General features: G+C 37.6%; 117 protein-coding genes and 6 tRNA genes. 50 read left to right on the forward strand and 73 right to left on the reverse strand.

The window, feature by feature from the left end:
* The first annotated feature begins 279 nt into the window (after window positions 1-279).
* Window positions 280-921: a Crp/Fnr family transcriptional regulator gene (locus BS85_RS0106220; RefSeq protein ID WP_026944037.1), complete on the forward strand. Its 642-nt coding sequence runs from the start codon at window positions 280-282 to the stop codon at window positions 919-921.
* Here the strand turns inward: BS85_RS0106220 and BS85_RS0106225 are convergent.
* Window positions 918-1,667, reverse strand: coding sequence for an MBL fold metallo-hydrolase (locus BS85_RS0106225; protein WP_026944038.1), 750 nt, complete (start codon window positions 1,665-1,667; stop codon window positions 918-920). The two genes, BS85_RS0106220 and BS85_RS0106225, sit on opposite strands and share 4 nt — an antisense overlap.
* 94 nt (window positions 1,668-1,761) lie before the next feature.
* Between BS85_RS0106225 and BS85_RS0106230 the strand changes: the two genes are divergently transcribed.
* Window positions 1,762-2,853, forward strand: a complete 1,092-nt coding sequence (locus tag BS85_RS0106230) for a deoxyguanosinetriphosphate triphosphohydrolase (RefSeq protein ID WP_026944039.1) — start codon at window positions 1,762-1,764, stop codon at window positions 2,851-2,853.
* Window positions 2,854-2,922: 69 nt separating this feature from the next.
* Here the strand turns inward: BS85_RS0106230 and BS85_RS11920 are convergent, their stop codons facing one another.
* From BS85_RS11920 to BS85_RS0106240, 3 genes are read right to left on the reverse strand one after another with little or no spacing between them, the layout of a single operon-like run.
* On the reverse strand, window positions 2,923-3,537 hold the full coding sequence (locus BS85_RS11920) for an MFS transporter (RefSeq protein WP_245596306.1): 615 nt from the start codon (window positions 3,535-3,537) through the stop codon (window positions 2,923-2,925).
* Window positions 3,506-4,171, reverse strand: coding sequence for an MFS transporter (locus tag BS85_RS11925; RefSeq protein WP_245596307.1), 666 nt, complete (start codon window positions 4,169-4,171; stop codon window positions 3,506-3,508). The genes BS85_RS11920 and BS85_RS11925 overlap by 32 nt, the downstream gene beginning before the upstream one ends.
* A 36-nt stretch (window positions 4,172-4,207) precedes the next feature.
* Entirely contained in the window at window positions 4,208-4,633 is a 426-nt protein-coding gene (locus tag BS85_RS0106240; RefSeq protein ID WP_026944040.1) for a hypothetical protein, read from the reverse strand.
* A gap of 179 nt (window positions 4,634-4,812) precedes the next feature.
* Between BS85_RS0106240 and BS85_RS0106245 the strand changes: the two genes are divergently transcribed.
* The 5 genes from BS85_RS0106245 (at window position 4,813) to BS85_RS0106265 (ending at window position 7,890) form a co-directional block, all read left to right on the forward strand.
* Entirely contained in the window at window positions 4,813-5,280 is a 468-nt protein-coding gene (locus BS85_RS0106245; protein ID WP_026944041.1) for a YbaK/EbsC family protein, read from the forward strand.
* 141 nt (window positions 5,281-5,421) lie between these two features.
* The gene (locus BS85_RS0106250; protein WP_026944042.1) at window positions 5,422-5,622 is read left to right on the forward strand and encodes a hypothetical protein; all 201 of its coding nucleotides are present in this window, start codon (window positions 5,422-5,424) and stop codon (window positions 5,620-5,622) included.
* Window positions 5,623-5,822: 200 nt separating this feature from the next.
* The gene (locus BS85_RS0106255) at window positions 5,823-6,245 is read left to right on the forward strand and encodes a DMT family transporter (RefSeq protein ID WP_026944043.1); all 423 of its coding nucleotides are present in this window, start codon (window positions 5,823-5,825) and stop codon (window positions 6,243-6,245) included.
* Window positions 6,242-6,556: a DMT family transporter gene (locus BS85_RS0106260; RefSeq protein WP_026944044.1), complete on the forward strand. Its 315-nt coding sequence runs from the start codon at window positions 6,242-6,244 to the stop codon at window positions 6,554-6,556. Before BS85_RS0106255 ends, BS85_RS0106260 begins: the two co-directional genes overlap by 4 nt.
* A 14-nt stretch (window positions 6,557-6,570) precedes the next feature.
* Window positions 6,571-7,890: an MATE family efflux transporter gene (locus BS85_RS0106265; protein WP_026944045.1), complete on the forward strand. Its 1,320-nt coding sequence runs from the start codon at window positions 6,571-6,573 to the stop codon at window positions 7,888-7,890.
* A gap of 30 nt (window positions 7,891-7,920) precedes the next feature.
* Here BS85_RS0106265 and BS85_RS0106270 read toward each other — a convergent pair whose 3' ends face one another.
* The 11 genes from BS85_RS0106270 to purM all read right to left on the reverse strand — a co-directional run bounded on the left by BS85_RS0106270 (window position 7,921) and on the right by purM (window position 18,672).
* Window positions 7,921-9,678 (reverse strand): peptidoglycan D,D-transpeptidase FtsI family protein, encoded by a 1,758-nt coding sequence (locus BS85_RS0106270; protein ID WP_026944046.1) that lies wholly within the window; start codon window positions 9,676-9,678, stop codon window positions 7,921-7,923.
* 13 nt (window positions 9,679-9,691) lie between these two features.
* Window positions 9,692-10,009 (reverse strand): flagellar hook-basal body complex protein FliE, encoded by a 318-nt coding sequence (gene fliE / locus BS85_RS0106275; RefSeq protein WP_026944047.1) that lies wholly within the window; start codon window positions 10,007-10,009, stop codon window positions 9,692-9,694.
* Between the two features lie 10 nt (window positions 10,010-10,019).
* Complete coding sequence (gene flgC / locus BS85_RS0106280; protein WP_026944048.1) at window positions 10,020-10,520, reverse strand: flagellar basal body rod protein FlgC; 501 nt, start codon at window positions 10,518-10,520, stop codon at window positions 10,020-10,022.
* Window positions 10,521-10,530: 10 nt separating this feature from the next.
* Window positions 10,531-10,965 carry a flagellar basal body rod protein FlgB gene (flgB, locus tag BS85_RS0106285; RefSeq protein ID WP_026944049.1) on the reverse strand — a complete coding sequence of 145 codons (435 nt, stop codon included), beginning with the start codon at window positions 10,963-10,965 and terminating at the stop codon, window positions 10,531-10,533.
* 193 nt (window positions 10,966-11,158) lie between these two features.
* On the reverse strand, window positions 11,159-12,250 hold the full coding sequence (locus tag BS85_RS0106295) for an NAD(P)-dependent alcohol dehydrogenase (protein WP_026944050.1): 1,092 nt from the start codon (window positions 12,248-12,250) through the stop codon (window positions 11,159-11,161).
* Between the two features lie 352 nt (window positions 12,251-12,602).
* Window positions 12,603-13,514 (reverse strand): DMT family transporter, encoded by a 912-nt coding sequence (locus BS85_RS0106305; RefSeq protein ID WP_026944051.1) that lies wholly within the window; start codon window positions 13,512-13,514, stop codon window positions 12,603-12,605.
* Between the two features lie 303 nt (window positions 13,515-13,817).
* Complete coding sequence (locus BS85_RS0106310; RefSeq protein ID WP_026944052.1) at window positions 13,818-15,107, reverse strand: tRNA nucleotidyltransferase/poly(A) polymerase-related protein; 1,290 nt, start codon at window positions 15,105-15,107, stop codon at window positions 13,818-13,820.
* Entirely contained in the window at window positions 15,085-15,645 is a 561-nt protein-coding gene (gene hpf, locus BS85_RS0106315) for a ribosome hibernation-promoting factor, HPF/YfiA family (RefSeq protein ID WP_026944053.1), read from the reverse strand. Before hpf ends, BS85_RS0106310 begins: the two co-directional genes overlap by 23 nt.
* A 39-nt stretch (window positions 15,646-15,684) precedes the next feature.
* Complete coding sequence (locus BS85_RS0106320; protein ID WP_026944054.1) at window positions 15,685-16,470, reverse strand: shikimate dehydrogenase; 786 nt, start codon at window positions 16,468-16,470, stop codon at window positions 15,685-15,687.
* A 41-nt stretch (window positions 16,471-16,511) separates the two neighbouring features.
* On the reverse strand, window positions 16,512-17,606 hold the full coding sequence (locus tag BS85_RS11455) for an SH3 domain-containing protein (RefSeq protein ID WP_051604724.1): 1,095 nt from the start codon (window positions 17,604-17,606) through the stop codon (window positions 16,512-16,514).
* A 73-nt stretch (window positions 17,607-17,679) separates the two neighbouring features.
* A complete protein-coding gene (purM, locus tag BS85_RS0106330) occupies window positions 17,680-18,672 on the reverse strand; it encodes a phosphoribosylformylglycinamidine cyclo-ligase (RefSeq protein WP_026944055.1) in 993 nt (330 codons plus the stop codon).
* 138 nt (window positions 18,673-18,810) lie between these two features.
* On the opposite strand from purM, the gene BS85_RS0106335 reads away from it, so the two are divergent.
* From BS85_RS0106335 to abc-f, 5 genes are all read left to right on the forward strand, one after another.
* Complete coding sequence (locus BS85_RS0106335; protein ID WP_026944056.1) at window positions 18,811-20,916, forward strand: RNA degradosome polyphosphate kinase; 2,106 nt, start codon at window positions 18,811-18,813, stop codon at window positions 20,914-20,916.
* Window positions 20,917-21,152: 236 nt separating this feature from the next.
* Entirely contained in the window at window positions 21,153-21,323 is a 171-nt protein-coding gene (locus tag BS85_RS11460) for a hypothetical protein (RefSeq protein WP_156938075.1), read from the forward strand.
* 132 nt (window positions 21,324-21,455) lie between these two features.
* On the forward strand, window positions 21,456-21,767 hold the full coding sequence (locus BS85_RS0106345; RefSeq protein ID WP_026944057.1) for a hypothetical protein: 312 nt from the start codon (window positions 21,456-21,458) through the stop codon (window positions 21,765-21,767).
* A complete protein-coding gene (lgt, locus tag BS85_RS0106350) occupies window positions 21,742-22,569 on the forward strand; it encodes a prolipoprotein diacylglyceryl transferase (protein ID WP_026944058.1) in 828 nt (275 codons plus the stop codon). Before BS85_RS0106345 ends, lgt begins: the two co-directional genes overlap by 26 nt.
* Window positions 22,562-24,523: a ribosomal protection-like ABC-F family protein gene (abc-f, locus tag BS85_RS0106355; protein WP_026944059.1), complete on the forward strand. Its 1,962-nt coding sequence runs from the start codon at window positions 22,562-22,564 to the stop codon at window positions 24,521-24,523. The genes lgt and abc-f overlap by 8 nt, the downstream gene beginning before the upstream one ends.
* On the opposite strand, the gene BS85_RS0106360 is transcribed toward abc-f, so the two are convergent.
* Entirely contained in the window at window positions 24,524-25,645 is a 1,122-nt protein-coding gene (locus BS85_RS0106360) for a hypothetical protein (RefSeq protein ID WP_026944060.1), read from the reverse strand. It abuts the gene before it with no gap.
* A 204-nt stretch (window positions 25,646-25,849) separates the two neighbouring features.
* On the opposite strand from BS85_RS0106360, the gene BS85_RS0106365 reads away from it, so the two are divergent.
* The gene (locus BS85_RS0106365) at window positions 25,850-26,044 is read left to right on the forward strand and encodes a hypothetical protein (protein ID WP_026944061.1); all 195 of its coding nucleotides are present in this window, start codon (window positions 25,850-25,852) and stop codon (window positions 26,042-26,044) included.
* Here BS85_RS0106365 and BS85_RS0106370 read toward each other — a convergent pair.
* From BS85_RS0106370 to BS85_RS0106390, 5 genes are all read right to left on the reverse strand, one after another.
* Entirely contained in the window at window positions 26,031-27,140 is a 1,110-nt protein-coding gene (locus tag BS85_RS0106370) for a glycosyltransferase (RefSeq protein ID WP_245596308.1), read from the reverse strand. The two genes, BS85_RS0106365 and BS85_RS0106370, sit on opposite strands and share 14 nt — an antisense overlap.
* Window positions 27,133-28,965, reverse strand: coding sequence for a UDP-N-acetylglucosamine 4,6-dehydratase (configuration-retaining) (gene pglF, locus BS85_RS0106375; protein WP_026944063.1), 1,833 nt, complete (start codon window positions 28,963-28,965; stop codon window positions 27,133-27,135). The genes BS85_RS0106370 and pglF overlap by 8 nt, the downstream gene beginning before the upstream one ends.
* Window positions 28,965-30,092 (reverse strand): UDP-N-acetylbacillosamine transaminase, encoded by a 1,128-nt coding sequence (pglE, locus tag BS85_RS0106380; RefSeq protein WP_026944064.1) that lies wholly within the window; start codon window positions 30,090-30,092, stop codon window positions 28,965-28,967. The genes pglF and pglE overlap by 1 nt, the downstream gene beginning before the upstream one ends.
* 9 nt (window positions 30,093-30,101) lie before the next feature.
* Entirely contained in the window at window positions 30,102-30,722 is a 621-nt protein-coding gene (locus tag BS85_RS0106385; RefSeq protein ID WP_026944065.1) for an acetyltransferase, read from the reverse strand.
* Between the two features lie 65 nt (window positions 30,723-30,787).
* Window positions 30,788-31,393 (reverse strand): Crp/Fnr family transcriptional regulator, encoded by a 606-nt coding sequence (locus BS85_RS0106390; protein WP_026944066.1) that lies wholly within the window; start codon window positions 31,391-31,393, stop codon window positions 30,788-30,790.
* A gap of 129 nt (window positions 31,394-31,522) precedes the next feature.
* Here BS85_RS0106390 and BS85_RS0106395 point away from each other — a divergent pair, with 129 nt between their 5' ends.
* The 4 genes from BS85_RS0106395 to cmoB all read left to right on the forward strand — a co-directional run bounded on the left by BS85_RS0106395 (window position 31,523) and on the right by cmoB (window position 33,588).
* Window positions 31,523-31,960: a copper resistance protein CopD gene (locus BS85_RS0106395; RefSeq protein WP_026944067.1), complete on the forward strand. Its 438-nt coding sequence runs from the start codon at window positions 31,523-31,525 to the stop codon at window positions 31,958-31,960.
* Window positions 31,961-31,971: 11 nt separating this feature from the next.
* Window positions 31,972-32,358, forward strand: a complete 387-nt coding sequence (locus tag BS85_RS0106400) for a group III truncated hemoglobin (protein ID WP_026944068.1) — start codon at window positions 31,972-31,974, stop codon at window positions 32,356-32,358.
* 79 nt (window positions 32,359-32,437) lie between these two features.
* Window positions 32,438-32,653, forward strand: a complete 216-nt coding sequence (locus tag BS85_RS0106405; RefSeq protein ID WP_026944069.1) for a hypothetical protein — start codon at window positions 32,438-32,440, stop codon at window positions 32,651-32,653.
* Complete coding sequence (cmoB, locus tag BS85_RS0106410; protein ID WP_034551333.1) at window positions 32,653-33,588, forward strand: tRNA 5-methoxyuridine(34)/uridine 5-oxyacetic acid(34) synthase CmoB; 936 nt, start codon at window positions 32,653-32,655, stop codon at window positions 33,586-33,588. The genes BS85_RS0106405 and cmoB overlap by 1 nt, the downstream gene beginning before the upstream one ends.
* Window positions 33,589-33,616: 28 nt before the next feature.
* On the opposite strand, the gene BS85_RS0106415 is transcribed toward cmoB, so the two are convergent.
* Window positions 33,617-34,162, reverse strand: coding sequence for a hypothetical protein (locus tag BS85_RS0106415; RefSeq protein WP_026944071.1), 546 nt, complete (start codon window positions 34,160-34,162; stop codon window positions 33,617-33,619).
* 100 nt (window positions 34,163-34,262) lie between these two features.
* Here BS85_RS0106415 and BS85_RS0106420 point away from each other — a divergent pair, with 100 nt between their 5' ends.
* The gene (locus BS85_RS0106420; protein ID WP_026944072.1) at window positions 34,263-34,484 is read left to right on the forward strand and encodes a hypothetical protein; all 222 of its coding nucleotides are present in this window, start codon (window positions 34,263-34,265) and stop codon (window positions 34,482-34,484) included.
* 28 nt (window positions 34,485-34,512) lie between these two features.
* A complete protein-coding gene (locus BS85_RS0106425) occupies window positions 34,513-34,836 on the forward strand; it encodes a hypothetical protein (protein WP_156938076.1) in 324 nt (107 codons plus the stop codon).
* Window positions 34,837-35,007: 171 nt separating this feature from the next.
* On the opposite strand, the gene murD is transcribed toward BS85_RS0106425, so the two are convergent.
* Together murD and mraY are read right to left on the reverse strand one after the other, a co-directional pair.
* Window positions 35,008-36,264, reverse strand: a complete 1,257-nt coding sequence (murD, locus tag BS85_RS0106430) for a UDP-N-acetylmuramoyl-L-alanine--D-glutamate ligase (RefSeq protein WP_026944074.1) — start codon at window positions 36,262-36,264, stop codon at window positions 35,008-35,010.
* A gap of 9 nt (window positions 36,265-36,273) precedes the next feature.
* Window positions 36,274-37,332: a phospho-N-acetylmuramoyl-pentapeptide-transferase gene (gene mraY, locus BS85_RS0106435; protein ID WP_026944075.1), complete on the reverse strand. Its 1,059-nt coding sequence runs from the start codon at window positions 37,330-37,332 to the stop codon at window positions 36,274-36,276.
* 77 nt (window positions 37,333-37,409) lie between these two features.
* On the opposite strand from mraY, the gene gpmI reads away from it, so the two are divergent.
* From gpmI to BS85_RS0106455, 4 genes are all read left to right on the forward strand, one after another.
* Entirely contained in the window at window positions 37,410-38,885 is a 1,476-nt protein-coding gene (gpmI, locus tag BS85_RS0106440) for a 2,3-bisphosphoglycerate-independent phosphoglycerate mutase (RefSeq protein WP_026944076.1), read from the forward strand.
* Between the two features lie 80 nt (window positions 38,886-38,965).
* Complete coding sequence (locus BS85_RS0106445) at window positions 38,966-39,676, forward strand: PolC-type DNA polymerase III family protein (protein ID WP_026944077.1); 711 nt, start codon at window positions 38,966-38,968, stop codon at window positions 39,674-39,676.
* A gap of 5 nt (window positions 39,677-39,681) precedes the next feature.
* A complete protein-coding gene (locus tag BS85_RS0106450; protein WP_026944078.1) occupies window positions 39,682-40,998 on the forward strand; it encodes a peptidase U32 family protein in 1,317 nt (438 codons plus the stop codon).
* 63 nt (window positions 40,999-41,061) lie between these two features.
* On the forward strand, window positions 41,062-42,069 hold the full coding sequence (locus tag BS85_RS0106455) for an SAM-dependent methyltransferase (RefSeq protein ID WP_026944079.1): 1,008 nt from the start codon (window positions 41,062-41,064) through the stop codon (window positions 42,067-42,069).
* Window positions 42,070-42,169: 100 nt separating this feature from the next.
* On the opposite strand, the gene BS85_RS11465 is transcribed toward BS85_RS0106455, so the two are convergent.
* The 20 genes from BS85_RS11465 to BS85_RS11470 all read right to left on the reverse strand — a co-directional run bounded on the left by BS85_RS11465 (window position 42,170) and on the right by BS85_RS11470 (window position 63,905).
* Window positions 42,170-42,316, reverse strand: coding sequence for a hypothetical protein (locus BS85_RS11465; protein ID WP_156938077.1), 147 nt, complete (start codon window positions 42,314-42,316; stop codon window positions 42,170-42,172).
* A gap of 113 nt (window positions 42,317-42,429) precedes the next feature.
* On the reverse strand, window positions 42,430-44,649 hold the full coding sequence (locus BS85_RS0106460; protein ID WP_026944080.1) for an endonuclease MutS2: 2,220 nt from the start codon (window positions 44,647-44,649) through the stop codon (window positions 42,430-42,432).
* A complete protein-coding gene (locus tag BS85_RS0106465) occupies window positions 44,630-45,010 on the reverse strand; it encodes a hypothetical protein (protein WP_026944081.1) in 381 nt (126 codons plus the stop codon). The genes BS85_RS0106460 and BS85_RS0106465 overlap by 20 nt, the downstream gene beginning before the upstream one ends.
* Window positions 45,011-46,348 (reverse strand): UDP-N-acetylmuramate--L-alanine ligase, encoded by a 1,338-nt coding sequence (murC, locus tag BS85_RS0106470; protein ID WP_026944082.1) that lies wholly within the window; start codon window positions 46,346-46,348, stop codon window positions 45,011-45,013. It lies immediately after the preceding gene.
* The gene (locus BS85_RS0106475) at window positions 46,339-47,478 is read right to left on the reverse strand and encodes a succinyldiaminopimelate transaminase (protein ID WP_026944083.1); all 1,140 of its coding nucleotides are present in this window, start codon (window positions 47,476-47,478) and stop codon (window positions 46,339-46,341) included. The genes murC and BS85_RS0106475 overlap by 10 nt, the downstream gene beginning before the upstream one ends.
* Window positions 47,478-49,064 (reverse strand): DEAD/DEAH box helicase, encoded by a 1,587-nt coding sequence (locus BS85_RS0106480; protein WP_026944084.1) that lies wholly within the window; start codon window positions 49,062-49,064, stop codon window positions 47,478-47,480. The genes BS85_RS0106475 and BS85_RS0106480 overlap by 1 nt, the downstream gene beginning before the upstream one ends.
* 144 nt (window positions 49,065-49,208) lie before the next feature.
* Window positions 49,209-50,675, reverse strand: coding sequence for a hypothetical protein (locus tag BS85_RS0106485; protein WP_026944085.1), 1,467 nt, complete (start codon window positions 50,673-50,675; stop codon window positions 49,209-49,211).
* The gene (locus BS85_RS0106490; protein ID WP_026944086.1) at window positions 50,675-51,367 is read right to left on the reverse strand and encodes a lysophospholipid acyltransferase family protein; all 693 of its coding nucleotides are present in this window, start codon (window positions 51,365-51,367) and stop codon (window positions 50,675-50,677) included. The genes BS85_RS0106485 and BS85_RS0106490 overlap by 1 nt, the downstream gene beginning before the upstream one ends.
* Entirely contained in the window at window positions 51,351-52,742 is a 1,392-nt protein-coding gene (locus tag BS85_RS0106495; protein ID WP_156938078.1) for an SH3 domain-containing protein, read from the reverse strand. Before BS85_RS0106495 ends, BS85_RS0106490 begins: the two co-directional genes overlap by 17 nt.
* On the reverse strand, window positions 52,739-53,395 hold the full coding sequence (gene purQ / locus BS85_RS0106500) for a phosphoribosylformylglycinamidine synthase subunit PurQ (RefSeq protein WP_026944088.1): 657 nt from the start codon (window positions 53,393-53,395) through the stop codon (window positions 52,739-52,741). The genes BS85_RS0106495 and purQ overlap by 4 nt, the downstream gene beginning before the upstream one ends.
* Before the next feature lie 2 nt (window positions 53,396-53,397).
* Entirely contained in the window at window positions 53,398-53,634 is a 237-nt protein-coding gene (gene purS, locus BS85_RS0106505) for a phosphoribosylformylglycinamidine synthase subunit PurS (RefSeq protein ID WP_026944089.1), read from the reverse strand.
* Window positions 53,635-53,642: 8 nt separating this feature from the next.
* Window positions 53,643-54,359 carry a phosphoribosylaminoimidazolesuccinocarboxamide synthase gene (purC, locus tag BS85_RS0106510; RefSeq protein ID WP_026944090.1) on the reverse strand — a complete coding sequence of 239 codons (717 nt, stop codon included), beginning with the start codon at window positions 54,357-54,359 and terminating at the stop codon, window positions 53,643-53,645.
* Between the two features lie 11 nt (window positions 54,360-54,370).
* Window positions 54,371-55,651 carry a S41 family peptidase gene (locus BS85_RS10420; RefSeq protein WP_034551337.1) on the reverse strand — a complete coding sequence of 427 codons (1,281 nt, stop codon included), beginning with the start codon at window positions 55,649-55,651 and terminating at the stop codon, window positions 54,371-54,373.
* A 211-nt stretch (window positions 55,652-55,862) separates the two neighbouring features.
* Window positions 55,863-57,758 (reverse strand): tRNA uridine-5-carboxymethylaminomethyl(34) synthesis enzyme MnmG, encoded by a 1,896-nt coding sequence (mnmG, locus tag BS85_RS0106520; RefSeq protein WP_026944091.1) that lies wholly within the window; start codon window positions 57,756-57,758, stop codon window positions 55,863-55,865.
* Window positions 57,759-58,012: 254 nt separating this feature from the next.
* On the reverse strand, window positions 58,013-60,130 hold the full coding sequence (locus BS85_RS0106525) for a methyl-accepting chemotaxis protein (protein WP_026944092.1): 2,118 nt from the start codon (window positions 60,128-60,130) through the stop codon (window positions 58,013-58,015).
* 224 nt (window positions 60,131-60,354) lie between these two features.
* Window positions 60,355-61,095 (reverse strand): phosphate ABC transporter ATP-binding protein, encoded by a 741-nt coding sequence (locus tag BS85_RS0106535; protein ID WP_026944093.1) that lies wholly within the window; start codon window positions 61,093-61,095, stop codon window positions 60,355-60,357.
* A complete protein-coding gene (locus BS85_RS0106540; RefSeq protein WP_026944094.1) occupies window positions 61,079-61,963 on the reverse strand; it encodes a PstA family ABC transporter permease in 885 nt (294 codons plus the stop codon). Before BS85_RS0106540 ends, BS85_RS0106535 begins: the two co-directional genes overlap by 17 nt.
* A 9-nt stretch (window positions 61,964-61,972) precedes the next feature.
* Window positions 61,973-62,815 (reverse strand): PstC family ABC transporter permease, encoded by an 843-nt coding sequence (locus BS85_RS10425; protein WP_051604725.1) that lies wholly within the window; start codon window positions 62,813-62,815, stop codon window positions 61,973-61,975.
* Complete coding sequence (locus BS85_RS10430; RefSeq protein ID WP_034551339.1) at window positions 62,812-63,696, reverse strand: phosphate ABC transporter substrate-binding protein; 885 nt, start codon at window positions 63,694-63,696, stop codon at window positions 62,812-62,814. Before BS85_RS10430 ends, BS85_RS10425 begins: the two co-directional genes overlap by 4 nt.
* Window positions 63,696-63,905 (reverse strand): hypothetical protein, encoded by a 210-nt coding sequence (locus BS85_RS11470; RefSeq protein ID WP_156938079.1) that lies wholly within the window; start codon window positions 63,903-63,905, stop codon window positions 63,696-63,698. Before BS85_RS11470 ends, BS85_RS10430 begins: the two co-directional genes overlap by 1 nt.
* Before the next feature lie 72 nt (window positions 63,906-63,977).
* On the opposite strand from BS85_RS11470, the gene BS85_RS0106560 reads away from it, so the two are divergent.
* From BS85_RS0106560 to BS85_RS0106580, 5 genes are all read left to right on the forward strand, one after another.
* Window positions 63,978-64,967 (forward strand): cation diffusion facilitator family transporter, encoded by a 990-nt coding sequence (locus tag BS85_RS0106560; protein WP_026944095.1) that lies wholly within the window; start codon window positions 63,978-63,980, stop codon window positions 64,965-64,967.
* Between the two features lie 121 nt (window positions 64,968-65,088).
* Complete coding sequence (locus BS85_RS0106565) at window positions 65,089-65,502, forward strand: hypothetical protein (RefSeq protein WP_026944096.1); 414 nt, start codon at window positions 65,089-65,091, stop codon at window positions 65,500-65,502.
* A 9-nt stretch (window positions 65,503-65,511) separates the two neighbouring features.
* Complete coding sequence (fliN, locus tag BS85_RS0106570; RefSeq protein WP_026944097.1) at window positions 65,512-65,871, forward strand: flagellar motor switch protein FliN; 360 nt, start codon at window positions 65,512-65,514, stop codon at window positions 65,869-65,871.
* On the forward strand, window positions 65,868-66,413 hold the full coding sequence (locus BS85_RS10435) for a hypothetical protein (RefSeq protein WP_211246903.1): 546 nt from the start codon (window positions 65,868-65,870) through the stop codon (window positions 66,411-66,413). The genes fliN and BS85_RS10435 overlap by 4 nt, the downstream gene beginning before the upstream one ends.
* Complete coding sequence (locus tag BS85_RS0106580; protein ID WP_026944098.1) at window positions 66,397-67,206, forward strand: energy transducer TonB; 810 nt, start codon at window positions 66,397-66,399, stop codon at window positions 67,204-67,206. Before BS85_RS10435 ends, BS85_RS0106580 begins: the two co-directional genes overlap by 17 nt.
* Before the next feature lie 24 nt (window positions 67,207-67,230).
* Here BS85_RS0106580 and BS85_RS0106585 read toward each other — a convergent pair whose 3' ends face one another.
* From BS85_RS0106585 to BS85_RS0106600, 4 genes are all read right to left on the reverse strand, one after another.
* Window positions 67,231-68,382 carry a glycosyltransferase family protein gene (locus BS85_RS0106585; protein WP_026944099.1) on the reverse strand — a complete coding sequence of 384 codons (1,152 nt, stop codon included), beginning with the start codon at window positions 68,380-68,382 and terminating at the stop codon, window positions 67,231-67,233.
* Window positions 68,383-69,414 (reverse strand): glycosyltransferase, encoded by a 1,032-nt coding sequence (locus BS85_RS10875; RefSeq protein WP_026944100.1) that lies wholly within the window; start codon window positions 69,412-69,414, stop codon window positions 68,383-68,385. It lies immediately after the preceding gene.
* A gap of 20 nt (window positions 69,415-69,434) precedes the next feature.
* Window positions 69,435-70,493, reverse strand: a complete 1,059-nt coding sequence (locus BS85_RS0106595; protein ID WP_084310218.1) for a glycosyltransferase — start codon at window positions 70,491-70,493, stop codon at window positions 69,435-69,437.
* A 132-nt stretch (window positions 70,494-70,625) separates the two neighbouring features.
* Window positions 70,626-70,931 carry a glycosyltransferase family 9 protein gene (locus BS85_RS0106600; protein ID WP_026944102.1) on the reverse strand — a complete coding sequence of 102 codons (306 nt, stop codon included), beginning with the start codon at window positions 70,929-70,931 and terminating at the stop codon, window positions 70,626-70,628.
* Window positions 70,932-71,010: 79 nt separating this feature from the next.
* Here BS85_RS0106600 and BS85_RS0106605 point away from each other — a divergent pair, with 79 nt between their 5' ends.
* A complete protein-coding gene (locus BS85_RS0106605) occupies window positions 71,011-71,820 on the forward strand; it encodes a class I SAM-dependent methyltransferase (protein WP_026944103.1) in 810 nt (269 codons plus the stop codon).
* Window positions 71,821-71,907: 87 nt separating this feature from the next.
* Here the strand turns inward: BS85_RS0106605 and BS85_RS0106610 are convergent, their stop codons facing one another.
* The 6 genes from BS85_RS0106610 to BS85_RS0106635 form a co-directional block, all read right to left on the reverse strand.
* Window positions 71,908-72,348, reverse strand: coding sequence for a glycosyltransferase family 9 protein (locus tag BS85_RS0106610; RefSeq protein ID WP_026944104.1), 441 nt, complete (start codon window positions 72,346-72,348; stop codon window positions 71,908-71,910).
* An 8-nt stretch (window positions 72,349-72,356) separates the two neighbouring features.
* Window positions 72,357-72,953, reverse strand: coding sequence for a glycosyltransferase family 9 protein (locus BS85_RS0106615; RefSeq protein ID WP_026944105.1), 597 nt, complete (start codon window positions 72,951-72,953; stop codon window positions 72,357-72,359).
* A 19-nt stretch (window positions 72,954-72,972) separates the two neighbouring features.
* Window positions 72,973-74,544 carry a ribonuclease Y gene (gene rny / locus BS85_RS0106620; protein ID WP_026944106.1) on the reverse strand — a complete coding sequence of 524 codons (1,572 nt, stop codon included), beginning with the start codon at window positions 74,542-74,544 and terminating at the stop codon, window positions 72,973-72,975.
* A 176-nt stretch (window positions 74,545-74,720) separates the two neighbouring features.
* Window positions 74,721-75,356, reverse strand: coding sequence for a 5-formyltetrahydrofolate cyclo-ligase (locus BS85_RS0106625; protein WP_026944107.1), 636 nt, complete (start codon window positions 75,354-75,356; stop codon window positions 74,721-74,723).
* Window positions 75,338-75,988 (reverse strand): hypothetical protein, encoded by a 651-nt coding sequence (locus BS85_RS10445; protein ID WP_245596309.1) that lies wholly within the window; start codon window positions 75,986-75,988, stop codon window positions 75,338-75,340. The genes BS85_RS0106625 and BS85_RS10445 overlap by 19 nt, the downstream gene beginning before the upstream one ends.
* Entirely contained in the window at window positions 75,924-77,912 is a 1,989-nt protein-coding gene (locus BS85_RS0106635; RefSeq protein WP_026944108.1) for a TonB-dependent receptor, read from the reverse strand. The genes BS85_RS10445 and BS85_RS0106635 overlap by 65 nt, the downstream gene beginning before the upstream one ends.
* 179 nt (window positions 77,913-78,091) lie before the next feature.
* Here BS85_RS0106635 and BS85_RS0106640 point away from each other — a divergent pair.
* The 18 genes from BS85_RS0106640 (at window position 78,092) to BS85_RS10450 (ending at window position 95,707) form a co-directional block, all read left to right on the forward strand.
* Window positions 78,092-78,167, forward strand: a tRNA-Thr gene (locus BS85_RS0106640).
* A gap of 56 nt (window positions 78,168-78,223) precedes the next feature.
* Window positions 78,224-78,308 (forward strand) — tRNA-Tyr (locus BS85_RS0106645).
* A 7-nt stretch (window positions 78,309-78,315) separates the two neighbouring features.
* Window positions 78,316-78,392, forward strand: a tRNA-Gly gene (locus BS85_RS0106650).
* Between the two features lie 80 nt (window positions 78,393-78,472).
* Window positions 78,473-78,547, forward strand: a tRNA-Thr gene (locus BS85_RS0106655).
* Between the two features lie 111 nt (window positions 78,548-78,658).
* Entirely contained in the window at window positions 78,659-79,858 is a 1,200-nt protein-coding gene (gene tuf / locus BS85_RS0106660) for an elongation factor Tu (RefSeq protein ID WP_026944109.1), read from the forward strand.
* An 8-nt stretch (window positions 79,859-79,866) separates the two neighbouring features.
* On the forward strand, window positions 79,867-80,037 hold the full coding sequence (gene rpmG, locus BS85_RS0106665) for a 50S ribosomal protein L33 (RefSeq protein WP_006802145.1): 171 nt from the start codon (window positions 79,867-79,869) through the stop codon (window positions 80,035-80,037).
* A 39-nt stretch (window positions 80,038-80,076) separates the two neighbouring features.
* A tRNA-Trp gene (locus BS85_RS0106670) sits at window positions 80,077-80,152 on the forward strand.
* Window positions 80,153-80,182: 30 nt separating this feature from the next.
* The gene (gene secE / locus BS85_RS0106675) at window positions 80,183-80,362 is read left to right on the forward strand and encodes a preprotein translocase subunit SecE (RefSeq protein WP_026944110.1); all 180 of its coding nucleotides are present in this window, start codon (window positions 80,183-80,185) and stop codon (window positions 80,360-80,362) included.
* A 23-nt stretch (window positions 80,363-80,385) separates the two neighbouring features.
* Entirely contained in the window at window positions 80,386-80,910 is a 525-nt protein-coding gene (gene nusG, locus BS85_RS0106680) for a transcription termination/antitermination protein NusG (RefSeq protein WP_026944111.1), read from the forward strand.
* A gap of 22 nt (window positions 80,911-80,932) precedes the next feature.
* Window positions 80,933-81,358 (forward strand): 50S ribosomal protein L11, encoded by a 426-nt coding sequence (gene rplK, locus BS85_RS0106685; protein ID WP_006802142.1) that lies wholly within the window; start codon window positions 80,933-80,935, stop codon window positions 81,356-81,358.
* Between the two features lie 23 nt (window positions 81,359-81,381).
* The gene (rplA, locus tag BS85_RS0106690; protein ID WP_026944112.1) at window positions 81,382-82,086 is read left to right on the forward strand and encodes a 50S ribosomal protein L1; all 705 of its coding nucleotides are present in this window, start codon (window positions 81,382-81,384) and stop codon (window positions 82,084-82,086) included.
* Between the two features lie 94 nt (window positions 82,087-82,180).
* Complete coding sequence (gene rplJ, locus BS85_RS0106695; RefSeq protein ID WP_026944113.1) at window positions 82,181-82,663, forward strand: 50S ribosomal protein L10; 483 nt, start codon at window positions 82,181-82,183, stop codon at window positions 82,661-82,663.
* A 17-nt stretch (window positions 82,664-82,680) separates the two neighbouring features.
* Window positions 82,681-83,055 carry a 50S ribosomal protein L7/L12 gene (gene rplL / locus BS85_RS0106700; protein WP_026944114.1) on the forward strand — a complete coding sequence of 125 codons (375 nt, stop codon included), beginning with the start codon at window positions 82,681-82,683 and terminating at the stop codon, window positions 83,053-83,055.
* A gap of 71 nt (window positions 83,056-83,126) precedes the next feature.
* Window positions 83,127-91,778 (forward strand): DNA-directed RNA polymerase subunit beta/beta', encoded by an 8,652-nt coding sequence (locus tag BS85_RS0106705; RefSeq protein WP_026944115.1) that lies wholly within the window; start codon window positions 83,127-83,129, stop codon window positions 91,776-91,778.
* Window positions 91,779-91,876: 98 nt separating this feature from the next.
* On the forward strand, window positions 91,877-92,269 hold the full coding sequence (gene rpsL / locus BS85_RS0106710) for a 30S ribosomal protein S12 (RefSeq protein ID WP_026944116.1): 393 nt from the start codon (window positions 91,877-91,879) through the stop codon (window positions 92,267-92,269).
* Window positions 92,269-92,736 carry a 30S ribosomal protein S7 gene (gene rpsG, locus BS85_RS0106715; RefSeq protein WP_034551347.1) on the forward strand — a complete coding sequence of 156 codons (468 nt, stop codon included), beginning with the start codon at window positions 92,269-92,271 and terminating at the stop codon, window positions 92,734-92,736. The genes rpsL and rpsG overlap by 1 nt, the downstream gene beginning before the upstream one ends.
* 67 nt (window positions 92,737-92,803) lie before the next feature.
* Entirely contained in the window at window positions 92,804-94,885 is a 2,082-nt protein-coding gene (gene fusA, locus BS85_RS0106720) for an elongation factor G (RefSeq protein WP_026944118.1), read from the forward strand.
* A gap of 153 nt (window positions 94,886-95,038) precedes the next feature.
* Window positions 95,039-95,707: a class I SAM-dependent methyltransferase gene (locus BS85_RS10450; protein WP_026944119.1), complete on the forward strand. Its 669-nt coding sequence runs from the start codon at window positions 95,039-95,041 to the stop codon at window positions 95,705-95,707.
* Between the two features lie 263 nt (window positions 95,708-95,970).
* Here BS85_RS10450 and galE read toward each other — a convergent pair whose 3' ends face one another.
* Window positions 95,971-96,999, reverse strand: a complete 1,029-nt coding sequence (gene galE, locus BS85_RS0106735) for a UDP-glucose 4-epimerase GalE (RefSeq protein WP_026944120.1) — start codon at window positions 96,997-96,999, stop codon at window positions 95,971-95,973.
* Between the two features lie 121 nt (window positions 97,000-97,120).
* Here galE and glmS point away from each other — a divergent pair, with 121 nt between their 5' ends.
* Complete coding sequence (gene glmS, locus BS85_RS0106740) at window positions 97,121-98,923, forward strand: glutamine--fructose-6-phosphate transaminase (isomerizing) (protein ID WP_026944121.1); 1,803 nt, start codon at window positions 97,121-97,123, stop codon at window positions 98,921-98,923.
* 173 nt (window positions 98,924-99,096) lie between these two features.
* On the opposite strand, the gene BS85_RS0106745 is transcribed toward glmS, so the two are convergent.
* Genes BS85_RS0106745 through BS85_RS0106755 form a run of 3 tightly spaced genes read right to left on the reverse strand, consistent with a single transcriptional unit; the run spans window position 99,097 to window position 101,740 of the window.
* Window positions 99,097-100,344, reverse strand: coding sequence for a DUF2972 domain-containing protein (locus BS85_RS0106745; RefSeq protein WP_026944122.1), 1,248 nt, complete (start codon window positions 100,342-100,344; stop codon window positions 99,097-99,099).
* 2 nt (window positions 100,345-100,346) lie between these two features.
* Window positions 100,347-100,568, reverse strand: coding sequence for a putative Se/S carrier protein (locus tag BS85_RS0106750; protein WP_034551349.1), 222 nt, complete (start codon window positions 100,566-100,568; stop codon window positions 100,347-100,349).
* Window positions 100,565-101,740, reverse strand: a complete 1,176-nt coding sequence (locus BS85_RS0106755; protein ID WP_026944124.1) for an aminotransferase class V-fold PLP-dependent enzyme — start codon at window positions 101,738-101,740, stop codon at window positions 100,565-100,567. The genes BS85_RS0106750 and BS85_RS0106755 overlap by 4 nt, the downstream gene beginning before the upstream one ends.
* A 109-nt stretch (window positions 101,741-101,849) precedes the next feature.
* Here BS85_RS0106755 and BS85_RS0106760 point away from each other — a divergent pair, with 109 nt between their 5' ends.
* Window positions 101,850-102,023, forward strand: a complete 174-nt coding sequence (locus BS85_RS0106760; protein ID WP_156938080.1) for a hypothetical protein — start codon at window positions 101,850-101,852, stop codon at window positions 102,021-102,023.
* A gap of 20 nt (window positions 102,024-102,043) precedes the next feature.
* Here BS85_RS0106760 and BS85_RS0106765 read toward each other — a convergent pair whose 3' ends face one another.
* From BS85_RS0106765 to BS85_RS0106830, 15 genes are all read right to left on the reverse strand, one after another.
* Window positions 102,044-102,256: a sulfurtransferase TusA family protein gene (locus BS85_RS0106765; protein ID WP_026944126.1), complete on the reverse strand. Its 213-nt coding sequence runs from the start codon at window positions 102,254-102,256 to the stop codon at window positions 102,044-102,046.
* A 1-nt stretch (window position 102,257) separates the two neighbouring features.
* Entirely contained in the window at window positions 102,258-103,319 is a 1,062-nt protein-coding gene (yedE, locus tag BS85_RS0106770) for a YedE family putative selenium transporter (protein WP_026944127.1), read from the reverse strand.
* Window positions 103,320-103,490: 171 nt separating this feature from the next.
* Window positions 103,491-104,816, reverse strand: a complete 1,326-nt coding sequence (locus tag BS85_RS0106775) for a sodium-dependent transporter (RefSeq protein ID WP_026944128.1) — start codon at window positions 104,814-104,816, stop codon at window positions 103,491-103,493.
* Window positions 104,817-104,996: 180 nt separating this feature from the next.
* The gene (locus tag BS85_RS0106780) at window positions 104,997-105,455 is read right to left on the reverse strand and encodes a hypothetical protein (protein ID WP_026944129.1); all 459 of its coding nucleotides are present in this window, start codon (window positions 105,453-105,455) and stop codon (window positions 104,997-104,999) included.
* A complete protein-coding gene (locus BS85_RS11930; RefSeq protein ID WP_084310220.1) occupies window positions 105,452-105,892 on the reverse strand; it encodes a T6SS effector amidase Tae4 family protein in 441 nt (146 codons plus the stop codon). Before BS85_RS11930 ends, BS85_RS0106780 begins: the two co-directional genes overlap by 4 nt.
* Window positions 105,853-106,146: a hypothetical protein gene (locus BS85_RS10885; RefSeq protein WP_051604727.1), complete on the reverse strand. Its 294-nt coding sequence runs from the start codon at window positions 106,144-106,146 to the stop codon at window positions 105,853-105,855. Before BS85_RS10885 ends, BS85_RS11930 begins: the two co-directional genes overlap by 40 nt.
* 21 nt (window positions 106,147-106,167) lie before the next feature.
* Window positions 106,168-106,860, reverse strand: coding sequence for a hypothetical protein (locus tag BS85_RS10890; RefSeq protein WP_051604728.1), 693 nt, complete (start codon window positions 106,858-106,860; stop codon window positions 106,168-106,170).
* Between the two features lie 123 nt (window positions 106,861-106,983).
* Window positions 106,984-108,714: an ATP-binding protein gene (locus BS85_RS0106795; protein ID WP_026944130.1), complete on the reverse strand. Its 1,731-nt coding sequence runs from the start codon at window positions 108,712-108,714 to the stop codon at window positions 106,984-106,986.
* The gene (locus tag BS85_RS0106800; RefSeq protein ID WP_420537174.1) at window positions 108,699-109,622 is read right to left on the reverse strand and encodes a cation diffusion facilitator family transporter; all 924 of its coding nucleotides are present in this window, start codon (window positions 109,620-109,622) and stop codon (window positions 108,699-108,701) included. The genes BS85_RS0106795 and BS85_RS0106800 overlap by 16 nt, the downstream gene beginning before the upstream one ends.
* Before the next feature lie 30 nt (window positions 109,623-109,652).
* Window positions 109,653-110,219 carry a hypothetical protein gene (locus BS85_RS0106805; RefSeq protein ID WP_245596310.1) on the reverse strand — a complete coding sequence of 189 codons (567 nt, stop codon included), beginning with the start codon at window positions 110,217-110,219 and terminating at the stop codon, window positions 109,653-109,655.
* A complete protein-coding gene (gene lpxC / locus BS85_RS0106810) occupies window positions 110,194-111,081 on the reverse strand; it encodes a UDP-3-O-acyl-N-acetylglucosamine deacetylase (RefSeq protein WP_026944133.1) in 888 nt (295 codons plus the stop codon). Before lpxC ends, BS85_RS0106805 begins: the two co-directional genes overlap by 26 nt.
* Window positions 111,078-111,716 (reverse strand): septum site-determining protein MinC, encoded by a 639-nt coding sequence (locus BS85_RS0106815; RefSeq protein WP_026944134.1) that lies wholly within the window; start codon window positions 111,714-111,716, stop codon window positions 111,078-111,080. The genes lpxC and BS85_RS0106815 overlap by 4 nt, the downstream gene beginning before the upstream one ends.
* Before the next feature lie 10 nt (window positions 111,717-111,726).
* On the reverse strand, window positions 111,727-113,172 hold the full coding sequence (locus BS85_RS0106820; protein WP_034551352.1) for a M23 family metallopeptidase: 1,446 nt from the start codon (window positions 113,170-113,172) through the stop codon (window positions 111,727-111,729).
* Between the two features lie 235 nt (window positions 113,173-113,407).
* The gene (locus tag BS85_RS0106825; protein ID WP_026944136.1) at window positions 113,408-113,728 is read right to left on the reverse strand and encodes a thioredoxin family protein; all 321 of its coding nucleotides are present in this window, start codon (window positions 113,726-113,728) and stop codon (window positions 113,408-113,410) included.
* Window positions 113,729-113,855: 127 nt separating this feature from the next.
* Window positions 113,856-114,569 (reverse strand): YebC/PmpR family DNA-binding transcriptional regulator, encoded by a 714-nt coding sequence (locus BS85_RS0106830; protein WP_026944137.1) that lies wholly within the window; start codon window positions 114,567-114,569, stop codon window positions 113,856-113,858.
* 167 nt (window positions 114,570-114,736) lie between these two features.
* Here BS85_RS0106830 and BS85_RS0106835 point away from each other — a divergent pair.
* Window positions 114,737-114,811, forward strand: a tRNA-Asn gene (locus tag BS85_RS0106835).
* Window positions 114,812-114,913: the final 102 nt, after the last annotated feature.

Here is a 114,913-nt window from a genome sequence, read left to right on the forward strand (position 1 = left end):
ATCTAGCATAAAGAAAAATTTTACAATAGAAGCTTTACAAATGAGATTCCACATTATGGATTGCCACGAAAATTTTTCAAATTTTCTCGCAATGATGAATCCTGCTTTGTCATTGTAAATGCGACAAAGCAATGCAATTCTACAAAATATACAATCTTGATTCACAAGATTCTCAATACAAATCTAGGATTATTTTCTATGCAGAGGATAGGAAGTCAATTAAGACTTTATTAAAAATTAGCTATAATGAAGCTAAAAGTAAAATAATTTGGAGCAAAATTGCATACAATTTTTAAAGAACTAATGGATTCTTGGGGGGTTTCTAGTATAGATCAAGAAGTTTATCTGCAAAGTGCTTATACTAAAAACTTCCCCAAAAATTACAAAATCTTTAGCGGTGAGCAAGAATGTCGTGGGCTTGTATTGATTTTAGATGGTGCCTTGCGTAGTTTCATTGTCTCTCCAAGCAACAAAGAAATTAATCTTTTTGTTTTAAAAAGTGGTGAATTTTGTATTCTTTCTGCTTCGTGTATGTTGAAAAATATCCGCTTTGATGTCAATTTAGAGTTTATTCAAACTTCTAATGTATTGATTTTGCCAAGCAAAACCTTTAATAAATTAAGCTTAAAATATCCAATCGCTAAGCAATTTCAAACCAACCTTGTAAGCGATCGACTAAGCCGAGTCGTTTCTTCTTTAAATTCTCTTGCCTTTGATTCGCTTGAAAACAGGATTCTAAATTTTTTGTATAACAATGCGCCCAAAGAATCTAAAATTCTTTATATTACGCACGAGGAAATTGCGAATGCGCTAGGAAGTGCAAGAGAAGCAATTTCAAGAGTGCTAAAAGATCTCGAAAAACAAGGAAAGCTAAAAACTAAACGTGGGTTAATTGAATTGGTAGATTTCCCAGATTCCTAAATGCGCGTAAGCCAATAAGGAATATTTGCTTGTTCTTGTGCGATTTCTGTTTTGTCGCCGTGTCCGGGTAAAATAAGCATATTTTCTTGAATCTCCATAAATTTCTCTAAACTTGCCCTCATTGCCTTGCTTGAAGAATAAGGAAAATCACTGCGCCCAATGGAGCGATGAAAGATAAAATCTCCACTAAACATTAACTTATGTTTAGATATTGGCATATTTTGATTTTGTGTTAATGCAGAATCCTCCTTTGCGAGTTTATGGCTAAGCACAATTACGCTACAACCGGGTGTGTGTCCGGGATAACAAGAAAATTCTACAATAAAATTGCCCAATTCATAACGATTGCGTCTGCCCAAATTACTCGTATTTGAGGTTTTTGGTGTAATGGTATCCTCCTGTGTTCCACCAACAAGAACGCTTGGGGTAGAACCAGGCAATCCTGTGCTAAAGCAATCTTGTATCAACATAAAAGCATCTTCTAAAGGGCAAAGGAGTGCAATTTTATCAAAATAAGCAGTTAGCTCTGCATTGCTCCATACATGGTCAAAATGTCCGTGAGTATTTAAAATAGCCAAAGGCTTTGTGTCTTTTAGCTCCTCTATCACCCAAGCACTCGCACCAATTCCCGGATCTATGATTAAAGATTCTTTGCTTTGCTTATCAATCGCCAAATAACAATTTGTTTGGTATTCTCCGAATGCTTTACATAAAATTTTAAAAAAATCATTTTCAAAAATCATCATCTATTTTCCTTAAATTTCTCAAAATTTCTGTGAATCTTAACGCAAAGTCGCTAAAATAACGCCTAAAAAAGGCAAACAAATGGCACAAAACAGAATGTTACCTAGCGAGAGATTTTATCCCTCTATTCAAGATTTTCGCGATTCTTTTGGGCGTGATAGAGATAGAATCATTCATAGCTCCTATTTTAGGAGATTGGAATACAAAACACAAGTGTTTATTAATCATAGTGGAGATTATTTTCGCACACGTTTAACGCATTCTCTTGAAGTAAGCCAAATTGCACGAACATTAGCTAAGAATTTAGGTTTAGATGAAAATCTTGCAGAAGCTATTGCGTTAGCACATGATTTAGGGCATACGCCCTTTGGACACGCAGGAGGAGATGAGCTAGATAAAATTATGCGACATTCTGGCTATCATCACGGATTTGACCACAATTTTCAGTCTTTTCGTGTAGTAACAAAGCTTGAAAAACGTTATAAAGATTTTGCGGGTTTGAATCTTTCTTTTGCTACTCTTGAGGGGATTTTGAAACATTCTTATCCTTACGATAAATCCTTTTTACAAGGAAACTTAAAGGATTTATTTTGCCTAGAGTTCCACCCAAGTCTTGAAGCAATCGTTGTAGATTTGTCTGATGAAATCGCTTATATTAGCGCGGATATTGACGATGGTATTAAGTATGGTTTAATCAGTTTTGAGTCCCTTAAAGAGAGTGCATTGGTAGCTAAAGCCATAGAATTTGTAGAACAACAAGAGCAAATAAAGCGTCAGGATTCTATCTTCCGACATCGTTTCACTTCCCGATTAATCACAATGCTAGTTTATGATATTTTAGAAAACAATCAACCTTTCACACAAAGTTCTCCACAATGTTTTACTTATCTAGCTAAAGAATCTTTGCCAATTTCTCATACCAAAACAATGGCGGACGAGATAAAAGCACTTAAAAAGATTCTTTTAGTGCGTCTTTATCGCCACGAGGAAATCGTGAAAAAAATGTTTATGGGCAAACGTTGTGTGCGTAAGCTTTACGACTGCCTAAACAATGAGACAAACCTGCTACCAAAAGACTTGCAAACAAGAATCCAAAAAGGTGAAAAAACTCATCGTGTTTGCGCAGATTATATTGCCTCTATGACAGACCGCTATGCGATTGCACTTTATCGTGAGCTAGGATTTTAAGTCCTTGAATCTTAATATGCATACCACTGCGTCAAACCCCATTTGCAATATTATTTCTTTTGTTTTTTGTCATTGCCATAGACGATTCCACCAAACAATAGCCCTATGATGCATAGAATCTTTTTTATCATTTCTCCTAATCCCACTACTCTTTAAGATTCTAAAGGAGATACTCCAAAGTAACAATCCCGCAAAGGCAACACAAGAGAGGGCGATATACGCATAAAAATATCCATAATATTGCGCGATAAATCCCCCCAAACTCCCGCTTAGTGCTGCGCCTATACTGCCAAGCGTCATTACACAAGCAAGGGCGGCGTTGATATGTCCGCTTCCACGCAACATTATCGCTACCAAAATGGGTAAAATCACGCCTGTAATCCCTGTTCCCACGCCATCAAGAATCTGTGTAGCAACCATTCCTGCAAGATTTTCAAAATGTGCCGCTATGCCTCCGCGAATGATAAGAGCGATAAAGCAAAGTGCCATTAAGATAAAATACACTTGAGAAAAGCGAGGATCAGCCACAAGAGAATGAGGGCGCGTGAGAATCTTCATACACACAAGCGAAACTACAATCATCGTGCTTTGAGCGATAAGGATTGTCGCTGCTGCATACGCCCCGCTAGAATCAATGCCAAGCGTGTGCGCCCTAAGCCTTAAGCAAAGGCAACATATACGCATTGCTAAGATGGAAGCAAAACATTGCTGTGCCTAAAATCAGCACAGATTTATCACTTAAGGCTTCCCATAGAGACACACTTGTTTCGCCCTCTTGTCCCCTTGCAACTTTGTGATTAATGCTATCGCTGCGAATAAGGCTAAGAAATAAAAGCGAGAAAACACCCATAAGTGCAGTAATCACAAAAATCGCGCCGATTCCATAATAAAATGCGAATCCAAGACTAAGCAATGCGCTAAAAGCTGTTCCTGCGTGTTTGTAGGCTTCATTGAGGCTCACTTGTCTGCTATAACCGCTTAACTCCACGATTCCAAGCGTGAGGGCTGCAAATGCAGGAGCAAGGCACACTCCGCACAGAGCCACGCTCATTTGCGCTAAAAGTGTAAAGCCAAAATGCGGGTAGAAGTAGTTTGCCAAAGTCGCAAAGACGATGGTGAGGATACAAAAGGCTATGAGGGCTTTTTTGTGCGGTGTCTTGTCTATGAAAACCCCTAAAGGAATCGCGAAAACTAACGCACAAAGCGAGGCAATCGTGGAGATAAGCCCAATTTGGGATTCCATAAACGCGTGTTGCTTCAAAAACACGCCTAGATACGCACCCAAGCCATCTTGCACATCGGCTATAAAGAAATTCAACCAAGCAAGCGTGTTGTGCGGATTGATAAAACCTCCTTAATATCCTAAAATCTTGTTAATCTTGCTAATTGCGCTTTGTTCCATTTCAGCAATCATTTGCTTTTCTTTAGATTTTTCTTGTGCAATCTTTGCTTCTTGTTGCACAATTTGTGTTAAAGTCGCGTTGATTTTACCTTCATCTCTTGTCGCCTTTGCCTCTTGCAAGTCGATTTCTAGGATTTTTTTCTCTAACTCTAGGGCTTTGATTTTGCCTCTTAGCTCCTCTCGTTTTTTATCAATGGCTTCTCTCTCTTTGAACTCCGTCCTTAAAGCCTCGCGCTTTTTATCAAAACTTGCATTATTAAAGATTTCTGGCAAAACACCCTTGATATGTGGCTGTGGCTTTGGAGGGGCTGGTGGCGCGGCAAAGAGGGTGCTGGATAAGGCTAACATCAGTGCTGAACTCACAACTTTTGCTTTCATCGTTTCTCCTTTTTATCTTTATAAAAACCATAAATTTTAATAAAAATTACTTTTTAGAATCGCTGAATTGCAAAAAGGACTATTCCTAAACCAAAGAGGGCAAGGGGGCTTTAGGGGTTTGACAGATATGCGGTATAATTCTTTTACTAACACAGATTTTTGTATGCAAAGGAGTGCAAATGTCTTTAGCAAAGGCAAGGGAGCATTTAGCAAAGTATGGCTTGGAGGGCAAAATAATGGAGTTTTCTACCTCATCGGCTTCAGTGGTAGAGGCAGCAAACGCAATTGGTTGCAAAGAAAGAGAGATTGTCAAAACGCTTTCCTTTATGCTAGGAGAGAATCCCATACTGATTGCAGTTGCAGGGGATTATAAAATCAATAATGCAAAGTTTAAAGAAGCATTTGGCGCAAAGGCAAAGATGATTCCTTTTGAGGAAGTGGAATCACGCATAGGACACGCAGTGGGCGGTGTGTGTCCTTTTGGTGTGAATGCAAATGTTAAAGTGTATTTAGATGTTTGTTTGCAAAACCTTACCACACTTTATCCCGCTTGTGGAAGCGCAAATAGCGCGGTTTGTATGACTTTAGAGGAGCTAGAAAAAGCCTCTTGCTTTGAAAAATACATTGATGTATGTATTGAATCTTAAATCCGCTAGGCTACTTCTTCTAGCATAAGTCCGCCATTATAAATATGCCCTGCTTATAGGAGGCACAATAACCAAAAACGTTCGTATTGCGCTTAAGATAGGGCAAAGAATCCCCATAAATATTTCCTCTACCTTGTTTTTATGCTTGGGGGCAATGCGCTTTGGATTCTAGGCATTATGATGTGTGTGGGGCAGAGTATCAGTGGGTTTAGAGGCGAGACTTGCCATAAAGCACGGGGCAAAGATTATCCGCCCGATTGTAATATGTGTATGCTTCGCTCTCTCAACGCAATTACTTATCAGGGAGTTTTTTGGAATCTCTCGTTGCAATTTCATCCATAAATGCTTTTATGCTATAATGCACGGCTTTAAAAATCTTTGAATCAGGAGAGAAAGGCTAATGATTTGGGATCAAGGCTATTTTTCATATTCCCTTTTAGTGTGTTTTTTCTCCACAACCTCTAGATTCTAAACATCGTATTTTAGGCTTTAGGCAAAGCCCTAAGCCACAAAATACACAAACAAAATGCAAAGGAAATCAAATGCAAAGCATAAAGCTTACCCCAAATTTGGCGTGGGGATTGGTTATTTTGGGTGGCATTGTAGAATGCTTTTGGGCAAGTGGGCTGAAGTATAGCGATAATTTGTTTGCTTTTACTCTCACGGGCATTGGGATTTTTATCTCCTCTATTTCTATGATTCTAGCGGTGAAGGTGCTAGAAATTGGCATTGCATATAGCGTATTTGTGGGCATTGGCACAGCAGGGATTACACTCGCAGAGATTCTTATTTTTAATGAGCCTTTCTCACCGCTTAAGATTCTCTTTATTGCTACTTTGCTCGTTGGCGTGATTGGCTTAAAGCTCTCTAGCAGTGAGAAAGAAGAAGCGCAAGAGGAAAAGCTTGTCTCAAACTTCTCACACGATTTAGGGCTTGATACAATACTTGAGGAGGAGCAAAAATGAGTTGGGTGTATTTACTTCTTGCAGGGTGTATGGAGATTGTAGGCGTAATTACGATGAAAAAATATTCCCTAAGTGGGCGCAATATTTTTTTACTCGCTATTTTAGTGCAGTTTATGCTAAGTTTCGCACTGCTTTCTTTGGCAATGCAAGAGATTGCTATGGCGACAGCCTATGCGATATGGACAGGAATCGGTGCGGGAGGCGGTGTGCTTGTGGGCGTGGTGTTTTTTAAAGAAAGCAAAAATATCAAAAAGTTATTTTTTATCACGCTCATCATCGCTTCCGTCATTGGGCTTAAGGCGATAGGCTAAACTCTAGGAATCCTATGTCCAATCTTTTCACAAAGCACCCTTTGTATTTACTCGTGCGTTGTGCATTGCCACATTGCATAAGTGGCGTGTTTCTTTCTTTATGTTACATTATTGATGGTATCTTTGTAGGCAAGTTTTTAGGCAATGAAGATTTAGCAGTTATGGGGCTTATTATGCCCTTTGTTATCATTAGTTTTGCGCTCACAGATATGATTGCCATTGGCTCTTCTGTGCTCATTAGCCTTTCTTTGGGCAAAGGGAAGTCAAAAGAGGCTTCCATTCTGTTTAGCACTTCTTTAGTTGTTACCTTTGTTTTCTCTTGTTTTATAGCAATGTGCGCCTTTTTTCTCGCGCCCTTTTTGATAGATTTGCTAGCAATTAGCGAATCCTCAAAAGTAAAGGCAAAAGAATTTGTGAGCATTTTTGTCTATTTTACACCGCTTATTATGTTTTATTTTGCTTTGGATAATTATTTGCGAATTTGCGCTAAGAATCTATATAGTATGTTTATCAATATTTTTATGGCACTTTGCAATATCTTTTTGGATTATTTGTTTATTGTAGTGTTTGGCTGGGGGTTGTTTTCATCAGCACTTGCTCTTTGTATAGGTTTAGCTTTGGCTACAATTTTTGGATTTTTGCCTTTTATTTTTGGCAATGTGGAGCTAAAATTTAGCAGGATTCTTTTTAAGCTAAAAACCTTTTTAAATATTTTTTACAATGGAAGTTCTGAATTTTTGGGAAATATTTCAGGCTCCATTCTAACGATTGTTGCAAACTTTTTATTGCTGAAACTCGCCGGAGAAAGTGGTGTGGCGACATTTTCTATTATACTTTATATTGATACTTTCATCATTGCTTTTATTATGAGTCTATGCGAGGGTATGCAACCCGCGCTAAGCTATAATTATGCGAAGAAAGACAAAGCAAGGCTAAAATCTCTCATTTTCTATATTTTTGCCACTGCTTTTTTGCTTTGTTTTGGGGTGTTTATAGCCATTATGCTATGGAGTGAAAGCCTCATTACGCTTTTTGTAGAAAAAACGAATCAAGATTTTATCATCTTTAGTGCCTTTGCGTTGAGCTTATATGCGCTCAATTATTGTATCACTTGGTTTAATGTATGCGTAAGCTCTTTTCTCACCGCCTTTAATAAACCCTCTTATTCTCTCTTGATTACTTTGGTGCAAGGTTGTTTTGCGCCACTTTGTAGCCTCTTTGTTTTAACTTATCTTTTTGGGCTTAATGGAATCTGGTGCGCTGCTTTTGTGGGTGATTTGCTCTGTGTTGCTTTAAGCTTTGCACTGCTCAAAAGGGCTTCGTGCCATATTTGAGCGTTTTGCATTCATAGAATCTGCTTTGTTTTAAGGTTTGAGATAATTTTCTTTAATAAGAAGATTAACAACCTCCCTAAAGAGTGGCACGGCAGTGCGTGCGGCAAAATAAGCCTCTGTTTCATTGGGTTCAAATACGCTAATGCCAATCGTCCATTCATTGCCTTTTTCATCTGCCGCAAAGCCAAAAAAAGAACTATTGTATTTGCGCACATATTTTCCGCCTTGTGCAATGTGTGCTGTGCCGGTTTTTCCGCCAATCGTAACACCTTTAACTTGAGCAGTTTTACCTGTACCCTCATTGACAACTTTTACCAAGGTGCTTTTTACTTCTTTTGCAGTTTTGTCACTTAAGATTCTAATGGGTGCTTGGTGTTTAAGTTTGTAGCGAATGGATTTAGAATCTTGTAGATATTCTACTAAATAAGGCTCATAAGAGATTCCATAATTGGTGATGATATTGTAGGCTTTGAGCATTTGGATAAAAGTTGTGCGCAATCCATAACCATACGAGGCAGTTGCACGATAAACTTCACTCTGGAATCGTTTTGCATCTGGAATAACGCCTTTACCCTCATAAGGCAAATCAATGCCGCTTAGATTTCCAAAACCAAATGCTTGTAAAGCGGCATTATATTCTGGAGGGCTTAAACGTTGGGCTATTTTTGCCATACCAATATTGCTTGAGTAAAGCAATATTTCCTCTGCGGTAGAGGATTCTAGCTTGTGCGTATCGGTAATGGTAAAGTTATGGAGTTTGAAGCGACCATTCTCCAAATTAATGGTTTCTTGAGGGCTGATTAGATTCTTATCTAATAAAATCGCATAAATGATAGGCTTGATAATGCTTCCGGGCTCGTATGAATACTCAATGGCATTGGCATTAAGTTTGGAATAATCGTTTTTAGTGATGAGGTTTGGATTAAATCGCGCACTACTTGCGAGGCTCAAAATTTTGCCGCTTTTGCTCTCCATAATACCAACAAGAATCTCTTTAGCACCAAGTTGCATGGCATTTTCGTCTGCAAGTCGTTCAATCTTTTTTTGCAACTTCAATGGAATGGAGCTAATAATGTCATAACCATCTATGCGTTCTTTAAAGGTGGAATGTTTGTTTAAAATGACATTAAATCCAATATCACGTTGTCCAATCATCAATAAATCACTCATCGGCTCTAATTCATTATCAAAGCTTTTTTCTATTCCCTTAACGCCTTGCACACGCGTAATATTGGTTTCATTTTGTTTGTTGATATAACCTAGAATGGGCTCCATCGCATCTTGATAGAGGTAGTCCCGAGATTCTCCACTCTCCACGACAGATAAGCCATACTTGAAGATATGCCCATTTTCATCTTCATAGCTTTGAAAAACATCAAGTTGGTTTAGCTTTAAATTGAGTTGTTTTAGATAACTAGCACTTTTGGAATCAATCGCATAAGAAAGCGTTATATTGCCCTTTTGTTCAAGCTTTTTGCGGATTTCTTGCTTGGGGATTTTGCTATAAATACTGAAAAGATTGACAAAAAGCTCTTTTTTTTGGGGGTTGATATTGTAGGTATTTACGACTGCTTTATAAACTTTTTTACTTGAGGCAAGCAAGAATCCATCACTACTATAAATATTTCCTCTAATTGCGCTTTCCACGCGCTTGGCTTGGAAGTTTGGAAGTTGGCGGGAAGTAAAATTATGATAAAAAATTGTCCCTAAGAAAATACAGAATCCTATTCCTATAATGAGGAATAGAAGCAGAATCTTACCTGCTTTTTTGGATTGTGCGTCATTCATTTTGAAATAAAAATTAAATTTGCGTTTTAATTAATTCTTTATAGGCACTGATAGCTTTGTTGCGCACTTCAAGCATTAGCTTCATACTATTTTCGGCTTTTCCGATGGCAATAGCGGCTTGATGTAAGTCTTTAATTTGTCCTGTTGCCATATCTGCCATTGCCTGTTCGGTTGTTTTTTGGTAAGCATTGACTTCATCTACTGCATCTTTTAGCATACTGCCAAAGCTCTTAGAAGGCGGATTCAAATCGTGATTGGGCGCAATATTTGGAACATCTTGGAGTTTAGAATTTAACTTTTCTAAATCTACCCCATATTTATTAATTTCCATTTACAATCCTTTATGCTTGAAACATTGAAATCGCTGTTGTTGCCATATTTTTAGCACTTTGAAACACAGCTACATTGGCTTGATAAGCTTTGGAAGCCTCAATTAGATCTGCCATTTCTACAACAGCATTAATGTTGGGATATGCAACATAGCCCTCAGAGTTTGCGTCTGGGTGATTGGGTTCATACTTCATTTTAGGTTGGGTGTCATCACGCACAATCTTATCAACATAAACACTCATCAGCGTAGGCTTTGGCTTTCTTTGCTCATCAAATCCGTCCATTTCGTCTAATGGATCTTCATATTCTAGCAAATTATTGCTGTTTTCATACTTTTGATTTAAAACTTTATCAAAATCAAATGCTTTTAGCACAAGTTCTCTTCTTCTATAAGGTCCGCCCTCATCGGTGCGCGTGGTATTTGCATTCGCAATATTGCTTGAGATTAAATTAACTCTTTGTCTTTGTGCGGATAGCCCATAACCGCTAATATCAAAACTAGATAAAAACATTTAAGCCTCCTTAGATGTTTCTTGAGGATTCTATTGCATAGGTGTAGATTCCACCTTGCTTACGCAATGCGCCGACAATAGCTTGGTACATAATATCGTTTTTCCCCATTTCGCTTGTTTCAATATCTACATCTACACTATTGCCATCATTTCTTGCTAAATGTCCATCACGATAAAACATTGTTGGACGCTTTAGGCTCATATCCTCAACGGGCAGTAGGTGATTTTTGTTAGTAATGGCGACATCAAGCTCCAATTTGCGGTCGCGATTGAAAATATCATCGGCTTTTTGCGCCATCATTTGTTCAAAATTTACATCTTTTGGGCGATACATTGGAGTAGAGACATTGGCAATATTACTAGCAATCATATCCCTGCGCAACGCTCTATGGTCTAATGCTTCTTGTGCCAATGCGCGTGCTGGACTATAACTAAAAATGCTCATATCAAACTCCTAAAATTGAATCTTATTTCAAGAGTAAGCAAGTTTTGTTCCAAAAATTAATTTAAATAAGGATTGAAAAGCCTTTTTATTGCATCAAGAAAGTAAAGAGGCGACAATCTTTGGCTTGATTGCGCCTCCATTGTGCAGAATCTATTTTTTGCGGATTGATTCAATTTGGTTCAAGGTGCAAATTTTATTCCTTTAAACTACTCATATCAATCACATAGCGGAATTTTGCCTTGCCACTCGTAAGATTCTCATAAGCCTCATTGATTTGCTCCACAGAGATGACTTCTGTTTCGGGATAAATTTTGTGTTTGAGTGAAAAATCAAGCATTTCTTGCGTTTCTTTCATTCCGCCAATCAAAGAACCATAGACTTTTTTACCTGCCGCAAAGACAAGCCGTGTTACATTAACACTAAGATTCTCATTTGCTGGTGGCAAACCTACAATCGCCATTTCTCCGCCAAATTTGAGCAATTCCGCGTAGGCATTCACATCATACGCGGTTGGAATCGTAGAGAGGATAAAATCAAATTTCTCCTTTACGCCCTTTGTATCGGTATAGAGTGCCTTTGCCCCTAGCTCTAGTGCCTCTTTTTCTTTGTTGCGATTCCGCGCAAAGACGCTCACTTCCGCACCCATTTTGATTGCGTATTTTAATGCCATCACGCCTAACCCACCAAATCCAGCCACCGCGACTTTATCTCCTGCTTTGACATTGCTAAATTTAATCGGTGAATAGGTGGTGATTCCCGCACAAAGCAAAGGAGCGACTTTTTCAAGCGGTGCATCTTGTGGGACATTGACTGCAAATTTCTCACTCACCACGATATTATTGGAGTATCCGCCATAAGTGGGTTCATTATTGTGGAAACAATCGTGGCAATCATAGGTAAAGACGCATTTGCCATTTTCGCAAAATTGCTCTTGACTTCTTTTGCACGCCTCACATTCGCCACAAGAATTTACCATACAGCCTACCCCTGCATAATCGCCCACTTTGAATTTGCTCACCTTGCTCCCTACTGCAACCACGCGTCCAGCAATTTCGTGTCCGGGCACCATTGGGAAAATGCCTTTGTGCCATTCCTCCCGCGCACTATGAATATCGCTATGGCAGATTCCAGCAAATAGAATCTCAATCAAAATATCATTTTCTCCAAGTGCGTGACGTGAAAAAGAAAAGGGCTTAAAGGTATCGCTTTTATGCGCTACTGCGTAACCTTTTGCGGTGATTCTCTCTCCCGTGTTTGCTTGTGTCAAATTCTCTTTTAATAGCATCAATTACTCCTTTTAAATATATTTTTGAATCTAAAAGATTCTATGAATGCAATTATAAAACCTGATACCTAGTATTTGTCAAGAGAAAAGATGAAATTCTTATTGCTTTTGTAGAATAGTTAAAGAATGTAAAAGGGTTAAGAAGTTGTGGCAATCTATCATCAAGCAAAAATTAGATTTAACAATGGAATCTTAAAGTGGCGCGTTATTATGGATTTGCGTGAAAGCGTGTGAGTTGCTAACTCAACACGCGCCACAATTCCGCTAACACAGAATCTTACAGGGACGAATCCTGCGCAGTCATTGCAAGAGCTAGTGAAGTGATTTTTGCACACTAGAGATTCTCTCCACTTTACCTTTGGCTTAAGAACAGCCCAAGAAGCGTAAGGATTCCGCCGATAATAATATACACACTTAGTGCCTCGCCCAAGCTCACACACGCAGCTATCACACCAATGACAGGCACACTATAAATATATGCACTTGCTTTGAGAGAGCCGAGTAGTTTTAAAGAAGCATTCCACGATAAATAGCACAGCCCAGAGGCGATAAGCCCAAGAAAAAGCAGGTTAGTAAGATTGCTTACTTTAAGATAACGCGCGGAATCTTGTAATGTGTGAAAATCCCCCTGCAAAATACCTGATTGATACAAGGTAAAAGGCAGAGTGAAAAGCAGCCCATAAAAAAAGATTCTTTTGAGAATCACAAGATGTGAAATCCCCTTAAAACGCACAAAAATCATCTCTAAGACAAGTGTATAAACAGACCAAATGATACCCGCTAAGATACAAAGCAAATCACCAATAGGATAGATTTGCAAATTCAATTCACCCTGAAATATCACTAAAAAAATCCCTACAAATGACACAAAAAAGCCTATAATAAAGAATCTACTTAGTTTTTTACCATAGACAAAGGCAAAGAGCAGTCCTGTGAAAAAGGGATTGATAGCCACAAGCAATGAGGCATTTGAAGCGGTTGTATAGAGCAAAGCGACATTTTCGGCGAGAAAATACAAGCAACCCCCGCTAAGCCCTGCAAGGATAAAGAGAATCTCATTAGAAAGGCTTGTTAAGGCAATGCGTTGTGTGTGTAATTTGACGCACAAGAGGCTTAAGAACGCATAGGCAATAAAAAAGCGGATAAAGAGAATCTCCGTAGGGGCAAAGTCGGGCAATAAAAGCTTCGTGGAGCTAAAGGTAACACCCCAAACAAGGATTGTAAAAATAGCAAGTAAATGTCCTTGTGCAGGATTAGAAAGCATTGTGTTTATCCTTTGTCTTTGATTTTCAAACCCCGCATTTTATCAAAAATCGTAAGAGAGTTTTTTGATGTCTTTTTTCTGAATCTACCCATTTGCTACTTTTATGAAATCTGCTAAATCTCATATCTACAAAGATGATAGAAAAGAATGCCAAAAGAATAAAAATCGCATATAGTTTGTGTCTAAAAAACGCAATAGAATTTGTGAATATGAGAGCAATTTTTTGATGCACACATTGCATAGTTTAATTGTATAGGCAAAGACTATACCAAATTTATTAGAATCTCGTTTGTCTTTAAGGCTTTATTGTAAATTCTTATAAAATACAGAATCTAAGATTTTTAGTTTTTCTTTTAAAATATGTGCTTGGATTGCTTCGTTTTTTGGTTTTATTGTCTGCGATTCTAGCCAAAGCTTTGGAGAATAAGCACTCAAGGCATTAAAAGTGTCCCATAAACGCTTTTGAAAAGTTTGACCAATCTCAAAAGAATCGCAAGATTCCAAGCCTTGTTGGCTAATGCGCCCCTTTCTATCTGCGATAAGCAAAGCAATTTGTAGCTGGAACAACGCGAGATTTTTGTGAAAGGAATCAAAAAAATCTACCACTTTGGAGGGGCGTATTGTGGCTAGTTGATAGATTTTTGTATGGTTTTTGATGAGTTGCAACATAGGCTTTTGGATATATTTTGGAATCAAAATATCTATTGCGGGTAAAATATACTCTAATTTATCGTGTCCGCTAGAATTTCCAAAGGTGCGGTAACAATGGGGCTTGGCAATATCGTGGTAGAGTGCGGCAAATTTCAAAATTAAAACTTGCTTCTCAAAGTCGGATTCCCTATTTACTCTCTTTGAAGTTTCCAACAGCGATTCTGCAACTCTTAATACTTCCATTGTGTGTGAGAAAACAGAAGCCTCTAAATGGTATAAATTACCCTCTTTTAATGTAGTAAGCGCATAGATGTGGGGAAAAATGGAATCTAAAACTCCCAATTCAAAAAGCGTTTCAAAGAACAAGGGGGAATGAGAATATTTCAATGCAGATTCCACTTCCTTATATACGCGGTTTGGTTCTAAGAATCTTAATTCCTCCCGCATTTTGTAGATAAGCACTTTTGTGCTAGGGTGGATTTTCCAATAGATTCCAAAACGCGCACGGAATCTTGCAATTCTAAGCACACGCAAAGGGTCTTCACAAAAAGATTCGGAAGTGTGTCGCAAAATCTTATTTCGCAAGTCTTGTATTCCATTAAAAGGGTCGTAATACTCATTTTTTGCTTCATCAAATGCAATAGAATTGATTGTTAAATCTCGCCGTTTCAAATCCTCTTGCAGTGAGACTTGATATGTTTGTATGCTAAATCCATTATAGCCTACGCCAACCTTTGTTTCCTTTCGCGCTAGAGCAATTTGCGAACCATCTTCACATAAAAAAACAGGAAAATTTTTGCCAACTTGTGGCAAAGAACTGAAGTCTTCTTGTGTGTAACCAACTGCTACATAGTCTTTGTCGCTAATGGGCTGATTTAAAAGTCTATCACGGACAGCACCGCCGACTAAATAAATCCCTTTAATACAATCCGTATTTGCCATCAATCCGCTTATAAATTACGCGCATTTTAGAATCTTTATCATTAAAGACAAAAAATTGTTGAGAACTTCCTTTGAGTCTCTCTAATGCGTCTTCAATATCCAAAGGCTTGTGCAAATCCAAATCCATTGGCACAATCTCATCTTCGCCCTTATGTGCTAATGCTTCATCACGCAAAATTGCATTTGCCATAATTGCTTCGCTAGGGATAGTGTGTTTATGATTAATTTTATCGTGGTAGCGGCGCAAAATTTTGTGCATACGCCCCATTGCAAGGTCTGCTGCAGCATAAAGGTCTTTATCGTTTTGGCTTATTACCACCGTGTTGGTATGCGCTAGAGAAACCGAAAGGTCAATCGTCCAAAAATGTTTTTTCTTTTTTTCTCCTTTTTTGCTACCCCTTTTTTCTTGGTGAGAAATCACAACACGCATATTTAAAATATCTAAATTATACTTTTCCAACCCCTCTGCTAGATGGCAAATATAATCTTTGATAGAATCTGTAAGCTCAAAATGTCGCGAAGTAATGATGATGTGCATTTGGAATCCTTTATTTTAGAATTAGGCTATTTTAGCATATTAAAGTGCGGTTTGCATACTTTGACGCAAAATTGTTTTATCCACAGAAATATTTTGAGATTCCATAAAAATTTCAAAAGCCAAAATTGCTTGATTAATCAACATTTGCTTCCCATCACTATGGGCAACATTGAGACTTTTTGCTAGATTAAGAAAAGGCGTTTGTTTGCCATAGACTAAATCAAATGCAAATTTAGATGCTTTTAAAAGAGGTGTGAGGACTGCAGAATCCATAGGAAGCGAAGAGTCTGTTAGCCCTGCGGGTGTCGTATTGATAAGGATTTCATATTCTTGTAAGACAAAGTTTTCAAAAGTTGAACTTTGGAATCCTGCTTGGGTGAAGTGATTTAGGCGTTCTTGTGAGCGGTTGGTAATTGTTACAGATAAGCCCTTTTCTTTTAAAATATACGCAAGTGCTTTTGCCGAGCCACCTGCCCCAATAATCAAAGCATTCTTGGGGTTTAGGGATTCTACACATTGATAAAATCCTAGTGCGTCTGTGTTGTATCCTAATATTTTGTCCTTTTGGAATACAATAGTATTCACTGCTCCAATTTCACGCGCAATTCCAAAAACTTCATCGCAGGATTGAAAAGCAATTTCTTTAAAGGGGACGGTGATATTTGCACCTTTTAAATGCAAATCTTTCAAGATAGAAAATGCCTGATTTTGTTCTAGTAAATAACGTCCATAAAAGCCTTTGATTCCTAAAGCTTTATAAGCAGAATTGTGTAAAATGGGAGATAGAGAATGATGAATCGGATTGCCAACCACTGCAAATTGCATAGAATTCCTTTTGCTTGTTTTTGAGCTTTGGTTTTCTTATGCTATGGGCGCAAAGTAAGTGAGCGGCGAATGACCCAACCATTTTTAACAGAGGGAGTGTTGGCATCTAGGATTCTAACCCAAACATCTTGTGTCTCTACGATAATCACGGAATCATTAGGTGTGAGTTTGCCAATTATAGGCGTATCTGTTGAAGGTAACTGACGGATATTTAAACTAGGAACTCTAGAAGTATAAAGTGGTGCTTCTGGAGTGCTTTGCGCCACTTCTAATGGTTTGTTTTCTTCAGTTTTCTGTATTTGGGCTTCATTTTGCGTTAAAGATTGCTCTGGAGCTGGAAGTTGAGGTATTGTATTTGTTGGTATTGTAGGCTCAGTAGAAATAGTAACTTCTTGCGGAATCTCTTGACTAAATCTTTTGAGTATCCACCCCAAAACTTTATTGTCCTCAAATGTGCCAATAAGTATCCACTCTCCTCGTTCTTCTAGTATTGTAGCTTTATGGGAAGGAGTGAGTTTTCCAATTACATCGGAAGTTGTGTTTGGTTCTTGACGAATATTTAAAGAACGCACACTAGAGGTAACAAGAGGTTTTTGAGCGGTAGTTGGTGTTGGTGTAGCAAACAATTCTTGCGATTCCATATTTTGCTCGGGAATCTCAATTTCCTTGCTAAACCTTTTCATAATCCATCCTAATGGCTTTTCGCTTGTAGCATCGGCGATAAAAATCCACTCCCCTTTTTCTTCCAAAAGAATGGTTTCGTCTGCAGGTGTAAGCTTACCAACGATTGCGGAAGTTGTGTTTGGTTCTTGACGAATATTGAGAGATTTTGTATTAGAGGTAATATAGGTTTTTGGTGTTTGTATTGGCTCGTCTTGTGGCTCTTGTGGTTTTTCAATAACATCGGGTTGAGGTTGATTGGGTTGAATATCTACTGGTTCTATGTTATTGGTTGCAGTTTGTATGGTTTGATTGTTTTTATTAAACATAGAATCCACTTCAGTTTGTGGCATAGCAGAATCATTTTCTTTTTTGCGCAAAAGCTCAAAAGCAGAATAGTAAATTACAAAGCTAAGCAATAGCACAAAGATCGGTAAAGGATAGACTTTTAAAAATTTCTTTAAACTCTCAAGCATTCTCACTCTTTTTAAAGTTAAACTTAATCATAAATAAGGTTAAACTTTTTATTATACTATAATTTTCTTAAAATTAAACAAAATTTACAATCTTTTCTCCCCTTGCTAATTCACCTAAAATATAGCCACCTGCTTCACGCGCAATGGAATCTGCATTAGCAGAATCGCAAACAAGCACCATTCCTACACCCATATTAAAAGTGCGGTATTTGTCGGAATCTTGCACATAGTGGCAAAGCATATCAAAAATTGGCAAGTGTTGAATGTTATGCTCTCGCACATTTGCGCAGATTCCATCTGGGAGTGCGCGCGGTAAATTTTCTACCAACCCACCTCCTGTAATATGCGCTAAGGCTTTAATTTTGTTGGAAAGTTTTTTGAAGGTTTTAACATAAATTTTAGTCGGTTCTAACAGCGTTTCAATGAGTGGTTTTCCCTCAAACATAGAATCTAGCGTAATATGATGCGCAGAAAGAATCTTGCGCACCAAAGAATAGCCGTTGGAGTGGATTCCGCTACTTGGAAGCGCAATCAATACATCGCCCACTTGTGCTTGTGAGGGACGCTCTATAATTTCTCTTTCTGCGATTCCAACTGCAAATCCCGCTAAATCAAAGTCATTGTTTTGATACATTCCGGGCATTTCTGCACTTTCTCCGCCAATGAGTGCGCATTCTGCTTCTATGCAACCTTTTGTGATTCCGCTAATCACTTCTAAAGCTGCATTTTTATCTAGTTTGCCTGTGGCGTAATAATCTAAGAAAAATAAAGGGGTGGCAAAATTGCAAATTAAATCATTTACGCACATTGCAACTAAATCAATTCCAACGCTATTGAGGATTCCGCTATCAATGGCAAGTTTTAATTTTGTCCCCACGCCATCGGTTGCTGCTAACATCACCGGTTCTTTATAGCCACTTGGCAGCAAAAACGCCCCGCTAAATGAGCCAATTCCACCCAAAACATTTGCATTAAAGGTTTGCTTCACAAGTCCTTTTAGATTCTCCACAAGCGCATTGCCCTCCGCAATATCTACACCAGAATCTTTGTAATTTAATTTTTTCATATTGATAGTCCCAAGATAAATTTAAAGCAAATAATACAAAATTGCAACTTAAACCTTATTGTTGCGTATTTTTCAAGGTAAGTTTTATGCGAATTTTACTATAATAGAAAGGATAATTTAGGCAAAAAAGGAGAAAAAATGGCACAAAATGTTTTCAATAAGCCAGCAAATTTTATCAATCGCGAGTTGTCTTGGTTGCGTTTTAATACGCGCGTATTGAGTGAGGCACAAGATTCTAACAATCCACTTTTAGAGCGACTTAAATTTATCGCAATTTATGGTACGAATTTAGATGAATTTTATATGGTGCGGGTTGCAGGATTGAAGCGATTATATAGTGCTAGAATCACAGAGAGCGGTCCTGATAGACTAACACCAAAGGAACAATTAGATGAGATTCGCAGTTATCTTAAATTGGAAAAACAAAGATTAGAGGCGTGTTATCTTGAAATTAAAGGTGAGCTAAGTAAGCTTGGTTTGTGTATTAAAACTTATAACGAAGCGGACAAAAATCAAAAAAAGGAATTGCAAGAATATTTTATTAATCACCTTTATCCTATTGTTGTGCCAATCGCAGTAGATGCAACACACCCATTTCCACACTTGAATAATCTAAGTTATGTCTTAGCATTAAAGTTGCAAAGCATAGACAATCCAAGCGAAATTAAGTTTGGTATGACAAGAATCTCAAGAATGTTGCCCGGATTTGTGCGCTTAGGCGATACCTATTTTCACACAGATTCTATTGTGGCAGAATTTACTAACGAACTATTCCCCGGATTCAAAGTGCTGAGTTGGACATCATTTAGGGTAACTAGAAATGCAGATATGGAGATTGAAGAGGAAGAGGGCGATGACTTTATGGCATTGATGACAGAGGGGTTAAAGTCGCGCCGTAAGGGAGAAATTATCCGCTTAGAAATCAAAAAAACCGATGATTTAGAGCTTAAAAACTTTGTAGAACAATACATTAAAGTAACTCCTGAAGACATTTATGAATGTGAAGCTCCAATGAATTCTAATATTCTTTGGGAGATTGTGGGCAATAAAAATTTTGCAAAATTAACTTTTCCAAATTATACTTCTAAGGTTTTGCCACCGCTAGATTCTAATGCAAATATTTTCTCTGTGCTTGATTCTCAAGATATTCTTTCATTCCAACCTTATGAGAGTTTTGATCCTGTGGTGAATTTTATCCAAAGTGCGGCGAAAGACCCCGATGTATTCTCTATCCGAATGACACTTTATCGCGTGGGCAAAAATTCTCCTATTGTTAAGGCATTGATTGAGGCTGCAGAAAATGGCAAACAAGTAACTGCGCTAGTAGAGCTTAAAGCGCGTTTTGATGAGGAGAACAACCTGCATTGGGCTAGAGCTTTAGAATCCGCAGGTGCGCACGTGATTTATGGAGTGCCCGGGCTTAAAGTCCATGCCAAAATTGCGCTTGTGATTAAGAGTATTGGGCGTGAATTGCGAGAATATGTGCATTTAAGTACAGGAAATTATAACCCAAGTACAGCCAAAATCTACACCGATATTAGCTATATGACTTCTAAACGCGAATTTACGCAAGATGCAACAAAGCTTTTTCACAATCTTTCAGGATTCTCACACAAATCCAAGCTCAATACTCTGTTGGCAGCTCCATTGCAAATCAAGCCTAAAATTTTAGAACTCATTGAAAATGAAACAAAAGCAGGAAAAGAAGGTCATATTATTTTAAAAGCAAATTCCATTGTGGATACCGATGTAATTTTAGCACTCTATAAAGCTTCAACTGCAGGAGTGAAAATTGATTTAATTGTGCGTGGAATTTGTTGTTTGAGACCGGGTATTAAAGGCGTAAGTGAGAATATCCGCGTCATTTCTATTGTTGGAAAATATTTAGAACACGCGAGAATCTATTACTTCAAACACTCTGAAGTACCAATTTATTTTGCAAGCGCGGATTTAATGCCAAGAAACCTAGAGCGTCGCGTGGAGCTTATGACTCCTATTTTTGAGGATAATTTGGCAGATAAACTCTTTGGAATTATTAAGATTCAAAGTGAGGATAATGCTAAAGCACACGAACTTCAAAAAGATGGTGAATACATTAAATTAACACCAAAAGAGGGGGAAAAGCCAACAAATAGCCAAAAAATGCTAGAAGACCACACCAACACTCTTTATGCTTCTTTGAAACGCGAAGCAGAAGAAGTGAAGGCTAAAAAACTCGCAAGACGAATGCTTAAGGAGAGCTAGAATTAGGAGGAGCAAAAGGGCTAATAAAATAGTCTTATTTTGCGTGGTTAAAATCTTGAATGGATTGTCAAAAGCTAACCTTCTCGTCCTTGCAAGGAATGAAATGACAAAGCAATCTATAGTCTTGTAAATAGAAAAATTCGCCACTTAGTCATTGCGAGAAGTCGTAAGGCTTCGTGGCAATCTATAATTTTACACACCAAAGATTCTACCATTTTGTCCTTGCAAGGAATGAAATGACGGAGCAATCCATAATCAAGCATACAGAAAACTTTACAATGGAGGTTTTACAAACGAGATTCCGCATTATAGATTGCCACAAAAATCAAAGATTTTCTCGCAATGACAGAGCGGAAGCGTGGATTGCCACGATTCCACAAGCGGAATCTTGCAAGGATGAAAAATAAAACACTCTGTTTGCATTATTGTAGATTGCTTCGTCTCTCGCTACATTCTCTCCTTGCAATGATAAAGCGCACAAAGATAAATTTAGTCGCTTTTTGCTACAATTTATTTTTATTTGCTTTAAGGGTTAAGTTTTGAAAATTAAAAAAATAGATGATAACACTTTTATTTTGCGCGGTAAAATCAAAGAAATAAGTGATTACCACGATATAAAAATGCTTTTAGAAAAGCGCAAAAATGAACCTAATGTGGAAATTCACTTTGAGATTCCGCAAGCAAGAGAGGTTAATTTTTACATTCTTGGCTACTGCTTAAAATTGGCGCGTAAGAATGGGTTTAAATTTCACTTTTACATCGCAAATCCTTATTTATACGATACCTTTGTGCGCTTGGGATTGCATCAGTTTTTTGAGGTAGTCAATGATAGTATGGAACTCTATTTATAGCCATTTTAATCCCATTGCGTTTTCTGCATTTGGAATCCCTGTGCATTGGTATGGCATTATGTATGTTTTGGCACTGCTTGTGGCATTGTTTGTCGCAAAATGGATTGCAAAACAAGACCATTATCCCATTTCAAACGCGCTCTTGGATAGCTATTTTGTTTGGGTGGAAATTGGCGTGATTTTGGGAGCACGCTTAGGATATATTCTATTTTATGATCCCTATACGAGTTATTATTTAAGCCACCCTTGGGAGATTTTTAATCCTTTTGATAGGCAGGGGAATTTTGTTGGTATTCGCGGAATGAGCTATCACGGGGCAGTGATTGGGTTTTTGGTTGCTTCTGTATGGTTTGCAAGGGTGAAAAAAGTAAATTTTTGGCTTTTTATGGATTTAGCGGGGCTTAGTATTCCGCTAGGCTATGTGTTTGGGCGCATTGGAAACTTTCTCAATCAAGAATTAATCGGGCGCGAGACAAGCAATGGAATCGGAATCTATGTAGAGGGAATCTTGCGCCACCCCAGCCAACTTTATGAGGCATTTTTAGAAGGAATCGTGGTGTTTGTGATTCTATATTTTTGGCGCAAACGCGCGCGTTTTGTCGGAGAGATTGGAATCCTCTATGGCGTGTTGTATGCGTTAATGCGCTTTGTTGCAGAGTTTTTTAGAGAACCCGATGCGCAACTTGGATTTATCGCCTTTGGTTGGCTAACACAAGGGCAATTACTCTCCTTGCTCATTGGAGGATTTTGCTTCGTGCTGTGGCTGTATAAGGGCGCACAAAATAAGGCAAACAATGGCTAATATTTCGTTACAAAATATTTCTAAACAATACGATTATAAGGCGATTTTGCAAGATATTTCCTTGCATATTGAGGAAAATGAACGCGTGGCGATTGTCGGGCGCAATGGAGCGGGAAAATCCACTTTACTTAAGATTCTAAGCGGGGATTTAGAGGTAGATGAGGGGAGTAGAATCGTAGAGGGGGATTTAGAAATTAAACATCTAATCCAAAAACCAAGCTTCAAGCCCACCCAAACCACCAAAGAAGCAATCATTGAAGCACTAAGTGAGCAAACAGAGGCGCGGAATCGCTATTTTGAAGTGGCAAAACTCTTGCAAGATTCCCCGCAGGACAAGACGCTTTTAAGTGAGTATGCACAACTTACGGGATTCCTTGATTATCACAATGCGTGGGATTTGGATTCCAAAGTCAAGCAAGTGCTAGAGACTTTTAAGTTAGAATCCCTGCAAGATAAGTTTGTGAATTTGCTAAGCGGTGGGGAGCAAAAACGCGTGGCATTGGCGTGTTTGCTACTACATAAACCGAATATTTTGCTACTTGATGAGCCAACAAACCATTTAGATGTGCAAATGGTAAAGTTTTTGGAATCTATGCTTTTGGGGGCAAATTGGACATTGGTTTTTATCAGCCACGACCGCTATTTCATTGACAGAATCGCAACGCGCGTGGTGGAGGTAGAGGAGGGAAAGATCCGCAGTTTCAAGGGCGGATATAGTGATTATCTACGCCAAAAGGAAGCTTTGCTCCTAAGCCTTGCCAAAAGCCACGAAACCTTGTTAAAGCATTTAAAGGCAGAGGAGGAGTGGTTAGCGCGTGGGGTTCGTGCGCGGGTAAAGCGCAACGAGGGGCGCAAGGAGCGCATTATGGAAATGCGTAAAATGGCTAGAACTAATCCTTCTATTATCCGCAAAATGACTTTGGAGCTAGAGCGAGAGCGCAAAAATTTCAACCAAGAGGAGGGTAGCAATCGCAAAAAAATGCTTTTTGAGACGAAAAATCTCTGTGTGGAAATGGATAATAGGGTTTTGATTCAGGACTTTACAACAAGAATCTTACAACGCGATAAAATTGCGATTGTCGGGCGCAATGGAGCGGGAAAATCCACTTTGCTAAAAATACTTTTAGGACGCATTGCTCCAAGCAGTGGAAGTGTGGAGAGGGGTGATGTGAAAATCGGGTATTTTGACCAGCACAGAGAAATGCTAGAGGATTCTAAAGACTTGTTAGAGACTTTTTGTCCTTTTGGCGGAGACCATATTGAGGTGCGTGGCAAGAGTATGCATATTTTTGGCTATTTAAAGAATTTTTTGTTTCCTAAGGAGTTTTTGGATAAAAAAATTGGCGCATTAAGTGGCGGAGAAAAGAATCGTGTTGCCCTTGCTTTGCTTTTTACAAAGGCTTATGATTGCCTTATTTTGGACGAACCAACCAATGATTTAGATATTCCCACGATTAATATTTTAGAAGAGTATTTGCAAAGCTTTGAGGGGGCGATTCTTTTTGTAAGCCACGATAGATATTTTGTGGATAAAATCGCCCAAAGACTCTATGTTTTTAGAGAAAATGGCACAATTATGGAATCGCATACGAGCTTTAGTGAGTATTTGGAGATTGAGCGTGAGTTGCGCGAATATGAAGCTTTTGCTAAAGAATTAGAATCGGATTCTAAAAATGCGACCCAAGAGGCGGATTCTAAAAACACCAAAGAATCCAAAGAATCGCAAAAGAAAATGAAGCTTAGCTACCAGCAAAAGAGACTTTTAGAGATTCTACCCCAAGAGATTGAAAGCCTAGAAATGGAAATAAAAGAGCTTGAAAAGTTGCTATTTAGCGGGAGTTTAAGCACACAAGAGTTGCAAGAAAAGTCTTTAGAATTTGAAAGCAAAAAGGCGATTTGTGAAGAAAAAATCACGCAATATTTGGAGTTGGAGGAGTTGAATGCAAAGGGGTAATTAGAGTTTTGTTGGGAATACAAGTAGCATTTGAAATGCAATTTCAATGTCTGCACAAGTGATATTGGATAGTGCAGTGTGCATTCCATAGGATAAAGGATTCTCTTTTGTATTAAAGTGCTGTGGTTGCCAAGAGATTTTATATCCATTGGTTTCTAAGGAATTGGGTTCTAAATAAAAGGATAAAATATTCGCAATGGAATCCGTGATTTGTTCTTGCTCTTCATCAGAGAATCTCTCCGCGACTGATGCAAACAATTTGTGTCCCGTAGCTTCTATTTTACGCTCTCTGTAAAAATTGATATTTTCTTCAATCCTTTTTAGGGTTTGCATATCCACTTCTTTGTTGTCAATGGAGTTTTTTAGTGCCATAGGTATTGCGCTCAAGAAACACTTAAGTTTATCCTCTAAATGGATAGATTCAGTTCGGATTCCATATTCTAGCAAAAGAGAGGAAATTTTTTCATTTTCTTTTAAAACCTCATTGCTACTTATTGATGTATTATCTGTATAATAATAATTTTTGTTTATTATTTCTTGTATTATTTGGGGATTCTCTTGATAGATTTCAAGCATTATTTTATCCATTTTTGATTCAAGGAATCTTTGGGATTCGTTCGCTTCTTGGAATGTAATTGTTCGGGTTGCATTGGGTTTTAATTTGGAATCAATTTTTTTAATAAACTCTTTTCTGTCTAAATTTCCACCATAATCACAGGATTGAATATTTAATTCTTTTACGAGATGCTTAAGGTTCTGCCTGTAACGATAGCTATAATTTGTGATTTCTTGTAAAATCTCCTTTTCACTAGAGGAGAGACTTTTAAATTCTTGATGGATAGGGTTTTTGGTTTGATTTTTATCCAAAAGATTGGCATAAATATTGATAGGATTCTTGGGTACATGGGTGCTTGTGTTAGAAAAATGAATCTTTGGCTCAAGTGCGGTTTGCAAGAACCAATCCATTGTCTTTTTGTCAGAAAGATTTTTTGTTTTGTCAAGGTGTTGCGAGGTTTTGTCTGTTTTATGTTGCTGTGGTTTGCAAATTTCGTAAGATATTTTCGGTAAAGAATCCCAAATAAGCACTGCCCTATCTCCTCTTGTTTGTAAAAAAATAAGCAAATTTTATTCCAAAGTATCCTTACAATATAGATTTGTATTTTTCAGTGAGCATTTTCAATAAAACATAGAAAGTTTTTAATCCACCCCTTGACAAACACCGAGAAAACAGGATTGTTCTAAACTTTGTTAAATCTTAACAATTTCCCCATTTTTTATTTACAAGTCTTTTTTATAATTCTTAACAAAAGATTTTAAGGATTTAGAATGAAAAATTTAATTTGTATTGTATTTGCGTTTTTGGTTTTAATATTTGGTGGTTGTGAAAGTAGAATTTTAATCACAGAAAATCAAATCCAACCAGCTTCGGAATACAATATTGTAAAATTTGGGAATTTAAACTATTTTAGCATACAATCTATCTATCAAAGCCATTTTAAAAGAGCCTTTATTTTTCATTAGGCGTTTTGTTTAAGCAATCAAGAATGAGTTGTTGCCATTTTTCTAACACAACTTTAGAGGAAAAGCGTTCGTAAGCTAATGCGGTATTCTTTGCATAATCTTTTCTGTTTTGTGCCATTTTAACGAATGCAGCCACAAGGGATTCCACTCTTTTTTCATTCATTTCCACCAAGATTCCATTGCGTATAGAGGAATCACAACCGATAATCTCTTTTGGTCCATAAGGACAATCATAGCTCACCACAGGCGTTCCACACAAAAGCGATTCAATTAAAACATTGCTTAAGGCTTCTCTATGACTTGCAAGGGCAAAAAATTCGGCATTGGCATAATAAGGTATTAAGGATTCTATTTTGCCCAAGAATTTACATTTTAATCCTTTGGCTTGTTCTTCTAATGCTTTTCTTTGGATTCCATCTCCTGCAAGTAGCAAAGTGTATTGCGGAAACTGCGCACTAAAAATTCTAAAGGCGTCTATTAATTCATCAAAGCCTTTTGAAGCAATCATTCGTCCCGCAGTTAAAATGTAGGGTTTGAAAGAGTTTAGATTCTCTACTAAAGCGTGGGGATTGGGGGTTATTTCCACGGGATTTGGCAAAACATAGACATTTTTAACAAAAGAATAATGCTTCAAATCTTGTTGTGTAAGGGTGGTAACGCAATTTGCTAAGGGATAGGTTAAGTAGCGTAAAATGCGCCAAAATTTAGATTCTAAAGCATTAAAAATACTATGCTCTGTTGCAATGCAAGGAATCCTAGCCATTTTGGAAGCAAGAATCGTTAAAATATTGGTTTGATGTATAAAGCCAATGCTTAAATCCACCTTTTGTGCCCTGAATGCTCTCCAAAGCTTAAAAATGCGCAGGATATTGCCAAGCACCCCACGCTTTTTGGTTGCAAGGATTCGGATTTCCACATTAGGGTTTAGAGGATAGAATCTCTCTTTGTCATTCCATATAAAAAGCAAGATTCTATATTGACTAGATAGTTCGTTTGCTATAAGACTTGCTACGCGTTCCGCTCCTCCCATTCTAAGAGAGGAAATTACAAAGGCTAAAGTATGGCGTTTGGAATCACTCATTTCTGTGCTAAGCATTATGGTTAAACTCCACTACAATTTCTTTAAGCTTTGCAATTCGCTCTTTGGAGTTTTGAGCTTTCATTAGCTCTAAAATATCTGTATTGAGTTTGTGAATGTCGTATTTTGTAGGACGAGCAACTTGTATAGAAGGATATTTTGTTTTGCCCTCACTCTCGCTAAGCAATAATTCCTCATAAAGTTTCTCTCCCGGACGCAATCCGCTAAATTCAATAGAGATTTCATTTTCTTTACCATAAAGTCGCAACATATTTTTGGCTAAATCCACAATCTTAACCGGTTCTCCCATATCCAAAATAAAAATTTCTCCTCCTTTGGCTATCGCACCTGCTTGAAGCACAAGCCGACAAGCCTCTGGAATCAACATAAAATAACGCGTAATTTCTGGGTGCGTAACGGTAATAGGACCTCCTGCTTCTATTTGTGCTTTAAATTTTGGGACAACCGAACCGCTACTGCCTAGCACATTACCAAAGCGGACGGCGACAATTTCACTATTCTTAGATTCCACATTTTGCGCATAGAGTTCTACAATCCGCTTAGTTGCACCCATAACATTTGCTGGGCGCACCGCTTTGTCCGTAGAGATAATGACGACTTTTGGCACACAAGATTCAATCGCGCTATCTAGCACATTCTTGCTACCGATAATATTGTTTTCAATCGCGCTTTTTTGATTGTATTCACAAAGTGGCACATGTTTGTAGGCTGCTGCATGGACAATAATGTCTGGTTTTTCTTCTTGGATTAATGCTTGGAATCTTTCTTTTTCCAAAATACTTAACAAACAAGGGCGAAGCAGGGCTTTAGAATCCATATTTTGCTGTAAGCATTTTTGATTTAATTCCTCTAAAATCGCATACAAATTAAACTCGCTATGTTCTACTAGCACGATTCTTTGTGCGCCAAATTCTACACATTGCCGCACGATTTCACTGCCAATACTTCCACCTGCTCCTGTGATAAGCACTTTCTTGTCCTTTAAGAATGCGCCAATAACCTCTTTGTCTAAATCTTTGCTTGGGCGAGAGAGTAAGTCCTCAATAGAAATGCTTTTGAGCGGTTCTGTAACGCTTTTTTGTGTATCGTCTTTTAATAGATTTGCAATTTTGATTTCATCTATGCCTAATTGCGTGAGTTGGTTGAAGATTTCTTCTAGTGGGGGTTTTGCAAAAGGGCGCGTAAGAATCGCGGATTTAATTTTGTGTTTTTGTATTAATTCTTTTAATGCACTTTTGGGATAGATTTTAAGGTTTGAAATATAATTTCCTATCGTTTTTTCATCTTCTTCAATGATGGCAAGAGGGTAGAATGGAATCTCACTATTTAGTGCAGCCTTGATGAGTGTTGCGCTTTGTGTATTTGCGCCAAAGATAACGGCGGGTTTGGGAGAGTTCTTTGGGGAGTTTTCTAGGTAAATGCGTTTAGAGATTCTAATAGCTCCTATAAAAATGCTAGAAATAACAAAATCAATCCCTATGACACTTAAAGGGAAGTTTCCAAAGATTCCTCCAAAGAATGCAATAGCGCAAAAAACTCCATAGGCTAGGATATGCGCATAAAATATTTTTAATGCTTCTAATAATCCAAAGAATCTCCAAGGCACAAGATAGATTTTAAAGAGGCTTAAGAATAAGATTTTTAAAGAAATCAACACACAAAAAGCAAGTGCAACAGAAAAATTAAACTCTAAAGGCACTTGAAAGCTAAAGCGCAAATCATAGGAGAGAATCAGTGTGAAGTAAGAGAGAAATAAGTCTATACAGACAAAAAATATAATACGCTTAGCATTACTTGGGCGAAATAAAACAGATTGTAACACTAGCAAGTCTTTAAGAATTTTTGAATAAGGCTTACAATCTCATCAATATTGCATTTTTCTAATGCTCCACCGCTTGGCAAACAGATTCCGCTTTCAAAGAGCCTCTGGCTTGTGCCATCAACAAAAGAAGTGGAATCTCTAAAGAGTGGTTGCAAATGCATAGGTTTCCATAATGGACGCGATTCTATTCCTTCTTTAGCTAGGGATTCTACAAGAGCTAGAGGATTGACTTTAGGGCTTAAAAAGCGTAGGGTTGTTAGCCAACGATTGCCCCTTGAGTTTGGAATCTCAGGCATAAATTCTAAGATTTCAGATTCCACTTCTTTGCGTAAAGCCTCACTATACCATTCAAAAATTTCTCGTCTTTTAGCAACTTTATCCTCAATTTGTTCTAGTTGTCCTACGCCAATAGCGGCGCAAATATTGCTTAAGCGGTAGTTATAGCCATAGTCTAAATGCTCATAAAAGGGTAAATTTTCACGCGCTTGAGTAGAGTAATAACGAGCCTTTTCTAACTTTTCTTGGTTTTTACCAAGCAACATACCACCACCACTTGTAGTAATAATCTTGTTGCCATTAAAAGATAAAACGCCAAATTCTCCAAAGGTCCCGCTATGTTTGTTGTCATAAAATGCTCCAAGCGATTCTGCGGCATCTTCAATCAATAGGATTCCATATTGGGAGCAAATTTCTGCAATTTCTGCAATTTTAGCACATTGCCCATAGAGATGTGTAACAATGAGGGCTTTGGGCTTTTGGGGTAGGGATTCTAAAGCGTGGATTAGTAAATTTGGGTTTAGATTCCAAGAATCCAAATCGCTATCAATAAAGATTGGAATCGCACCTTGATAAAGAATCGCATCAATAGAACCAATGAAAGTGAAACTGCTTGCAAGCACAAAATCGCCTTGTCCAATCCCGCTTGTGCGTAATGCTAAATGTAATGCCGCTGTACCAGAATTGAGTGCTAAGGCATTAGGAGAGGCTGTGTAGGATTTAATATTTTCTTCTAAGGTATTGACAAATGCGCCAAGTGGGGCGATAAAGTTGCTTTCAAAGGCTTCGTAGATATATTGTTGTTCTTTGCCACTCATTTGCGGAGGAGATAAAAAAATTCTAAATCCCATAATTTCTCCTTATTCTAATTCTTTTTTTGCTGGATTACCGACAACTTTTTTATATGATGGTATATTGCTAACCACTACGCTTCCTGCACCAATAAAACAATGCTTTCCAATGTTTTTTCCCTCAATGACGACACTTTTAGCCCCAATATGTGTGCAATCCCCAATATGCACATTGCCACAAAGGGTTGCACTAGGCGCAATATGTGAAAAATCTCCAATATTGCAATCGTGTTCTATAATACTTCCACTATTGACAATAACTCCAGCACCAATTTGAGCGTGGGCGTTGATGATAGCATTTGGCATAATGACACTCCCATTGGCAATTTTTGCTGATTTTGAGATTATAGCACGACAATGGGCAACAAAAGGCAAACGGAATTGATTTTCAGTAAAAAAATGATAAAGTCTTTGTCTTACAAAGTTGTCTCCAATAGCTAAAATAATGCCAAACTCTTTTGCATTTGGGAGATTAAGAAACTCGTCTCTTGTGATAGCGGCGATTCCATTAAGTGTTTTGCCTTGTGGATTGTCATCAATGAGAATCTTAAAAGATAAATTTTGAGATTCTAAAATATCTGCAACAACTGCACCATGACCACCAGCACCAAATATTGCTAGTTTTTTCATTTGTGTCCCTGTTTGAATGAATTTGATTTTATAGGGGCATTAAAAGGTTTATGTAATATCAAGTTTTAACCTTTAAATACAATTTTTCCTTTTTGTGTGCTTAGAATCTTTTGCGCCTTGAGTTCTCTTAAAATGCGTGAAAGCGATTCGGCACTCGTATTAAGTCTTTGTGCTATTTGACGTTGCGTTAGGTTGGAAAGTTCAGCTTCATTGGCGCGTAAAAATTCCACTAAACGTTCCTTTAGGCTTAAAGAATTTTGTGCGATATGGGATTCTAAAACCTTGATTTTATTGCAGAGTGAGGCGATAAAAGTATGACAAAACGATGGGTTTTCTATGCAATGTTTCTGAAAAGTGGAGAGGCTGATTTCTAAGACTTCGCATTCCTCTTCACATGTAGCACTAGCGGGAAAAGCTTGGTTTAGAAAACTTGGCATTTCTGCGATGAAATTTGGGGCGCAAATACAATGCAAAGTTTGTTCTCTCGCTATTTTTTTAGTGTTTTTGCCTCTTATTTTTTGGGTTTCTTCTATGGTTTTATAAACCCTTACTTTCCCGCTTAAAAGCACAAAAAGTTGTTTTGGGATTTCACCCTCAAAAAACAAAATTTCCCCTTTTTGATAAAAGCGTTTATAACCCAAAGAAATTAACATTTTCAAGTAATCTTGCATAAAAACTCCCTCCTAAAGCGTGGATTTTAAAGTTTTATATATTTTAACAAAAGCATTAACGATTATCAACTTTTTTGTTTAAAAAATTAGTTAGCATTGCACAAATAAAATATTTACAAGGAATCTAATGTGGATAATTTATATCCTGTTATTTTGATTATTCATCTATTTTGTGCTATTGTCTTTGTAGGCTATCTCTTTTGTGATGTAGTGTTTCTTAGCCCGATTCGTAAGGTTTTGGGGGAGGAATTTGCAGATAAAATGTTTAGTATTATTGGTAGGAGAAGCAAATGGATTCCTCTATGCTTTATGATACTTTTTGTAACAGGATTGATAATGTTAAGTCAATATGTTGGAAAAGAAATGGGATATTTTACTACAACTTTGCAGCAACTTTTAATTATCAAAAGCTTTTTAGCATTTGGAATTGCATTGATGATAATTGTTTCTTTGGTGTTTTATTATGGGCTTAAAAAACCAAGCCCTTTACAGAGAGTAATTCACCCCATTGCTTTGGTTTTGGGAGTACTGATTGTTGTTTTGGCAAAACTTGCATTTTATATTTAAAGGAGCAAAATATGGAAAAATATAGTGAAATTTGCGTAGAAGGCATTGATTTGTTGATGGATATTTTTTATGCAAAGATTCGTGTAGATAAAAGTGGCGTGGGAGATATTTTTAATAACCAAATTGGCACAGAGGATATATTGTGGGAAAAACATAAACGCAAGATTGCAAATTTTTGGTATGGAATGTTGCTAAATATTGGAGATTATAGTGGTGCTCCATTGAAAGCGCATTTGGATTTACCTCCCTTTCCGAGAGAATTTTTTACTATTTGGTTGGAATTGTTTGAGGAGAGTTTGAAACAAGTTTTTTGCGATGAGGTGGCAGCGCAAGTTCTACAAAGGGCGCAAATGATTGCAGCAAGATTCCAATTTATGCTTTATGAAAGCAGACATTAACATAAGTTATTTTATTGCACAAATGATGCTTTTTGAGTATAATTTTATCAATAGAATCATTTTGCTAGGAATTAATGCAATGCTAAGAAGTTTAAAGTTTGTTGTTTTTGTGATTGGGGCGGTCTTGTGTGGTGGTTGTTATCAAAATGCTTGTGGAATCTCGTCTTCGTATTGGGACGAAAAGGGCTATTATTATGATGCGCAGGGTAATTATCACGAAACTTGCCCGGAGAATTTGATTTACAAAGAAAAAGCTTTGCAGCAACGAGAACAAGAGGCGTTGGAATCTTTTTAATGCAAACATTGCACCAAAGTTTAGAGCAGAGAAGAATAGAGCATCAACGCGCTTTAAACTTCAAACATATTGCGCCCTTGTCTGCACAAATAGAAAGTTTAAATACGATTCCAAAGCCTGAATTAGAGGGGATAAAGGTTGTTTATGGCGATATGGTGGAGATTTGGGTTCCAAACCTTAGTGTAAAATCTTTTGAAATCGTTTGTGAAGTCGCAAAAGCTTTGATTCCTTGGCGCAAAGGTCCTTTTAAGATTAACCATTTGGAAATAGAGAGCGAATGGAATAGTGCAATCAAATACAATCTACTTGCGCCGCATTTGAATTTGGAAAATAAGATTGTAGGGGACATAGGGTGCAACAATGGTTATTATATGTTTAGGGCTTTAGCGCAGAATCCTGCTAAAATAGTAGGGTTTGACCCTATGCCCCTATGCTTTTTGCAATACCAATTTTTGCAATTTTTTGCCCTTGAAAATCGCTTAAGCTTTGAAATGCTTGGCATAGAGGAATTGCTTTATTTTGAGAAAAATTTTGATGTGCTACTTTGTCTTGGGGTATTGTATCATCGCAAAAGCCCATTAGAAGCGATTAAGCTTGTCTATAATGCTTTAAAAAGTGGTGGCGAAGCAGTTTTTGATAGCTTGATTCTTGAGGGGGAGCAAGAGATTGCGCTTTGCCCCAAAGGAAGTTATGCGAAAATGTCAAATGTCTATTTTGTCCCCACGCTTTGCACTTTTAAGGGTTGGTTGGAAAAATGTGGATTTAGAGAAATTACGCATATTGCAACGCTAAAGACTACACTAGAGGAGCAACGCAAGACAAAATGGAGCAGTGGAGAATCCTTAGGGGATTTTTTAACCCCCAGTGGTGAGCAGACGATTGAGGGGTATCCTGCTCCTAGACGCGCATATTTAAAGGCTAAAAGGATTCATTAGATTTGCCATCAAACACATTGATATAAAATTAACGCACAAAAGTGATAAAATGTATAAAACCAGCAACCAATACCATTGCAAAGGCAAGAGCGCAAAGCCTCCTTTTGTGTGCATAAAGCGCAACAAGCCCCCCAAAACTTGAAAGCATTGAAAAAGCAACTATACTCCTATAAAGATAGATTTCGTCCTCCTCCACAAAAGACATTTTGCCTCTAGGCACTTCGTCAAATAAAGAAAAGAGACTGCTTACAAGTATTACAACAAAAAAGCAAGTGTAGGGGTATAAAATCCAAAATCGTGGAAATCTCTGATGGGATTTAAGGCTTACCAATCCAATAACACAAAGGATAAGTGTTGAAGAAATTATAAGCAAATCTCCTAGTCTAGGCTTATGCAATGACAAAGTATCCAATGACACAAGGGATTCTAAAAACATATAGACAAAGAAGTTAAAGCAAAGAATCCAAAACAGCCAAAGCAGAATCCTAGCAGTTTGATTTTGAAAATAAATTGTGAAAGTGCCACCTATAGCAAAAAAGAATAAAAAAGCAAAAAACAAGACAATAAAATTCATACCGATTCCCTCTGAAGTCTAAAATTTGTGTATCTTAGCAATGTAATCAAAGATTATAATATTATTCTGCTAAAATGCGGAATCCTATTGGGAGGAGATAATGAATCTTAAAAAACTAAAAGAACAAGAAGTTGAGTTTTACAAAAAAATTGGTTTATATTGTGGTGTGGAGTTTAATAGAACACAAAAAATATGTAAATATCTTTCTGTGATTCTTGCATTTGCATATTTTTTGATTTTTGCGGTATATGTCTTTTATCTTGTGAATCATACTATTATTCAAATACTTAATAGGAATGGGTTTTGGGCTTTATGTTTTTAAAAGAGATTCGCTTAAAATTGGATTGCTTATGCTTTATTTCGCCTTTGGAAGTGTTTGTCTGCTTGGTGTGCTATTTTTTCAAGAGATTGTGGTAGAGAGCTATCCTTTAAGCTTACAAGAACTTCTCGCAATTCTTGCAGAAAACGATGAGGATAATCTCTCTCCTCGCCAAATAGGTTTATTGATGACTTGGAGTTTTGCGCTACCACTCTTTTTTACACTATTAGCAGTCTTAAGCGTCTTTATGCGTCGATTTGAAAGCAAACTTCCTGCTTTATTTTACTCTATTTACTTCTTTTGCCCTTTGCATTTTGTATGGCTTATTGGCTGTATATATTGTGGGTATTTATAATATCTTTGTAATGGGTTAAAGCGCAACTCAAACCGCCGTCATTGCAGATACTAGTGAAGCAATCCAACAATGTATAATCTTGCCATTAAAGATTTGTTGAATCCAATTTTTTTTGATTATGGATTGCCACGAAAATCAGAGATTTTCTCGCAATGACAGAATCCCGCTACGTCATTGCAGTGCGTAAGCCTTAAACTTCTCACCCCTTTCCTTATAGGAGCTAAATTGGTCTAAACTCGCCGCAGCAGGAGAAAGCAAGGCGACTGCATTGGTTTGTGTGCGAAAGGAATCTTTCATCTTTGCAACAGCATTTTCTAGCGTATAACACGCACAATGTGGAGTTTTTGTTTCTTTTGCAAGAGTGCAGAGCTTATCGGTGTTGCTCCCAATGGCAAAAATCTCCACATCGCATTGCGCAATCAAGTCAAAAAGCGGAGTCAAATCCGCCCCCTTATCATCGCCGCCTAGCACAAGCAGAATCTTTTTCTCCTTGTAGCATTTAATTGCCTCCATTGTCGCATCAAGATTCGTTCCCTTGCTATCATCTACCCACAAGTTGCCATTTTTATCGTGAAATTCCTCCATTTTGTGCGCACCGATTTTAAAGGTGTTTAAAAGCGCGTAATCTTGAATAGAAAATAGAATCTCACACGTGCTAAGAGCAAGAGTGGCGTCTAGCAAAAAAGGCTCTTTAAAGGCAATCGCACTTAAATTAAGGCGAAAAATATCCGCTAAATCTTGTGAATTTTGATAAAAAATGAGATTTGCAAGAGATTGTTTGCACAAAGGGTGTGATTCCAAATTCTTAGGCAGAATCGCTATTTCTTTCTCGCGCAAAAGGAGGATAGGCTTTAGTTTGTCTGCAATATAGTTTTCATAACTTCCGTGCCAACTAATGTGGTCTTGCGAGAGCGGTAAAAGTAAATAGAGAATCGGCTTTGCGATTTGTGTATAATGCAGAGTAAAGGAGCTAGTCTCCAAGATCCAAAAAGGCGCATTGGGATTTAGCTTTGCTAAGGGTGTGCCGATATTGCCACCACTTTGTGCGCCATAGGATTCTAATAAATGTGTGAGCATTTGCGTGGTTGTAGTCTTGCCATTTGTGCCACTAATCCACACAGAGGGTGGCATTTTAGAAAGTGTGGTTGCAAAAAAATCATATTCACTGCAAAGCTTTGCTTGAGGGTGTGTGGCGATAAATTCTAGTGCGGTTGTAATCATCGCATTATTAGGTGGAATCCCGGGACTTGTAACAATGGAGGCTTCGGGATTCTGCGCCAAGACTTCGCTTAGATTTTTGCTTGGAAGCAAAAGATTGCCTAAATCATCTTGACTTTTTTCTGTGAAACTATCATCTAACACAATGCAAGGGGCAAAAGATTCCGCAATCGCGCGATTTGTCCCGCCAAATCCTAAGAGTATTAACATAGCAGTCCTTTAGCGAAGTTTTAATGTAAGAAGCGCAATGAGATTGCTCATCAACGCCACAATCCAGAATCGCACGATAATTTTACTTTCACTCAAGCCTTTTTCCTCAAAATGGTGGTGCAAGGGTGCCATTAAAAAAATCTTTTTGCCGCGCGTCTTGTAGCTTCCAATTTGCAAAATTACAGACAATGCCTCCACGACAAAGATAAAGCCGATTAAAAAAAGTAGAATCTCATTTTTGGAGACAATCGCCATATACGCGATAAACCCGCCAAGACTTAAGCTTCCGCTATCTCCCATAAAAACTTGCGCGGGGTGGCAGTTATACCACAAAAAGCCAATGAGCGCACCAATGAGCGCGGCAGAGAGAATCACAAGCTCCCCACTATCTAGCACTTTAGGATAAAGTAAATAAGAGCTTAAGCCCGAGTGTCCCGCGACATAAACAAACACGCTTAAGGAAGTCAGCGCATAAATAGAGGGAATCGCAACCAATCCATCTAAGCCATCGGTGAGATTTACTGCATTGCTTGTTGCAACAAAAACAAGTGTCCAAAACAAGATACCAAAGAGATTCCAATCAAACATCGCATTTTTTAAAAATGGTAGATAAAATTCCGTGTTTAGTCCCGCAAAATACAGCCCAGAGGACAAAATAAGGCTAATAAGAATCTGCAATAAAAACTTTGTTTTTGCCCGCATTCCAGCATTCTTGCATTGCATAATTTTAGAATAATCATCGCTCACGCCAAGCAGGGCAAAACAAAGCAAAGTGAGAATCCCAAGCAACACATAAGTGTGCGTTAATTTCGCGCAAAACAAAGTCGCAAGCAGGGTTGTGCCAACAAACACGATTCCACCCATTGTGGGCGTATTGACTTTTTGTTGGTGGTTTTTGGGGGCAAATTCTGAAATGGGCTGACTTGCTTGTTTCTTACGCGCCCAGAGAATGTAATGGGGCATTAAAAAAATATTTAATAAAAATGCCATAAAAAAGGCAATGGCAGCCCGAACGGTAATGTATTGAAAGATATTAATATCCAAAAAAGCGTATAAATAATAAAGCATAAACTAGCACTTATAAATGAAATTTTAGGAAAAATTTAGGTAGGATTCTACCCAAAATAACTTTAAAAATTAGGAAAATTTCAATGAAAGCGGTTTTAGTGATTACAGATGGAATCGGATATAGTAGCAGACAAGAGTATAATGCTTTTTTTCACGCTAAAAAGCCAACTTATGATAAGTTGTTTGCGGAAGTGCCTTATGGAATGATTCAAACTTATGGGCTTTCTGTTGGTTTGCCAGAGGGACAAATGGGAAATTCTGAAGTGGGGCATATGAGTTTGGGGAGTGGTAGAATCCTTTATCAAGACCTTGTAAAAATCAACAAGGCGATTGAAAGTGGAATCCTAATGCAAAATCCAGCACTTGATTGTTTAAAGTCAAGTAAGCGTATTCACATTATAGGATTAATGAGTGATGGAGGTGTGCATTCGCATTTAAACCATATTTTGGCACTTGCATTAGGATTGGAATCTCAATGCGAAGTTTTATTGCATTTGATTACAGATGGTCGCGATGTGCCACCTAAAAGCATGTTGAAGTTTTTAGAGCAAACACAAACAAGTATTGAGGGCAAAAATATTCGCATTGTAAGTCTTAGCGGACGCTATTATGCAATGGATAGGGATAATCGTTGGGAGCGAGTGGAGAGGGCATACAATGTAATTGCCTTAGGGGAGAATCCACAAGCAACTTCTCCACAAGTTTATTTGCAAGCGCAATTTGAAGAGGGGATTTCTGATGAGTTTATTGTCCCTGCGTGTTTTAATAACTACAACGGAATCCAAAAAGACGATGGAATCATTTTTGCAAACTTTAGAAGTGATAGGGCAAGAGAGATTGTAAGGGCTTTGGGTTATGAGGACTTTAATGCTTTTGAGAGAAAAAAATTTACAAAGATTCCGCTTGTTACGATGACAATGTATGATAAGACCTTTCCTTTTCCGATTCTTTTTCCTAAAGAAAGTCCTAAAAATACCCTAGCGCAGATTTTAGCTCAGCATAATTTGCGTCAATTCCATACTGCAGAGACTGAAAAATATGCACATGTAACCTTCTTTTTTAATGGTGGAATTGAAGAGCCTTATCCAAACGAAACGCGTCTTTTGGTGCCTTCTCCACAAGTTGCAACTTATAATTTACAACCACAAATGAGCGCAAAGGAAGTGGGCAATGCAGTATTATTAGCCATTGATGAAGGCTATGACTTTGTTGTGGTAAATTTCGCAAATGGTGATATGGTGGGACACACGGGCGATTATGAAGCTGCAATCCAAGCCGTAGAGGCTGTGGATAGTGAATTGGGTAGAATCTACGCAAAGGCGCAAGAGAAAGGTTATGGGTTGTTAATTACAAGCGACCACGGAAATTGTGAGGAGATGAAAGACGAGCAAGGCGAACCTTTGACGAATCACACAATTGGCGATGTGTGGTGTTTTGTTGCGGCTAATGGTGTAGAATCTGTGCGAAATGGGGGCTTAAACAATATTGCTCCAAGTATTTTGAAGTTAATGGGAATTGCGATTCCACAGGAAATGGATGAGCCACTTTTTTAGGAATTGTATGCGTTTAAACAAAAATATAAAAATTAATCGTATAATTACGAGTAATTTTTAACTTACTTCAAGGGGTAAGAATGACACAAGAGGAATTGGATTCATTGTTGGGTAGCGATATGGACGATATTGCACAAGGGAATCAAAAGCAAGAAGCTGGAAGTGAAAATCAAGAGGGTTCAAGAGTTGCTTTAGAAGATCCTACAATTAAAGATGAAGCAAAAGCGGAAGATTTTCTTATTGAACAAGATGTGAGTTGGCCCCCACCACCGCCAACTGCGGAACATAAAGTGGTGCATCAACTAGACGATGTAACGCGTGATTCTGAAATTAAAGCCACAGAGATGTTTGATAAGCTAGAAAAAATCAACAATCTTGATGCGGATGTAGAAGAAGCCTTTGCAGAGATTCAAGAATTCATCATTTCTCAAGAAGAGCTTTTGCAAAAGCTCCATACTAAATTTCCAGATTTTCACACATTTAATGAGCAACTAGAAAAAGCAACAAAAGTCAAGGCAAATGTGCAGACAATTTCAGATTCCCTACAAGAAATCTCTAATATTTCATTGGACGCAATGGAGGCAATGCAATACCAAGATATTCATCGTCAAAAGATTGAGCGCGTCATTAACATTATGCGCGCACTCGCAAGGTATATGAGCTCACTCTTTGAGGGCAAAATTGATGATAACAAACGCGTAAGCTCCGCAGTGCATATTCAAGGGGATAAAACAGAGAATGTTGTCAATGAAAGCGACATTGAAGCTTTAATTGCAAATTTTGGCAAATAGTCTGAATGCGGATTCCAGAATTACTCTCTCCAGCAGGGAATCTTAAAAAACTAAAAATCGCTTTAGAATATGGTGCGGACGCTGTTTATGGAGGGGTGAGCCATTTTTCATTGCGCAACCGCTCGGGCAAAGAATTTGATTTTGATTCTTTCCAAGAAGGTGTGGAATACACACACCAAAAGGGCAAAAAGATTTATGTAACCATTAATGGATTCCCTTTTAACTCTCAACTTAAACTATTGGAATCCCATATTGAAAAAATGGCTTCTTTAAAGCCCGATGGATTCATCATTGCAACACCGGGTGTTGTGAAGCTATCCCGCCAAATTGCGCCACAGATTCCAATCCACCTCTCCACACAAGCCAATGTGCTAAATGTCCTAGACGCACAGGTATTTTATGAGCTTGGAGTGAAGCGTATTGTTGCAGCTAGAGAATTAAGCTTAAAAGACGCCATAGAGATTAAAAAAGCCTTACCAGATTTAGAATTGGAAATTTTTATTCACGGCTCAATGTGTTTTGCATTTTCCGGACGCTGTTTGATTTCTGCATTGCAAAATGGACGCGTGCCAAATCGTGGGAGTTGCGCGAACGATTGTCGGTTTGACTATGAATATTATGTGCGTGATGAGGAGAGCGATAAGCTTGTGCGCTTTAATGGAAAGGAATTTTACGCAAAGAATCCGGACAATGGTGTAATGATGCGCCTAGAGGAGCAAGAGGGCGTGGGAACGCATATTTTTAATGCGAAAGATTTAAATTTGTCCGCACATATTCCTACGATTCTGCAAAGTGGTGTGATTGATTCGCTAAAGATTGAGGGACGCACAAAATCAAGCTACTATGCAGGAATTACCGCTTTAGCATACAGACGCGCATTGGAGGATTATGTCAAAGGCGATTTTGTAGAATCGCGCTATGTGCGTGAGCTAGACACACTAAAGAATCGCGGTTTTAGTGATGGCTATATCATTCATCGCCCTTATGAGAAGTTGAATACACAAAACCATCTCACCGCCATTAGCGAGGGGAGCTATCAAGTCAATGCCGAAGTGAGTGAAGATGGCAAGAGTGCGCTTTGTCGCCACACAATCCGCCCTAATGAACCAAAAGAAATTGTGAGTGCGCATTGGGATTCTATTCCAAGTGGCAAAAACGAAATAGGGGAGATTTTTGAAAAGAATGGCAAAAAATATTTGCAACTTTTTAAGATTCTGCTCGTGAATGGCAAGGAATTAGAATCTATCCATAGTGGCAATGAAAACGCCTTTCTCTTGCCCTTTACTTTGCCGCCTTTTAGCTTTTTACGACAAAAGATTTAGGCTGCTTATAGTTGTTTATTGGATTCTTGCAGACTAGAGAATAGATAAGGAGGAAGCAACCAAATGGAATCGCAAAGCTTTGGTGCGTTTATGCAAGAATGGCTTTATGGAGAAAATGGATACTATCGTGCGGTACGTGTGGGCAAAAAGGGGGATTTTTATACCAATGTGAGTGTGGGAAAATTTTTTGGTTTCACTCTAGGAATTTATTTGCAAGGGATTCTAAAATCTTTAAAGGGCAGAATTGCAATCATAGAAATTGGAAGCGAAAAGGGTGATTTGATTGCAGATATAGCGAAATTTTTGAGTTTAAACGCGGTAGAGAATGTAGAGTTTTGGACATTAGAACCCTTGAAAACTCTACAAGAAGTGCAAAAGAAAAACTTTCAAACAAGACTGCAAAAAGAGTTAAAAACTGCTCTGTGCTTAGAAGATTTGGGCAAGCTTGATGTTGCGTTATTTGTGAGTAACGAGCTTTTGGACGCCTTTGCTTGTGAGCTAGTTTTTAAAGGAGAAATGGCGTTTATAGAGGGTGGGGAGTTGGTATTCAAGGAAGCTAATGCGGAGGTTTTAGAACTTGCAAAGGCTTTTAATGTAGAAATTGGAGAGATTCCGCTTGGTGCGTTTGATTTTGCAAATCAGCTTTCTAAGGTTGCTCCAAAATGGCTTTTTTTAAGCTTTGATTATGGTGCATTGGAGGCAAGAAATTCTTTTTCTTTGCGGCTTTATTTACGACACGAAACACATAATTTTTTCTTAAATCCTACCTCTAAGCTTTGCGATTCCGCACTTTTAAATTTGTTTGGTCAAGCGGATTTGACTTACGATGTAAATTTCACTCTTTGGAAAGAGGCATTTTTGCGCACAGGAGCTAAGGAGTGTTTCTTGTCTCATCAGAATCGCGCACTCGTGGATATGGGATTGGATAAAATGTGCGAATGGTATATTGCGCATTTTGGATTAGAAAATTATATGGCACAGAGTGCTAAAGTGCGCACTTTGATTTCTCCCGGGTCTTTTGGTGAGCGATTCTTTGGAATGTGTTTTGCAAATTTTGAAATTTCTAAGTAAAGCAGACTAAACGATAGAATCTTGCAAAGATTCAAGTGGCAGACGCTTTGGTTTTCTGTTGTTGCGCGGAATAAACAAAGTGAGACAAAGCAATCTGTAATTAAGCAAAAAGTAAATCAATGGAATCTTCAAGGAAGCGCATTATTATAGATTGCCACGAGATTCTAACGAATCTCTCGCAATGACAGAATCCCACCGCGTCATTGCGAGGCGTTAGCCGAAGCAATCCCAATCTTGCATAAAGCAACCTCTACAATGGAATCTTTAAAACCATTTCATATTATAGATTATCACGATTCTTTATAAAATCTTGCAAGGATGTGGGGTGAAATTCTTGTAATGAAACGGAATCGCATTGTTTTAGAGTTTTACAATTTTCGCGCCAAAACCACCCATTTTTGCGGGGGCGTCTGTGAAATCCACCACTTTTGGGTGGGATTTTAAAAAATCCCGAACGATTGATGATAGTCTCCCTGTGCCGATTCCATGATAGATTAACACTTCATCAAATCCCGCAATGAGGCTATTGGAGATAAACTCTTCTAATTTTTCTATTGCTTCATCAGCCCTTAATCCGTGCAAATCAAGCACAACATTAGCATTTTGCGGGGTTTGAATTTGGATTTTTGTTTGAGGAGGTGTTGGCAAATTACCATAATGCTTGATTTCTTTTGTGGAGACTTGCAGTTTGATTCCATCTTCTAGCTGAATGAGTGCCTTGTTTTTGTTTAAATTTAAAATGATTCCGCGATGATTGCGGTATTTAATGCGCTCATTGATTGCAAAGACTCTTGTTTCTTGTTGGTTTTGTGGCTCTTGATGGTTTGTGTTTCTCGCCTCGTTTAAAAGTTTGTTTGCTAGGCTGATTTGGCGATGAATGTTTTGAGGAGATTGCTCTTTGATTGCTTTTTTGGCTGCATTAATCGCTTCTGCATAGGCGGATTCTAGCTCGTTTTTAGATTTTAAAAATGCCTTTTCTAGCTCCAATTCTTTGTCTTGTAAATGAATAATTTTTTGTTCTAAATGCGCACTTTTTTCCTCTGCTTTTGAAATTTCATTTTGTAGTTTCATTTCTAATCTTGAGGAATTTTCAATCAATGTATTAAGTTTCTCTTTGTCTTCACCATAAAGGATTTTTGCCTCATTGATAAGTGATTTTGGGATTCCATAACGCAAGGCAGTTTCAAAGGCATAGCTTTTTCCAATCGTTCCGCTAAGAAATTTGAAAGTCGGCATTTCGCGTTCCTCATCAAATAAAGCGGCAAGCAGCTGCACACGAGAATCTCCAGCCATCAATGCGGCAAGACGCTTATGGTGTGTTGTGATGATGATTTTATTGCCTTTTTGCATAAGGTTTTCTAGTAGAACCTTAAACAAACTTGCAGCTTCATCGCTGTCTGTGCCTAACTCTATTTCATCTATGCCAATAATTCCCTCTTTTTCTCTTAGGATTTGGCTAAATTGCAGCATTCTGCCACCAAAGGTGGAGATGTCATTTTTGCTATTTTGCGGATCTTCTAAGATAAGGTTTAGGTGTTTGAAATTGCCAATGCTAGATTTGTGCGCGTTAATTGGAAGCGGAATGAGGTGCTTAGAGAGAAATACTGCGCTTAAAATGGATTTTAAAAGCATTGTTTTACCGCCCGCATTCACACCGGTTATCATTAGGACTTGTTCTTTAAAGGCTAGGGTAATAGACTTTGGATTCTTTAATGCAGGGTGGCGGAACTCATTTAAAATAATGGAGGAATCGCTTGTTTTGGGAGTGAGAAATTCTAAGTCATAGGAACGCGCAAAAAATAGCCTTGCTTGGTAATTGTCTAAGCGGTCAAATTCTTTGTTGATGAAGTTTAAAAAGAGAAAATGTTTAGTAAAAGTGCTAGAAATTTCACGCGAGATATTGAAAAGCTGCTCCTCTTTCTTGTTATTTAGCTCATTGTATTTATCCTTGAGATTTGCAATGCTTTGGGGCAACACATAAAAGAATCCTGTGGCGGAGCGGTTTAGGATTTGCCCTTTTAAAATATGGTGGAATCCCGCTTTTAGCAACAAACATTCCTCATCATTGATTAAATGGATTTGCCTATCCACCAAATAGGAGTTTAGTTTATTTTGGTTAAGGATTTGGCTTAGGACTTGTGAGATTTCTCTTTTGGTTCGCTCCATTCCTGCATTAATGGAATCTAACTCTAAATAGATTCCCTCTTTTAAATTTCCATTTTCTAAAAAAGATTTTGAAATCTCCAAGATTGCTTCGGGGATTATAATTTGATTCAACCACTCCCCTAAGATTCCTTCGCATTTTAGGCTTTTAAAATAGTGAAAATAGCGGATAATCTTTACAAATTCAAAGATTTCATCTAGTTTTAAATAGCCAAATTTTTTTAAAAGCGCAAGAGCGGAATCCAAATTTTGAATGGATTTTGGAGGAGTAAAAAGCACCGATTCTAAGGCTTGAATGTAACGCAAGTGGATTTTACTATCCCCTTGCAAGAATAAGTCTTTTGGTCGTGCCAAAAAGCTTTCAAAAGTCCTTAAAAAGTCTTCTAAATCTAGTTGTTTAATGAGATTTTGTGTCATCTTTTAGCTTACAGGCTTTGAGTGGAATTGTTTTGCGATAATAATTGCTTTGTTCTTTTCCCATAAGGGTGAGAGTGCCGCTGATAAAATTAAAAGTCGTGCGATTTGCTTCAATGCTTTGCGTGCCAACTTGACAGATTAAATCTTTGCCTTGCAAGAATAATTGCGCTAAATCGTTAATCTTGTCTTCTTTTTTATCTTGAAAAAAGGTAAAGATTCCAATACTTGCGGCAATTACAAGCAACAAAATACCAAAATAGATACGCGTTTTGCGCTGGATAACATTAAATTTGGAGAGGATTTGTGCTAGGAAGGCTAAAAGCGCAACAATTAAGATAAAAAGAATCCAAAAGCGCACCATTTAGATTCCCCCTCTTAATGCGTAGGTAAGATTACCTGCATTAAATCCAACAACGATTCCATTCTCTAAACGCCCTATGGTTTGATGTTCTTTCATAAGGAGCAAAGTGTTTTCTTGACGCACGATAGAATCTGCAAAAATGGGTTGGTATTTAGCGAAAAGCTTTTGAAAATCTATTGGGATTGCGCTTTCTCCCACCGCATATACGGGCAAAATAATTAACTTATCTACGCCCTCAAAACAATTGATGAACCCTTGCAAGTTATCTGCAATGCGTGAGTATTTATGCGGTTGCCAAATAGCAGTGAGTGGCTTGATACAAGTTAATTCTTGGTATTTTTTGAGGGATTTTAAGGTTGCGGTGATTTCTGTGGGGTGGTGTGCGTAATCATCAATAATCACACACTTATCATAGGATAAAATATCAAATCGCTTCTTGATTCCACAATAGTCTTGTATATTGTTTTGAATTGTATTTAAAGGTAAAATTTGCGCGGCTGCAAGTATTGCTAAAGAAGCGTCAATCGCGATATGCTCTCCCAAACCATACACGCTAAATTTGCCATAATCCTTTCCCTCGCAACGAAGGCGGAATTGAGTTTTTGGGATTCCATTTTCTACCAAATAAGAAATTTCACTCAAATCTTTGCTGGGATAAAATCGGATACAAGTATTTCCTAAATCTCCTAAGGAGCTTAAAAAGGAATCCTCTGCATTAATGACACAGATTTTAGAGAATCGCAAAAAGTCTTCATAGGCTTTGTGGAATTGCGCTAAGTCGTGGGCATAAGTTTCCATATGCTCGGGTTCTGCATTGGTAACGATTGCGCAAGTAGGATTACATTCTAAAAAACTCTTGTCGGATTCATCGGCTTCAAACACCACACGATTCCCGCTTAGTGCGCGTGTGTTAGAGTGAAACTCTTTACTCTCTGCGCCAATGAGCGCACTTGCGTCTTTTAAGATTGCGCTTAAGATTGCAGTAGTCGTGCTTTTGCCGTGCGCTCCCGCAACTGCAAAGACTTCTTTGTCCCCTAGAATCATCTTGAGGGATTCTTTGCGAGAAAGCACAGGAATCCCTTGCTTATGGGCTTCTTGCACTTCAATGTTGTCGGGCTTGATGATTGCGGAGTGAATGACTAAATCTTGTCCGCAAATGGCTTCTTTTGCGTGAGGAATGCTCACTTTAATCCCCATAGCCTTTAATTCTTTTGTAATACAACCCTCTGCAACATCTGAACCGCTTACTTTTGCGCCTTGTGCAAGTAAGAATTTTGCAAGAGCAGAGATTCCAATCCCGCCAATACCGATAAAATGGATTTTTTTATCTAAAGCCATTTTTGCAACCTTAAAAGTGCGTCTTGGATAATGGGTTCTTCATAAACCAAAGCTAAGCGCACAAAGTTATTGCCGGGATTCTCTCCGTTTTTTTCTCTTGAGAGAAAACTGCCGGGTAGCACTAAAATGTTTTCATTTTGTAGTAAGGTTTTTGTCCATTCTAAATCGTTGGTTACAGGTAGCCACACATAGAAAGTATCCTGTGGAATCCGTAAATTTGGGATTTTCTCTCTTAGAATTTCTGCGGCTAATTGTAAGTTTTTTGCATATTGTGCGCGTGAATGTTCTGTGTGTGTATCCTCACTCCACGCGACACTTGCGGCTTTTTGCAAAGGTAAGGGAGAGGCGCAGCCTATATAGGTGCGGTATTGCAAATAAGGCTTTAAAATGGTGGAATCTCCCGCAATAAATCCACTTCTTAAACCCGGAGCGGAGGAGCGTTTGGAGATAGAATTAAGGGCTAGAATATTTTTAAATCTCGTATTGCCCACCGCGACACTTGCTTCTAGGATAGAATGTGGCTTAGAATCACTATAAATTTCACTATAACACTCATCGTTTAGGAGTAAAAATCCAAATTCTAATGCGCATTCCACCCAATACTTTAACTCCTCAAGGCTTAAAGTAGCACCTGTGGGATTGTTTGGAGAGTTTAGAATCACCAAATCGCATTCTTGCATTTGTTCTTTTGTGAGTTTGGGTTTAAAGGCGTTTGTGGAATCCAAATTCATATAAATACTCTCTGCCCTTGCAGCAATGGCTGCTCCCTCATAGATTTGATAAAACGGATTTGGGTGCGCTAGGGTAGGATTTGCTTTATCAAATAAATAAAACTGCGGGAAGTTAAACAGCACTTCGCGTGTGCCAAAAGTTGGGATTAATTCATTGGGTTGTAATTCCACATTGAAGCGACGTTGGATAAAGCCTAGCATTGCAGTTTTTAAGAAGTCCTCTCCCGCGGTTTTAGGATATTTATTTAAGGATTCCACATTCTGCTTTAAGGCATCACAAATGCACTTTGGCGTGGGGAATTGTGGCTCACCAATCGTGAGAGAAATGCGCCCTTCTTTTTGTGGAATGTCTTGAATGAGGGCTTGGAGTTTTTCAAAAGGATAGGGTTGGAATTCCATTATCGCTTCCTTTGTTGCTTAGATTGCGCTTTTTGTGTGTTGGGTTTTGCATTTTTTGCACCCTTTTTGGTGCTTTCTTTGGGATTCCTTTTGCCGTTTCTTTTAGATTCCTCTTTAAAGTTGCCTTTGCGTGATTCTTTTTTAGAATCCCTAAAGTTTCTTTGAGGTTTCTTGGATTCTCTCTCGTTATCATTTCTACTATGTTTTCTGCCGCCTCTATTCTGTGTATCTTCTAATTGCAGTTGCAGTTGGTTTAAATCCTTTTTGTTTAATCCAATTTTATTAGGTCCTAACACTTTAGAATCTTGCAACACCATTGAGAGTAATTTACACACAAGTTGCGTCATATCGGCATTTCCGCGTATTTGCTCATATACACGCAACGCATCATCGCTAATGGCGTGTTTTAGGATTCTATCTAGCAGGTTGGAATCTTGTTTGTCCATTGTATCTTGAATGTTTGGAATCTCGTAGAGTTCAATACTTGCTTTTGTGTTTTCTTTGATTCTTCTAATTTCTTTAAACTCTAAAGGCGTGGCAAGTGTAATGGCTATGCCTTTTTTCCCTGCTCTACCTGTTCTTCCGATTCTATGCACATAGGATTCTGGATTCAGCGGAATATGGAAGTTAAAGACATGGCTAACTCCGCTAATATCAAGCCCTCTTGCGGCAATGTCTGTGGCTACAAGAATGTTAATGCTAGAATCCTTAAAGGCGTTGATAGATTTTAAACGTTCTCTTTGCTCCATATCTCCGTGTAAAGCACCTGCTTTATATCCACGCGCTAAGAGGCGTTCCGATAAAATATCTGCTTCCTTTTTCATTCGCGTAAAAATGATGGCTTTATTTGGCATTTCGCTATCAATGAGGCGCACAATGGCGTCCTCGCGCTCACTTTCATTGATGATATAGTATCTTTGGGAAATATCTTGATTTGTAGCGTCCTCTGGAGTTACTTTGATGAGTTTTGGATTATTAAGAATCTTTTGCGCTAAATGCTTAATGGGAATGGGCATTGTTGCTGAAAACAATAGAGTTTGTCGGGTGTTAGAGAGGTAGGTAAAAATCTCCTCAATATCATCTAAGAATCCCATATCTAGCATTTCATCGGATTCATCAAGCACAACAACATTTGGAGAGAAATTTTTAAGCCTCTCATTCCTTAAATGATCTAGCAGACGACCGGGTGTTGCAATGATGATTTGAGGATGTTTTTCTAGCAATTCAAGTTGTCGGCGAATCGGTTGCCCACCAAAGAGTGAGACGGTTTTGACTTTGCTGTATTTGCCTAATTTAAAAATTTCATCGCCCACTTGCATTGCTAATTCTCGCGTAGGCGTAATGACTAAGACTTCAATTTCACCATTGTGTTGCAAATTGTTAATTAAAGGTAAGCCAAAAGCGGCGGTTTTGCCCGTGCCTGTTTGGGCTTGTGCAATAACATCTAAGCCATCTAAAATAAGCGGAATCGCTTCTTGCTGAATCGGACTAGGCTCGGTAAAACCGGCTTCCTTAATGCCTCTTAAAATATTTTTTTTAAAGCCAAAGCATTCAAAGCCGCTGATAAAACCTTGTCCATTATCCATTTTAGAAGTATCAAGATTGTAAGAATCTCGTCTGCTGGACTTTTGTTTTTTGGTGGAGGGTTGTTGTTTTTTTGTTCTATCCATTGTTTTACTTTTGTTTAAATTAATTTGTGATTATAGCATTAAAACAAGCAATCGTATCTTTTAAAATCCAAAGCGATTTCCTGAAGTGTTCTTTGAAAGAATCTCAAAGGGGGTGTTTGCGTTGATTTTAAAAGATTTTGCCTCTTCTATTAATGTTTCTGGGCTTTCCCAAATATTCATACTATCAATGTAGATTTTCTCAAAGGCAATTTCATTGATAAGAGAAAAATAAAGTGTGCGTTTATAGGCAGTTTTGACAGAATAAAGCTCATTTTCACAGAGAATCTTTAATTTTAAATTGGTGGATTCTTGTTCGCTAGTTGTTACAATAAGAAAATATTTTCGGTCTTTTTTCTTAATTTTATTGATATAATGATAGAGGCGAGTGTCTAGATCGTTTAATCTATCCTTGTTTAAATGCTCCAAATATTGTTCAATAAAATAAAGCATTGTTGGCACACGATCGTTTTCTGGATTCTTAAAAAAGCTTTTTTGCAAACTGACAGATTTTAAGATTTTATGGTAAATTTTATCGTTTAAAATTGTAATACAAATATCCAAACCACTTTTAATTTTTTTATAAATTCTTTCGTGTGTTTTTTTGTAAAGGTTAGTAAAGACTTTGTGATAATGTTCTTCAAAATGTGTTTTTAATTGCAAAAGTTGTTTGCAAAGGTTGCTGTTGTAACGCTCACTTTCTACCATTTTGCTTAATTCTGATTGCACCTTTTGGAGTTTTTGGGAATTTTTTTCTAAATCTACTTTGGCTTGGATTCTACGTTCAAGCAAAAGCGTATCACTTTTGAGCGCATTAATTCTTTTTTGGCATAGATTGATGGTGTCTTTTGCGTTGTTAATGGCTACAATTAGAGCTTGGTAATGGCATTGTTGAGATAAAAAATTTTCCTTAAATGCGCTATCAATATTGATATTTTGGTAACGCATAAGGTCTGAATAAGCAGATTCTAGGCGAGTCATAATCCCAAGTTCCTCAATAAAATCATCTTTGGGGATTGTTTTATCGCTATAAAGCAAGTTGTCTAGGGTTTTGGTGCTAAAACGTTTCAAATGTGTGTAATCATATAAATCTTTATCTTTTGGCAAATGTAAATCGTTTAAAAATGCGATGGCTGAAAATTCTTGTTGAAAATATATTTTTAATGCCTCCATAGGTTTTATATCTATGGGAATTGTTTTTAGTGTTTGATAATTCGTTGTTTTATAGATTTTTTGGATTGTAAGGTCGCGCTTGTTGCTTAAGAGTGTTTCTAATTGCTCATCTGTGTCGTGATGCCAAAATTCAGATTCTGAAATCATAGAGCTGCTTCCAAAATCTTGGAATTTGGAAGCTTTACAATCTGTAATTTGCCCCGCTTCATTACAACGAAACTCCACAAACATATCCACTGCAGGAATTACTTTTTTGTCGTGCCAAGTTTCTTTGGTAAATTCAAAGAGTTTTCTTGATAAATTAATCACTGCGCCTTTGCCATTGCTGCTTAAATAGCGAACGATTTTTCCGTGCATTACTGACCTTTAGATTCCAAATACATTTTAGAATATTCTGTTTGCATTTGTTCTTTTAATTCCTCAAACCATTGCTCTCCTTGTGGAGTGAAAGAGGGTAAAACTTTGAGGCTAAAAGGAGTGTTGTTAAATTTTAATGCTCCAATATCAAGGCATTTGCGTGTGCCACAAAAAACAATGGGTTGGACTTTGAGATTGAAATGTTCAATTAAGAATTTTGCTCCACTTTTAAAGGGTAAAAATTTTTCTTCACCTTTACTTCTTGTGCCTTCGGGGAATATACATAAGGTGCGTCCGTGTTCTAATCTATCCTTTGCTTCTTTTAACAAAAATACAACTTCCTTTTTGCTTTCGCGATTGATGAGTATCATTTTAGGAGCTTTGAGTGCGTGTCCATAAAGAAAGGGTTTGCCAAGCTCTTTTTTTGCAATCCAACAAAGATTGTTAGGGTGGATTGCTTCTAAATAAATGACATCCATAAAACTTTGATGATTCATAATTAAAATTTGTGCGCTTGGGTCTAGCTCCCCTTCAATCTTTGCTTGAACCCCAAAAAGCGTGATAAAGCCTTTTGCGGTTATTTGCCTAATTTTGCGTTGTGCATTTTGGAAGCAATACATCAAAAGAATTGTAAAAGGAATGACAAGTAGAGTATAAAATACTCCACTTAAAGCTCTAATTTTGGAGATCATCACGTTTTACCCACCCTATGCGGTCATCTTTTAAAAGCACTTTATAATAATTGCTTCGTTGTGCTAGAATCTCAACTTGCATTGGTTCTTGTGTGGTTAAAATAATAGTAGAGTTAAAGGTAGGCTGGATTCTAAGGGAAGCATTAGCTTTTAATGTTGCAGAAGTTTTAAGCGTTAGGGAATAAAGGAGGATTCCAAGTGCAAGGATTCCAAGTATAATAAAAATGATTTTTCTCTTATATAAATAAAAACCAAAAAATAAAAGGACAAAGAAAATCATTGCAGAAATTTTAAAGAACTGGTGGTTGTTTTTAGGCTTTATATCGCTTTGTGTGCTGACGCGATCCTCAATTGCAATATTGTCTATTTGCAATTCTGTATATTTGGCTGTTGTAAGGTTAAAGTAGTCAAAGCGGATTGAGTTTAAATCTTTTGGCACAATCGCATAATAAAACGCTTCCGCCTGTTTATAATCGCCGCTTTTGCTTTCAATCCCTTGTTGTGCATAGGGTTCTAAATAAAAATCAAACAAATTGCCCATTACGCTTTGGAGTTGAAAAACCGCTAGATTGTGGCTGGTATCATAACTTGTGATTTTAGTATCCAAAACTTTTAAGTCTTGGGCTAATACTTGGGAAAAATTCCCTTTGCGATCTAGTTTGATAGCTCTGCCATTCATGCTTTGCGTGCTTTCGCTTGCTGTTCCTTCGCTTGTATGGACGCTCACTTTGATTTGTGGAATCGTATAGTTTGGTTGTTTAACCTTGAGATAAAAAGTATTTCTTAAGCTAGAATCCTCTGTGTGAATACTCCAATTTTCTTCTTTGTTTAGAATCTCTATGCTTCCCTCTTGGACACTATTTTCAAAAATAAATTCTGTTTTGATTGTAGAATAATCCGATAACACAAGGAGCTTTAATTCTAAAGGAACGATTTGATGAACATATAAAATATCTAAAGGGGGATTGAGAAGCTCCAAATATACATTTTTAACTATTGGATTAAGGGAATAATTCTTATCTAGCATTTGTGAAGCGTCAAGGGATTCTAGCTCTTGCGATTCTATTTTTGGAATTGGAGATTCTTGTGGAGATGTAAGATTAGTGTTGGAATCTTCATTGAAAGGGGCTAAGGTGGAGTTGGATTCTACAATAGCTTCTTCTTGCAAATTTTCCTCTATCACAACATTGGGCAAAGTTTGCTCTAAGGCGGTATCGGGCATTGTTTGTTGTGGATTGGAATCTTTATTGGTGTCCTCTATGCTCTGCGGAAACATTCTTGTTTCTCCAGAAGCGGTATCATCAAAATCTCCTACTTGTGCGATTCCATAGACGCATAGTCCTAAAATAAATGCTAATTGGGTAAAAATTCTCATAAAATCTCTAAAAATCCTTCTAGCATTTTTAAGCCTACATCTTCACCTAGCACTTTCTCTACGGCTCTTTCTGGGTGTGGCATAAGCCCAAAAACATTTTTTTGCGCATTGCAAATCCCGGCAATATTGCGCACAGAACCATTAGGATTCTCAACATATTCTAATAAAATCTGCCCGTTTTGTTCTAGTTGTTGTAAGCCTTGCGCATCAATGTAATAATTGCCATCGGCGTGGGCGATTGGAATCCTAGCCACTTCATCTTTTTGGAATTTTTTGAGAAAAATATTCTCATTATTGATGACTTTAATTCCGCAAGTTTTGGAGATAAAATGCAAGTTTGTATTGCGTTTCATTGCCCCGGGTAACAAGCCACTCTCAAGTAATATTTGGAATCCATTGCAGATTCCAAGCACATATCCGCCCTTATTTGCAAACTCAATGACAGATTGCATAATGGGCGAGAATCGCGCAATCGCCCCACTACGCAAATAATCCCCATAGCTAAAGCCACCCGGAATCACAACGAGTTTCGTGTCTTTTGGTAGGGAAGTTTCTTTATGCCACACAATTTGTGTTGGTGCTTTTAAAAGCGAAAAGGCATATTCCATATCGTATTCGCAATTTGTGCCTAGGAATTGTAGAATCGCAACCATTGTTATATCTTTATGGAATAATCTTCAATCACGGTGTTTGCTAAAAGTGTATCACACATAGATTCCACTTTTTTTTGAATATCCGCTTTATCATTTCCTGCGATTTCTAATGTGATGATTTTACCCACTTTTACACTTTCCACCCCTTGGTAGCCTAAGGATTCTAAAGCGTGATGAATCGCTTTGCCCTGCGGGTCTAAAACCCCTTCTTTTAACCTTACGATAACTTCCGCTTTCATTTTTTTTCCTAGCTCAAAATTCTTTTTAAAATCTCTTCATACGCCATTTTAACATTGCCTAAATCTTGTCTGAATCGGTCTTTATCTAATTTTTCTTTTGTCTCTTTATCCCAAAATCTGCAAGAATCTGGTGTGATTTCATCAGCAAGTAGAATTGCGCCTGTTTTATCCACTCCAAATTCTAATTTAAAATCTACCAAAGTAAGATTCTTTTTGTCAAAAAATTCTCTTAAAACCTCATTGACTTTTCGTCCAATTTTGCGTAATTCCTCTAGTGCTTCCACAGATTTAACGCATTGGAGGATTAGTGCGTGTTCATCGTTGATGAGAGGATCGCCAAGTGCATCATCTTTGTAATAAAATTCCACAAGCGTAAAGGGCAGAGCCTCCCCCTCTTTGATGCCTAATCGCTTTGTCAAAGAGCCTGTTGCCACATTGCGCACCACCACTTCAATCGGAATGATTTTAACAAGCTTACAGAGCATTAAATCCTCGCCTATGGTTTCTACATAGTGCGTTTTTACGCCATTTTTCTCCAAAAGTTTAAAAATCTCCGTAGAAATTTTACAATTTAGGATTCCTTTGCCTTGCTCACTTCCCTTTTTCTCTGCATTAAAGGCGGTTAAATCGTCTTTAAATTGGGAAATAACTAGATTCTCATCGTTGGTTTTATAGAGCTTTTTACCTTTGCCCTCATACATCATCTCTTTTTGTGTTACTTGCACTTTTGCTCCTTTTATAAAACTTTAAAGATTTTTAGCACATCAATCGCGCTTTTTAGTTGAATATCTTGCAACACTTGTTTGTGTGTAATAGTGTTTTTGGAATCTTTAGTTTTTTTGTCTTTGTGGGATTCCACTTTTGCCAATTCTCCCTCTAAATGCTTTTGTAAATCCGCCTCCTTAATACTAAATCCGCTATTCTCATCAGGAACCGCGCCCGGAGCTACTTCAATATCTGGCGTTACACCCACTGCTTGAATCGTGCGCCCACTTGGGAGGTAATAACGCGCAATCGTTAAGCGCAATGCCTCCTTTTTCTCTGTAGGGAGAATCACTTGCACACTGCCTTTGCCAAATGTTCCCTCTCCTACCAACACGCCCCGCTTGTTGTCTTGAATTGCACCTGCAACAATCTCACTTGCACTCGCACTTCCATTATTGACTAATACAACAAGCGGGATTTTTGCGTAAGGTGTGCGATTTGTAGCGTGATAGACAATATTTTCATCTTTGATTCTGCCCTTTTGCGATACGATAATTCCATCTTTGATGAATAAATCGCTTAATTCCACTGCTTGATTTAATAATCCGCCCGGATTGTTACGCAAATCTAACACGATTCCGTCAATGTTTTTAAATTTTTTTAGTTCTTCTTCTACGCGTTTGCTCACATTTTTGTCAAAAGAAGTTACGCGTAAATAAACATAATTGCTTTCTTCAATGCCTTTTGCATAGACAGATTCCACCTTAATATTGTCGCGCACAATGTTAAAAATAAGCGGTTTTGGTTCATTTTTGCGCACAATGGTTAATTGCACTTTTGTGTTAGGTTTGCCACGCATTCTATTTACCGCATCATCAATGCTCATATTGAGGGTGCTTTCTTCGTTGATTTTTAAGATAATATCCCCACTTTTTAATCCTGCTTTATCGCCCGGAGTGCCTTCAATAGGAGCAATAATCGTAAGCGCACTTTCTTTTAATCCAATTGTGATTCCAATCCCTCCAAACTGCCCATCGGTTTGAATCTTTAAGTCTTCAAATTTTTTTTCATCTAAATAGGCAGAATGCGCATCAAGATTTGTCAGAAGCCCATCAATGGCTTTATCTATAATTTCGTTAAGACTTAGCTCATCTACATAGTATTTTTCAACCGTTCCGATAACTTTGCGTAGTTTGTTATAAGCATCTAATCGGGATTCATCTTCGGCAAATGCTGTATTTTGAAAGCCTAAATTAAGCAATAAACTCACAAGAAAAACATAAACAAAGTTTTTAAAGTTAAATTGTTTCATAAAATCAACCTAAAATAAAGTTTAAATGTGCGATTTTAACGCATTCTCATTAAAACTAAAATAAAACAATAGATTTTGCTTGTGGAATCGTCTCTTGTAAGGCATAAGCCAAAAACACATAAGGTGCGCGGTATTTTATTATGAGGCGCGAAAGCGGTGAGAGACGAATCTTATATTGATAAAACAGAAAGCATTCCTAAGAATACAGCGGTTAGCTTTTACTACGCAAATGGATATAAAGTTGCAAAACCTCTAAACTCGCAGGAGTTACGCCGCTAATCTCACTTGCTTCAAAAAGACTTTTGGGGTTGAATTTCTTGAGTTTTTCAATCACTTCCAAGCTCAAACCCGGAATCCCGTCAAACACGAAATCTTGCGGGATTGTAATGCTTAGCATTTTGTCCATATTGTCAATGAGGTTTTGCTGCTTTTGGATATAGTTAGAGTATTTTGCCTCCACCAAAATCTCCTCTAGTGCGCGGGTAGAATAGTGCGCAAAAGGAGCATTGGTAATTGCGCAAATTTTAAGCAATTTTTGCAAATCAAAACTACGCCGACCCACAATCACGCCCCAAGTTGTTTTGTCGCTAATTTTTTCCTCTTGTATGGAATCCAAAAACTTCAAAACCTCATTTGTTGGCGTGATAGGAGTTTGGTTTAGCCACTCTAAGCCCTCTTTTATCTCTTGTTTGTCGCGCATTAACTCTATAAAATCAGATTCCTCCATTAAGCCTAGATTGTGTGCTAATTCCCCAAGCCTAAAAATCGCATTTCCCTCACGCAAGAGGAGGCGATATTCTGCGCGGGAGCTAAACATACGATAGGGTTCTTTTGTGCCTTTGGTTACCAAATCATCTACCATTACACCAATATATGCTTCATTGCGCTTGAGTGTGATTTGCTCCTTATTCTGCGCACTTAATGCCGCATTGATTCCCGCAAAGATTCCTTGCGCTCCCGCTTCCTCATAACCCGTTGTGCCATTAATCTGCCCCGCACAATAGAGATTCTTAATTTTTTTAGTCTCTAGTGTATGTTTTAGTTCGGTTGGATTCACATAATCGTATTCAATCGCATAGCCATAACGCACAATTTCGGCATTTTCTAAGCCCTCAATGCTATGAATCATTGCCTCTTGCACATCAAAGGGAAGTGAGCTAGTTAAACCATTGATATAATATTCGTTTGCCTCTAAAGTTTGGGGTTCTAAGAAAAGCTGGTGCCTTTCTTTATCGGCGAAGCGATTGACTTTATCCTCAATGCTAGGACAATAGCGCGGACCTATACCCTCAATCTGTCCTGTAAATAAGGGTGCGCGATGAAAGTTTGCGCGGATAATAGCGTGTGTTTTGGCGTTTGTATAAGTTACATAGCAGGGAAGTTGTGTGGGGTTAAAGGGATTCTCTCCCAATTCCCTTTGTGTTTGTCTGCTGAAAAAGGGCGCGGGGGTATCGCCATAGTGTTTTTCTAGGCTTGCAAAGTTAATACTACTTGCTTTGATTCTTGCGCAAGTTCCGGTTTTTAGCCGCCCAACTTCAAGCCCAAGTGTGCGCAAATCCTCTCCTAATTGCATTGCTGGTGGCTCTCCCGCGCGTCCATTATGAGAAGTGCTTTCACCAATATGGATTTTACCGCGCAAAAATGTGCCTGTGGTTAAAACAATTTTTTTAGCATAATAGGTTTTACCAATAGAAGTTTTAAGCCCAATCACCGCATTTTTGCTTTCATTAAGCAAAAGCGAATCCACCATTTGTTGCGTGATTTCTAAATTTTGCGTATGGTAGCAGAGATTACGCGCAATGATTTTGTATCTATCCATATCAATTTGTGCGCGTGTTCCTCGTACCGCAGGACCTTTTGAGGCGTTTAGCACTCTAAATTGGATTCCACTTTTATCGGTGATATAACCCATTACGCCACCTAGCGCGTCAATTTCTTTGATTAAATGCCCTTTGCCAAGCCCACCCATAGCAGGATTGCAACTTGCCGCACCGATTTGTTCTACAAGCATTGTGATAAGCAGGGTTTTACAACCCATTTTCGCAGCAACCACAGAGGCTTCAATTCCCGCGTGTCCGCCACCCACTACAATAACATCATAATCCATTTTTTACCTTATAAGATAAATTTTTGCGCAATTATAGCTTAAATGAATGGAATTTGTTGTTCCTTGTTTTGTAAAGACGCAGTAGCAAATGCTTTGGTTTTTTGCCATTGCGAGAAATTGTTAGGCTTCGTGGAAATCCATAATCTTAAGTTGTTTTAAACTTCCATTGTAAAGTTTTTGTATATTTTTGATTGTGGATTGCTGTGGCTAATGCCCCACAAAGGAGGCAATGGTTAGTTTTTGTAGGATTGAAGTTAGAATTTCTTTTTATGCACATCGTTTAAAATGTCTTGCGCAATATCATTAACATTTTTTGTTATATCGTTCGTGATATTAGCAACGCTAACATTTTCATTGGTGATATTTTCTACTTGCGCAATTGCTTCATTGATTTGTGAAATCCCTAGGCTTTGCTCTTTGATGGATTCGCTCATTTCGCTTACGCTTTGCACTAGCACATTCACATTGGCTTCAATTTCGCCTAAAGATTTTCCGGTGCGTTCGGCTAGTTTTCGGACTTCATCAGCAACAACCGCAAAGCCTCTGCCGTGTTCTCCAGCTCTCGCCGCTTCTATTGCAGCATTTAAAGCAAGCAAGTTTGTTTGGTCTGCAATATCTTTAATCACTCCCACGATTCCTTTAATGTCCTCTGCTTGTTTTGTTGCATCACTTGTTTTGTTACTGACATTTTCCATAGATTGACTGATTTGCTCTACTGCTGCTGCGGATTGTTGAAGGGAGCTTGCTTGAGTTTGCGAACCCGCCATTAATTTTTCCATAGATTTTTCTAATTCAGAGGATTGTGAAGAGAGATTTTGGGCAAATCCTGCACTAGCCATTAGCATTTGTCGGATTTCCTCACCAAGCGTATTGGTTGTTACCTCTACGCTACCTTTAGCGTCTTTAACTTCTGTTGCAAAATCTAGTTGTTTATAAGATTCAAAGACGCGGTGGATTTCATTCATATCACTACCAACTTTAGATTGCAAAACATCTAGCATATTGTTAAGGACATTTTTTAGCTCTACTAATTGTGGGTTGCTTGGTTGTTTTACGATTCTTGCAGTTAAATCCCCATTTTCAACTGCTTTGGCAGTTTGAGAGGATTGTTCAATTGCTTCTTCATCAATCTTTAAAGAATCTTGTGTGCGTTTAATGTTTTCATTGATAAGTTTTCCCATAGTGCCTAATTCATCATTGGCGCGAATCCTAATTAAATGCACATCTTTGCTTTCGTGATTGATAAACTTAAAGAAAGAGTTGAGAGTGCTTACAAGAATCGGCAAACGACTTCCTAGATTTCTTTGAATGTATAAGTAAATCAAAACCATCGCAATAGCCACAAAGACAAGAGAAGCAATCGCAATTAAGGTTTGCAGTTTATACAAAGGGGCTAACACAGAGTTTGTTGGAACGCTCACGATAACAGAGTAATTTGCCATTCCTCCTTTCACAGGAAAGCTATCTATCCCAGTCAAGCTATCTACTGCCATAGAAGTTGTATATTCTAGTGTTTCTGTTCTTTTCTCCTTAACGGCTTTAATGACTTTGTCTGCATTGTGTCTTGGATTGATGCTGTCCAAGTTTTTTAAGAGAAGTTCCGGATTTGGGTGAGAGATGATATACCCATCACTATCTATAAGAGCTTTTATGCTTCCTTCAAAAATCTTAAACCGATTGTCGTTCAACACATTGTTAATGGAATCTTCACCATTGAGGATAAACCCAACTGCCCCCACTAAACGTTGTTGGTGATCAAAAATAGGCATAGCCATTGCAAAACCGATAAATATGTCGTTTTCAATCGTAAATCTCCTTGCCTTTCCAAAGAATACTTTATTGTCTCCATATTTGCCTTGTGTTAAAGCATTTTGAACACTTGCCATTTCTTTAATTAAAGAATCTCTTGCTTGTTTTTGAACTACACCACCGAAATTTTCCGTATCTGTATCATAAAGCAATAGCATAAATTCATCCTCTTGTGTAACATTCAGAGGATTTGTTTTAAAGTGTGCGGGAGCGTCTTTAATGTAAAGAAATCCATAATCCGCAAAAGATGAACTATCAAAGAATCCCTCCATTACACTATAAACATCTTGAGCATTGAGATTTTGAATGTTTGTGCTTTCAAAGATATAATCCAGTGCCTTAGCACTTCCTTGTGTAATTGTCCCTAATTCATTCATCATACCTCTAATGCGTTCAGCATCACTTTCTGCAACCTTTGCAATGATTGTTCTAGCATTTGCTTGCATATTTTCGCTTACCTGTTGGGTGATGATAACGCTAAGAACGAGTATGCCTACGATAAAAATCACTCCAATGGCGCAAACTAATTTTGTTTGCAACTTAAGATTGTTTAAAAATCCCATTATTGTTTTTTCCTTTCTTTAAATTTTAAATAAAGCTTATATTATATTATACAAAAAATAAAGAAAAATAAAAATAAATTTTAGCTAAAACACAAGATGGATAGAACGAAAAACCTAAAAACAATCCAAATTTATAGATTGCCTCGTTGCGCTTCACATCACCTTGCAATGACAATGATAGTTTGCATAAGAATAATGTCCTGCAAAGGTGTAAGGATTGACTCCTAGCGATTCAAATGAGCCTCTAGTACCTCTCTGTTTTTTGGCACTTTTATGATTTGACTTCCGCCCTCTTGGATTTGCATAATGGCTAAAGAATCCGCGATTCTTAAAGCTTGGTCAATGTTGTGTGAAACCATTATTAATGTATGTGTTTTGGCAATTTCAAGCAGCAAATCCTCAATCACTCTTTGGGAATGCAAATCTAGCGCACTTGTTGGTTCGTCCAAAAGCAGAATCTTTGGGCTTAAGCTTAGGATTCTAGCTAAAAGTAGTCTTTGTTGCTCCCCACCAGAGAGGCGCAATGCGTTTTCTTTCAAACGATTCTTTAAAGAATCCCAAAGCCCCACTTGCTTTAAGGATTCGCAGATCTTAGCCTCTATGGCAGTTTTATCTAGGTTTGTCAAGAGAGAAAGTGGCAAACTCAAGTTTTTTTCAATGCTTAGGTTAAAGGGTTGGGGAGCTTGAAAAAGCATACCGATATTTTTGCGCAAAATCTCTAGCGGGAGACTTTGAATCTCCACAAGAGAATTAGATTCTAAATTTACATAAATTTCGCCTAAAACCTCTCCGCCCATTTCCTCGCAAAGCCGATTAATGCAGCGTAAAAAAGTGCTTTTGCCACAACCAGAAGAACCCAAAAGCGTAAAGATTCCATATTGTTGGATTTCTAAATTAAGATGAGAAAAAATCTGTTTTTGCCCAAAACGCACGCCAAGATGATTGATTTTAAGACTTAAAGACACGCAACCCCCTTTTTGAGATTCCTTTTAAAAATGCACCCAAAAGTAACAAAAATCCACAAAGCAAAAGTAAAACCAAACTCGCTCCCATTGCGTTTTGCAATTCTAATTGTGTTTGATAGTTTTGGGAATTGTAATAGATATAAAACGACAGAGATTCAAATTTGCCCCAAAGCCCATTGGGCAATCCTGCGTTTGCAACCGCACCGACAAACATTACCACCGCCGTATCCTCTGCAACCCTCCCTAATGCTAAGATTGCGCCACTTAGGATTCCATTTCTTGCTTCAGGCAGCAAGAAATGCCACAGAATTGCTCCTTTTTTTAATCCTAGCGCACTTGCATTGAGTATTAAGTCGTTTGGAACGGATAAAAGTGCTTCTTTGGTTGTGGCAATGAGTGTGGGCAAAACAAGCAAAGCAAGGCAACAAGCAGCGAGTAAGAGGCAGCTGTTTGCATTGGGCAAAAAGTGATTTTTTAGCCATAAAATACTTAAAAATCCAAATAGTCCCATAATTACGGACGGAATCCCGGCAAGAATATCTACCATTGCATTTAAAAACCACTTTTGGGAGGGTGAGGCATAGAAGCTTAGATAGATTCCACAGCCAATCCCCGGCGCAATCGCAAGTAAAAGGCTTAAAATTACAAGCCAAAAAGTCCCAACGATTGCAGGAAAGATTCCATTAAATACTGCAGCTTGTCCAAGGATTGCTAATAAGGGTGCGGTAGAACCAAAGAAAAGTTGCGAGTCTAGCGCATTAAAACCGCGCCAAAACACCCAAACAAGCAAGGATAATACAGCTAAACTGACACCAATCGTGCCAACAAGGCTTAAAAGATAGAGAAAACTTGCAATCTTGCGCCGCATTTTGAATCCTTAAAGGGTTTTGGAATCTTTTTGCAAGATTCCACGCGCAAGAAGGGCTAAAAATGCGTTAATGACAATGAGCAAAAAGCCCGATACAAAAAGCGCATTGTATGCCCCCCCAACACTTTCATTTGCAGTAATAAGCGCAATATGCGCACTTAAAACGCGCAAAGGATCTAAAAGAGAAGTAGCGAAATTTAAGGCATTAGAGGAGAGCATTAATGCAATCATTGTATCGCCAAAGGCTCGTCCAAAGCCTAGTAAAAACGCTCCGATTAAGACATTTTTTGCCTTTGGAATCACAACAAAGATAAGCGTTTCAAAATCACGCATTCCAAGCGCAAGGGCGTTTAAGTGCTGATGATAAAAAGGCTTTTTGATTCCAGATTCCAAAAGTAAAACCATTGTAGGCAAGATAACTAGACTTAAAACACAGATACAAGCAAGGAGATTCCTCCCACTTCCTCCAAAGGCTTCCCGCAAGAGTGGTACAAGCAAGAATAATGCACCAAAGGCATACAAAATGGTAGGAATAGAACCCATTAAACGCACAAGAAAGCTTAGGGTGGCTTGTAAAAGTTTGCCTATTTTGGATTTTTTGGGCAAAATCAACGCACAGACGATTCCTAGACTACAAGGAAATGCGACAAGCAGTGTGCTAAAACTTAGAATCAGTGAATTTCCAAGCATCGTTAAAATCCCAAATTCATTCGCTTTGGGATTCCAACTAAAAGTAAGCGTCAAGCTAGGATTGAGCGCAAGTGTTTGCAGTCCAAACCCGCCAATGACGATAAAAAGCAGACAGATTCCAGTTAATGCTATGATTGTCGCAAAAGTCGCGACAAGTTTCATTTTGGAAGTGGAATATAACCGGATTGTTCAATAAACTCTGCGCCATCACTAGAATAAATGTAATCCACAAAAAGCTTTGTAAGTCCTTGTGGCTCACCTTTTGTATTCATATAGAGAAGGCGGCTGATTGGATAAGTTCCTTCTTTGGTGTTTTCTTGGCTTGGTGTAACGCCCTCAAATGCGATTCCCTTAATACTATCATCTAAATGCCCGATTCCAACATAGCCAATCGCATTTTTATCTTGTGCAATGGCAATTTTCATCGCCCCATTAGAACTTACAACATTTGCGGTTTGTGTAATCTCTGTGCCTTTGTCCAAACCTTTGGATTCAAAAGTGTCGCGTGTCCCGCTACCATCTTCGCGGACATAAAGGTTAATTGCACCCTCGCTTCCGCCTAGCTCACTCCAATTTTTAATCGCACCGCTAAAGATTTGACTTGCTTGTTCTTTTGTTAGATTTGCAATAGGATTTTCTTTATGCACCGCAATAGCAACGCCATCTACTGCAAAAGGAAAAGAAACTAAGCCATATTTTTCAATTTCTTGGGGTTTGAGTGCGCGTCCCGTGTTGCCAATATGCACCAAGCCTTCTCCAACTTTTGTGATTCCAGCACCTGTGCCACCGCCTGTAATGCTGATAATGATTTGAGGATTCGCTAGGCTAATCGCTTCTGCTGCCTTTTTCATTACAGGGATATGCGCTGTGCCTCCTGCGATGTCAATCTTGCCTTGCTGATTTGCAAAAACTGCTAAATTTTCACTTGTATTAGAAGTGTTATTGGATTCCGCAGAATCTTTAGAATTAGACCCACAACCGGTAAATGCACCAAATGTGAGCAACAAAACTGAAGCCGATAAAAGCGTAGAAACTTTTAGCATTATGTTCTCCTTTTGTGAAGTTTAAAAGCTTGTATTGTAGCAAAATTTCTTTGAAAAATCTGTTTGTTCTTGCGCGAAAATTTTAAAAATTTTCGTGGCAACCTGATAAGGCGGAATCCCATAAGGCATTTTCTGTCTTGTCTTTGTGAGATTCCGCTGAAGGAATCGTGGCAATCTATAATGTAAAATCTTGCTTGTAAAGATTCCATTGCTTTATTTTTCGTAATAAAATCTGTAAAAATGCGTTATAATCTTGATAAATTTCTATTTAGGTTTTATGAGTGAAATTAAAAATCCCAACGAGCAATTATGGCAAGAAAGTGCGTCAAAACTTTTTGCAACCCTTGCAAACCGCGCAGCCACTACTAGCAAACAATCAGCGGGAGCAGTTTGTTTTAAAAATCTCAATGTATAGTGCGTTGCTTTTAGCGATTCTTGGAATTGGGTTTGGGCTTAGCTTTAAGAGTGCAGCGATTGTTTTTGATGGAATTATTGCACTTATTTCGGTGGGTTTGGGGTTGTTAAGCGTGATTACCTCGCGTTTTGTTTATCGCGAAGACGATGATGTGTTTCAATATGGTTATGTGCGCTTTGAACCAATGGTGAATCTTTTTAAAAGCTTGATTTTGATTATTGTGTGTGCTTATGCGCTCATTGGCGGGATTGATGATATTTTAAGCGGTGGCTATACCTTGCAAATCAATGGCGCAATGGCTTATACGATTTGCGCATTTTTATTGTGTTTTGTGATTTTTATTTATACGCGCTTTTACGCAAAGAGGTTGGATTCTGAATTAATCGGCGTGGATAATGTGGAATGGAAAATTGATTGTGTGCTTTATTTTGGTGCGTTACTTGCCTTTGGTGCAATCTTATTGTTTGATCCACAACAAGAAATGGCTTTCACGCGCTATATTGATCCGATTTTGCTTGTATTGCTGTGTGTGTTTTTGGCTCTCTCTCCTTTGAAGATTTTTTTTGCGAATCTGAAAGATTTGATGATGGTTGCTCCAAAGGAGCTAGATGATAAAATCACAGAGGTAATGGAAAGTTTAAGTGCAGAATATGGGTTTGAGGACTATGATACGCATGTGGCAAAAAGCGGAAGGTTTTTTATGATTGAAGTCAATCTTCTTATCACCGATGCAAATGCGAAAATAAGCATTGGTGAAATAGACATTATTCGTAACAAAATTGAACAATCCTTAGAGATTCCAAGTTATAAAATTTGGCTGCTCGTAAGCTTTACCGCGAACCCAAAGTGGTTGTAATGCAATATTTTAATATTGATAATTTTGTAAAAACAAAATATAATTTACAGCAAAGCTAAATAAAATTTGGCTATAATGATTTTTATTAATTTTTTAGCTTATTAAATGCAAGGTTATTTTTATGAAAGGAATCATTGAGAAGGCGTTTATCCAAGCAATACAAGATACGCTTGAGAAAACTCCGATACGTTGTGATAACAAGCTTTTGCGTGGTTATCTTTCTAGTATTGATGTTATTTTTGATGATAACACGAAAGGGACGGTTACTTTTGTGAGTTCTAAGGAATTTTTGAATGTTCTTTCCTTTGGATTGTTTGGAGAAAGTGCGAAAGATGATTTGACTTTACAAGATCTTTCACAAGAATTGGCTAATTTGACGATTGGGCTTAGTAAAGTGCTTGCAATTAAAGAGGGAAAGAATTTCAATATTAATACTCCGCGCGTGTTTGGCTATGGTGAGTTTCAAGATAGACAATACAATCATTTGAATTTTGTGCTTGAGGGCGCACCTTGCTCGTTATTTTTGCATAGATAAAGGGAAATTATGCCAGCAGATGAATTTACATTAGCTAAAATCCAAGCACCAAAACAAGAGGATTTAGCGCGTTATTTAGATGGAATTATGAACAATTATAGTGGGCTTTTAGATATGGGTGTGATTTTTAAGTCCGAGCTTGGTTCTACAAAAGTTCCTTTGTTAGATATTTTGCGGTTTGAGAAAGGCTCTATTATTGACTTGCAAAAACCTGCGGGTGAAAGTGTGGAAATTTACATTAATGGGCGTATTATTGGCAAGGGTGAAGTAATGGTGTATGAGAAAAATTTAGCCATTCGTGTCAATGAAATTTTGGATTCTAATGCTATTATTTATTATCTAACAAGAGAGAGTATTAGCACGGTATGAGACTATTTCTTGTGTCTTTTGGGTTATGTTTTTTGTGTGGAATCTTGGGTGCTAACAATCAGATTCAAGGGGGAGCGTCCGCGGGAAATGTGAATGCAACAAAGGATTTTTTGCAAGGAATGAAAACCGATTCTGAATCTTTGCAATTTTCTTTTGAAACAGGGAAATCACCCCTTGAAAGTGTGAGTATGTTGCAATATTCTGGTGTTATTTTAATCCTAATTGGTCTTTTGCTATTTTTGTGGTATGTAAAAAACCGCTTAAACGCTCCGCAAATCAAAATGCGCAAAACCAATGTATTTGGTGCATTGTTTGATAAAGAAAATCTACCAAATGTCGTGCAGGTGGAATCCATTACAACTTTAGGAATCAATAGTAAATTAATCGTGTTTGAGGCTTATGAAAAAAGATATTTGGTGATTCTAAGCCCAAACAATACAACATTAGTAGATTCCTATAATATAACATCATTCAAAAGCAATACTCAAGAATCGTTTAAGGAATTATTGAAGACAGAGTTACCAAGTGAAGAAGCGAAATAGTTTCCTTGCGCTTTGTTTATCCTTAGCAATCCATATTCTGTTGTTTGCGCTTTTTTTATGGGAATCTAGTGTGAGTGATTTTTATCACCCTCCAAGAATGGGAACAAAAGAGGGTGAGCGTGTGAGTTTGAAGTCTTTTAGGTTTTCACAAGGTGGAGACAATCAAGCAAGAGAGAAAGTAGAATTGCAAACTCCAACAACCACGCCTCCTCCAAATTTATCCACACAAGAGCCAACCAAAGAGAATGTTACGCCTCCCAAGCCACAGCCCAAACCCCAAAAGCCTAAACCAAAGCCTACGCCTCCTAAGAAAAATCAACCCGCTAGAGCCTCCCAAGCCCAGCAATCCAAATCCAATAATGCTTTAGCGCAAAGCCTCTCTAAACCACAGCCACAAAGGAGTGCAGGGACACCGGATTCCCCCTCTATTTATGATTTTGGTAAAGATATGTCTAACCAAGAAATAAAAGACTTGTATGGTGAGGAATTTGGCTCACTTGATGCGGAGCAAAGGCAGTTTATCAAGAATAATTTAAGTGGAATTGGACGCATTACTCAAAGGTATTTAAAATACCCAACAATCGCAGGTAAAATGGGGCAACAAGGGGATAATATTGTGGAGTTTTATTTGCACCCAAATGGCGATATATCCGAGCTGAAACTCCTAACACCAAGTGGCTTTAGACTGCTAGATGACAATAGCATTCACACGATTAAAATTGCTTATAAAGATTATCCTTATCCAAGCGTGAAAACTAAAATTCGCATTCGGGTGATGTATAGGATTTATTGAGATTCACATAAATTAAGTGCTATATTAGTCTCCCGTGATTTGGTTTGTATGCAGATTACTAGATTGCAAGGAAAGTAGAAAATTGTAGAAATTTTTGGCGATTATTTTGTAGTCCATTTTCTCTTGCGCGTTTTTGAAAGTTGCTTGTTTCTTGCATATAAGCGATTCTTTAGCGGTGGAGAGAATCTCCTCTAGTGTTTTTGTGATAGAATCGGGATTATTTGCGGTAAAAAACGCATTGGATTTATCAAAAAGCCTTAAATATTCGGGCAAATCATTAAGAAGCGGAATCACCGCGTTACCTGCGTATTCCATTGCTTTAATCGGAGAGGAGACACTATAAAGAGGAGTATTAGGGATAATACCTAATCCAACATCATAAGTGCTTAACCTTGTCAAAAGATTGCTAAAAGGTAAGGGTGGGCGCAAAGAGATTCTTGTGTCTTTAGTAGTAATTTGTCGGATTTTTTCTACTTCTTGATTGGAGCTTTTGCTAAAAATATCCAAAACAAACTCTCCTTTTGCTTCAGAAATTGCCTCTATTATCTTTGCTAATTCCCTGTTTTCATCTATTGCGCCGATATAAATTAACTTTAAGGGTTGGTTTATAGAAGTAATGTTGTGCATAATGACTTCATTGTTTAAAAGCTCAAAGTCAATCCCACTTGGAATACAATGCACAGGAATCTTGAGATTTGGCTGAAAAGTTTTTTGAAGTTGAGGTGTCATTGTGAGGTAAGCAATACATTTGTTTAGGATTTTGTTGTGCAAAAAGAATTTAATCTTGTATTCTAATTTCTTGCGTCCTATTGCCTTTTTGTCTCTTTGTGCTTCATAAAGCCTGCGGTAATCGTGCGGAAAAGTCTCCCAAAAAATCACTTGTTTGTGGAAAGGTAAAATTTGCTTTGCGATCCCATAAAAGTTGCGCACAATGATGAAGTCATAGTCTAGTAAATTTCCTCCAAGATTCATAAGGTTTTGGATAAGTTTTCTGTGTTTGGTAGAATAGGGCAGGATAAAACGATTATTTTCAAAGCAGGGTTTGTATGCTTTGGAATCCTTGGTAAAATAGACGCAATGCACCTCTGCATACTCTAAAAGATATTTTTCAAAGACGCCTTTTATGGATGTGTGTTCTTCGTTGTAGGGTTTATCGGTAATACAGAGAATACGCATTTATTTCCTTGTAAATTTAGATTTTAAATATTGTTTTATTCTCTTTGGTAATCCATAAAGTCTAGGGAAATAAATAACTAGCAATCGTCTTTTTTCCAAAAGATGACGATATTGTTTTAAGTCATTTTTTGTGAAACTAACATTTTTGTATCCAAATCTTTTTAAAAGCTGTAAAGATTCCATTAGAGACCATTTGGTAACTTTTTCTAAATATTGCTTGTAGGGTTCATTATAGGAATCTTTCAAAGTATAGAAATGTTTTGTGATGAAAAAATAGCTATCAGCGTGTTTTCGCATATTTTTTTGGCTTTTATCTCTTGAGACTGAGTTGCAAGATAGCCTATAATGATAAAGTGGGGTAGAATCTATATAAATAGAATCTGCACTTAAGACACATTCTGTAGCGAAAATTACATCTTCACTCAATATTTTAGGAATAAAGTAAATATTGCATTTAAAGAGAAAACTACAAGAATAAATACCACTCCAAATTCCTGTAAGAATGAAGTTTGTCTTATCGTTATAAAGCTCATTAATTAGAGTTTGTGAGGTAAAAATTTGATTCTCTAACCTAGCGTTTAAGAGATTGTTTTTTGATTGTTGCGTTTGTGAATCAACATGCATCTGATTGGAGATTATTATATCTATGTTTTTGCTTGTGTTATTTGATAAAATCTCAGTAAAATGTTCTAGTGTGTTTGTTTTCCACCAATCGTCAGAGTCCAAAAAACAAATGTAGCTATTCTCTCTTTCTATATTGCCTAGCTCTTGCCATTTTTGTTTAGCCACCCTTAAGCCACTATTTCTAGCAACAGACGCTCCTTGATTTTCTTGAGAAACGAGAGTAAATCTAGAATCTTTATTGGCATATTCTTGAGCGATTTTTCCACTAGAATCTGTGCTACCATCATTGATTAAAATCGCTTCAAAATTAGAATAGGTTTGGTTTAAAACAGAGTCTAGGCATTGAGTTAAATAAGGTTCTACATTATAAATTGGAATAATAATGAAAAATTTGACTTTTAAATCCATTTGGCTTATTCCCTTTTTGTTTATAAGATTTCTTTCCATTTGTGATAAATATTGTTTGATGTGAAATATTGGATTACTTGTTCTCTTGCTTTATTTCCCAGAGATTTTCTTAAGTCTAAAGAAGTCATTAAGGATTGAAGCTTAATGGCAAAAGCCTCTAAATCATCGTTTGGAATTAGAATACCTGTTCTTTCATTTTCTAATATCGCGCACGTACCATTGACTTCAAATGCAATACAAGGGATGCCATAAGAACTTGCCTCTAAGAGTGTCATTGGAAAAGCTTCGCGATAACTACCCATTGCATAGATTGCTGCTTGTTTGTATTCTTGGGAAACTTGTTGCGTGAAGGGCTTTAGCGTTATAGAATCTTGCAATTTTAAGGAATTTATTTTTATAATCATTTGTTCTTTTTCGCTTCCTTCTCCAACTAAATGCAATTTCCAATCTTGCATATTGGGGTTTTCTTGTACTATTTTCCATATATCAATTAGTCTTAAAAATCCCTTTTCTTGTTCAAATCTCCCAATGGATATGACAACCTTTTGGTAAATACCTGTTGTTGGCAAGGGAATGGTATTTATAAAGTTTGGAATTACTTTTATGTTGGAATGCAATTTCCCCCAAAGTCCTATTTGTCTATCGTGCAAAATGACTAAAAAGTCAAAAAGTTTAATACGTGGCAAGAGAGGTTTTTTGTAAAGATATTTTTTGAAGCCATCTTCAAAATTTCCGTGATAATGGCGAATATAGGTAGTGTTTTTGGCTTTAAAAAAAGGAATTAAAAGCTGATGCACAATGACAAAATTTTGAGAATTTTTCGGCAATAGTTGATTAAAATGCCAAGAAAATTTAAGTTTATCTAGGAAATTTTTTGTAGAAAAATTCGGATAAACCTCTGAAAAATTAATAATGGAGACCTCTTTTGGTATATCAAAAGACGGAGTTTTAGTTTGCATTGTTATGGAAACGATAGTAACTTTATATTCCTTAGCAAATAAATGACTTAAGTTTGCTACGACACGATTAATACCGCCAAACAAAGAGAAGTCTTTGACAACCATAAAGAGATTTTTCAAACTAACCACCAAAACTTATTAGATTATAGAATATTATAAAAAACCTTATATTATAACATTTTTTGAGTTTTTTGTAAAAGTCTAGGCTTTGCTTTATGGCTTTCTATGGCATATATTATTGTATAATGGCTTTTAATTTTTTATCAATGTTTCCAACGATTCAAAAATTTGATGAGGAGTAATTAGTTCAGGGGATTCTTGTTGGATTTCTATGTGGATTGATTTGTCTTGCAAGATTCCACTTCCTGTGGGAGAAGCACCACCCAAAAACAAAGCAACACTTGGAATCCCAAGCGCACCGCACAAATGCATAGGACCTGTATCACCTGTAACAAAACAATGCAAACTTTTTAAAAAATAGGGAAGTTCATCAAGGCTGTATTTTCCGCAATGATTGTGGATTCTTTCGTGTAAATCTTTGGGGCTTTTATGGCGCAAGTTGTAATTACAAAAGAACTATCTCTATGTTTTTTTGGTATTATATCATAAAATAATTCGTGATTTAAAGGGTTAAGAAATGAGTAAAAATATCTATGATGAAAATTTTTATCGTTCTCAAATGCAGGAAAGTTATGATTCAGCTAAAGAAGTAATCTCTTATATGAGGGGGGGGGGCTTATTTACTGATATAGAGAGCATTATAGATGTTGGCTGTGGTGTTGGGACTTGGCTTAAGGCTTGGGCTGATGCTAAACCAAATTTAAAATATTTTGGTATTGATGGCAATGGCGTCGAAGAGAGTTTATTTTATATTGCTAAAGATTATTATAAGCAAGTAGATTTGACAGCGGATGCCAATGATATTTTTAGGAATGTAATGCAAAATATACCAGAATCCGATAAGAAGCCATTTGATTTAGCAGAAAGTTTAGAAGTCGCAGAACATTTAGAAAAGCAATATGCAGAAAATTTTATTAAACTCTTGACAATGTTTTCAGATATTGTATTGTTTTCTGCAGCGATTCCTCATCAAGGAGGAACAGAACACATTAATGAACAGCCACCAAAATATTGGGCAGATTTGTTTGCAAAATTTGATTATGTATGTTTTGATATTTTGCGTAAAAAAATCTGGAATAATGAAAAAATAGGCTTTTGGTATAGGCAGAATCTATTACTATTTGTCCATAAAAGTAAAACCCATTTATTTGAAGAAAAAGGGTTTAGAGCCGAAGAGCCATTGTATATTGCAAGGGCGGAGTATGTAGAATATTATTTTAAATGTTGGCAAGATAAGTGCAAAGAAAATCCAATAAGAATTTATTGGCGACATCCTACGCAATTTTTCCGACATTTATGTGCATTTATTAGGTGTAAAGATGTTTGACTAAATCCAATCTAAGAAAATATTTTCTGCTCTATATTCTTTAGATGTGGTTTTTTAAGATTTTGTATTTTTTGTTCTAATTTATACTTAATTTTTTATTAATGTTTCCAACGATTCAAAAATTTGATGAGGAGTAATTAGTTCAGGAGATTCTTGTTGGATTTCTATGTGGATTGATTTGTCTTGCAAGATTCCACTTCCTGTGGGAGAAGCACCACCCAAAAACAAAGCAACACTTGGAATCCCAAGCGCACCGCATAAATGCATAGGACCTGTATCACCTGTAACAAAACAATGCAAACTTTTTAAAAAATAGGGAAGTTCATCAAGGCTGTATTTTCCGCAATGATTGTGGATTCTTTCGTGTAAATCTTTTGGAATAAATGAGTAAATTGAGTTGCAATACTCTCTTTCTGATAATGTTCCTGATAAAAATATTGTTGCTGTTGCATAGGATTCTAAAATCATCGTGGCTAACTTGGCGAAATTTTCTATTCCCCATTCTCTACGTTCTTTGCTAGTGCGCATTTGGAATCCTATTTTTTGCCCCCCCCCGCATTATTCGCGTTAAATGCGTGATATTTAGCTGGAAGTCTCATCGGGATATTATGATAATTTTCAAGGGTAACATATGAAAGTGTCTGCAGTCTTGCTGGGATAAAATGCGCATAAAAGGGTAGTTTTGTAGAGAGTAATTGCTCTTTGTCGTTATTTCTTGAAGTCTTTAAAATATATTTTGCCCCACTTAAAATAGCCGATGGAATATCCATAGGACCATTGCTGTGAAACATTAATACTAAATCAGGCTTTAAAGTTCGCATTTTAATAATATCGCTAATGAAACCTTTGTATCCTCCTTGATAAATCAAGAAATTATCAACATATTCATAATTTTGAAAAAGTGGGTAGATGGTTTTAGAGATAAAAAGAGTGATTTTTGCACTTGGAAAAGCTTGTCTTGTTTGCGCTATTGCGGGTGTGCTCATCATCGTATCACCTAAAGCGGTATTGGAAAACAAGAGGATATGTTTTATGTTTTGCAATTTGGTAGGTTGAGGGAGTTTGTGGATTGGATATTTGGATAGATAAAATCTCACAACTAGATTGACGAAAAAAGTGATAATTTTTTTCAATTTCTACCTTTCAATTTTTTTACCCCGCTACCGCACAAGCTCTTGTTTCGCGGATTACGCTAACTTTAACTTCGCCCGGATATTGCACTTGCGATTCTATGTCTTTTGCAATTTCTTTGGCAAGGAGATAGGATTCCTCATCGCTAATATCCTCTGATTTTACGATTACGCGCACTTCTCGCCCAGCATTAATAGCATAAGCGTGTAAAACACCCATTTTGGAAGTGGCAATTTTCTCAATTTCACTTACGCGCCGTAGATAATTCTCTAGCACTTCGCGTCTAGCTCCCGGAAGCCCAGCAGAAAGGGCATCAGCCGCACAAACAGCCGCAGCTTCCACACTTTTAATCTCCTCATCTCCGTGATGAGAAAGAATCGTGTTTAATACCACTGGGTGTTCATTGTATCGTCTTGCAATCTCTGCTCCTAATTCTACATGTGTGCCTTTAAAATCGTGCGTCCGCGCTTTGCCTATATCGTGCAATAATCCCGCGCGTGTGGCAAGCATACAATCTCCTCCAAGTTCTGCGGCGATGATTCCTGCAAGGTTGGCTACTTCTAGGCTATGCGTTAAGGCGTTTTGTCCATAACTTGCACGATAGCGCAATCTGCCGATTAATCGCTTGATTTCTGGGTGGATTCCATTTAAGCCTAAATCAAGCACCACACGCTCACCTTCTTGATAGACTTTTTCCTCAAAATCCTCAAAACATTTTTGATAGATTTCTTCAATCCTAGCTGGTTGAATGCGCCCGTCTTCTACCAAGCGGTGAATGGTTTCTGCTGCAATCGCACGCCGATAGAGATTGTGAGAGCTTATAATAATCACATTTGGGGTATCATCAATGATAATATCCACTCCACAAATCATTTCTAGGCATTTAATGTTTCTCCCTTCTTTGCCAATGATCCGCGCCTTTAAATCATCACTTGGTAAAACAATTGTGTGAATGAGTCGCTCTGCTGCAAACTCTCCTGCAAAACGCGAAGTTGCTATGGCTAAGATATAGTTTGCTTTTGCTTTTGCTTCAGATTTGGCGTTTGCCTCTTGTTCTCTGATTAGTTTTGCGCATTCCCTCTTGGATTCCTCTTTGATTCGTTCTAGTAGCATATTTTTGGCTTCATTTTTCGTCATACAAGAGATTTGAGAGAGGCTTGAAGTGAGTTCCTCTAGCTTTGCTTGATAGGCAATTTTAAGATTCTTCAGTGCATTTTGTTCCTCAAAAAAGGCGTTACGTTCTTTGCTTAAGACTTGTTTTTCGTGGTCAATTTTGCAAAACTCTTTTTCAATGCGTTGCGATTCTTTTAGCTTTTCTTTTTCAAAGTTTAATAAATTCAATTCGTATTCTTTGGATATTCTAGCACTTTCTTTGTCGCATTTTTCTTTTGCTTCTATCTCAATATCTTTTGCCCTGATTTTGGATTCTTGTAAAATCTTTTCCGCTTCGTATTCTATTGCCTTAGCCTTAGCCTTGGATTGCTCTAGTAACACCTTAAGGTTTGCGCCAGAAAGTTTGCGCGAGATGAGGTAACTCCCTCCTCCTGCGATTAAGGCTGAAGCAATAGAGCTTGTAATAACCCATAATATCATTTGTGTGTCCTTGAAAGTTAGGGTTGAGTAGAGCTTAAAATAATAAAATAAAGTGATAAATTATTTTAGTTTAATAAGATTTGATTATGTATTTGGAGATTCAAAGCTCACTCAAACCTTTTAATTTCTATTAAAATTTTAGAAATTTTAATTTTACTACTTCAAAACTTTTTGTTTTATAAAATCGCCCTTGTGATTTTTGTTTGGGATAAAAATTTTATTTTATCGTAGTGCTTTAGAGTTTTGAAAGGGGTGATATAGACATCTCCTTTGATGTCATAATCTTGTGTAATGATATGTGGCAGATAATGAAAGTCGCGACAAACAAAAATCACTTTTGAAACTTGATTTGCCCCAAAGAATCTATCATACATTCCTTTGCCAAACCCTATGCGCCGCAACTTTTTATCCACGCCAAGCACAGGAACGATAGCACAATCCATTTTAGCCCAAAATGCAGAATCGTTAGGTTCATACATGCCAAAGGCTTGTTTTTGCAAAGGAAGTCTGTATTGTACTGCCTTAAAGCTTTCTCCGCTCATTTTGGGCAAAAAAATCTTCACATTTCTTTTTTTGCGGTAGAACCTTAAGAGTTTTTTTATATCAAATTCTAAGGGGAGTGGATAATAAAACAGCAAATGGATAGGACGCTTAGAGTGAAGCTTGTGGAATCGCAAAATGGAATCCAATTGCATTTTGAGTTTTTTTTGTAATTTGCAGTCCTTAATATAGGCTTGGTTGGAATGGCAAATTTGGATTAAATTTGCCTTGAAAATCTTGCGATAAGTGGCTTTTAAGTCTTGGGATTCCATTGCTTTGTCCTTGTTTGCCTAAAGGCACAAGAGAGTGTAAAAAATACAGCGCATTGTAGCAAAAGTAGCAAAAAATGTATTGCATAAATCTGCGATTCTTTTTGCGAGATTCCAAAAAATTCTAAAATTGTGTAAAAGATAAATGCGATTCCAAGCCCTAAAAGATAGCCGATTTGTTTGCGTTTGTCTAGTTGTGAAAGAATGAATTTGCGCGGGAATAATAGTGTTTCGGTGCGCCCCAAATAATCTCCAAAAATAAAGCCTGCTTGATAGAGTGCATAAACAATCAGCGCACCAAAAAAGGTATTAGGAAAAAGCAAATAAGCAAAAAGATAGAAAAAAGGCAGAATCTCTAACCCTAAAAGAATCTTTTTATAAGGCTTTAGATTGAGTAGCTTGGTATAAAAAAGGCTTAAAATAAATGCTCCTAATGCAAGTGCGATTCCGCCTAGTGAATAAATTTTGGGATTTAATGGAGTGTAAATTGTAAAAATAGTTCCCAAAGAAACCCCCAAAAAAAGGGAGTTTAAAAGCTTGTAAGCGAGATAGAATCGTAAAGCCATCATCTTACCAAGTGTATTTAATGCCGCCGCCAAAAATGCGTTCAAACTCGTAGGGGTAATATGCGCCACTCACAACAATTGCATTTTTATGGTCGGTAAGATTTTGCACAAAGCCATAAATTTCAAAGTCTTTGAACTTATAACTTGCGCTTAGATTGAGGCTTTGATAATTTGGAGCTTTCGTGCTAGCATTATCAAAGTCATTATAGTCATACGCGCGTGAGCCATATTTGTAAGAGATTCCAAGATTAAGTTGTGTAATGGGTGTGTAGTTGAGAGCCACACTGAAAGTGTGCTTAGAAACTCCCGGAATCGTGTTGCCTTTGTAACCCTCATTTCCTTGCATTGTCGCATCAACATAGGCATAGGCGAGGCTAGAATAGACTTGCGCATTAAAATGCGTGGTAAATTTCGCTTCTCCTCCGATTCTGCGCGTTTTGCCTAAACTTTGATTATCGTAAATTCCTGTAATTTTGTTTAGCCCATAATACGCTTCATCACTACCTTGAATCCAAAAGAGATTCGCACTTAACTCGTGGATTCCAAAAAGGCTTTTTGTGCCGATTTGATAAGTATCAAAAGTAGCTGTATCAATGATTTGATTTGGAATTGGGGCAAAAGTGATAGGGTCGTAACGCAAAAGCCAATCTATATTTGGAGTAACAAAACTGCGTGAATAGGAGGCAAAAATAGCGGTTTGTGGAGTGAGAGGATAATGGAATCCAAGCTCTCCACCCAAGAGATTTTCTGCGTTTGTATAGGTGTTTTCTTGTTTAGAAATTATCCTTTGTGTAGAGATTCCTCCATTGATTGTAGAATCCCCAAAATACTTTTCTCCATTGAGATAAAGCAACATTTCATCTACTTGAGCCTTTGTTAGATGATTTTGAACGCGTTGATTGGTTTTGAGTGTGCCACCGACTTCTGCAAGATAAGAATCGTTGCGAAAAGAGGAATTAAAATCCCCAAAGATTCCCTTGCCGTCATATTTGTTGTCAAAGTTAATATATTCACTTTCATTGCGCATACCGCCGAAATTCACATCAGTTATGATTCCAGAATCTCCAAAGTGCGTGAAGCCCAAACTATAATTTAAATCCCAACGTCTTTGGTGCGTGAAAGTGTCTCCGCCCCAAGCACTTGGCAGCGGTGCTTGTGTGGGATTTTTATCAAATTGTTCTTTTGTTAAGGGGCTTGCGTATTTGATAGCGTATTTGGAATAATTGAGGTTTGATTTTAAAAGTGTAGAATTGTTAGGATAATAAAAGATTGTAATTCCACCATTTTTATTGTAACTTCCATCTTTCTCCTCATTTCCTTGCGTGATAGCCCTTGAACCTTCATTGTGTTGATATTGTCCATACACTCCAATATTCAAAGTATCTCCAACATAACGCGAAAAAATTTGCGAATTAAACGCGTCATAACTTGCATATCCTACATTAAGTGTTCCACCTGCTTTGCGGTTTGTCGTAATTTTTAGGATTCCACTGACTGCGCCATTCCCGTATTTTGTTGTGCCTTTTCCGCGTATAATTTCTATTTTCTGAATAGAATCTATCGGGATATTACTTAAAGAAATGGGAGCAGAATCAATATTGTTTAAACGGATTCCATCTACAAGAATGGCAAGGTTTTTATGTCCATTTTGTCCAAATCCACGCAAATCAATGTTTGCTGTGTAAGGATTGCCGTAATTTGTTGTAATTTTGAGTAGAGAATGTTGATTTAAAAAGTCGTAGATATTTTGAGCATTGGATTGTTGAATTTCCTCTGCGCTAAACTCCTCTTTAAAATCTGCATTTTCCACAAACTCCTCTGCGTGGGTAATAGAAAGTTTAAGACTTTGGGATTCTGTCTTTTTGGATTTTTCATTCAATGCAATGTTTTGGTTTTGCGCTAACAAAGCACTATTGAGTGCCAAAATTGCTGCGAGTGAAAAATATTTCTTTCTAAAACCTTTTGGATAAAGATTTTTGTGGTTGTATTTCATTGGTTTAGAAACTCCTTAATAAAAATTTCGCTTAAATTTTTGACTTTTTAAACTTTGTGCAAAATTTAAGCAACCACGATTATACCTAAAATTTTAAAAAAGTATTGACAATTAAAATAAAAAGTGGTAAAATTCCGTCTCATTTTTATTTATGAAAATGTAGAAAGTTTTATAGAAATGCTGGCGTAGCTCAGTTGGTAGAGCAGCTGCCTTGTAAGCAGCAGGCCGGGGGTTCGAGTCCCTTTGCCAGCTCCATTAATTTATATAATTTTTTCAGTGTTTGACCAGTTTTTATTAATGTTTAAAATTGGGGTGAGATACTCAAGTGGCCAACGAGGGCAGACTGTAAATCTGCTGTTTATGACTTCCGTGGTTCGAATCCACGTCTCACCACCATAGCCGTGCGGGAGTAGCTCAGTTGGCTAGAGCATCAGCCTTCCAAGCTGAGGGTCGCGGGTTCGAGCCCCGTTTCCCGCTCCATACTGGGAGCTGATTCTACGATTTTTCTTTATTAATCAGCAAAACACTAATATTAAATTATAGGTTTATGGTATCTTTATGCCCATATAGCTCAGTGGCAGAGCACTTCCTTGGTAAGGAAGAGGTCGGCGGTTCAATCCCGCTTATGGGCTCCAGTTTTTCAAGTATTGTGATAGAATTGTAGAAAATGTTACGATTCTTAATTTTAAAATTGGTAAAAATAGTGTAGAATTGTCGCTATTTAACTTAAAATTTAGGAGAAGCTTATGGCTAAGGAAAAATATGTTAAGTCTAAACCCCATGTAAATATTGGAACAATCGGGCATGTTGACCACGGCAAGACGACTTTAAGTGCTGCGATTTCTGCTGTTCTATCCACAAAAGGTCTAGCAGAATTGAAAGATTATGATAATATTGACAACGCTCCAGAAGAAAAAGAGCGTGGTATTACCATTGCAACTTCACACATTGAATACGAAACAGAAAAGAGACACTACGCGCACGTAGATTGCCCCGGACACGCGGACTATGTTAAAAATATGATTACAGGTGCTGCACAAATGGACGGAGCGATTCTAGTTGTTTCTGCCGCAGATGGTCCAATGCCACAAACAAGAGAGCATATTCTTTTGTCTCGCCAAGTTGGTGTTCCTTACATTGTAGTGTTTATGAACAAACAAGATATGGTAGATGATGAAGAGTTGTTAGAGCTTGTAGAAATGGAAATTAGAGAACTTTTATCAAGCTATGAATTTCCGGGTGATGATACACCAATTATAGCAGGTTCAGCACTCAAGGCATTAGAGGAAGCTAAATCAGGCACTCTAGGTGAATGGAGTGAAAAAATTATGAAGCTTATGGATGCGGTAGATGAGTATATTCCAACTCCTGTGCGCGAAACAGATAAAACTTTCTTGATGCCTATTGAAGATGTATTTTCCATTGCGGGTCGTGGAACCGTTGTTACAGGAAGAATTGAAAGAGGTATCGTAAAAGTTGGTGATGAAATTGAAATCGTAGGGATTCGTCCAACACAAAAAACAACCGTAACAGGTGTTGAAATGTTTAGAAAAGAGCTTGACCAAGGTGAAGCTGGAGATAATGTTGGGGTTTTATTGAGAGGAACAAAAAAAGAGGAAGTAGAAAGAGGTATGGTTCTATGTAAGCCATCTTCCATTACTCCACATAAAAAATTTGAAGGCGAAATCTATGTTCTTTCAAAAGATGAAGGTGGAAGACATACACCATTCTTTAATGGTTATAGACCACAATTCTATGTTAGAACAACAGATATTACAGGTTCAATCACATTGCCAGAAGGTGTAGAAATGGTAATGCCGGGTGATAACATCAAAATCACAGTTGAGCTAATCAATCCAATCGCACTTGAAGACGGAACACGTTTTGCGATTCGTGAAGGTGGTAGAACTGTGGGTGCAGGTGTTGTTACAAAAATTATTGAATAGGCATTACAATGGCTAAAGGTAATCGTGTAAAAATCGGACTCAAATGCTCTGAATGCGGTGATATTAATTATAGCACAATGAAAAATGCTAAAACCACGACAGAAAAACTGGAGCTTAAGAAGTTCTGTCCAAGACTAAACAAACACACAATTCACAAAGAAGTGAAACTAAAAAGCTAAGGGAAATTTCCCTTAGCTTAAAACCCAATTGAAACATATAGGTCAGTAGCTCCAATGGTAGAGCGTCGGTCTCCAAAACCGAATGCTGGGGGTTCGAGTCCCTCCTGGCCTGCCATTTTTGGAATAAAGAGAGACAAACAAAGTTATGAAAAAACTAATTACCTATTATAGATTATCCAAAGAAGAACTATCTAAAGTCATCTTTCCCACAAAAGAACAAGTAAGAAATGCTTTTATTTCTGTGATTGTTGTTGTAACGGTTATTGCTCTATTTTTGGCATTAGTTGATTTTATTCTTGGCAGTTTTGTTTCTAGTATTTTATAATTATTTAGGATTTGTTTATGGCATTGTATTGGTATGCAATTCAGACATATTTTGGTAGCGAACAAGCTGTAAAACGTGGTATTGAGAATCTTGTAAGGGAACATCACTTAGAAGAGCGAATTACTGATATTGTCGTTCCGACAGAAGATATTATTGAGGTTAAAAACAATAAGAAAAAGATCAGTGAGAGAAGTCTTTATCCGGGATATGTTTTTATTAAAGTTGATTTGGATACTGCATTATGGCATACTATTCAATCTTTACCAAAAGTGAGTCGCTTTATTGGCGAGGCAAAAAAACCTACACCTTTAAGTGAAGCAGATATTAATCATATTATTGAAAAAGTGCAGAATCGTGCAGCTCCTAAACCAAAAATTATTTTTGAAGCAGGAGAGGTTGTCCGAATCATTGAAGGTCCTTTTGCGAACTTTACAGGCACGGTAGAAGAATATGATATGGAACATAGAAAATTAAAGTTGAATGTTTCAATCTTTGGTCGTAGCACACCTATTGAAATACTTTATTCACAAGTGGAAAAAATAGTTTAACAACTAAAGACAAGGATAAGTTATGGCAAAAAAAATTATTGGCGAACTTAAGCTTCAAATCCCTGCAGGAAAAGCAAATCCATCTCCGCCCGTAGGTCCAGCATTAGGACAACGTGGTGTCAATATTATGGAATTTTGTAAAGCATTTAATGAAAAAACAAAGGATATGGGAAACTTTAATATTCCGGTCATTATTACGGTTTATCAAGATAAAAGTTTTACATTCATCACAAAAAAACCTCCTGTTACAGATTTGATTAAAAAAGCAGCAGGAATCCAAAAAGGTTCAGACAATCCTCTAAAAAACAAAGTAGGAAAGCTTACAAAAGCACAAGTTTTAGATATTGTCAAAACAAAAATGGACGATTTAAATGCTAATACAGAGGAAGCAGCAATCAAGATTGTTGAGGGAAGTGCTCGCAGTATGGGCATTGAAGTTGTAGATTAAAAAGACGCGTTGGAGTATAGAATATGGCAAAAAAATTAACAAAAAGAATGCAAAATCTCATTAACAAAGTAGATTGTAAAAAAATATACGATATTACAACCGCTTCTGCAACAATCAAATCTTTAGCGTCCGCTAAGTTTGATGAGACGGTTGAAGTTGCGTTGAGTTTAGGTGTAGATCCAAGACACGCTGATCAGATGATTCGTGGAGCAGTTGTACTACCGAATGGAACAGGTAAAAAAGTGCGTGTTGCAGTTTTTGCAAAAGGCGCGAAAGCAGATGAGGCAAAAGCGGCAGGTGCAGATGTTGTCGGAGATGAGGATTTAGCAGAGCAAATCAAAAATGGTGATTTAAATTTTGATATGGTGATTGCGACACCTGATATGATGGCACTTGTGGGTAAAGTCGGTAGAATCCTAGGTCCAAAAGGTTTAATGCCAAACCCTAAAACAGGCACTGTTACAATGGATATTTCTAAGGCTGTGAGCAATGCAAAGAGTGGGCAAGTCAATTATCGTGTAGATAAAAAAGGTATTATTCACGCTCCTGTTGGCAAAGTAAGCTTTGAGGCTAAAAAGCTAGAGGAAAATATTATTGCACTTGTGAAAAATATCAACAAGCAAAAACCAGCAAGTGCGAAAGGCAAATACATCAAAAACGCAACATTGTCCTTAACAATGAGTCCGTCTTTAACATTGGACGCTCAAGAATTAATGGATATGAAGTAATAATTTATTCTTGTTTTTATCTTAGGCTAATGACTATAGGGGCGAAAGCTTAAAAATTACCCTATATAAGTCTTTCGTCTGAAAGGAGGTTAAAATGACAAAAGCAGAAAAGACTACTCTAATTGAGAATCTCACTGCCGATTTTAAAGTTTCTAATGCGATTGCGGTTTGTGATTATAAAGGCTTAACAGTTAAGCAGTTGGAATCTTTAAGGGCAAATGCAAGAGAACAAAATGTGAAAGTTCAAGTGATCAAAAATACACTTGCGTTGATTGCGCTAAAGAATTTTGGAGTGGAAGGATTAGAGTTAAAAGAGAATAACATTTTTGTTTGGGGAGAAGATCAGATTTCTTTGGCTAAAACAATTTGTAAATTCTCGGATTCTGTGGGTGGCAAACTTGTAGTAAAAGCAGGTTATTTTGAAGGCGAGATTGTGGATGCAAAGCATATTGAAGCTGTTTCAAAATTGCCTTCCAAAGAAGAGCTTATCGGTATGTTGTTGTCCGTTTGGACTGCTCCTGCTCGTTACTTTGTTACAGGGTTGGATAATTTACGCAAAGAAAAAGAAGCGCAATAAAAATTTAGGAGAAAATTATGGCAATTTCAAAAGAAGATGTTTTAGAGTATATTGGTAATCTTTCTGTTATGGAGCTTTCAGAGCTTGTGAAAGCGTTTGAGGAAAAATTCGGTGTTTCAGCAGCACCTACAGTGGTAGCAGGTGCGGCTGCAGGTGGTGGTGCAGCTGCCGCAGAGGAAAAAACAGAATTTGATATTATCTTAACAGATAGTGGAGACAAAAAAATTAATGTTATTAAAGTAGTTCGCGAAGTAACAGGTCTTGGCTTAAAAGAAGCAAAAGACGCAGTGGAAAAAACTCCATTTACAGTTAAAGAAGGTATCAAAAAAGAAGATGCTGACGCAATCAAAGCTAAGTTTGAAGAAGCAGGTGCAAAAGTCGAAATTAAGTAATTTTAGGGGGATTTTTTATCCCCCTTTCATTTTTCTTCCAAAATTCTACATTTATTATAGAGGTAACAAATATGCCAGTAAGTTTAAAATCCGGAAATAGATTAAGAGTTGATTTTACTAAAATCCCTCAAAATATTGCTGTTCCCAATTTGCTCCAACTACAAAGAAATAGCTATGATGCTTTTTTGATGGTGCAAGATGGAAGTGAATCAGGAATTGAAAAGGTGTTTAAATCTATTTTTCCAATACATGATGCACAAAATAGAATCAGCCTTGAATATGCAGGTTGTGAATATGGCAAGCCGCGTTATACCGTAAGAGAGGCAATGGAGAGAGGTTTGACTTACTCAATTCCTTTAAAGATTAAAATTCGCTTAGTGCTTTGGGAGAGAGATGAGAAAACAGGAGAGAAATTAGGCGTTAAGGACATTAAGGAGCAAAGCATTTTTGTGCGCGAGATTCCTTTAATGACAGATCGCACAAGCTTCATTATCAATGGTGTGGAGAGGGTTGTGGTTAATCAACTTCACAGAAGCCCGGGTGTAATCTTTAAAGAAGAGGAATCTTCAAGTGCATCCAACAAACTTGTTTATACGGGACAGATTATCCCAGATCGTGGTTCTTGGTTGTATTTTGAATACGATGCAAAGGATACATTGTTTGTGCGTGTCAATAAGCGCAGAAAAGTGCCTGTTACGATTCTGTTTCGTGCTTTAGGATACTCTAAGCAAGATATTCTAAAAATGTTTTATCCTCTTTTAAATATTAAATATAAAGGCGGCAAATATCTTATCTCCTTTGATCCAGAAGAGTTTGTTGGGCGCGTAGAATTTGATATTAAAGATTCGAAAGGAAATTTAATCATTGCAGCGGGGAAACGTTTGACAGCGAAAAAGGCAAAGGCACTTAAAGAAGAAAAGCTTGATATGATTGAGTATCCAGCAGATATTTTAATGGAGCGTTATTTAGCAGAACCCATTATTGATAAGGAAAGTGGAGAAGTATTATTTGATGCATTGACATTGATGGACGAAAGTAAGTTAAAAAAACTTGCAGAGTTAAATATTAATGATTTTGTGATTGCCAATGATTTAGCAGCAGGTGTCGATGCGTCTATAATTAATGCTTTTGTTGCTGATGCAGAATCACTAAAGTTATTGAAGCAAACAGAAAAAATTGACAACGAAAACGATCTAGCAACGATTCGTATTTATAAGGTTATGCGTCCGGGTGAGCCTGTTACAAAAGAGGCAGCAAAGCAGTTTGTGCAGCAGCTTTTCTTTGATCCTGAACGATACGATTTGACTCGTGTTGGACGTATGAAAATGAACCATAAGCTAGACATTGGTGTGCCAGATTATGTAACGGTTCTTACGCACGAGGATATTATTAAAACCGTGCGTTACTTGATTCATGTTAAGAATGGACAAGGACGCATTGACGATAGAGACCATTTAGGGAATCGTAGAATCCGCGCCATTGGTGAGCTTTTAGCAAATGAGTTGCATACAGGCTTGGTAAAAATGCAAAAGGCGATTCGTGATAAGCTTTCTACTATTAGCACAGGTTTAGAGGAGTTAATGCCACACGATTTAGTTAATTCCAAAATGATAACCGGAACAATTTTAGAGTTTTTCACGGGTGGGCAACTTTCACAATTTATGGACCAAACCAATCCTCTCTCTGAAGTAACACATAAAAGGAGACTTTCTGCCCTAGGAGAGGGTGGTTTAGTTAAGGAAAGAGCGGGATTTGAAGTGCGTGATGTGCATCCAACGCATTATGGTAGAATCTGCCCGATTGAGACGCCAGAGGGACAAAATATCGGCTTGATTAACACGCTCTCCACTTATGCAAAGGTTAATGAGCTAGGCTTCATTGAAGCACCCTATCGTAAGGTGGTAGAGGGCAAGGTAACCGATGAAATTGTTTATTTGACAGCAACGCAAGAGGAAGGTGCAGTCATTGCTCCAGCAAGCACGATTCTCACAAGCAATCAAACCATTAAAGAGGAAATGATTGAGGTAAGAAAAGATGGCGAGATTATGTTAATGGAATCCAAAAAAGTGGATTTGATTGACTTAAGTCCTAGAATGGTTGTCGGGGTTGCAGCGAGTTTGATTCCATTCTTAGAACACGATGACGCAAACCGCGCATTGATGGGTTCAAATATGCAACGTCAAGCCGTGCCATTGTTAAAACCTGATGCACCGATTGTTGGAACGGGAATTGAAAAGATTGTATCCCGTGATTCTTGGGAGGCGACTAAGGCTACACGTAGTGGAATCGTAGAAAAGGTGGATTCTAAAAATATTTATGTGTTGGGGGAAGATGAAAATGGAGCGTTTATTGATCATTATTCTCTGCAAAAAAATCTCCGCACAAACCAAAATACTTCTTTCTCGCAACGTCCGATTGTAAAGGCAGGAGATAGGGTAGAAGTTGGTCAAGTAATTGCAGATGGTCCCAATATGGACCAAGGTGAATTAGCGTTGGGTAAAAATATCCGTGTGGCTTTTATGCCTTGGAATGGATATAACTTTGAAGATGCGATTGTTGTGAGTGAAAAATTGATTCGCAACGACGCCTTTACTTCCATTCATATCTATGAAAAGGAGATTGAAGCAAGGGAGTTAAAGCACGGCGTTGAGGAGATTACACGCGATATTCCAAATATCAGAGAAGAAGAGCTTGCACACCTTGATGAAAGCGGAATCGTAAAAATTGGAACTTATGTAACTGGTGGAATGATTCTAGTTGGAAAAGCGTCTCCAAAAGGAGAAGTAAAGCCAACTCCAGAGGAAAGGCTGTTGCGCGCAATTTTTGGGGAGAAAGCTGGACATGTTGTCAATAAATCCCTCTATTGTCCGCCAAGTTTGGAAGGCACGGTTGTTGATGTTAAGATTTTTACAAAAAAGGGCTATGATAAAGATCGCAGAGCCATTGTTGCTTATGAGGAGGAAAAATCCCGATTAGACTTAGAGCATCACGATAAATTGTTAATGCTAGATAGAGAGGAATCTTTACGCATTAGCTCCATTCTTGCTAAAGAGAAATTGAGCAGTTCCACAAAAATTGGCGATAAAGAATACAAAAAAGGCAGTGTGATTCCAAAAGAGGAGCTAGAAAATGTGAATCGCTTCGCAATGGGAACATTGATCAAAAGCTATTCAAAAGAGACTCAAAATAAATACGACACATTAAAAAGTAACTTTTTAGAGCAAAAGAAAAGTTTGAGCGAAGAACACGAAGAAAAACTTTCTATTATTGAAAAAGATGATATTTTACCAAGTGGAGTGATTAAGCTTGTAAAAATTTATGTTGCAACAAAACGCAAATTAAAAGTTGGGGATAAAATGGCAGGGCGACACGGAAATAAAGGCATTGTGTCCAATATCGTCCCCGAAGTGGATATGCCTTATACAAAAGATGGACGTCCTGTGGAGATTGTTCTGAATCCTTTAGGTGTGCCTAGCCGTATGAACATCGGACAGATTTTAGAAGTGCATTTGGGATTGGTTGGCAAGAATCTTGGAGAGCAGATTGCAAGTGTATTTGAAAGCGAAAAAGACAAATGGGCAAGTGAGCTTAAGGCTAAAATGCAAGAGATTGCCGAAAATTCAGGAATGAAAACTGCCAAAGCATTTTTGGAAAAATTAAGCAATGAGGAATTATTGGATTTTGCTAGAGATTGGAGCAAGGGTGTGAAGTTTGCAACTCCTGTTTTTGAGGGTGTGAATGCACAAGAATTTGAAAGGCTTTTTGCATTAGCAAAAATTGATAGTGATGGTAAAACAGAGCTTTATGACGGACGCACGGGCGAAAAAATGATGGAGCGCGTGAATGTTGGCTATATGTATATGCTAAAACTCCACCACTTAGTAGATGAGAAAGTCCATGCAAGAAGCACCGGACCTTATAGTCTTGTAACGCAGCAGCCTGTTGGAGGTAAAGCACTCTTTGGCGGGCAAAGATTCGGGGAAATGGAAGTGTGGGCATTGGAAGCTTATGGTGCGGCACATACGCTTAAAGAAATGCTTACCATTAAATCCGATGATGTTGAGGGACGCGTGAAAGCCTATAAGGCAATTACAAGAGGTGAGGCGGTTAAAGAATCCGAGATTCCAGAAACTTTTTATGTTTTAACCAAAGAATTGCAGAGCTTGGCGTTAGATGTGAATGTGTTTGTAAAGAACAAAGAGGGAATCAATGAGGTTGTAGCTATCAAAGAAGACGATCGTCCAAGCGATTTTAACGCTTTTCAACTCTTGCTCGCAAGTCCGGAAAAAATTCGCAGTTGGAGTAATGGCGAAGTTAAAAAGCCAGAGACAATCAACTACCGCACCTTAAAGCCCGAGAGAGATGGGTTGTTTTGTGCTAAAATCTTTGGACCTGTGAGGGATTATGAATGTCTGTGTGGTAAATACAAAAAAATGCGCTATAAAGGAATCGTGTGTGAAAAATGTGGCGTAGAAGTAACCAGCTCTAAAGTGCGTCGCTCCAGAATGGGACACATTGAACTTGTAACGCCTGTGGCACATATTTGGTATGTTAATTCGCTTCCTAGTAGAATTGGAACATTGCTTGGCGTCAAGATGAAAGACTTAGAACGCGTGTTGTATTATGAAGCCTATATTGTAAAAGAGGCGGGTGAGGCGTATTATGACAATGAAGGAACAAAACCGGTCGCAAAATACGATGTTCTAAACGAGGAGCAATTCCAAAGCTTATCACAGAGATTTGAGCATACAGGATTCGTTGCGCAAATGGGTGGTGAAGTTGTAAAAGGGTTGCTAGAGGAGCTTGATTTGGTGGATTTGATTGCGGAGTTAAAAGAAGCCATTAAAGCAACTAATTCTGAAGCTAAAAAGAAAACGATTATTAAACGTTTGAAGGTTGTGGAAAGTTTTGTGGTCTCTGGTGGAGCGAATCGCCCCGAGTGGATGATGCTAACTGTGCTTCCAGTGCTTCCACCAGATTTGCGTCCCCTTGTCGCGCTAGATGGCGGGAAATTTGCGGTGAGTGATGTCAATGACTTGTATCGTCGCGTGATTAATCGCAACCAAAGATTAAAGCGTCTCATTGAGCTTGATGCGCCAGAGATTATTGTGCGCAACGAAAAAAGAATGCTACAAGAATCCGTAGATGCACTCTTTGATAATGGACGCAATGCTAATGCAGTCAAAGGCGCGAATAAACGTCCTTTGAAGTCTTTGTCGGAGATTATCAAAGGAAAGCAAGGGCGATTCCGTCAAAACTTACTTGGAAAACGTGTGGATTTCTCGGGACGTTCTGTTATTGTTGTGGGACCAAATCTAAGAATGGATCAATGCGGATTGCCTAAAAATATGGCATTGGAACTCTTTAAGCCACACATTCTAGCAAAGTTAGAGGAAAAGGGTTATGCAACCACCTTAAAACAAGCTAAAAAAATGATTGAGCAAAAGAGTAATGAAGTGTGGGAGTGTTTGCAAGAAATTGTTGCAAATTATCCTGTAATGCTAAATCGTGCGCCAACCTTGCATAAACAATCCATTCAAGCATTCCACCCAAAACTCATTGATGGAAAAGCGATTCAGCTACACCCCTTAGTGTGTGCGGCATTTAATGCAGACTTTGATGGTGACCAAATGGCGGTGCATGTGCCACTTTCTCAAGAGGCAATCACAGAATGCAAACTTTTAATGTTAAGCTCTATGAATATTCTTTTACCCGCAAGCGGTAAAGCCGTAACTGTGCCTAGTCAAGATATGGTTTTGGGACTTTATTATCTTTCTTTGGCAAAAGACGATTCTAAGGGTGAGCATAAGCTATTCTCTAACATTGACCAAATCCATATTGCCTTAGAAGCAGGTATTGTAGAGGTTGGTTCTAAAGTGCGTGCATTTGTGGAAGATAGAATCATTAACACAACTATTGGTAGAATGATTTTGAAATCTATCTTGCCTGATTTTGTGCCTGTGCATTTGTGGAACAAGGTTTTAAAGAAAAAAGACATTGCGACCTTGATTGATTATGTTTATAAAGAAGGTGGAGTTGGAATCACGGCAAACTTCCTAGATAATCTTAAAAATTTAGGATTCAAATATGCGACAAAAGCGGGAATCTCAATTTCAGCCGATGACATTATTGTGCCAAATGATAAGAATAAAGCGGTAGAGGGCGCAAAAAAGAAAGTTAAAGACATTCAAGCGCAATTTGGAGCAGGTTTATTGACGGAGCAAGAACGTTATAATAAGATTATTGATGTTTGGACAGATACCAATAACGCATTGGGTAATGCAATGATGAAACTCATTGAAAATGACAAGGCAGGATTCAACTCTATTTATATGATGGCGGACTCTGGGGCTAGGGGTAGTACAGGGCAAATTAGGCAGCTTTCCGCAATGCGCGGACTTATGGCAAAGCCCGATGGAACGATCATTGAAACGCCCATCACCTCAAACTTCAAAGAGGGACTCAATGTGTTGGAGTATTTCATCTCTACGCACGGCGCGAGAAAAGGTTTGGCGGATACTGCTTTAAAAACCGCAAACGCAGGTTATCTAACGAGAAAATTGATTGATGTGAGTCAAAATGTAAAAGTAGTCGCAGATGATTGTGGCACAAATGAAGGGATTGAGATTACAGATATTACCGTCGGTAGTGAGCTAATTGAGCCACTAGAGGAAAGAATCTTTGGGCGCGTGATTGCAGAAAACATTATTGACCCAATTACGAATGAAGTTTTAATTAGTGAAGGTATAATGATTGATGAAGAAAAGGCGCGTAAAGTAAAAGAAGCGGGTGTAAAATCTGTTATTATCCGCACTCCTGTTACTTGTAAAGCCGAAAAAGGTGTGTGTGCGAAATGCTATGGCTTGAATCTTGGAGAATCTAAGATTGCCAAGATTGGGGAAGCCGTGGGTGTTGTGGCTGCACAATCCATTGGTGAGCCCGGAACACAGCTAACACTTAGAACATTCCATATCGGTGGAACGGCGAGCAGAAGTCAAGAGGAGCATCAAGTTATTGCCGAAAAAGAAGGATTTATCCGTTATTATAATGTCAAAACCTATAAGAATCGTGAAGGCAAAATGATAGTTTCTAATCGTAGAAATGCCGCGATTCTGCTTGTAGAACCAAAAATTAAAGCACCTTTTGAGGGTGAATTGAAAGTGGATGTGGTGCATGATGAAGTGATTGTTTCTGTTATTGGGGAAAAGGAGACTGCGAAATTCACGCTTAGAAAGTCTGATGTGGCAAAACCCAATGAGTTAGCAGGGGTTACAGGTAAAATTGAGGGTAAATTCTATATTCCTTATCCTAGCGGACATTATGTGCGCGATGAGGGAAGTATTGTAGATATTATTAAGGATAGCTGGAATATTCCTAATAGAATCTCCTATGCAAGTGATTTAAAGGTTGAGGATAATGCTCCTATTACACAAAAGATTTATGCAAGAGAAGAGGGAATTGTGAAATATTACTACTTGCAAGGGGATCATTTGGAGCGATACCGCGCACTTCAAAAGGGCGAGGAGATTACCGAAAAAGGTGTATTTGCTGTGATTGCCGATGAGTATGACCAAGAAGCAGCAAGACATTACATTGCAAGGGGTTCTATTATTGAAGTGCAAGACAATCAAAGTGTTGAAAAAAATACACTGATTGCCAAACCTAAAAGCGATGAACGCATTGTTATTGCTGATTGGGACCCTTATTCTAACCCAATTATTGCAGAGGAAGCTGGAACGATCAAATTTGAGGATATTATCCCCGGACTTACGGTATCAGAACAAACCGATGAACTAACAGGGCAGACAAGATTGGTTGTCAATGAGTATATTGCAAGTGCGCATAAGCCAACACTTGTTCTATCTACTGCAAATGGAGGCTTGATTCGTTATGCGCTAGATCCAAAAACTGCAATTTTTATTTCCGATGGCGCAAAAGTGGAAATGGCAGATATTTTGGCTAAAACTCCAAAAGCACTTGTCAAATCCAAAGATATTACCGGAGGTTTGCCAAGAGTTTCTGAACTTTTTGAGGCAAGAAAACCCAAAGATCCTGCTGTGTTAGCAGAGATTGATGGAATCGTGAGTTTTGGTAAATCTATCCGCGGAAAAGAGAGAATTATTATCACAGCAAATGACGGCAGGGTCGCAGAATATTTGATTGATAAATCCAAGCAGATTCTTGTTTATGAGGGAGAATTTGTCCATGCAGGGGAAGCTATCACCGATGGAGTTGTAGCAAGTCAAGACATTTTGCGCATTGGCGGAGAAAAAGAGTTGTATAAATACATTGTGAGCGAAGTGCAGCAGGTATATCGCAGACAAGGTGTAAGTATTGCGGATAAGCATATTGAAATTATCGTTTCGCAAATGCTAAGACAAGTCAAAATCTACGATAGCGGTAATACGAAGTTTATTGAGGGTGATTTAGTAAGCAAACGTCATTTCAGAGAGGAAAATGCGCGTATTATTAAAATGGGCGGAATCCCAGCAATCGCAGAGCCTGTATTACTTGGAATCACACGCGCAGCAATCGGTAGTGATTCTGTGATTTCAGCGGCGTCATTCCAAGAAACAACGAAGGTTTTAACGGAAGCGAGTATCGCAGCAAAAATGGATCATTTAGAAGATTTGAAAGAAAATATTGTATTGGGTCGTATGATTCCGGTTGGAACGGGAATCTATAAAGGTAAGAAAGTTAAAATTAAAGAAATAGAGGAATAATTAAGGTTATTTAAACCTTAATTTAAGTGAGAATAAAGTGAGATTTGCATATAATCCGCTTCATTTTCTCTATTAAAATTTTTCAGGAAGGAATAAAAGTGCCAACGATTAATCAGTTGATTAGAAAAGAGCGAAAAAAGGTTATCAAGAAGTCAAAGTCTCCGGCTTTGGTAGTTTGCCCCCAAAGAAGAGGGGTTTGCACACGTGTTTATACGACAACACCTAAGAAGCCTAACTCTGCGTTAAGAAAAGTTGCAAAAGTTAGATTGACAAGTGGATTTGAGGTGATTAGTTATATCCCGGGTGAGGGGCATAACTTGCAAGAACACTCTATCGTATTGATTCGTGGTGGTAGGGTAAAAGACTTACCGGGTGTTAAATACCATATCATTCGTGGTGCGTTAGATACAGCAGGTGTTGCAAAGCGCACGGTTTCTCGCAGTAAATATGGTGCTAAAAAAGCAAAGGGTGATGCAGGAGGTAAAAAATAATGAGAAGAAGAAAAGCCCCACAAAGAGAGGTTCTAGGCGATCCTATCTATAATAATGTCGTTGTAACAAAATTCATTAATAAAATGATGTATGATGGCAAAAAGAGTGTTGCAGAAAAAATCATTTATGCAACCTTTGAAAAGATTGAAGAAAAAACCAAAGAAAAGGGCATTGAAACCTTTGAAAAAGCATTAGAGAAAGTTAAGCCCCTTGTGGAAGTAAGAAGCAGAAGGGTGGGGGGAGCGACTTACCAAGTTCCCGTGGAAGTGCGCCCTGCAAGACAACAATCTTTATCAATCCGCTGGTTGCTAGATTCTGCTAGAAAAAGAAATGAGCGCACGATGATTGATAGATTAGCGAATGAGTTAATTGACGCTGCAAACGAGCGTGGAGCAGCGTTTAAGAAAAAAGAAGATGTGCATAAAATGGCAGAGGCTAATAAAGCATTTGCGCACTATCGTTGGTAATATAGCTTTAGGGATTTTCCCTAAGCTTCTCTACAAACCTTAAACACTTATCCCAAAGGATTCAAAAATGGCAAGAAAAACCCCATTAAATAAAATTAGAAATATTGGAATCGCAGCGCACATTGACGCAGGTAAAACAACAACTTCAGAAAGGATTTTGTTTTACACAGGCGTTAGCCATAAGATTGGTGAAGTGCATGATGGTGCTGCGACAATGGACTGGATGGAGCAAGAAAAAGAACGTGGAATCACAATCACTTCCGCGGCGACAACTTGTTTTTGGAAAGATTATCAAATCAACTTGATTGACACCCCCGGACACGTGGATTTCACGATTGAGGTAGAACGTTCTATGCGTGTATTAGACGGAGCGGTTGCGGTGTTTTGTTCTGTGGGTGGCGTGCAACCACAAAGTGAAACCGTTTGGCGTCAAGCAAATAAATATGGTGTTCCTAGAATCGTATTTGTAAATAAAATGGATAGAATTGGTGCAAATTTTTATAATGTGGAATCCCAAATTGCCACAAGATTAAAGGCAAAGCCCGTGCCGCTTGTGATTCCTATTGGTGCAGAGGATAACTTTAAAGGGGTTGTGGATTTAATTACGATGAAAGCCATTGTTTGGAATGACGAATCAATGGGTGCGAAATACGATATTGAGGAGATTCCAGCGGATTTAGTAGAAAAAGCGGAAGAATATCGTGAGAAGTTGCTTGAAGCGGTTGCAGAGCAAGATGAAGCGACAATGGAAAAATACCTTGGTGGCGAGGAATTAAGTGTTGAAGAAATTAAAGTGGGAATCAAAAAGGGTTGTCTTGCAATGGAGATGATTCCAATGCTTTGTGGTTCAAGCTTTAAAAACAAAGGGGTGCAAACTCTGCTTGATGCGGTTGTAGAATACTTGCCTGCACCAACAGAAGTTGCGGATATTCGCGGGGTAGATCCAAAAGATGAGGAGAAAGAAGTTTATGTTAAATCTAGCGATGATGGTGAGTTTGCAGGTTTGGCTTTTAAAATTATGACAGACCCCTTTGTGGGACAATTAACTTTCGTGCGCGTTTATCGTGGAAGTTTGGAATCTGGAAGCTATGTGCTTAACTCCACAAAAGGCAAAAAAGAACGTGTGGGACGATTGCTTAAAATGCACTCCAATAAGCGTGAGGATATTAAAGAAGTCTATGCAGGTGAAATCTGCGCGTTTGTTGGCTTGAAAGAAACTTTGACAGGAGATACGCTTTGTTCAGAAAAAGAACCCGTGATTTTAGAGAGAATGGAGTTCCCAGACCCGGTTATTTCTATTGCGGTAGAGCCTAAAACTAAGGCAGACCAAGAGAAAATGGCTTTAGCTTTAGCAAAACTTGCAGAGGAAGATCCAAGCTTTAGAGTGCATACCGATGAGGAATCCGGACAAACGATTATTTCGGGAATGGGTGAATTGCACCTAGAAATTATTGTGGATAGACTAAAAAGAGAATTTAAAGTAGAAGCAGATGTGGGGCAACCACAAGTTGCATTCCGCGAAACAATCCGCCAAAGCGTGGAGCAAGAGTGCAAATACGCAAAACAATCTGGTGGGCGTGGGCAATATGGACATGTCTTTATCAAAGTGGAGCCACAAGAGCCGGGCAAAGGTTATGAGTTTGTCAATAACATTAGCGGTGGAGTGATTCCAAAAGAATATATCCCTGCGGTAGATAAGGGAATCCAAGAAGCAATGCAAAATGGTGTTTTAGCAGGTTATCCTGTGGTGGATTTCAAGGTTACTCTCTTTGATGGAAGTTATCACGATGTGGATTCCTCTGAAATGGCATTTAAGATTGCCGGTTCTATGGCGTTTAAAGATGCTTGTCGCAAAGCAGGTGCAGTGCTACTAGAACCGATGATGAAAGTAGAAGTAGAAGTGCCTGAAGAATATATGGGTGATGTGATTGGAGATTTGAATCGCAGACGCGGACAAATTAATTCTATGGACGACAGAATGGGCTTAAAGATTGTGAATGCTTTTGTTCCATTGGCTGAAATGTTTGGATATTCTACTGATTTGCGCTCCGCAACACAAGGACGCGGCACATATACAATGGAATTTGATCATTATGGCGAAGTTCCAAGCAATATTTCTAAAGAAATTATGGAAAAAAGAAATAGCTAAGTTAGAGATTCTCTTTTAGCTTGTGATTCTTTAAGGAGGCAAAATGGAATTAAAGAGGTTTTGGAAAATTACCAAAAAGCGTCTGCGGGGGGGGGCTTTTATTTAGATAAAATCTCTTCTAAACTGGATACAATAGAATCTCAAAATTAAAATTTGATACGCGAAATCGCCTTACTCAAAGGCGAGGTTGCTTTAATAAAAAATATCCTGCTAGACCAAAGCAATAACAAACTCACACAAGTTTTTAATACAATTTACGAAACAAATGCTTGGGGTTGTGGTAGCGGGAGTGGTTCTAATGAGAATCTTTGCAAAGGTTATGTGCAGTTTTTGCAGCAATTCTTTATTGAGTATGATATCCATAGCATTGTAGATATTGGTTGCGGGGATTGGCAATTTTCTAAAAATATCAATTTTGATGGCATTGATTATAAGGGCTATGATGTTGCAAGTTTTGTTGTGAATAGGAATTTAGCAAAATATAAAAAGCCAAATATTGATTTTATCCATTATAATGGGGATTTTTCTGTATTGCCCAAAGCGGATTTGGCAATCTGTAAAGATGTGTTGCAGCATTTACCAAACCACCTAATTATGGAATTTATTGATAATCTTTCTAAATATAAATATGCTCTTATTGCAAATGATATTAATCGTATGGGTGAAAATGAGGATATTTTACTTGATGTTTATGCGTGGCGAAGTCTTGATTTAAGGTTATCTCCTTTTAATCTACCATTAGAGATTGTTTATGAGTTTATTCGTGAGCCAAGAGAGCCAAATATTGCAGTAATGTTATGGAAAAATCCTAATATAGCTTAGAAATTCCACCACCATGTCATTGCGAGGACTCGTCCGAAGCAATCCATAATCAAGCATACAGAAAGCTTTACAATGGAAACTTGAAAGCAGTTCAAGATTATGGATTGTTTCAGCCTAAAGGCTGCGCGATAATAGAATTCAAACTACATTTTTGTGGTGACAGACCGCTAAACCAACTTGCGACTCCTTGCAATGGCAAGGTAGCAAATAGATTGTTGCAAATCACATGTAGAATCTCACAAAATATCAATTTTGGATAAAGCCTATGAAAGAAGCGATTGTTTGAGGTTCTCCTCCCACAGATAAGCACTTTTACAAATTGTTTCTAGCTTATTAAATTTTGGTTTCCACTTGGTTTTGCTTAGGATTTTAGAATTATCACTCACAAGCATACTAGGATCCCCCTCTCGTCTTGGGGCGGATTCCACAATAAAATCCTTACCGCTGACTTTTTTCACACAATCAATCACTTCTTTTACGCTAAATCCTTGTGCATAACCTACATTGTAAATTTCAGATGTTTGCGATTCTAGCAGAGATTGCAAGGCAAAGAAATGCGCACTTGCTAAATCATCAATATGAATATAATCCCGAATGCAAGTGCCGTCTCTTGTCTCATAGTCGCTTCCAAAAATCTGCATTTTTGTGCGTTTATTTGTCGCGCACTCACAAGCAACCTTTATCAAATGTGTGGCATTTTTGCTTCTTTGTCCCAAAGCACCATGTTGTTCCATTAATGCTCCTGCAACATTAAAGTAGCGCAAAATCACACTTTTAAAATTTGGATTAGCAACCTCTAGGGAATGCAAAATCTTTTCAATCATTAATTTAGATTCTCCATAAGGGTTGATAGGGTTTGTAGGAGTATTTTCGCAAATAGGAGTGTGTTGCTTTGGCTCACCATAAACTGCAGCGGTGGAGCTAAAAAGGAAGCGATTGATGGCAAACTTTTGAGCAATTTGCAAAAGATTTGTTGTGTTGGCAACATTGTTTTTGAAGTATTTGAGCGGGTTTTGCACAGATTCTTGCACGATTAAACTAGCGGCAAAATGAATAATGGCATTGTAGGGATAAGCACTTAATGCCTTATCCAAAGAATCTAAATCCCCTAAATCTCCTTGTATAAATTCTACCCTTTGAGGGAAGGTGCGTTCCAAAAAATCTATATTTTCTTTAAATCCGCTGCTTAGATTGTCAAAAATTACAATTTTGCATTGACTATTTTTTAAAAAATAATAGGCTGTGTGTGAGCCAATGTAACCTGCTGCGCCTGTGAAAAAATAAATTTGCATTTCTAAAACCTTAAATAAAAGTCTTCGGATTCTATCATCAAGTTGCTAAAAATTTAATTCATTTACTATTTCTTTACAAAATTTATGCCACAATAAAAAAATTATTTTAGGAGCAAAGTCAATGTGTGGAATCGTTGGTTATATCGGTAATGATGAAAAAAGATCTATTTTATTAAATGGCTTAAAAGAATTGGAATATCGTGGTTATGATTCTGCTGGAATCTCTGTGTTAAGCAAGGGTGAGCTAAGCACATTTAAGGCTGTTGGTAAGTTGGTAAATTTGGAACGCAAATGTGAGGGATTCCATTCTAGTGGGTTTGGTTTGGGGATTGGGCATACGCGTTGGGCGACACATGGCAAACCAACAGAAGTTAATGCACACCCGCATTTTGGGAAATTTAGTAATGTTGTGCATAATGGAATCATTGAGAACTATCAAAGCATTAAAGAGGATTTACAAAAACAAGGTAGCACTTTTGTATCGCAGACAGATACGGAAGTGATTGTGCATTTATTTGAATCGCATTTGGAAAATTTCAAAAACCCATTTGATGCTTTTAAATGTACAATTTCCGAACTAAAAGGTGCTTATGCAATTTTGCTTATCACGCAAAAATCACCTAATACGATTTATTATGCCAAAAATGGTTCACCTTTGATTATTGGTAGGGGAAAGGATAATAAAGGTGCAGAGGCAATTTATTTTGCCTCATCAGATGCGCCATTGATTGGCTTTGCAGAGGAGGTTTGCTACTTAGAAGATGGAGCGGTAGGAGAAATAGAATCGGGGAAATTTTCTAGTCTGCCAAATCCAAAAATTTTAAGTGGGGATAAACTTTCTGCACAAAAAGACGGCTTTACTTTCTTTATGGAAAAAGAGATTTACGAACAACACAAGGTTTTGCTAGAAACAATGATGGGGCGCGTGAGTGAGGATAATTTTAGCTTGGAGGAATTAAGTGCGCTTGATTTGAGCCGTGTGGATTCTATTACGCTTTGTGCTTGTGGCACAAGCTATCACGCTGCTATTGCAGGAAGTTATCTGATTGAGCGCATTGCAAAGTTAAAGACAAAAGTAGAAATTGCGAGTGAATTTCGTTATAAAGAGCCTATTTTGCACCCAAAAGAACTTTTTATTGTCATCTCCCAAAGTGGCGAAACCGCTGATACTTTGGAGGCTTTAAAACTAGCAAAAAAAAGTGGTTTAACAACTCTTGGAATCTGCAATGTGGATAATAGCTCCATTGTGCGTCAAAGCGATTTTAATCTACTCACGCGTGCGGGGATTGAAAAAGGAGTGGCTAGCACTAAAGCTTTTGCAACGCAGGTAATGGTGTTATGGATTTTGGCAAATTTTATTGCGCAAAAATGTGGAATCCTAAGCAAAGAGGCAATCAAGCGAGAAACAAAGGTAATGCTAGAGGCGGTGCGCGCAACAAAGGTGGATAAAAAGGCACACGAACATATCAAAAGGCTTTCGCGCAGATACTTGCACGGACACGGATTCTTTTTTATTGGACGGGATATTTTCTATCCACTTGCCCTAGAGGGTGCACTGAAATTAAAAGAGATTAGCTATCTACACGCGGAAGGCTACCCAAGCGGAGAGATGAAGCACGGACCGATTGCCTTAGCGGATTTAGGATTGTTTTGTGTTGCGCTAATGCCAAGAAATCTTTTGTATGATAAAATCAAAAGCAATGTTGAGGAACTAAGTGCGCGTGATGCGATGATTTGTACTTTAAGTGCAGAATATTATGAGGGGTGTGATGATTGGATTGCGATTCCAGAATATTCGCACTATATGGTAGAATTTTTTGCAATGATGGTTGTTTTGCAGATTTTTGCGCTTGAGGTAGCAGTAAGACTAGGCAATGATGTAGATATGCCAAGAAATTTGGCAAAGAGTGTAACGGTGGAGTAAGGAAGGCAATCTATAATCTTGCAAAAAAGTAGATTATTAAAGGCGAGATAAAAATTGTAGATTACCACAACCTCTAGCGAGGCTTTATAATGATGGAGGAAGAAGCTCAAAAGTAATCTAAAGTTATAGATTGCTTCGCTTGTTTTGCTTTCTCACAATGAAGCGGTGGAATCCTAAAGGGTAGAATCTTGCATTAGCAACTCAAAAGTCTGATAATATTTCCACGATTTTATAATATCAGGTCGTTGTGCCTTTAAATCTCGCAAATCTTTATCTAAAATCGCTTTAAAATCTTTTGCAATTTTTGGGTGAGAAGCAAAATATTTTAAAACATTCTCCTCATTTAATGTTTTTGATTTCTTGATTTCTACAATCTTTAAAAGTATTTCTAATGTGGCGATTAATTCAGTTTGGATTTGTGTAAAATATCTAGAAATTTCCTGCACCTCTTTGTGTGTTTCTACAAAAACTTTGCAGTTTTCTAGATTTGGATTGTTTTGGTAAGAAGGTGGCATAAGTTTTTCTGTAATATCTATTCCTTTGATGCGTCTCGTGCGGTTTGCAAGTAGGAGTTTGACTTCAGAATCTTTTGTGGTAACTACAAGATGAAAAGGAAATAAAAAATACAAATGCGCATAAACTTGTTTCTTAAAAAGAGGTCTATCCTCCTCTTTTGGTGGTGGGAAACCTAGCGCGTAACTTAGTTTTTGCATTGTTTCAAAGGCTTTATCTCCTTTTATCTCCTCCATATCTACATAGTATTTTTGTGTAATGTGTGGCAAGTCGGAGAGAAGTTCATCAAAAATGAATAAAGTATGCAATGTTGTTTTATTGTGGTATGAGATTACATAAGATTCTATTGTTTCAAGACACGGAGAGTCGGTAAGATGAAATTCTTTTGTCTTGGGATTGTAGGCACAATATTGTAAGTATCCTAAGAGTTTATCTGCTCCACACCCCCTGATTATTCGCTTCTCTTTTGGAGTTGCAACAAAGTTAATACAAGATTTTAATATAGAGATTGGGTCACGCACTAAAAGGAGTGCTGGTGCTTTGGCATTTAAAAGATGTGTGTAATTGCAATAGCCTTTAAAATTACATTCACAAAGAGCAAGAGCGCAGTGGGTATGGAATCTCGTTAGTCTTTTATAATTTTGCTTATATCTTTGCAGTGCATTGATGTTTTGTATATCCCCGTTAATAGAAATGCCACAAAGCTTTAAAAAATCCATCATTGCATTATGTCCTGTGGCGTGATGTGTGATGAAGTAAAATTGATAAGTATGCGGAAGGGGTTTGTTGAGCTTATAAAGAATGAATGCTATGCAATTTGTAAAATAGTTGGAAAACTTATTGTGCAAAGTGGTAAAAAATCTTGTCTTTTGCGTAGTTAAAGTTTTGGAATAATTTTTATTTTGCATTTTTAAATTTTCTTTATTTCGTATTCAATCTTTGCAGAATTTAGGGTATTGGGGATTATGTCAAATTCCTCCTTTGACGCTTCAAAATACACAGAGATTCCACAATCGCTTGAAAACTCACGCGGTGTTGGCACAAGCTTAATCGTGATTCCTAAATCTTTCAAGATTGCCTCACTCTCAAACGCACTAGAAGTAGTAAAAACCAAAACATAACCCTTTATCATTTTTGTCCCCTATGCTCCGCAATGTCCCGCAAGGCATTGATGGTAAAGTCAATTTCCTCTTTTGTCGTAAATGCGCCCGGGCTTAGACGAATCGTGCCACCGCGCTCAAAAGAACCCAAGCTTTTATGGCTTGATGGAGAGCAATGCAGTCCCACACGCACACAGATTCCATATTGGCTATCCAAAATCTCCCCAATCTCTGAAAGAGTGTAGTTAGGAATATCCACAGAGAGTGTTCCACTGCTACGCCCTTTGGTGCGATAAACCTTAAGATTCGGGATTCCGCTTAAGCCCTCAAGGAGTTGCTCTCTTAAATCTAATTCGTGTCTATGGATATTTTCTACTCCTTGCTTTTTAATCCACTCTAGCCCCGCTTGAAGCCCAGCGATTCCGTGCATATTAGGCGTTCCACTCTCAAACCTATCGGGGAGAAAAAGAGGCTGAATCTCCTCCTCACTCAAGCTTCCTGTGCCGCCAAAGACAAGCGGTTCTATCCTCTCTATCGCAAAGTCATCGGCTATGACAAGCGCACCCACTCCCATTGGCGCAAGTAAGCCTTTGTGCGCACTAAGGGCTAGAAAATCCACTTGACTCATCACTTCTTTCATTTCTACGCAGCCGACACTCTGTGCGCCATCAAGCAAAAAAGCTACATTGTGTGCTTTGGCTAGTGCGCTTAAATCTTCTGGCGGAATCATCGCCCCGCTGACATTGTTAATATGTGCACACGCTAGGAGTTTCGCGCCTTTTAGCATCTCCTTTGCGCTGTTTAAATCCACTGCGTGCATAGAATCACACGGAATCTCGCGCACTTCTAATTTCAATTTATTTTTAAGCGCATTCAGCGGACGCTTGATTGCATTGTGTTCCATTTGCGTAACCACAACAATATCTCCTTCTTTCAAAAAGCCTTGTAAAAGCGTATTAATCGCCATTGTGGCATTGAGGGTAAAGAGAATGTGTTTGCAGTTTTTAAGCCCTACCAAGTCCGCTAGGCTTTTGCGCGTTTGGAATAGGATTCTACCGGATTCTATGGAGAGAGAATGTCCGCTGCGTCCAGCACTTGCGCCAATATTTTCTAAAAACTCGCTCACTGCCTCTTTCACTCCGGGAGCTTTGGGAAAAGTTGTTGCTGCATTGTCTAGGTAAATGGGTTTAGAAATGTTTTGCATAAGTGTCCTTTGAGTGAAATATTAACATAGAATCGTTATTTTATTGATTGTGTCATTAAGAGAAATAAATGCAAAAACCCTCCGTGTTTGCACCTTGTCATTGCGAGGAGTGAGTGCAGAGAGAGGCAAAGCAATCTATAATCTAGCATCCTTTAAAGATTCCATTGCAGAATCAGGGGTTGATAAAGTTATGAATTGCCACGAGATTCTAGCAAATCTCTCGCAATGGCAAGGAATTTCTATTAGCCTTTGGCTATCACATAATGACGAAGTGGTAATCTAGCATTCATCAAATTTAAACTTTCAAGCTTTCTTTAAAATAAACTCAAAATCCTCCTCTTGTTGTATTTCGCTTGCCACAGCATATCCGCTATTTTTGGCAAGTCTGCGGATATTGTCGCTACTTGCTCCACAGCTACAAAGCACTCGAATCTCACTCTCGCCTCTATCTAATAAAGGCTTGAGGTTTAGCACAGGTTCAGGGCAACTAAGCCCCCGTACATCAAGTTCTACCATTTTAACTCCTTTTTTCTCTAGCAAACACTGCTACAAGCAGACAAAATACGAATCCAGCAGCTACAGCCACAGGAGCATTTGCTCCAATTCCAGCAGGGGAGCTTGCAAGTCCAAAATTATGCGCAAAAGCTGCTCCAACAAGCAATCCAAGCACAAAAACTGCTGCATCTCCATCTCCCTCACCAGAGAGAATAATTTGTCTTCCCGGACAACCGCCCGCTAGGGTAAATGCGATTCCAGCTAACGCCATTCCTAAAAAATTCCAAAGTGTATCGTTATGCGCAATAGGTTGTCCGCTAAATCCCGGATTGAAAAACCCAAGCGCAAGATTGGTGAAAAATGCTGCTATAACAAGCGCAATAACACCTTGCAAAATATGTGTATCACGCATTAGAATCGTATCGCGTACCGCAGCTATCATACAAAAACGACTTTTTTGGAAAATTGCCCCCAAGAATAATCCTGCAACAAGCGAAATGATAAGTGGTGCGTGCATTGAACCCGGACCTTTGCTAGAGAATTTAATCGGAGCATTTGTGTCCATAAGCCCCCACACCAAAAGCCCAAGCAAAAGGAGTGCAAAAATTGGGAAAATAAGCCCTACAATTTTGCTTGTTGGGCGATTTCTGCCAAGTGAGAATCCACGCCTTAAGAAAAAGACGCCAATCAAGATTCCAAAAATAAGTCCAAACACACCTGCAATCGCAGTCCAATCCCCAGCACTAAGTCTTAGCCACATTCTCCAAGGGCAACCCAAAAAAACCAATGCGCCAATCATTGCAAAGATTCCAAGTCCAAACCGCACGATAGGGGCAGAACCTGTGCGTGGACGAAATTCGCGCGTAAAAAAAGACACAAGAAGCGCACCAATGATTAAACCAATAATTTCAGGGCGAATATATTGCACAATACCTGCTTGATGTAAGTTTAATGCACCTGCAATATCACGCGTAAAACACGCAGCGCACATACCCATATTGCCCGGATTCCCTAAATATACCAAAATGGGTGCGAGAACCCCAAGCGCAATTCCTGCCAAAATAGGCAAAATCGCCAATTTCATAAAAACTCCTAAAACGAATAAATAACAGCTAGAAAAGTTCAGTAGAAAGAAGAGCTGTTTGCTTAACCCTTAAGCTAATTGTGAATTATAGAAAAACTTTGCTTAAAATTTAAATTCAAGGATTCGCATTGGTTGAATGCTTCCTTGAGTTTGTCTTATTTTGAAAAATTTTCAGATGAGATTAATCATTGCAGCTAGGATTCCAAGTGGAGCAATGAAGCGAATCACAAAATACCAGATTCTAAAGCTTATTCCTGTTAAATTTCCCTCAAGCATCGCATATACGCGCTCTTTAGGTAGAATCCAACCCATATAAAGACACATAAAAACTCCTGCTAATGGGAGCATAAAGGAGCTAGTTAAATAGACTAGCCAATCAAAAAGATTTTTATCAAAGAAAGTTAAAGGCGCAGAAAAAGCAGTTGTATTGCTAAGCAATGCGATAATGCCTAACAAATATGCACTAATGACGCTGATGAGGTTTGCTTTATATCTTTGCATAGAGAAACGTTCAATCAAATAACTATTAAGAGGTTCTAGCATAGAAACCGCCGAAGTAATACCTGCAAAAATCAAAGAAATAAAGAATAAAAACGCAATGACTTGTCCGCTAACACCCATATTTGCAAAAATGAGAGGTAGAGAAATAAAGACTAATCCAACGCCCTCTGTTGGTTCTGCACCATAACCAAAGATGAAGGTAAAAATAACTAAACCTGCCACAAGACAAAATAAAAAATTAAGCAAGGCAATGATGATTGCAAAACGGACAAAATTTCCGTGTTTTGGCATAGAATTAGAATAAGTTAAAATCACTCCAACGCCCAAAGAGAGTGAGAAAAAAGCTTGTCCGATTGCGCGAATAATGACTTCAGGGGTGATTTTTTCAAAATTTGGACTAAAGAGAAATTTAAAGGATTCCATAAAAGAATCTTGCAACATAGAATAAACGAGCAATCCCAAAAAGATAAATAAAAGCAAGGGCATTAAAATGAGATTTAATTTTTCAATCCCAGCCTTTACGCCACGATTTAAGACATATGCACAGAGTGCAACAACTAGGAGATGCCATAGCATTTGCCATAAGATTTGACTGCTGACAAACCCTCCCCATAAGCTTTGTGTAGCTTCTAAAGTCTTAGGCATTCCTATAATGCTTAAAAACATATAATGCACTAACCAGCCTAAAACAACGACATAAAAGGCAAAAATTAGAACACCAGAAATGACCATAAAGCCACCATATTTTAAAAATTTTAGATTTTTGGGCGCAAAAGATTCAAAGGTGCTTACGCTATTTTGCCCACTTGATTTACCAAAGAGCATTTCTACAATAAAAACACTAACGCCAAAAAATAAAAAAGCCAATACAAACACAAGGACAAATGCAAAACCCCCATTTTGCCCCACCAAATAAGGGAATCCCCAAATCCCACCCAATCCAATAGCACTACCTGCAGTGGATAATACGAATCCTGCTTTGGAAAATCTTGTCATAAAACCGCCTAAAAAGAATTTTAAAGTGTATCTTAGCAGAATCAGAGGCGAAAAATAAAGGTTTTTTTGAGAAAAGAAATATTTTTTATCAAGAATGTAACTTGGATTCCGTAATCACTCCTGCACTCTCTGCTAAGAGTAATGTAATCATTAAAAATACAACAATTAAGAGAATTTAGATTATTTACATTCCTTGCAGTATTTTTTCACAATGCGTTCGACTTCGGCTTGGTATTCTTTAAGCTCATAAACCATAAGGCATTTAAAGGGTTGGTATGTGTAATCTATTTTATATTTGCTAGTCCATCTAGTGAGATTTTCTACAAATGTTAGAAATTGTGTGATATTGTCTTCGTTCTTATCATCAAAGAATAATGGCATATTCAGCTTTTCTTTGATTATATAATACACTTCGCCCTTATCGTCATCAACAAATTTTTTAATACAATAGCGGAATCCTAATTTTTTTAGTGCATCAACTTTTAACTCAAACGTGAAATCTTGGTTTGCAAATGCTCTTGTGCGTGAATTATTTCCATCAGCGTCCTTATAAGATGATTCTCCAAGCACCTCTGTTCCAGTCCATCCAAATACGATATTTATCCCAATTAACATAGTTGCTAATATTATTTTTTTCATATTAATTCCCAAAAATATAGTTTTTCAATAACGACCCAATCTCTTTTGTCAAGTAAGTAATTGGTATTGTCTATGAATTGTTTCTTTTTCCCATTCCATAACGTGATATGTCCATTAGCGTTGTCCCACCCATTAATTATCATTGCTACCACTCCACTTTTATCAAACTTTGAAAATTCGTTATTGTAAAAATCAGTATTTTCTTGCTTTGTTTGCATAGATTTAGGATTATATGGTTCATCAGCATTTCCCCAAACGCTTTTTGAATGAAGAAAATTGATTGTATTAATAACTCCTGTTATATAAAGATATTCTTTGTCTTTGCCATACATAGAGTTATATTCTTTTACTTTAATTTCAGTATGAAGTGGCATTCCCCCATAATTTAAAGCATAACTTATAGAGGAGTTCCACCAACCAAAGCATATCTTTGCCATATAGAATCATCATAATTGTTGTTTATGATTTGCTCTATCACCTCTTTGGCTGTTTGCTCTGCTGCTTTTTGTGAGAAGCCATACCATTTACCCTTATCTATAATAGCTTGTTTAAATATTTCTTGCAAGTTTTTATCGTTTGGATTGGCAGTATTGATTTTATTGTATGCCTCTCTCACACTCTTCCAACTTGGTCTTTTGCATTCTATGCTTACAGATTTATCTCCACAAGTTGCTGTTATTTTTATGCTCATTTATACTCCTTTTATTTAGGATTATTTATCTTTAAAAGCATTTTCAATAAATACTTCATTATTATCATTCACTTTCCCTTTGAGAGTAAAGCTATTATCTTGTGTTTTTACTTCTACCCCTACTTCCTCCCCCTCATTATATCCTTGTGTTCTTATATGTAAGTTTATATCTTGTGAATGTCTTGAGATGTCCTTAAGCTTTGTTTTGTTCTCTCCATAAGAAAAATATATTTCTGTGATTTGCTTTTCTTCCTCTTGTGTAGAATCTTTGTGTGAGTTACAATGGGATTCCATAGTGCTTTGTGTATTAAGTCTTGCATTTTCACTTTGTTTAGCCTCTCCCTCCCTTGCTTTATTTCCTTTCTCATTTAAATACACAAGATTATGAGACGTTTTATTTTGCAATGTAAGAGGAAAGCCTTTATCCGTAAGAATTGTTGGAATCTGACTTTGTAAAATTACTCCACTGCCATTTACCTCTAAGATTGAGGAAATTGCATTGGGTGGGATAGTAGAAACTTGTGTGCAAGGAGTAGGAATCCCTGCGATATTGTTTGTGCAACCTATGATAGGAGAATGAAGTAAATCGGATTCTGTAATTACTCCTACGCCCTCTACTTCAAGTAAATTTCCACAAATGCTTTTTAATTGCACGATTCCTTTATGAGGACAAGTGAGTATGTCAGATTCTAAAAGAGGATTCGTCTCATTCATAAAGAATCCTTATAATCAATTTATTAGACAAATAAAATTGTAACCAATTTTCTTGAATCTCTCAAGTTTTTATGTTTTTGGGAAATTTTATCTTGGGAGAATTATGCAATCAAAAATAAGGGATTAAGTATGGAATCCCATTTCTCGCCCCCCATCAAAGTTGGAGTTTAGTTCGCGTTTGATTTCATCTAAAAAGCTTTGTGTTTCAAAGAGTGGTTTGGGAAGACTTGCAATATTGTAGGCAGTATTTTTAACTACAAGCGCAATTTGTCCTCCACTTAAGGCAAATTCAGCAAGTTTGTTGAGATTAAAATTTTTCTCAAAAGGTGCATTTTTGGGGAGTAATTTCTCCCAAAGTTTAACGCGCTCATTGAAATTTGGTTTTTTAAATTCAATTTTATAGTTGAAACGTCTTGAAAAAGCGGTATCCAATGTTTCTAGTAAATTGGTTGTAGCAATGAGGATTCCATCAAATCTTTCAATTTGTTCTAAAAAAATATTTTGCATTTGATTGTGCATTTTGTCTGCTCCGCTTCCATTGGTGGTGCGTGTGCTTAAAAATTGGTCTGCCTCATCTAGTAACAAAATAGGAGTTTGTTTGCTTCTAGTGCATAATTCTTTGTAGGATTCAAAAATTTTGCGGACATTTTTTTCGCTTTCCCCCACATACATAGAGAGAATTTTGGAGCAATCAAAACTTAAAACGGGTTTTTTGAGTGATTTGGCTAGAGCTAGAGCTGTGAGTGTTTTGCCTGTGCCTGCAGCCCCATAGAAGATAATTTTTGCATCAATCCCGCGTTTTGTGTCTTTGATTCCCCAGTCTTTTAGGTGTTGCAAGACTTTAGAATCCATTTGCTTGAGTAAAGTTTCAAGTGTTGTTTTAGTGCTTGGGCTTAATACAACTTCGCTTAATGGGACTTTGGGTTGCAAAAACTCAAAGATTTCTTGCTCCAAAACAAGGGATTTTAGGCTGATACGTTCTTTTTTGCTATGGTTTTGTGAATGAGTGATTCGTTTGAGAATCTCATCAGGGATAAAAAAAGTGCGATTAATCCCACCAAAAGGGCTTAAGATTTCATCATAATCCACCAAGCCTTTTTCCACTAAGCGACTTCTATCGTCTAAAAGTGTGCGATTCTGCATTCGTTCATAATCATTCATACTAACAAGATTTATCAAGACATTTAATTCGCGCCCTTCGCTTTCTTTTCCTAGATATTCTTCCCGTAAGAGAGCAATAAAAATGATTTTCTCTTGTGTATTAAGATTGTATTCTTTAAATAAAATTTCTAAACTTAATTTTTCTTTTGTTAAATCTAAACGCTCGTTAATTCTTTGTTGGAGTAGCTTGAATTTCTGCATACCTTTGTTGAGGAGTGGTGAAGTATGATTATCTTTTTTGTAAGGGCTTAAGCTGTGCAGTAATTCAATGGATAAAAATTGGTCTTTGAGGTATTCTAAGTGATCATTGTAGGGTGCGATTTTTGGAAGTTTGGGGTTAATCTCTCCCTCTTCAAGGAGCTTTAAAAAGCTAGAACTTAGGCTAAAGGCAGTGTTGATTAATTCTAGTAAAATCACTTCTTGATTTAAATTTTTCAAAAAACTTTGTTGGTTAATCCAGCCCAATTCCAAAAGATTTTTAAAATAAGGCAGATATTCTAAAATTGCCACTTCATTTTGTGGGCTAAAAAGTGTGTTGATAATATCTAAACAAATGTTTTCATCGTTGCCTTTTAAGATTTCTACACATAAATGCCGCAAGATAAGTGCTTCTTTTTGACTGCATTTTAAAAAAGGGTAGATTTTAGTTTTGTGAATGGGGTTAGTTTGTAAAAAGTCTAATAAATACTGCATGCTGCTCCTTCATCATCGTAAGGGTCAAGATGTGTGATGATTTCCCATTTACCCTCTAAGTTTTGAATTGTGCATTCAATTTTATCTGCTACTTTGTGTGCTTCTAGCAAGGAGATATTAGGGTCAAAAACGAGATGAACTTCTACAAAGTTGGTTTCACCACTTTGCCGAGTTTTTAAGTCGTGATAGCTTTGCACTTGTGGGGCAGAGTTTAAAATTTGTTTGATAGAATTTATTTTTTGTTCATCCAATGCCTTGTCTAGCAAAATAAATACGCCCTCTTTAAGCAATCCCAATGCAGAATATGCTACATAGATTCCAATCCCAAATCCAAAGATTGCATCAATAGCGTGAAATTCGGTCCATTGCACAAGTATAAGGGCTAACAATACTGCCATATTGCTCAAAATATCTGTTTTGTAATGTAGAGCGTCTGCCTTGATGACTAGGTTGTTGCTTTTTTTGGCAATATAGTTTAGATAAATTACGAGTGCAGTTGTTAAAACAAGAGAAAAAATCATTACATAAAGCGAATAATCTAAGTGTGCTAACTCTCCGCCAAAAATAAGTTTTTTGCAAGATTGATAGAGGATAAAGATTCCAGAAACTAAAATCACGCTACCCTCAATGACAGCAGCAAGAGATTCTATTTTCCCTCTACCATAATTAAAATCAGAATCTGCGGGTTTTTCGGCTTTTGTAACCGCATAGAGATTAAAAAGTGAGGCGGATAAATCTAGTAAAGAATCAATCGCACTAGCAAGAATCGCCACTGAACCGCTTAGGATTCCAACGATGAATTTTACTACAATAAGGACAAAAGCAGTCAAGCTTGAAACGATTGTTGCTTGACGTTGAAGGCTTATTTTAGGCTTTTTTGAAAAATCTGTGGAACAATTATTGGGCATAGGGTTTGTTGAAAGAGACATTGACAACCTTTAAACGGGTGGGAGTAAATAAAGAGGTTTTAATTGCGTATCAAAAAGTGCAAGATTTAAAAAATCAGGCAAGACAAAAGGTTGCATTGGGGGTGGTGAATCATAGTTGCGCAAAGTGATTCCCATTTCTCTTGCTTCTTTTTCTAGGGGTTGGGATTTGAAAGCTTTATCTGTTGGAGCTAGAATCTCTCCTTTTGTGGGATATTCTTTGATGAAATAGCAGTTTCCATAGGCTTTAATGGGGGAATTAGCGTTAAAATAAAAGGCATTTGTGGCATAAAGTTTTATATTTTGTGTAATCTCTAGGGTTTTAGCAAAGAGATAGATTAGTTTTAAAGCCATAAAACTGCCCGGACCACGCACGAAATATAGACTATCAAAAGCAACCTTTTGTTTTTGGAGGTTGATAAAAAATGGTATCAAGTTATCACTTAGAGGATTGGAAATTTGATAGGATTCCATTAGTTTCCACTTTTCTTTTGTTTTGGTATATATCCCTAGCAGTGTAGGCTTACCTGAAAGATTGGGTAAGATTAAAATTTTATGCATTTTGCAGGGCGTATTCATAAATTTTTTGGGATTCCTCACTTTCTACAATCTCATAAGTCTCACTATTTTCCAAAAGCTTTTTGGTAAGCAAATGGTTAAGTTTGTGGCTACCTGCATACGAAATATATGTGCCAAGTAGCGGAATCCCAAGCAAAGACATATCGCCAATCGCATCAAGAATTTTATGGCGGACAAATTCTTCTTTATAACGCAAACCCTCTTTGTTTAGAATCGTAGTATCATCTAATACGATTGCGTTATCTAACGAGCCACCCAAAGCAAGTCCTATGGAGCGCAAATATTGCACTTCATTTAGAAATCCAAAGGTTCTAGCGCGTGCAATTTCTTCTTTATAACTTTGAGTGGAGAATTTGAATTTGTAGGATTGTGTTCCAATAGCGGGGTGAGGGAAATGGATAGAAAAGTCAAAAATACATTCACTGCTAGGTTCAAACCTTACAAATTTATCCCCTTCTTTTACTTCAATGGGAGCTTTAATTTTTAAAATTTTTTTTGTAGAGGATTGTTTAAGGATACCTGCCTCTTCAAGTAGCATACAATACCCTATACTGCTTCCGTCCATAATCGGCACTTCTTCATTGTCCAATGTGATTCTTAGGTTGTCAATCCCATAGGCGTGAATCGCAGAGAGTAGATGTTCAATCGTAGAGATTTTATATCCCTCTTTAGCAATCACCGTTGCCATTGTAGTATCTACAACATTTTCGGGGTTTAAGGGGATATTTACCCTCACATCACTGCGATAGAAGTGAATCCCGCAATTTTCATCTAAAGGTTCTAAAGTCATTTTTACCGGCACACCTTTGTGTAAGCCAATTCCGACTAATTCTACTTTTTTTGTAATGGTTTGTTGTTTCATTGTAGTTCCTCTATAAGGATTTTATTTTGTGTTTTATAAATTTTGTTTTGAGAATGTTGTAATAATTCTTTGTCTAAAATCTCTCCACCGAAGAGAATATTACCTTCGCCCACTTTACCTAAAATCATATAATCTCCATTGCAAAATATATTTCCATTGATTTCTCCAAAGATTTGAATATTGCCCTCACTTTGAATATGCGCACCGCTATTAATGCGTCCAAAAATTGTTAAATCTCCTTGAGTGATGATTTCTTCGCCACTACGAATGGTGCGATGTAAAACGAGTGTGGGTTTGGTTTGTGGATTCTTTGTTTCTGTATTTTGGGATTCTAGGTTGGATTTATTGTTGGGTAGTATTGTGGATTGTGTATTGGAGTTTTCTAGGCTTAGATGTATTTGTCCCTTTGCTTCGCCTTGTTTTATCTCTAGCGATTCTATAAAATTAAGATTTTTGGAAACTAGGTAATGATAGAGCGAAAGGTTGTTGGTGGAATTGGATTTGATAGGATAAGTAAAAACCATTAAAAAATCTTTTAATAAAACAAAATTTTTTTCAATATAAGCAATCGTTTCTTGTTCGTTCCCTTGTGTAAAAACAAAAGCACGAAAGTTTTTTTGTCTTGCTTGAACCATAAATGCGCCTCTAAAGTTGGTTGATGATGTCTTTGGCTTGTGCAATGATATTGGTAATATTTGTTTTAATCCAAGCAGAATCCATCCATTCTGCATTCCAAACTTCATATCCTTGCACCAGCACACTGAAGTGCAGGTGGTCGCCCAATGCCAATCCCGTATTGCCTGTATTTGCGATAATTGTACCTTTTTCTAAAGAATCCCCTACATTTACTTCTGTGCTTGTTAAATGGGCATAAAGAGTAGAAAGTCCAAGTCCGTGGTAAATCACAAGTGCATTGCCGTCAATTCCTACAAACTCATTGAGCGTAACAACGCCTGCGTTATTTAAAATCACAGGTGCTTGTTTAATGCTTGCAAGATCCAATCCCATATGATGCGATTCGCTGACATTTTCCCCTTGATAGACAAAGGTGCGATGGTCTCCAAAACTTGCCATTACTGCACCATTTTTAAGAGGGGCAAAGGATTGAATGGAAAAATCCTCTATAAAAGATTCTTTATCTACAAACGAAGAGGCATTAAAGACGCGTTCAAATGTTGTTTCGCGCACCTCTTCATTGATGTAGCGAAAAATTGCAAGTTTATTTTCAAAGTCTTCTAAGTTTTTTTCTCCAATTTCTTCTACAAGGGTAGAAATTTTACCATCAATAAATGCATCGGTTAAGGGAATGGTGGAATCCCGATATTGTTTTTTTTGTTTGAAGTAATTAATGGGTGCAATGCTAACATTACCCGCATTATCTTCTGCAATGATTTTTGCATTGAAATCATTATGGAGTTTAGACCAAGCAATTAAGGAAATGTAGAATCCCTCTTTATAGAAAGGCTGGGGTGTGAAGTCTATATTGCCATTATTGATTTTCAAGTCTTTTAAGTTTTCATCTTCTGCTTTAAAGATAATCAAAGCACTCCCGCCTTGTGTGATTTTGTAAGAGTTTGCAACAATCGCAACTTGTGGTTTTTTGGTATCAATTTCAATATTAAATTGTTCTGTGGTTGTATTGCCCTTAAAGAAATTCCATTTGCTCGTGTCTGTTACGCTAACCTCAAGCAAAAGGGATTTTTCATTGGGTTTAAGATTTTTTGGTTTTTGTATGCCAACACAAAAATTTTGGATTGGGGATTGTGCAGTGATATTTTGTGTCAATGGTGCGATATTAGCGTTTTTTGCCACACAGGTTGCACTCTGTTCCGTGAGTTGTTGTGCATCAAGTGGAATCTTTTGCCCATTATCCACAAGGGAGACTTGATAGCTTTTAATCCCGACATTATCGCTAATTTCAATAGGAAATGTTCCTTTAAGATTCCAAGTAGTGCTTTTAAGATGGATTGTGGGAGATTCTTTTTCAAACGAATCGGAGCTTAACATAAACATTCCAAACAAAATAACAACAATCGTTAAAATAAGCCCAAGAACTTTCACAAAACCGCTTTTGGCGCGTGGATTCTGCATTTGCTATCCTTAAAAAATCATTTAAAAATCCTTATATTTTAGCTAAAAAGTGCTTATTTGCAGGTAAAACTAGGATATTTTAGGTTAAGAAATTTAATGAATTTTTCTAAAATCGTAGAATAGTGTTTTAATGTGTTGTGATAATCAATAGGTTGTAGATTTTGATTGTTTGTTTGGTATGAAAATAATTGCTAGTTTTGCGATTCTTGAAGGAATCGCAAAATATTAATAGAAGTTAAGCGTTTAATGCAGTTTGTATTGCTTCTTCAATGAGTGTTTTAGAGTTTGGCTCAACCAATCTTTCACCTACTTCTACACCTTTTTTGTAAAAAATAAGCGTAGGGATTCTGCGCACATTTAAAGAATCCTTTAATGCCTCCTCCTCGTCTGCCATTACAGCAAAAAACTTAACCTGTGTGCCATATTCTTGCATAAGCATTCCGATAATTGGTTCAATTTTGCGACAATCCGGACACCAAGGTGCTCCTACGGCAACGAGACAAACTCCCTCTTTAACTGCATTTTCAAAAGTAGCTTTAGTTAATTTTTCTAGCATTGATTTTCCTTAATGTTAATTTTATAACGAGGAATTTTGAAATAAATTCGCTTAAAGAATCTAAAATGCTATAAAAATAGGTGATTTTGTTACATTGATTATATGGTTTTAGCATTATTGATTTATGTTAAGCAATATTAGTAAATACTGCTTGAACATCGTCATCTTCTTCAATTCTATCTAGCAACTTTTCAATTTCCACTAATTGCTCTTCACTAAATTCCACAGGATTGGTTGCAATGCGTTCTAGTGCGGCTTTTTTAACTTCCAGCTTTAATTCTTCAAGTGCATTAGCAAGTGTTCCAAAACTTGTATAATCTCCATAAATATGGATAACTTCCTCATCTATTTCCATAGAATCTAAACCCGCATCAATGAGTGTAAGTTCTAACTCCTCCAAATCTCCAGCGGTCGCTTTATTGATTTCAAAATGAGCCTTACGAGCAAACATAAATTCCAAAGAATTATTGGTTAGCATTTGTCCGCCAAGTTTATTTGCATAACTCTTGAGGTTTGCCACTGTGCGCGTAGTGTTATCTGTCGCGCATTCTACAAAAAATAATGCGCCGTGAGGAGCTTTAATCTCATAATTTACTTCAGTAATTTGGATTCCGTCCTTTCCTAGAGCGCGTTTAATGGCTGCTTCAATATTGTCTTTGGGCATATTTTGCGCCTTTGCCGCCATAATTGCTGTGCGAAGCTTGGAATTCATTTCGGGGTCTCCACTGCCACCTTCTTTAACTGCAATACTGATAGCTTTGCCCAATTTTGGAAAAAGTTTGGACATCTTATCCCATCGTTTTTCTTTACTTGCTCTTCGGTATTCAAATGCTCGTCCCATAAAAACCTCTATAATTTTAGAATTTTTAAAAAAGCAAATTGTAATATTTTTAAGTTTAAATTTACAAGATATTTGAAGATATTGATTTAAGAATTATTATAATTTCTTGACATTATGAAAAAATTTTTATATAATTTCACCTCATTTTATTTTTTATGAGCTTCTATTCCGGATTAGCTCAGCGGTAGAGTAGGCGGCTGTTAACCGCTTGGTCGTAGGTTCGAATCCTACATCCGGAGCCACTTTACTTCTTAGTATTCAGCGATTCTTTGAAACTCTATTATTGTTTTGCATAGCTAAAAATTATTTTAAATGAATCTAAATTGAGTGAAAATATAAATACA

Source organism: Helicobacter rodentium ATCC 700285, from assembly GCF_000687535.1.
Lineage (GTDB): Bacteria > Campylobacterota > Campylobacteria > Campylobacterales > Helicobacteraceae > Helicobacter_D > Helicobacter_D rodentium.

Excerpts from the sequence above, each read along its gene's own strand:
- BS85_RS0106310 (WP_026944052.1), bottom strand. The coding sequence starts at position 15,107 with ATGGCAAATACGGATTGTATTAAAGGGATTTATTTAGTCGGCGGTGCT.
- flgB (WP_026944049.1), bottom strand. The coding sequence starts at position 10,965 with ATGAGCATTTTTAGTTATAGTCCAGCACGCGCATTGGCACAAGAAGCA.
- fusA (WP_026944118.1), top strand. The coding sequence starts at position 92,804 with ATGGCAAGAAAAACCCCATTAAATAAAATTAGAAATATTGGAATCGCA.
- BS85_RS0106385 (WP_026944065.1), bottom strand. The coding sequence starts at position 30,722 with ATGAAAAAACTAGCAATATTTGGTGCTGGTGGTCATGGTGCAGTTGTT.
- BS85_RS0106465 (WP_026944081.1), bottom strand. The coding sequence starts at position 45,010 with ATGGTGCGCTTTTGGATTCTTTTTATCTTAATTGTTGCGCTTTTAGCC.
- BS85_RS11470 (WP_156938079.1), bottom strand. The coding sequence starts at position 63,905 with ATGGAATCTTTACAAGCAAGATTTTACATTATAGATTGCCACGATTCC.
- BS85_RS0106225 (WP_026944038.1), bottom strand. The coding sequence starts at position 1,667 with ATGATGATTTTTGAAAATGATTTTTTTAAAATTTTATGTAAAGCATTC.
- BS85_RS0106260 (WP_026944044.1), top strand. The coding sequence starts at position 6,242 with ATGAGTTGGGTGTATTTACTTCTTGCAGGGTGTATGGAGATTGTAGGC.
- BS85_RS0106400 (WP_026944068.1), top strand. The coding sequence starts at position 31,972 with ATGGAAAAATATAGTGAAATTTGCGTAGAAGGCATTGATTTGTTGATG.
- BS85_RS0106805 (WP_245596310.1), bottom strand. The coding sequence starts at position 110,219 with ATGAATACGCCCTGCAAAATGCATAAAATTTTAATCTTACCCAATCTT.
- purM (WP_026944055.1), bottom strand. The coding sequence starts at position 18,672 with ATGAAAAAATTAAATTACAAAGATTCTGGTGTAGATATTGCGGAGGGC.
- murC (WP_026944082.1), bottom strand. The coding sequence starts at position 46,348 with ATGGCTTTAGATAAAAAAATCCATTTTATCGGTATTGGCGGGATTGGA.
- fliN (WP_026944097.1), top strand. The coding sequence starts at position 65,512 with ATGCCAGCAGATGAATTTACATTAGCTAAAATCCAAGCACCAAAACAA.
- rplL (WP_026944114.1), top strand. The coding sequence starts at position 82,681 with ATGGCAATTTCAAAAGAAGATGTTTTAGAGTATATTGGTAATCTTTCT.
- yedE (WP_026944127.1), bottom strand. The coding sequence starts at position 103,319 with ATGAAATTGGCGATTTTGCCTATTTTGGCAGGAATTGCGCTTGGGGTT.
- BS85_RS0106455 (WP_026944079.1), top strand. The coding sequence starts at position 41,062 with ATGGAATCGCAAAGCTTTGGTGCGTTTATGCAAGAATGGCTTTATGGA.
- BS85_RS10875 (WP_026944100.1), bottom strand. The coding sequence starts at position 69,414 with ATGGATTTAAAAGTCAAATTTTTCATTATTATTCCAATTTATAATGTA.
- BS85_RS11460 (WP_156938075.1), top strand. The coding sequence starts at position 21,153 with ATGACGGAGCAATCCATAATCAAGCATACAGAAAACTTTACAATGGAG.
- BS85_RS0106825 (WP_026944136.1), bottom strand. The coding sequence starts at position 113,728 with ATGCTAGAAAAATTAACTAAAGCTACTTTTGAAAATGCAGTTAAAGAG.
- BS85_RS0106605 (WP_026944103.1), top strand. The coding sequence starts at position 71,011 with ATGAGTAAAAATATCTATGATGAAAATTTTTATCGTTCTCAAATGCAG.
- BS85_RS0106370 (WP_245596308.1), bottom strand. The coding sequence starts at position 27,140 with ATGCTTAGCACAGAAATGAGTGATTCCAAACGCCATACTTTAGCCTTT.
- cmoB (WP_034551333.1), top strand. The coding sequence starts at position 32,653 with ATGCAAACATTGCACCAAAGTTTAGAGCAGAGAAGAATAGAGCATCAA.
- BS85_RS0106565 (WP_026944096.1), top strand. The coding sequence starts at position 65,089 with ATGAAAGGAATCATTGAGAAGGCGTTTATCCAAGCAATACAAGATACG.
- BS85_RS0106445 (WP_026944077.1), top strand. The coding sequence starts at position 38,966 with ATGACACAAGAGGAATTGGATTCATTGTTGGGTAGCGATATGGACGAT.
- BS85_RS10420 (WP_034551337.1), bottom strand. The coding sequence starts at position 55,651 with ATGAAACAATTTAACTTTAAAAACTTTGTTTATGTTTTTCTTGTGAGT.
- BS85_RS0106425 (WP_156938076.1), top strand. The coding sequence starts at position 34,513 with ATGCTTTATTTCGCCTTTGGAAGTGTTTGTCTGCTTGGTGTGCTATTT.
- BS85_RS11455 (WP_051604724.1), bottom strand. The coding sequence starts at position 17,606 with ATGCTTGAGAGTTTAAAGAAATTTTTAAAAGTCTATCCTTTACCGATC.
- BS85_RS0106295 (WP_026944050.1), bottom strand. The coding sequence starts at position 12,250 with ATGCTATTAAAAGAGAATTTGACACAAGCAAACACGGGAGAGAGAATC.
- lpxC (WP_026944133.1), bottom strand. The coding sequence starts at position 111,081 with ATGAAACAACAAACCATTACAAAAAAAGTAGAATTAGTCGGAATTGGC.
- BS85_RS0106270 (WP_026944046.1), bottom strand. The coding sequence starts at position 9,678 with ATGAATGACGCACAATCCAAAAAAGCAGGTAAGATTCTGCTTCTATTC.
- BS85_RS0106495 (WP_156938078.1), bottom strand. The coding sequence starts at position 52,742 with ATGAGAATTTTTACCCAATTAGCATTTATTTTAGGACTATGCGTCTAT.
- BS85_RS0106420 (WP_026944072.1), top strand. The coding sequence starts at position 34,263 with ATGAATCTTAAAAAACTAAAAGAACAAGAAGTTGAGTTTTACAAAAAA.
- lgt (WP_026944058.1), top strand. The coding sequence starts at position 21,742 with ATGATAGTATGGAACTCTATTTATAGCCATTTTAATCCCATTGCGTTT.
- BS85_RS0106265 (WP_026944045.1), top strand. The coding sequence starts at position 6,571 with ATGTCCAATCTTTTCACAAAGCACCCTTTGTATTTACTCGTGCGTTGT.
- BS85_RS10885 (WP_051604727.1), bottom strand. The coding sequence starts at position 106,146 with ATGAGCATAAAAATAACAGCAACTTGTGGAGATAAATCTGTAAGCATA.
- BS85_RS0106450 (WP_026944078.1), top strand. The coding sequence starts at position 39,682 with ATGCGGATTCCAGAATTACTCTCTCCAGCAGGGAATCTTAAAAAACTA.
- BS85_RS0106830 (WP_026944137.1), bottom strand. The coding sequence starts at position 114,569 with ATGGGACGAGCATTTGAATACCGAAGAGCAAGTAAAGAAAAACGATGG.
- BS85_RS0106635 (WP_026944108.1), bottom strand. The coding sequence starts at position 77,912 with ATGAAATACAACCACAAAAATCTTTATCCAAAAGGTTTTAGAAAGAAA.
- rplJ (WP_026944113.1), top strand. The coding sequence starts at position 82,181 with ATGACAAAAGCAGAAAAGACTACTCTAATTGAGAATCTCACTGCCGAT.
- flgC (WP_026944048.1), bottom strand. The coding sequence starts at position 10,520 with ATGTTTTTATCTAGTTTTGATATTAGCGGTTATGGGCTATCCGCACAA.
- BS85_RS0106415 (WP_026944071.1), bottom strand. The coding sequence starts at position 34,162 with ATGAATTTTATTGTCTTGTTTTTTGCTTTTTTATTCTTTTTTGCTATA.
- BS85_RS0106625 (WP_026944107.1), bottom strand. The coding sequence starts at position 75,356 with ATGGAATCCCAAGACTTAAAAGCCACTTATCGCAAGATTTTCAAGGCA.
- BS85_RS0106250 (WP_026944042.1), top strand. The coding sequence starts at position 5,422 with ATGCTTGGGGGCAATGCGCTTTGGATTCTAGGCATTATGATGTGTGTG.
- BS85_RS11930 (WP_084310220.1), bottom strand. The coding sequence starts at position 105,892 with ATGGCAAAGATATGCTTTGGTTGGTGGAACTCCTCTATAAGTTATGCT.
- BS85_RS10425 (WP_051604725.1), bottom strand. The coding sequence starts at position 62,815 with ATGAAACTTGTCGCGACTTTTGCGACAATCATAGCATTAACTGGAATC.
- rpsG (WP_034551347.1), top strand. The coding sequence starts at position 92,269 with ATGAGAAGAAGAAAAGCCCCACAAAGAGAGGTTCTAGGCGATCCTATC.
- purS (WP_026944089.1), bottom strand. The coding sequence starts at position 53,634 with ATGAAAGCGGAAGTTATCGTAAGGTTAAAAGAAGGGGTTTTAGACCCG.
- murD (WP_026944074.1), bottom strand. The coding sequence starts at position 36,264 with ATGTTAATACTCTTAGGATTTGGCGGGACAAATCGCGCGATTGCGGAA.
- BS85_RS0106365 (WP_026944061.1), top strand. The coding sequence starts at position 25,850 with ATGAAAAATTTAATTTGTATTGTATTTGCGTTTTTGGTTTTAATATTT.
- BS85_RS0106745 (WP_026944122.1), bottom strand. The coding sequence starts at position 100,344 with ATGCAAAATAAAAATTATTCCAAAACTTTAACTACGCAAAAGACAAGA.
- BS85_RS0106255 (WP_026944043.1), top strand. The coding sequence starts at position 5,823 with ATGCAAAGCATAAAGCTTACCCCAAATTTGGCGTGGGGATTGGTTATT.
- BS85_RS0106460 (WP_026944080.1), bottom strand. The coding sequence starts at position 44,649 with ATGACACAAAATCTCATTAAACAACTAGATTTAGAAGACTTTTTAAGG.
- tuf (WP_026944109.1), top strand. The coding sequence starts at position 78,659 with ATGGCTAAGGAAAAATATGTTAAGTCTAAACCCCATGTAAATATTGGA.
- BS85_RS0106490 (WP_026944086.1), bottom strand. The coding sequence starts at position 51,367 with ATGATCTCCAAAATTAGAGCTTTAAGTGGAGTATTTTATACTCTACTT.
- BS85_RS0106765 (WP_026944126.1), bottom strand. The coding sequence starts at position 102,256 with ATGGTAGAACTTGATGTACGGGGGCTTAGTTGCCCTGAACCTGTGCTA.
- purQ (WP_026944088.1), bottom strand. The coding sequence starts at position 53,395 with ATGGTTGCGATTCTACAATTCCTAGGCACAAATTGCGAATACGATATG.
- BS85_RS0106800 (WP_420537174.1), bottom strand. The coding sequence starts at position 109,622 with ATGCCCAATAATTGTTCCACAGATTTTTCAAAAAAGCCTAAAATAAGC.
- BS85_RS0106245 (WP_026944041.1), top strand. The coding sequence starts at position 4,813 with ATGTCTTTAGCAAAGGCAAGGGAGCATTTAGCAAAGTATGGCTTGGAG.
- BS85_RS0106610 (WP_026944104.1), bottom strand. The coding sequence starts at position 72,348 with ATGCGCACTAGCAAAGAACGTAGAGAATGGGGAATAGAAAATTTCGCC.
- BS85_RS0106485 (WP_026944085.1), bottom strand. The coding sequence starts at position 50,675 with ATGCACGGAAAAATCGTTCGCTATTTAAGCAGCAATGGCAAAGGCGCA.
- pglE (WP_026944064.1), bottom strand. The coding sequence starts at position 30,092 with ATGGGATTTAGAATTTTTTTATCTCCTCCGCAAATGAGTGGCAAAGAA.
- BS85_RS0106390 (WP_026944066.1), bottom strand. The coding sequence starts at position 31,393 with ATGCAAGATTACTTGAAAATGTTAATTTCTTTGGGTTATAAACGCTTT.
- fliE (WP_026944047.1), bottom strand. The coding sequence starts at position 10,009 with ATGGAAATTAATAAATATGGGGTAGATTTAGAAAAGTTAAATTCTAAA.
- BS85_RS0106755 (WP_026944124.1), bottom strand. The coding sequence starts at position 101,740 with ATGCAAAACATTTCTAAACCCATTTACCTAGACAATGCAGCAACAACT.
- mraY (WP_026944075.1), bottom strand. The coding sequence starts at position 37,332 with ATGCTTTATTATTTATACGCTTTTTTGGATATTAATATCTTTCAATAC.
- BS85_RS11920 (WP_245596306.1), bottom strand. The coding sequence starts at position 3,537 with ATGCGTATATGTTGCCTTTGCTTAAGGCTTAGGGCGCACACGCTTGGC.
- rplK (WP_006802142.1), top strand. The coding sequence starts at position 80,933 with ATGGCAAAAAAAATTATTGGCGAACTTAAGCTTCAAATCCCTGCAGGA.
- BS85_RS0106705 (WP_026944115.1), top strand. The coding sequence starts at position 83,127 with ATGCCAGTAAGTTTAAAATCCGGAAATAGATTAAGAGTTGATTTTACT.
- mnmG (WP_026944091.1), bottom strand. The coding sequence starts at position 57,758 with ATGGATTATGATGTTATTGTAGTGGGTGGCGGACACGCGGGAATTGAA.
- BS85_RS0106815 (WP_026944134.1), bottom strand. The coding sequence starts at position 111,716 with ATGGTTCAAGCAAGACAAAAAAACTTTCGTGCTTTTGTTTTTACACAA.
- BS85_RS10890 (WP_051604728.1), bottom strand. The coding sequence starts at position 106,860 with ATGAATGAGACGAATCCTCTTTTAGAATCTGACATACTCACTTGTCCT.
- BS85_RS0106780 (WP_026944129.1), bottom strand. The coding sequence starts at position 105,455 with ATGAAAAAAATAATATTAGCAACTATGTTAATTGGGATAAATATCGTA.
- BS85_RS0106540 (WP_026944094.1), bottom strand. The coding sequence starts at position 61,963 with ATGCGGCGCAAGATTGCAAGTTTTCTCTATCTTTTAAGCCTTGTTGGC.
- abc-f (WP_026944059.1), top strand. The coding sequence starts at position 22,562 with ATGGCTAATATTTCGTTACAAAATATTTCTAAACAATACGATTATAAG.
- galE (WP_026944120.1), bottom strand. The coding sequence starts at position 96,999 with ATGCAAATTTATTTTTTCACAGGCGCAGCAGGTTACATTGGCTCACAC.
- rplA (WP_026944112.1), top strand. The coding sequence starts at position 81,382 with ATGGCAAAAAAATTAACAAAAAGAATGCAAAATCTCATTAACAAAGTA.
- BS85_RS0106525 (WP_026944092.1), bottom strand. The coding sequence starts at position 60,130 with ATGGGATTTTTAAACAATCTTAAGTTGCAAACAAAATTAGTTTGCGCC.
- hpf (WP_026944053.1), bottom strand. The coding sequence starts at position 15,645 with ATGCACATCATCATTACTTCGCGACATTTTGAGCTTACAGATTCTATC.
- BS85_RS10435 (WP_211246903.1), top strand. The coding sequence starts at position 65,868 with ATGAGACTATTTCTTGTGTCTTTTGGGTTATGTTTTTTGTGTGGAATC.
- glmS (WP_026944121.1), top strand. The coding sequence starts at position 97,121 with ATGTGTGGAATCGTTGGTTATATCGGTAATGATGAAAAAAGATCTATT.
- BS85_RS0106475 (WP_026944083.1), bottom strand. The coding sequence starts at position 47,478 with ATGGAATTCCAACCCTATCCTTTTGAAAAACTCCAAGCCCTCATTCAA.
- BS85_RS0106405 (WP_026944069.1), top strand. The coding sequence starts at position 32,438 with ATGCTAAGAAGTTTAAAGTTTGTTGTTTTTGTGATTGGGGCGGTCTTG.
- BS85_RS0106240 (WP_026944040.1), bottom strand. The coding sequence starts at position 4,633 with ATGAAAGCAAAAGTTGTGAGTTCAGCACTGATGTTAGCCTTATCCAGC.
- rny (WP_026944106.1), bottom strand. The coding sequence starts at position 74,544 with ATGATATTATGGGTTATTACAAGCTCTATTGCTTCAGCCTTAATCGCA.
- BS85_RS10430 (WP_034551339.1), bottom strand. The coding sequence starts at position 63,696 with ATGCTAAAAGTTTCTACGCTTTTATCGGCTTCAGTTTTGTTGCTCACA.
- BS85_RS0106480 (WP_026944084.1), bottom strand. The coding sequence starts at position 49,064 with ATGGATAATGGACAAGGTTTTATCAGCGGCTTTGAATGCTTTGGCTTT.
- BS85_RS0106585 (WP_026944099.1), bottom strand. The coding sequence starts at position 68,382 with ATGCGTATTCTCTGTATTACCGATAAACCCTACAACGAAGAACACACA.
- BS85_RS0106230 (WP_026944039.1), top strand. The coding sequence starts at position 1,762 with ATGTTACCTAGCGAGAGATTTTATCCCTCTATTCAAGATTTTCGCGAT.
- BS85_RS0106795 (WP_026944130.1), bottom strand. The coding sequence starts at position 108,714 with ATGCAGTATTTATTAGACTTTTTACAAACTAACCCCATTCACAAAACT.
- secE (WP_026944110.1), top strand. The coding sequence starts at position 80,183 with ATGAAAAAACTAATTACCTATTATAGATTATCCAAAGAAGAACTATCT.
- BS85_RS0106305 (WP_026944051.1), bottom strand. The coding sequence starts at position 13,514 with ATGCTTTCTAATCCTGCACAAGGACATTTACTTGCTATTTTTACAATC.
- BS85_RS0106775 (WP_026944128.1), bottom strand. The coding sequence starts at position 104,816 with ATGACAAGATTTTCCAAAGCAGGATTCGTATTATCCACTGCAGGTAGT.
- BS85_RS0106335 (WP_026944056.1), top strand. The coding sequence starts at position 18,811 with ATGGCACAAAATGTTTTCAATAAGCCAGCAAATTTTATCAATCGCGAG.
- BS85_RS0106320 (WP_026944054.1), bottom strand. The coding sequence starts at position 16,470 with ATGCAATTTGCAGTGGTTGGCAATCCGATTCATCATTCTCTATCTCCC.
- BS85_RS0106820 (WP_034551352.1), bottom strand. The coding sequence starts at position 113,172 with ATGCAGAATCCACGCGCCAAAAGCGGTTTTGTGAAAGTTCTTGGGCTT.
- rpmG (WP_006802145.1), top strand. The coding sequence starts at position 79,867 with ATGGCTAAAGGTAATCGTGTAAAAATCGGACTCAAATGCTCTGAATGC.
- BS85_RS0106750 (WP_034551349.1), bottom strand. The coding sequence starts at position 100,568 with ATGATAAAGGGTTATGTTTTGGTTTTTACTACTTCTAGTGCGTTTGAG.